Here is a 115,343-nt window from a genome sequence, read left to right on the forward strand (position 1 = left end):
CCACGGATGGCTGCGTGCCGACTTTGGCAGTCCGACCGCGTCGAGGGCGTCGGCGACCCTCCGGTCGCGTTCGGCGCGGGAGAGCTTCTTGTGTCGAAGGGGAAGCTCCACATTGCCCCGGACCGTCAGCCAGGGATAGAGGCTGCGGCCGTACTCCTGAAACACCACTGCCATCGCCGGGCTCGGGCCCGTCACCGGAGATCCCTCCATCTTGACGAGGCCGCTGGTGGGCCGGAGCAGTCCGGCGAGGCATTTCAGGAGGGTGGTCTTTCCGCAGCCCGACGGGCCGACGACGCACAGCAGTTCGCCGGGCATCATGGTGAAACTGAGATCCCCGATCGCCTCGACCTCGCCCCGGCCGGAGGCGTAGACCTTCCGCAGGTGCTCGACCCGCAGCAGCGGACTTGCGTCAGGCACGGGTGACCTCCCTCATCCCGTGGTACCAGCGCAGGACGCGGCGTTCGACGACGCCGAAGGCCACGGCGAGGAGGACGCCGATGAGGCCGAGCAGGAGGATGCCGCTCCACATCTCGGCGATGAGGTAGTTCCGCTGAAAGTAGGCGATCCGGTAGCCGAGGCCGGCCGAGGACGCGAACATCTCCGAGATGACCATGAGGATCAGGGCCACCGAGATCGCCTGCCGTACGCCGGTCATGATGCGCGGACTCGCCGCCGGGAGGATCAGCAGCCACACCCGTTCCCACCGGGAGATCCGGTACGAGTCGGCGGTCTCCAGCATCACGCTGTCGGTCGCCCGGACGCCCTCGATCGTGTTCAGCAGGATCGGCCAGATCGCGCCGGACACGATGACGACGACCTTCATGGTGTCGGTGATGCCGAGCAGTAGCATCGCGACCGGAATCAGCACCGGTGGCGGAATCGCGCGGAAGAACTCCAGCAGCGGTTCGAGGATCTCGCGTAGCGGGCGGAACCGGCCGATGAGGACGCCGGCGGCGACGCCGAGCATGATCGACGCGAACAGGCCGGCCAGCAGCCGGTACACGCTCGGCAGCACGTCGTCGACGAACGCCGGGCCGATCCAGGTCTGCCGGAACGCGTCGAGGAGCGGGCGGGGGCCGACGAGGAACCGGTTGGCCGACCGGGTGGACCAGACGGCCCAGAGCCCCACGGCCAGGACGGGAAGCCCGACCGCGTACAGGACGTCCTCGGCGACCCGGACGCTGAGGCCGCGAGGGGCGGTCCTGCCCGCACCCAGGGCGGTCATCGGGATGCCTCGTCCGCGAGCACCGACTGGTGCCAGGCCAACGAGCGGCGTTCGGCGAAGCGGAACACGACGTTCACCACCACGCCGAGGAGCCCGGTGACCACGACGAGGCCGTACAGGCCGACGGCGTCCCCGGCGGAGCGCGACAGCTCGATCATGCGTCCGAGGCCGGGATTACCGATCACCATCTCCGCGGTGACGGCCAGGATGAGCGCGACCGCCGCGGCGAGGCGCAGGCCGGTCATCAGGTACGGCAGAGCGGTCGGAAGGACGAGATACCGCAGCCGCTCGTAGCGGGTGAGGCCGAAGCTCCGCGCGGTGTCCCGGGCGACCGTGTCGACGTCGGCGACGCCGTAGATCACCTGCACGAAGACCTGCCAGAACGCCGCGTAGACGATGATGACGAGTGCGGCGCGCATCTGCAGGCCGAACATCAGCACGGCGAGGGGGATCAGCGCGACCGACGGCACCGGCCGCAGGAACTCGACTGTCGTGTGCGTGGCGCGACGCAGGAACGGCACCAGCCCGACCACCGTCCCCAACCCGACCGCGGCGAGCGTCGCCACCGTCAGGCCGATCGCCCACGACGTCATGGTGAGCCGGAGCCGCCGCCAGAACGCCAGGTCGCGGACCTCGTGGAACAGCCGTCCGAACACGTCGGTGGCGTACGGCAGGTCGTGCCGGTCGACCATCCCCAGAGCCGGGAGCAGTTGCCAGACGGCGAGGAACCCCAGCAGGCCGACGGCACCCAGCAGGATCTTGCGCATCGGTCGGCTACTGCTGCTGGACGAGACGGTCGAAGTCGGGCTGCCGGTCGAGTACGCGGTACTTCTGAGCGAGCGTCGCCAGTTGCTCCAGGCCGGCCCGGTCGATTTCCCACCCGAACGCCGGGAGCCGGACGGAGTCCGCTACCGCATCCGGCAGTTCGAGATTGTCCTTGATGGCCTGCCGCAGGCCGGCCTGGTTGGCCGGGTCGTTGGCCCAGGTGAGCGTCTTCTTCATCGCCGACGAGAAGTCCGCCACCAGCGTGGCGTCGGAGTCCTTCAGCTTGCTCGACGTGATCGTGGTCAGGGTGGTGAGTCCGGGAACGGTGGCCTGGTATGGAGCGACCACGAGAACGTCACCGCGCTTACGCATCTGGGTGATGAACGGCTCGGTCACCCAGGCGGCGTCGATGTTGCCGGCGGCGAGCTGGGCCGGTGCGTCCGGGAAGGCCACCTCGACGAACTTGACCTCGGTGGGATCGCCGCCGTCCTTCTCGACCGCTGCCATGATCGTGACATCGCCGGCGGCGCCCAGGCTGTTCACCGACACCTTGCGTCCGGCGAGCTGGGCCGGCCGGGTGATACCGGACTTCGCGGACGCCACCACGGCGTTGATGTCGTCGCCGTCGGCGTAGGACGACGCGTAGTTCCCGATGATCACCACGCCGAGGTTCTGCAGATCGGCGCGGAACGGGCCGAACGGCTGGCCGATGGCGAAGTCGATGTCGCCGTTGATCATGGCCGGGATGGCCTGGGCGCCGCCCTGTGCGGGCACCACCTCCACGTCGAGCCCCTGCTCCCGGAAGATGCCCGCCTTGATGCCGCCCCACAGCGCGGCGGTCTCGCTGATCGGCAGCGCCGCCACGCGGACCTTCCGCAGGTCGCCGCTCGCCCCGGGGGACGGATCGGTGGCATCGGAATCCGTGCAGCCGGTCAGAGCGATCACGACGCCGGCGAGAACAGCGAGGGCAGTGACCTTCTTCATGGACGGGCCCTTCCGTGCGCAGCGCTTGTGCAGCCTGAGGAGTGGGGTCGACGGAGTGCCGAAAGCATCCGACCGCGTCGATCAGCGTCATGCAGAAGCGATTGATTGTCAAGAATTCCCAAAGGGCGAATCGCATAGCGGTGCGAGTGATCCGATGGCGATGAGAACACGTCTTGACGGCCGACGATTTTGTGACCAAACTGTGCGGTTGGTGGCGCGGGGCGGAGAGGGCAACGACGTGGCAATCGTGATCGTGGGCGCTGGTATCGGTGGCCTCACCACCGCGCTCAGCCTGCACCGGGCCGGCTTCCCTGAGATCACCGTCTACGAGCGCGCCGCCGCGCTGCGCCCACTCGGCGTCGGAATCAATCTACTCCCGCACGCCGTCCGTGAGCTGACCGAATTGGGTCTTGGGGAACGCATGGAAAGGCTGGGCGCCGCACCCGGCACGCTTGCCTACTACAACCGCTACGGTCAGCAGATCTGGAGCGAGCCACGCGGACTGGACGCCGGATATCGCTGGCCGCAGCTTTCCGTGCACCGCGGCCGGTTCCAGATGGAACTGCTCGCCGTGGTGCGGGAACGGCTGGGCGCCGACGCGGTGCGCACCGGGCACCGGCTCGTCGGCGTCCGCGACGGCGTCGCGCACTTCGAGACGGCGGCGGGGGAGGTGAGCGTCGCTGGCGACCTGATCGTCGGAGCGGACGGCATCCACTCCGCGCTGCGCCGCCACCATCGGCCCGGCGAGGGGGCGCCACTGTGGAACGGGCTGACACTGTGGCGGGGGACGGCACGGGCACCAGGATTCCTGGACGGGCGAACCATGATCATGGCCGGGGACGCGGAACAGAAGTTCGTGGCGTACCCGATCGGCGCCGGCCTGATCAACGTCGTCGCCGAGCGGCAGGGGCCCGGTTTCGCCGGGCCCAACGCGGACTGGAACCGGACGGTCGACCCCGCGCCGGTCGTCTCGCTCTTCGCGGACTGGCGTTTCGCGTGGCTCAACGTGCCGGAACTGCTGGCCGCCGCCAACGAGATCCTCGAATACCCCATGGTGGACCGCGATCCGATCGACACGTGGACCCACGGCAACACCACGCTGCTCGGCGACGCGGCCCACCCGATGTATCCGAACGGTTCCAACGGGGCGTCGCAGGCGATCCTGGACGCACGTACCCTCGCCTTCCACCTCGCCACCGCGCCGACGGTCCGGGCGGCGCTCGACGCCTACGAGGCGGACCGGCGGCCAGCGACCACCGCGCTCGTGCTGAGCAACCGGCGGCAGGGTCCGGAACAGGTGATGGTGCTCGCCCACGAGCGCGCGCCGGACGGGTTCACGCACATCCACGACGTCATCCCGCCGGAGGAGCTCACCGCTATCGCCACCGGCTACAAGAAGGCGGCCGGTTTCCTACCCGCCGACCTCAACGAACGGGCCTCCCTGACGCCGACGGCCTTCCCGGGCGTCCTGCCGTGACCGGCCCGGAGCCGACCGAACTGGACGCGGCGCGACTGGCGTCGGTGATCTCACCGCTGCGCCGCACGCTGCTCGCCGCAGCCCGGGCCGCCGAGCACCTGCCGGAGATCCCGGACGCGCAGATCGAGGTCGTGCGGGCCCTGCCCCGGGGCACCGTGGCCGGCCCCGGTGAGCTGGCCGAGCGGCTGCGCCTGAGCCGATCCACGGTCAGCAACCTGCTCACCGCGATGGAGGGCAACGGTCTCGTCGAGCGTCGCCCCCGTCCCGGCAACCACCGCCACGTCGACGTCCTCGCCACAGCGAAGGCCCTCGACCTGTTCGACCGTTTCGACCTCGCGAGCGGAGACCTGGTCGCCCGCGCCGCGGCGACCCTGCCGGCGGCGCACCGCGCGGCCCTCGCCGCCGCGGTGCCCGCACTGGAACGCCTCCGCGACGCCCTCGCGCACGCCAAGGACACTCCATGAGTACGCGCCGAGCCGCCGGTCGGGACGCCGTGACTGTTCCGCCGGTTCCCGGGCTGGAGGCCGCGTTCGAGGTGGAGGTGCGGCTGGGCGCGCTGGAGGACCACGGGATGACCCGTGCTGGTCACCGTCGCGTGGTACCTGTTGTCGGCGGCCGGGTCACCGGTCTCTTCGAGGCCGACATCTTGCCCGGCGGCGCCGACTGGCAGGTGGTCCGCCCCGACGGCGCGATCGAGATCGACACGCGCTACTCGGCGCGTACCGCCGACGGCGGTCACGTCTACCTGCGTACGTTCGGCGTCCGCAGCGGCCGCGCGGAGGTCCTCGAGGCGTTGCTGCGCGGCGGCGCCGTCGACCCGTCTGAGTACTACTTCCGCCTGGGCGTACGACTGGAGACGTCGATGCCCGCGCTGGCCGTCCTGGAGCAGTCCGTCTTCGTGGCGTCGGCGATCCGCGAGGCCGACCGGGTGCGCTACACCGCCTACCGCGTCACGTAGCTGTTCCCGCCCAGGGCTGCGACAGGGCGCGCTTGTCGGGCTTGCCGCTGGGAGCCACTGGCACCCGGTCGATCGACTGGATGGTCCGGGGGACCGACGGTTCCCCCAGCGTCTGCGCCACCACCGCACGCAGCCGCTCGCCATCAGGCACGCGACCGGCGGCAGGCACCACGTACGCGTGCACCGCCTCCCCGGTGACGTCGTCCGGACGGCCGACGACGTAGGCCTCGGCGACAGTGGGGTCGGCGGCGAGAACCCGCTCGATAGGGCCGGCGTACACCAGGTTGGCCTGCACGATGATGACGTCCCGGATCCGGCCGAGCAGGTGCAGGTAGCCGTTGCTGTGCCGTGAGGCAGGCGCGACACGGTGGCATGGCCAGCCCGGGCGATCAGACCTGGCGGGATTCAGCATGGAACCCCCGTTTACCCCCCGAAAACCCCGCTCAATCACTGACGAAGGGGGACAACGAGTGATGAGCGCCGGGCGGTGTCTCCGCAGCTCAGCGATCACTTTCGGCAAGCAATGACAAGCATGATTCGGTTACTGTCGGTAACAAGGGGTTTTGACAAGCGGGTTTTGACAAGCAATGACAAGCCCTGAACAAGGCTCGACAAGAGGTCATCCTGGGTTCAGGCAGTCCTCGTTTCCCACGAGGACTGCCTGGGCAACTGCCCAGCAGACAGGATAGCCGCTGCGCGCGTGAGAACGATGGGGACAGGCAAAACCCGGAGTGGGCACCTGCGGCGTGCAGCCGTGCCCACAAGCCGATTACAGCGACGAACGCTGGCGCGCCCAGCAGCGAAGCGAAGGCGCTGCGCGCAGTCACCGACCTGGCCGAGGGCCGAACCCGCGATTCCCTCAGCGCGTTCGTGCAGTGCACACGACCGACGGCCCTGTCCTCGACCTGTCGGCACTGCCCGGGCCGCATGACATTCGGCTGAACCCCCACATGCTGCCGCGACTGACCGTTACCGGACCCGGCGATGTCCTGGTGGTCGTAGAGAACCAGCAGGCGGCCGAAGCGGTCTGTGAGGCCAGGGCCAACCTGCCGGTCGTTTGGTGCCACGGGCAGGCGCCCGACGCCGTTGTGTCGATGATCCTCCAATCGGCGCAACAGACTTCCGCGGTCGTCATTTGCGCGGACGCCGACCTCGGCGGCGTCCGCATTACCTCTCGCATCCAGGACAAACTGCCGCCGGACACCACCATCCACGTCGTGGACGTCGGCACCGTGCCGCACGACGAAGGCCGGCCCTTCAACACCCACAGCCGCAGCCACCTGCAGCAGCTTGCACAACGCCCGGATGAGGTCGGCGCCTTCGCGCAACGCTGCCTGCACCGGGGCTACGCGATCGAGCAGGAAGCCACTGCACGGGCTGGCTGCCCTTCAGGCTGTCTTGAGTAGCCACCCACCTGTGTAAACCAACCGAGCAGATATGCCTCCGCGTCGGCCGCAGGGTGGAGATAGCGAACTCCACCGAAGCAGAGCCGCGGGACGTTTCGGAGCGCCGCCCGGCGGCCGCTCCCGCCCTGAGCCGGGCGGCGGCAGCAAGCCACCGAGGGCCAGAAGCACTCACCCTGCACGACCGCGCGCTCAGAGGGTTTGTAGTCGCTGCGTGATGAACAGGGCGGCGCGGTCCAGGGCGTGGTCGGCTTCGTCGAGCTGGCCGATGAAGGATTGGAAGACGTGCGGGACGCCCGCGGTGATGTCGAGGATGACGTCGACCTCGGCGTCGCGGGCGCGTTTCGCCAGCCGGACTGAGTCGTCGAGCAGCAGTTCGTTCGTGCCGACCTGCAGCAGGATCGGCGGGAACCCGGTCAGGTCGGCGAGCACGGCGGGCGCGGTGAGCTCTTGGTTCGGGTCCTGGCCGCCGAGGTAGAACCCCGCCGTGTGGGCCATGCCCTGTCGGGTGAAGAACGGGTCGATGCCCTCTTTGGTGTCCATCGACTCACCCGTGCGGGTGTGGTCCAGACCGGGCGAGAACGCGACCAGCGCGCCCGGCAGGGGCAGCCCGGTGTTTCGGGCGGCGAGGGTGGTGGTCACCGTGAGGCCACCACCGGCGGAATCGCCCGCGAACGCGATCGATTCGGCGGCGACGCCGCTGTCGAGCAGGGACCGATAGGCCGCGAGGCAGTCCTCGATCGCGGCCGGGAACGGGTTCTCCGGGGCCAGCCGGTAGTCGAGGGAGAAGGCCCGCACTGCTGTCCGGTTGACCAGGCTCGCGGTCAGACCCATCGCGGTCTGCGGAGATCCGAGCGCGAACGAGCCGCCATGAAAGTACAGGATCGTGCCAGGGCGGGTCTCGCCCTCCGGTTCGACCAGCACCGCCGGACGGCCACCCAGGGTCAGCTGCGAGGTTCGCATCGGAGGAACCGGGAACAGCGCCATGAGCGCGGCGAACTTCTCCCGCATCGTCTCGACCGGCTCCGGCGCGAAGCCCTTCGGCCCGTCACCCAGCATGGCGCCGATTGCCGTGCGCTGTTCCCTGCTCATATCCGACGCCTCCACAGGCGATAAGGTAGATGCCGTGGAAGCTAATATACCTGCCGTGGCATCTTTTTTCGGTGCCGGGTCCGTCACACTTGCTCAGGTCTTCAGTGACTTGGTCCGCTGTGAGACGCGGCTCTACAACGCCTTGAACGAGACGTTGCGCCGCAAGCACGGCATCGTGGCTTCGCAGTTCGAGTTCCTGAGCTACCTACGTGACCATCCTGGTTCGCGGGTCGCCGATCTCGCCGAGTTTTTCGCGATCGGAGTCGGAGCGACCAGCAAGGGCGTGGGCCGGCTCGAGGCCCGGGCCTGGATTCGGCGGGTGCCGAATCCCGCCGATGGCCGGTCACTGCTCCTGGAGTTGACTCCGCAGGGCACGGAACTCGTCGGTGACGCCGAAGGCACCTTCCAGGAACACCTGGCCACGCACATTGGCCGGTCTATCCCCCCGGCCCGGGTGGCGGAGCTCGGTCAAACGCTGGAACGGCTGCGCGCCACCCTGGAGCACGGCGGTGTCGGCACGCCTGTCGGCTGAAGACCACGACAGCGCCCTGCCACGTAGGCCACCGTCACAACGGATTCAGCCACCGGCTCACAACCGGCCGACCGTCATCGAGATCTTTCGGGTCCGCGACCGCCTCATTTCTTATTCCCAGGCGCCACCGAGCACTGGACCTAAAGCCGCTCGACTCCGAGGCTGACGGCATACCGTCGGAGGGCGTGACAACTTCCGCTGACCAACGCATTCACCCGCTTCGCGTCGACGTGCCGCAGAGTGATCTGGACGATCTACGCGGGAGGCTCGATCAGACCAGATGGCCGGACGGGCTGCCCCGAGTCGGCTGGGGTGCGCGGGGTCCCACGGGACTACCTCATGGACCTCGTGCGGTACTGGCGACACGACTACGGCTGGGCGCGCTGTGCAGGTTGCGGGCCAGCGCGGCAGGTGGCAAATACAGGCGGGGCGGTCAGACCTGGCGGGGTTCTGATGTGGGACCCCCGTTTACCCCCCGAAAACCCCGACCAATTGTTGACGAAGGGTGACAAGGAGCGGCGAGTGCCTGGCGATGTCTCTGCAGCTCAGCGACCACTTTCGGCAAGCAATGACAAGCCTGGTCCGATTACTTTCGGTAACAAGGGGTCGTCGGTTCGAATCCGGCCGTCCCGACGTAGGTCTGAGGGTCGATCCGACACACGGATCGGCCCTCTTTGCTTTTCTGGGGACCAAGCTCGGTCAAGTTGAGGTTGTCCTGACGCTTCTTGACCGCCGGTCAAGGTCCAACGACCGGTTTCTTGCCTGCTGATTTGTTCCCTCGACGTATCAAGCGTCGCGCGAGCGCGGCGAAGCGCCCCCGCTCGCGATGGCCTGCTGGCGGACTCCGTCCGGCATTGGCCGGGCGCGGCGGTCCGCACCCAGAGCGACGGGAATCAAGGCCGCCTCCGGCGGGGGCACTCAGGCTTCTGAGATGGTGACCATCCCGTCCACCTCGACCCAGGCAAGCCCGCTCCGCCGGTGCGGCACCGGGACGGGCGATCCAGCTCGGAGGCAAGTGGACCGACGGCACCAGGGTCACCGAGAACGGCCTGTTCGTCGACGGCCGGCTACAGAAGATCGGCGACGAGCTGCGCTGGACCTACGACCGTTCGGACTGGCTGCGCCCCTGGCGGGTCAGCGGTGAACGGGTCGGGGTCGAGTTCCAGCCGTTCCACGAGAAGGTGGCCCGCACCAATGTCGGTGTCGTCGCGAATAAGACGCGCAAGTGTTTCGGGCACTTCCCCGGCTGGGCGAAGACGGACGGCGGGACGACGGTGAGTCTCGATGGGCTCGTCGGCTGGGCCGAGGAAGCACGTAACCGCTGGTAGCCCTGGTCAGAGACGTAGCTGCCGGTTGACCTCTGCCACCAGCTCGGCGGGCAGTTTGAGCAGCCGGCGGTCGTAGCTGAGCAGACCGTTCACCTCGTCCTCGACATCGGAGAGTTGGGTGTAGACCGTGGCGCTCAGACCTTTGGCGATGGCCGGAGCGATCTGCTCGGCGTGCAGTCGGCGGAAAGCCGCACCGAGCGACGCCGCGTCGCGGAAACGGCGGTAGCCGAACTCGCGATCGGTCGACGTGTGCCCGCTGACGGCAAGGCTGTAGCCGCCGTACTCGGACAACACCAGCACCCGGTGGTCCCGGCCGCGCCGCGGCACCCGGAAGCGGCGGAAGTAGACGTGCAGGCTGCGCAGGTCGCCGCCGCCCTGGTCGTGCCAGCCGCTGGCGTGGTCGACACTGCGGGTCGGGTCCAGTGCGGCGACCTCGGCGGCGATCGCGGCGGCGTCGAACTGGCCCCACCCCTCGTTGAACGGCACCCACACGGCGATGCTGACGACGTTGCGCAGCTGCTCGACGGTGTCGTGCAGCTCAGCCCGGAACTGCTCGCGCCCGGCGTCGTCGTCGCGGGCGAACCACCGCCGGCGTCGGTCGGTCAGCCGCAGCGGGCTGACCGCCGGAGCGGTGACCACCAGCGGCCGATACCGGCCACCACCGTTGACCATGTCCTGCCAGACCAGCATGCCGAGACGATCACAGTGGTAGTACCAGCGCGCCGGCTCGATCTTGATGTGCTTGCGGAGCATGGTGAAGCCGAGTTGCTTCATGGTCGCGATGTCGTGGACCAGGGCCTCGTCGGAGGGTGCCGTGTACCAGCCGTCGGACCAGTAGCCCTGGTCGAGGATGCCGGCGTGGAAGTACGGTGCGCCGTTGAGCAGCAGCCGTGGCGTGCCGTCCGGGGCGGGGCCGACGCCGAAGGAGCGCATGCCGACGTAACTGCGGACCCGGTCGTCGCCCAGGTCCACAACCACCCCATAGAGGTACGGGTCCTCGGGGCTCCACCGCCGTGCCGCAGGGATCGGAACGCGAACCGGCCGTCCGGCGGGTGCCTGCGCCACGCCTACCACGTCGTCGCCGGCCAGGATCGTCACCGTCGCATCGAGGGCGTCCGGGTCGGCGTGCACCGTCACGTCGAGGCAGCCCTCCTCGAGCAGCGGGGTCAGGGTGAGTCGCCGTACGTGCCGCGCGGGCACACACTCGGCCCAGACGGTCTGCCAGATCCCGGACTGTGGGCTGTACCAGATTCCGCCGCGGCGCAGCCGCTGCTTGCCGCGCGAGTGGTGGGCGGTGTCGGTGTCGTCTCGTACCGCGACGACCAGCGTGTTGTCATCGTCGTGCAACGCACCGGTGATGTCGCAGTGAAATGGCAGGTAGCCGCCGGTATGCCTGCCCACCGGCGTGCCGTTGACAAAAACCTCGCAGGTCTGGTCGACGGCCCCGAAGTGCAACAGCACCCGCGCTGACGGGTCGGGCCGGAAACTGTCGGGCAGCCGTAAGATCCGGCTGTACCACAGTGTCTGGCCCGGTAGCAGTTGCCGGTTGACGCCCGAGAGAGGCGTCTCCGGCGAGAACGGCACGATGATCTCCCCGTCGTACCCCTGCGGCTGTTGGTGGCTGTCAGTGATCGCGTACTGCCAGCGGCCGTTGAGGTTGAGGTAACTGTCCCGGACCAACTGCGGGCGGGGATACTCCGGCAAGGGCCGGTCCGGGTCGAGCGTCTCGCCCCACGGGGTCAGCAGTGGCCGGATCATCCGCGCGTCGCCGAGTCGTACCGGCGGCGCAACGTCAGCACCGGCACGAGGATGAGGGCGAGCACTGCCAGCGCCGCCAGGAAGATGCCCGGCGTCGGCACCTGTTTGACCACGCCGAGGTCGGTGTAGGTCTCGCCGGCGCTGTTGATGACCGCCGCGCCGAGGTAGGGCCCGACGACCATCGGCACCAGGATCGCGAAGATCATGCGCAGGCCCTGTACGTGGCCGGCGCGCTCTGGCGGGGAGAAGTCGCGTACCAGCGCCCCGATCGGGGCCAGCACCAGCATGAACCCGGACATCATCAGCAGTCCGGCGGCGATCACCTGGCCGGTGCCCCGGGCCAGGTACATCGAGAACAGGCCGGCCGCGTACACGGCGACGGCGGGCAGCAGGAAACTGACCCGGCCCATCCGGTCGATGAACCGACCCGCGACCACGCTGACCAGGGAGGCGCCGAGCAGCACGACGCCGAGCACGAGGGCGTAGTCGCCGATGTCCAGGTAGCGCTGCACGTAGATGATCAGATATGGCATGAAGACCTGGGTCGAGACACCCCAGATCGACCATGCGGCCAGCGCCAAGTAGAGCCGGGGGTTGGCGTGTACGGCAGCCGGGCGCAGCCCGTGCAGCATCGAGCCGAGCAGGCGCTCGCCCCGACGGACGGGCACGGGCTCGTCGCGGACCAGGAACCAGGCCACCACCCCGACCGCGGCGATGATCCCACCGACGATCAGGAAGAACGTCCGCCACTGGCCAGCGCGGGTGAGACCGTCGAACCCGCCGAAGACGGCGAGCATGGCCAGTAGCGGCATCGCGGCCAGCACCGACTCCACCCGGCCCCGGTTCGCCGGTCGGGTCACGTCCGTCACCCAGGCCTGGAACGCGGCGTCGTTGGCGCCCGAGCCGAGGAACGACATCAGGCAGTCCAACGCGATTACGGCGAGCAGGGCCAGTAGCACCGCGTCGGCCGCTGGTGCCAGTGCGGCCACGCCGTCCACGGTGAGTAGGCCGAATGCCGCGGTGGCGAAACCCCACGCGAGGTAGCCGCCTACGATGAAGGCCCGGCGACGGCCGGACCGGTCGGAAATCGCTCCGATCAGCACGGTGCCCGCCGTCGCGGTCAGTGCACTCGCCGCGACCAGGGTGGCGATGGCGGTCGGATCATCGGTGATCGTGTCATGGACGAACACGTTGAGGTACATGTTCTCGACCGCCCAGGCCAGTTGGCCGACGAAGCCGAGCAGCACCAGTGAGGTCCAGGCGCGTCTGCCGAGCCGCGGGTCACCGGGGCCGGCGGGGGAGAACGTCGTGGGACCGGTGACGGTGGGTACGGGCACAGAGCACCGTCCTTGCTAGCCGAGCCGGGGGCAGCCCGAAAGTGAGAGAGATTCTACAGTTGTCCGTGTCTCGGCTGCGGGGGGTCGTACTCAACCGGCCCGGCCACCCACGACCAGCGCCGCGCCTGGGCCGTCCAGGCTCGGCAACTCGGTCCTGCACTATCAGGCCCCATGCTCTATTCGGCTGAGCGTTGGTGATGTGGTGGTGGCTGCGGATGGGATCTCGAGCAAGCTACGTACTCGTACGCAACGGCTCCTGGGAGCTGTACTCCTCGCAGTGGGACGCGGAAGATCCTTGCCAAGCTGTGCTGCTGCCCACGACGGGCGACCACCATCGTGCAGGCCATCCTCGTGCTGCACCACGTCGAAGCCAGCCGCTACTTCTCAGTGTCGGACGGTTCACCGTTCTTGGGTTCTTGAACGCCACGGTGATGGTGGTGGCTTCGCCTTCGTAGCCCAGGTCGCCTAGGACGCGGAGTTGTTCGGCGGTCCACGTGGTCAGCAGGGGCAGCATGTCGGTGTGTTCGCGCAGGGCGGTGGTGTCATGTTCGCGGCCCGGGCGAACCGAAGTGTCCACAGTGTCCAGCCGTCCGGGGCGGTGATGACCGGGATGTTCCCGCCGTGGTTGTTGCACTTGCCGGACCACCACAGGTCGACGCTGGGGTGGGTCCAGGGGCGTGGCACCGGTCGGTCTCGATCACGGTTCCGTCGATGTGGACGTGAGCGTAGCCGGCCATTCTGGCCGCCAACAGCGCGCTGATTGCAGGCTCGGATGCCTGGTCGGCAAGGACGCCGATGTCTACTGGCCGCACTGCCACCATTCATCGGAATAGCTCAGTGGGGGGGTGGTGAGGTTGTCGATCGCGGCGTCGATGCTGCTGGCCTCCGCCGTGGGCGCCGACCAGGTGCTGCAGCTGAGCCCGACCGGGCCGAGGGACTCATGCCGTTCCAGCGCCTCCCACCTACCGCTGCCGCACTGACGCCCACCACCGCCGTGCGCCAACCGTTACCATCGATGGTTGAGTATCTCCGACGCGAAGGCGGGGCCGATGGACATCAGCGCGCAAGGATTGCACCGCGTGCTCGACCCCGAGGGGGCGGCCACGCAGGTCGACGCCTGGCGGGGGCGCATCGAGCGGCTCGCGGCCGACACCAAGACCATGAGCGAGCGCCTCCAGGCGCTGCGGGTGACGGCCGCCGATTCCGACGGGCTGGTCGAGGTCACCGTCGACGCCGGGGGCGCGCTGGCCGGCCTGCAGTTCAGCCAGCGCATCCAGCGGGTGCTGCCGCGGGTGCTCGCCGACACCGTCATGGCGACGGTACAGGCGGCGAAGGCGCAACTGGCGGCCCGCTCGCAGCAGGTCGTGGAGGAGACGATGGGCACCGACTCCCCGGCCGCCCGGGCGGTCGCCGCCCGCATCGCCGAGCAGCTGCGGGTGCCGCCGGACGACACCGGGCAGGACGGCCGGCAGAGCGACCGGCCCGGTGACCGGCGGGGTTGGTGAGCCGTGGCGGCTGCGAGCCTCTCGGTCGACACCGACCAGATCCGGGCGCACGCCCGCAACATCGACACGCTGCGCGCCCGTTTCGACGCCGTCAAGGGCGCCAGCGCGTTCATCGTCGGCGACGAGCGGGCGTACGGGCTGCTCTGCGGCTGGATCGCCGGCGTCCTCGATGGTCGGCACACCCGCCAGGACGAGCTGATCGCCTACGTCGAGGAGAACCTCGTCCTGGTCGCGGCGCAGCTGCGGAAGACCGCCGACAGCTACGACGCCGCAGAGACCGACACCACCGGCATGCTGGGCGCGATCGGCCGGCGCATGCAATGACCGACATGTCGCTAGTCGCCGGCGTGCACTCCACCCGCGAGGTGTGGGCGGGCATCGGCATGGCCGACAGCATCGAGGGGCTCGTCGACGCGATCCGCAGCGACGGCTGGGTCGACGACGTCCTCGCCGGCGCGGCGCTGGGCCTGGAGGTCGCCTCGACCGTGCTCGACCCGTTCAGCACGCTGCTGGCCAGCGGCATCAGCTGGGCGATGGAGTACTTCGAGCCGCTGCGGGAGATGCTCGACGCGCTCACCGGCATGCCCGACGTGGTGGCCGCGCACGCCGCCACGTGGAACAACATGGCCGCCGAGCTCGGCCGGATGGCCACGGAGCTGCAGGTGCGCCTGGGCGCGGACCTGCCCAACTGGCAGGGCGACGCGGCCGACGCGTACCAGCTGATGATGGTCAACAACGTGGACTCGATCGGCGGGCTCGGCGGGATCTGCGCGGCGATGGCCGCGGCCACGGAGGGCGCCGGCACCCTCGTCGCGTTCACCCGCGACCTCGTCCGGGACCTGATCGCCGACCTCGTCGCCCGCGTCATCGTATGGGCCGTCGAGGCGATCTTCGTCGTCACGATCCCGGTGGTCGCCGTGCAGATTGCCGCAGCGGTGGTCAAGTGGGCAGGGCGCATCCTCATGTTCATCAACTCGCTGATCATGAGCCTGACCAGCCTGAACCGGCTGCTGAACGGCTGAGGCGATGGCTACCAACAAGCCGGGCGGCGGTGGGGGCAACGACGGCGGGGACGGCGGCGGTCCCGGACGTCCCGGCGACGGCTCGCCTGCGCATCCGAAGGGCGGGGTGCCCAAGCACGTCGTCGAGGCGCAGGAGAACCTCGGCCAGACGGCGCCCGCGGGCCGTCCCCGCGCGGCCGGCGGCGGGGTGCAGCAGCAGGGCGGCCAGCGCCCCGCCGGCACCACCCACCCGCTGCAGCCGGTCAGCCCCGGCTGGCGCACGGTCGACGGCGCCGACGCTCCGCAGCACATCCGCAACGCCGCCGGGTCGATGGAGTTCCAGCCGCGCGGCACCACCCCCGCGCAGGCCAGGCCGACGATCGGCGAGTCCGACGGGCACCGGTACTCCTCCAGCAACGGCAACCCGGCGCTGGCAGACGACCTGAACTGGCGCGAGATCCCGCGGCCGCCGCACGGGCCGTTCCCGGTCGCGCCCAACATCCTCTACACGCATCCGGAGATGCAGGTCGCCGCCGAGATGCGGGCGCAGGCCCGGGCACACCCCGGTGAGCCCGTCGTGCGGGACATCGTCGTGGACAACAGCCTCTGCGGCACCCGCACGTTCGACCGCAACGGCGTGGCGACCTGCGAGACGCTGCTCGCCGACGTGCTGCCCGCCGGCTCACGGTTCACGGTGTGGACCACGATCGACGGCGGCGCCACCTATCAGGTGAAGACCTACGAGGGGACCGGTAGGTTCGTGCGGTGACGACCTACGAACTGCTGAACTACATCGCGCGGCCGGACCGGCTCACCGACCCGCAGCAGGCGCTCGACGTCTTCGACTTCGTGGCCCGGGAGATCATGTGGCACGGCCTGTCCGGGCAGTCGGTGATGATCGGCCCGGAGGGCGGCGCCAAGGACCTGCGGGTCGACATCGACATCGACGCGGGCCGGGCGGCGCTGACCTGGCTCGCCGATGAGACGATCGCCGTAGAGCTGGCCCCGGGCAACCCGCTGGAGGTGGTATGGAACGGCGACGCGCCGCTGCAGACCATTCCCGCCAGCATGGCCCGGGTCGGCGTGCTGACCGCCCGGCAGGTGGTCGCCGACTACGTCGCCACCGGTGAGCGGCCCCGGCTCGTGGAGTGGGTCGCGGCCCCGGCGGAGGCGGCGGCGCTGCCCCGCGGCATGTTCTACCGCGGGGGTGCCTGAGCCCTTTTCCGGCGGTGGCGCGCCATCACGAAGAACCCGTCGACGACCGCGGCCAGGCCGCCGCCGCTCACGGTGACGGTGACCAGCCGGGCCGCGCCCGCGGTCCGGGCCGGCGGGGCGGGTCACCCGGCGGCTCGGCGTGGCCACCGATCCGGCAATGCAACAGAGCCCTCTGGACAGCTCTCGACCATCCGTCCGCTCACCACGTCCGCGGGCGTGGAGCTTTGCTGGGCGATGGCAGCATGCTCAGCCATGGATCATCATGAGCAATTCCGCCGTGCGGCGATCGAGCGGGGCTTTCCGGAGGACGAGGTCGGCAGGTTCGCCAAGTTCCTCCGATTCGCGATCAGGGCGAGTCGAAGGCCTGCCGGTGGGGTCGTCGGGCAGTACGGCGGGCTGCCCCGGCTGCCGGTGGGCGTGGAGTGGCCGTCCTCCGGGTCCGGGCCGCTGCCGTTCATCGCCTCCTTCGACTGCGCAGCGCTTCCCCGAGTCTCCGGCCTCGCCTTGCCCGTGGACGGTTCGCTGCTCTTCTTCCTGGACCGCGCGCTCGCCTTCAACTACGGGGCCGCCAGCGGTTCCGTCGCCGGCGAACAGCAGTTCGCGCGAGTCCTGCATGTGCCGGCCGGCGCCAGTGCCGCACCGGCGGAGGCGCCTGCCGGGCTCGACTCCGTCAGCCCGCAGCACGACCTGTTCGCCACGGTCACCGCCGAGCTGCCCTTCTGGTTCGACGGCTGTGACGACGATGACCCGGAATCCACTCGAACCGACAACGGAGAACACCTGGCTCGCGATCTGCAGCACCTGGATCGGCTCTGCGCGCTGGCCAAGGAACTCCGGCCACGGAACACCTCGCCCGACGTCTATCTCGGCGGGTACAACAGCAGCGGCGGGCTCGTGACCGACTACATGGACGAAACCCCGGAGACCCAGATGGCGGACGACAACCTCAAGGCACGCCAGAAGGCCGACGGCATCATGATTGCGGAGGCCGAGTGGGACCTGCGCCTGGAGGAGGAGACACTGCGCGTGATGCGCGAGTGGATACCCCTCGCCCAGTTCGCCAAGGTGGATGCCTACTGGGGTTGTTTCATGATCCGGCACGAAGACCTGGCCGCCCGCCGATTCGACAAAGCCCTTTCCCGCACTGAGTTCACCGAATAGGCGGTGCCGTCATCGGCGTCACAGCTCTGCGGCGCTGCCGGCGTCCGGGAACCCATCAGCCGGTCGCTGGTGAATACCGGTGAAGAGGGGAGGCTGACGAGTCCGTGGGGTGCGCCGTCGCCGAATATCTGCTCGCTGCTGTGGTACGCGGCTGCTACTTCGGCGTGGCAGCGGCGGAACAGGTCCACGACGACCTCCCACGGATCCTCGCGGTCGCAGACCACTACCGGGTAGTGCCGGCACACGACGGCCGCGCCCACGAAGGCATCCCGATCCTGTCTGCACTCACTCACCGGGAGGCTCGTCAGCTCGCGGGAAGCGCAGCTCAGCGCCTGTTTTGACGACCAATGACAGGTCAGGATCGCTACGGACGGTAACAAGGGGTCGTCGGTTCGAATCCGGCCGTCCCGACAGGCAGAAAGCCCTGACCAGCGGAAACGCCGGTCAGGGCTTAAGTTTGTCTATGGGGTTTAGAACCGCCCCCCGAAAACCCCCAATTACCGGGACCGGCAACCAGGTTCGTCATCCCTCCGCATCGTTGGGCATCGCGGGTGCGGTACGTCGCCGCGCCCCGCGGTGAGCCAAGGTCACCGGCTTGTTGTCGTCTGTGGGCATCCAGCCACGGGGTCCCCGCAAGAATCCGTTGGCGGATCACGGCGACCACTGCTACTTTCCTGGAGACCGTGCGAGACAACGAGGAGGTGGTACCCGTGAACGTATCGACATGGGCGCTTCCCTCCGGGGTCACGGTCGGGCGATAGGTCGTCCGGGAGCGCCGTCCACGAGCACTCCCGAAGGGCACGACCATGCAATTCACTTCTGAGCAGCGCCTCGACGACGGTGTCCTTGAGCGCGAATTCACCCTCGATGAGATCCCCGGCATCCTGTGGACGCCCGCATCCGCGCCGGCACCGGTGCCGCTGATCCTGGTCGGCCACCCCGGCGGACTGCACAAGATGTACCCCCGCTTGGTGGCCCGGGCGCGGCACTCCGTAGCGGCGGGCTTCGCCGCGGCCACCATCGAGCTCCCCGGGGGCGGTGACCGGCCCCGTTTCGCCGCTGTCGAGGAGGCCCGCGCCGACCTGCGCCGGGCGTTGGAGGCTGGCGAGCCGGTCGATGACGAGATCGTCGACCGGCTCGTCCTTCCGCTGGTTGAAAAGGCGGTCCCGGAATGGCGGGCCGCCCTGGATTCCCTCCTTTCGCTGCCCGAGATCGGCGGCCCGGTCGGGTACTCGGGAGGGGTGATCGCCATCGGCCTCCGGCTGGCGGTGGTCGAGCCGCGCATCTCGGCGGCCCTTCTGTTCGCCGGGAGTTTCGTGCCCCGCACCATGTTCGAGGAGGCCCGGCAGGTCACCATTCCGCTGCAGGTCCTGCTGCAGTGGGACGACAAGGGAAACGACCGGCAGTTGGCCCTGGACCTGTTCGACGCCTTCGGTTCCAGGGAGAAGACGCTGCACGCCAATATGGGCGGGCACACCGGCGTTCCGCAGTTCGAGGGGGACGATGCGAATCGGTTCTTCGCCCGGCACCTGACGTGAGGCCGGGCCGTCAGGCCGGCAGTAGACGCTACGAACTGTCGGCCAGGATGCCGCTCAAATGACCAGGGTCGGCGTCAACGGCTGTCGATGAGGCCAGCGCCAGGAAGCTCAGGGACCGGTCAGCCGCTGTCGAAATCGGTCGCGATATCGCTCAACGCGATCCGGTTCGGCTGGCCGGTCTTGGTGATGAGGCTGGAGACATGCCGCTCCACCGTGCGCGGTGACAGGTGTAGTCGCTCGGCGATTTCGCGGTTGCTCAGCCGGCCGGTGAGCAGCCGCAGCACCTCCCACTCGCGTACCGTCACGCCCGCTGCCCGCAGCTCAGGTGGGATCTCTGCGGCGCCGCGCCGACGTTGGGTGACCCGCGCGCCCGCTTGGCGCAGCAGCGTGCGACACGCCCCGGCGACCGGCGTGACCTTCGCCTGGTGGAAGTAGTCCTCGGCGGCACGCAGCCACTCCACAGGGGTGCCCCAGCCATCGGCGAGCGCCGACTCGGCAACCAGCCGCAGGGCGAGGTGCCGCCCCATCGCGTACAGCGCGCCGACCTCCATGGCCTCGGCCACGGTGGCGGTCGCGGCGTCGTGCTGACCCGCGCGGCCAAGCAGGACCGCCCGGGCGAAGAGCGCGAACTGCCGGTCCCACCGTAGCTGGCTCGCCGGTGTGCCGACGATCGCTTCGTACGCCGGAAAGCTGACCTCGCCGGCCATCGCCCGCAACAGCAACTGGAGGCCGAGCCGTCCACCCAGGTGGAACACTGTCGGGTTCGTCTCCTCCGCCTGTACCGCCAGGGACAGCTCGTCCAGCGCACGCGGGCGGTCCTCCTCCAGCAGCGCGCAGAACGTGCCGGCCAGCCCGTGGACCCGCTGCGTGTGCAGGCTCTCGTCACCGCCCCAGCGCCGGAACTCAGCGAGCGCGTCCTGCATCTCCACCCGCCGGCCCTGGTGGGCGGCGAGCACCGCGCTGAGCAGCAGCACGTACTGGGTGGTCTCCATCAGTTTCAGGCGGGTCGTCGCGGTGAGGACCTGGTCGATCAGGTCCTGTGCGGCCGGGTACTCGCCGCGCATGATCAGGTGCAGCGCGATGCTCGCCTCGGCCTGCTGGCGGGCAGTCACCGCCCCGGCCCGCAGCGCTCGTTCTCGGGCCTGTTCCAGCCGGTCCAGTGTGCCGTGTAGCAACGCGTCGTCGTTGCCGAGCCGGATCAGCGCGTGGACCTCCCAGATCGGCAGGCCGTGCTCGGCGGCGATGGACCGGGCCTGCTCCAGGCAGCGGGTGGCCTCGGCCGGGTCGCGATGCCGGACGAGCGCACCGAGCAACTGCCAGGCCTGACAGGCCACCACCGGCAGCGGCACCGCGGCGCCGACCGTGGCGGCCCGGCGGGCCAGGGTCTCGGCGACTTCCATCTGGTCCCGCCCTGGCGTGTCCAGGGCCAGGTGTGCGGCGACGACGTCGATCGGGGCTTCGTCCTCCGCCGCGGGGTCCGGGCCGAGCAGCTCACGGGCGATCTCCACCTGGGCCAGCGCGTCGGTCAGCTCCCCGGCCAACACGGCGGTCCAGGCCAGCCGGGTGTGTAGCCTGGCCCGCCGTCGAGCGGGAAGACCGGCCACCTGGTCCGGACTGTTGACCAACTCCAGTGCCCGCCGGACCAGGCCAGCCTCGCCGAGGGCCTGCAGGAGTGTCTCCAGGGTGTCGGCGCGGGCCTCGGCCGGCCCGTCGGCCTGGAGCTCCCAGGCCCTGTCGAGTAGGGCGACGGCCGAGGTGGCGGCACCCTGCGCGAGGGCCCTCCGGCCGGCTTCGGCAAAGAGTCGACCGGCCAACAGGGCGTCGCCGGTCTCGACGCGCAGGGTGGCGGAGATCTGGCACCACTCACCCGGCAACTCCGGGTGGACCTTCGCGACGGCCTCGGCGACGGTGTGGGCCAACTTCCGCCGGTCGGCCGGCTCGACCAGGGCGAGCAGCGACTCGCGGGTGACACGGTGCCGGAAGGTGTACCAGTCGGTCAACTGGTCGTCCGGTGCCACCAGCTGGGCGACGATGTCGCCGTGCAGATGGTTGAACAGGTCGCGGTCGCTGAGCCCTGTCGCCGACTGCACCACGGCCACCGAGAAGCGTTGCCCGATCAGGGCGCCGCAGGACAGCAGCTCCCGGGCCTGCGGGCTCAGCTTCTCGATCCGGTGCGCCATGCTTCTGGCGAAGGCTGCGGGCAGCGTGGCGGGCGCCTGTGGAGTGACGAGCCACCCCTGTGGACCGTGCCGGAGCAATCCGTTCTCCACCATCGCCGCGAGGATTTCCTCGATGAGGAACGGGTTGCCGCCGCTGCCGCCCCAGAGCAGCTCGGCCGCGGCGGTGGGCAGCTCATCCGTCGCCACGCCGAGACACGCCCCGGCCATGGCGCGCAGGTCCTCGGGCCCGAGACCGCCCAACTCGATCACGGTGCACCGGCCGCGGCGGGCCGCTGCCCGAGCGACCTCCAGCGCGGGGGAGTCGTCCGCCCGGAGGACGCCGACCAGCAGGGTGGGCTGCTGGTCGAGGTTGTCGATCAGATATTCGACCACCATGAGCGTCTCGGCGTCGGCGTCCTGGAGATCGTCCAGGACCATCAGGCATCCGCGGTCCTGGCCGGCGAGACCGGTCAGCCGGAGCACCGCCTCGGCCAGGATCACCACCGATCCGGTCTCCTGGTCGGCGAGGGGGGTGCCCCAGTCGGGCACCAACCGGCCGAGGATCGGCCCGTACGGGCCGAGCGCCGCGATGTCCACCGTGGCCGAACGGAGCAGGGAGAGCACCGCCTCGGTGAGCGGGCGCAGCGGCACTCCGGTGCCGAGTGCGCTGGCCCGCCCCCGCAGCAGACTCATTTCGGCGGTGTAGGCGGACTCGGCGACCGCCGCGGCGAGCCGCGACTTGCCGACGCCGGCCTCTCCGACGATGAAGACCGCGCCCCCGCGCCCGACGCGGGCAGCCTCGATCATGCCGATCAGCACACCGAATTCCGCATCTCGGCCGACCAGGACGCGTGATCGTTGCACGGCGGCAACGATAGCGAGGCACTTCATCGATAACCAGGGTCAACCAGCAGGCGCACCGAGCCTGGCGAGATTATCGTCCGACCGGACCGATCGCCGCGCTGACCGGGTGGTTTCCGCCCAGGGTCACAAAGCGAAGGTGGGGCAGCAGGTGGTGAGCGGGGCGGCGGCGTCGACGGTTCCGGCGTCGCCAGCGACCAGGTGTCCAACCAGGAGACCCACCGGGATGGCCAGACCGGCCAGGGCCGCCGTACGCAGGCCAAAGGCCACCATCGGGCTGACCTTTGGCTCCCCGGCGGGGTGCGGGTCCTCGACGTGGGCGGTGTCGGCGGGGTCGGCGGTGAGTTCGTGAGACATCATTTTTCTTCTCTCCTAGGGGTGAAGGGGTTGGTGAGCGGCAGCCAGCCGGGATCGGTTGGCTGCGGGGTGGGTTCCAGGAGCAACGCGGACGGAATCCGTGCGGCCTGGGCGGAGCGCAGCAGTCCGTAGCCGATGCCGGCGAGGCCGGTCAGCAGCCCCGGTGTGAGCACTCCGTCGGGTGTGCCGCAGTAGCGCGTCTGCCACTGAAGGGAGTTGAGGAGCAGGGTGGTCCGCTGCCGTAGCGCGGCGGCTGCGGCAGGGCCGGCCGGCCCCGCGGCCAGCACAGTCAGCGCCTCGCCGACGCCGGACTCGCCGTGGCAGAGACTCAGGTCGCGGGACAGCGGCCGGTCGGCCAAGCGCCGGACGAGGTGATCTGGCGCGTCCGGGTCCGCGGTGGGGGAGGTGCCCGCGTCGTGCCGGCCGGCGAGGGCGAGGGCCAGGCCGGCGGTGCCGGCACACCACCCGGACGAGTTGGTCGGGGTCTGCCGGGCGTGCCGCAGAGCTTTCCGTGCCGCGTCCGCGTGCTGCGGGGAACCGCCGCCGACGGTGACGAACCGGTGCAGGGCGTACGCGATGCCGGCCGTGCCATCGGCGAAGCCAGCCGGACTGGCGGGGTGATCGAACGTGGTCGTACCGGCCAGCTCGTCGGCGCAGGTCCGGGCCAGCGCCGCCGCCCGGTCGAGACCCAGCTCGGCGTGGATCGAGGTCATCGCGGCCAGGCAGCCGGCCTTGCCGGTGGCCCAGTCGTCGGTGGCGGAGCCGGCAACCGCGACCTCGGCGAGTTCGACCGCCGTGTCGACCCACCGACCGATCGCCGGGTCGTCGAGTAGCACGGCCAGCCGAGCCAGCCCGTAGGCAAGTCCGCCGAGGCCGTGCAGCCCGCCACAGCCGATCGCGGTGACCAGCTCGGGTCGATCCGAGAGCAGGCGCAGTAGCCCCGGCGTCGCGGCGACCGCCCGACGGGCCACGTCGCCGTAGCGGGCCACGCCGCTGATGTGAGCGAGCTGGCCGAGGAAGAGCGCCACGCCGAGGTACCCGTTGGCCAGGCCGGCGCCCATCGGGAGCAGCAGCCACTGCCGGTCGTCGACCAGTTCCAGGCCGAGCCAGTTCACCCGGTCCCGGCCCGGTGCGCCACGGGCGACGATCTGGTCGGCGATCGCACAGGCTGCTGAGATCAGCCGTTCGGGTGGGGCGGCCGTGCCGTGCGACGGCCCTGGCATCGGCGCCGCGTCGCCATGCGCGCCGACCGGCCGGCGGGTGGCCAGGCTGGCCGTGATGACCCACTCCTGGTCCTGCCGGTCGGCCTCGCCGAGCCCGGCGATCCGGTCCAGTGCCGCGTCGACGCCACTGCGGTACAGCGGCACCGCGGTCGGCTCCCCGTCGGCTGCCAGGTGGGGACTGTCGGCCCGGGCGTGGAAGTACGGCACGTCACCGCGCCACAGGGCCACGATCTCGTGGCGCGCGAACACCGGGTCGCCGGGCAGTGTGGTCCGGCCGCAGAGCTGCCCGAGGAAGCGGTCCCGGTCCAGACCGTCGCGCAGCAGGCTCGGGTGGGTGGCCTCGTCGAGCAGCGTTCGGTAGGCCCAGGTGGGCCGCACGACGAGTCGCACCGTCATGGCCGACGACGCCTTGACCAGCTGGGCGAAGTCCCCGCGGTGCGCCTCGATCGCTTCGTAGCCGAGCCGGAAACCCTCCAGCATCGCCGCCTCGTGGTCCTCCGGATCGATCACCCGTTCGCCGAGCCGGGGCCGGTTCGAGGCACCGTCAAAGGCGGACGCGCGACGTACCAGGCGCATCTGGTCAGTGCCCGGGTCCGCCCAGTCGATCCGACTGACCGGGCTCTGCCGGCCCTCGTCGCCGCCGGCGCCGGACAGGTCCATGATGCCCTGCTCACCGACGACGATCAGCGGCAGCAACGCGGTTCGGTGCACCGAGGCCGCGAGCAGGTCGGCGGCTGGATCGCCGCTCTGGGTGGCGGGCCGCCAACTGGGGCTGAACAACGTCTCGACGTCGATGGCCACGGGGTCCTCGCCGCTGGCGATCACGTTCTCGTAGTGCAGATCGGTGGTGTTGAGCGCGTGGGCGAGCGCCAGCAGCGCGCCCTGCCGTCGATAGAAGCGGTCCGCGCCGTCCGGGTCGGCCAGCGGTGCCGCGATCACGAACTCGGTCCAGCCGTACTCCGGGCGGACCAGGCAGGCGGCCGTCCGCACGCCGACGGTGGGCACCATCCGGTTCATCCAGCCGGCGAAGGCCGCCAGCCGGTCGTCGTGGGCGAGATCCCGGGGCTTGTAGACCAACCGCCGGCCGTCGGCGAACTGGACCACGGTGGTGGTCCGGCCGGCCCGATGCGGGTCACCCCGCCTGTCGACGGCCACCAGTGGGCCGGGGTCGACGCCGCCCAGGAGGTTGTCGACCAGGCAGTCCCGGTCGGCGGTGTACCGGGCGAGCAGCTCCAGCATCGCGTCGGTGGCGTGCGCGGTGGCCTGCCCGAGCAGCCGGGCCAGGACCGGAAGATCGGTGAACAGCGCAGCCAGCCCTGCCGGGGTGGCAAGCTGGCGGACGAAGTCGACGAATCGGGCGCGACTGTCGGCACCCTGGAGGAGGCCGGCGGTCCTGCGGCGGTGCAGCTCCTCGACGAAGGTACGGGCTGCCAGCGCGGCCAGTTGCCGTTCCAGGGTGGCCCCCAACGCGGCATCCAGCGCGCCCAGGTCGACCTGGGCGTCGGTCACCGGGCCGGCGTCCCGGCGGAAGCGAGCCCTCGCCTGGTCGACCAACGGGCGCAACGGCAGGGCGAACGCTGTCCTCCAGTCCGCAGGGACCGGCACCGACGGAGGCGGTGCGGCGGCGCGCACCGCGGACTCGATCAGGACCGCCCAGGGCGGCGGGCCGACCCGCGCGGCGAGGTGCCCGTCCTCCTCGGCGAGGAACGTGAGCAACCGGTCCTCGTCGACGCCCAGCTCGCCCAGCCGGACGTCCAGCTCCGGGCCGCGGTCGGCCCGCCACAGATCCAGCCGCCGCCGCGCGTGCCCGAGCCGCCCGGTGTCCACCGGGTCGGTGCCGCCGCCGGCGGTCACCCGCTCGTGCAGCGCCAAGCCCCGCGCCCACCAGCTCCGGGCGAGTCGGGGTGACTCGGCCGGAGCGAGGCTGGGTGGGCCGTCGGCGTCCGTGGTGTTCATCGAAATGAGGGTGCCAAGCCGCGGCCGGTAACTCATGCGTGGGATCCACCCAAATTCTTGTCGACCTGGCTGGTCGCCGCATTTCGCGCACTGTCCGGTGCTGCCCGGACGACAGTCGGTGATGACCGCCCCGGAGGGTGGGACCTGGGGCCAGTGTCGGTGGTGTGGCGACATCACGCGGGTGCGGACGACGGAACTTGGGTGCCCGACACAGATGCGTCGACGCGCTCCGGTGGTCGACTCTCCGACTGTTCGATGGGCTGACCCGATCGGAGCGACTGTGGAGTTTCGCGTACTGGGGCCGGTGAGCGCCTGGCGCGACGGCGGTGAGGTCCCACTGGACGGCGCCAAGCAGCGCACCGTCCTGGCCGTCCTGTTGCTCGCCCGAGGGCGAATAGTCTCCGACACGCGTCTCTGCCAGCTGCTGTGGGACGAGAACCCGCCGGCGACATTCGCCGCCCAGCTCTACAACTACGTCTCCCGCCTGCGGAAATATCTCGGCGACGAGGTGGAGATCGTCCGGCAGTGGTCCGGGTACCTGCTGCGGACGGGGGACAGCCGACTCGACATCGACGAGTTCGAGCGGCTGGCCGGACTGGGTCGGGACGCGCTGCGCTCCGGCCGGCACGAGGAGGCCGCGCGGGACCTGCACGAGGCGCTGGCGCTGTGGAGCGGAGCGACGCTCAGCAACGTCACCGACTACCTCATCGAGGCGGAGTCGCCCCGGATGGCCGAGGTGCGGATGGCGGTCCTGGAGGATCGCATCACGGCCGACCTGATGCTGGGCCGGCAGGCCGGCCTGGTGGCGGAGCTGAGCGATCTGGTCGCCGCGCAGCCGCTGCACGAGCAACTGCGCAGCCACTTGATGACGGCGCTGCTGCGATGTGACCGCCAGGCCGACGCGCTGGCCGTCTACCACCAGGGCCGGCGGGTGCTCGCCGACGAGTTGGGTGCCGATCCGGGCCCGGCCCTGGCCGAGGCGTACCAGACGGTGCTGGCCGGCCCCGGGATGCCCGACGTCGCGGTCGCACCGCGGGCCGGACCGGGCTGGCGCGACGTCCGACCGGCGATGCTGCCGCCCGGGACGCAGGACTTCTGCGGCCGGGAGCAGGAGCTGCGGGCGCTGGCCGGGCTGCTCGCCGAGACGTCACCGTCCGCTCCGCAGCGGACGCTGCTGACCGGGATGGCCGGCGTCGGCAAGTCGGCGCTGGCGCTGCGGGCCGCGCACCTGTGCAGCAGCGAGTTCCCGGACGGGCAGCTCTACGCCGACCTCGGCGGCACCCGGGGCAACGCCACCGACCCGGGCGACGTGCTGGGCTGGTTCCTCCGGAGCCTCGGCAATGCCGAGGAGGCCATTCCGAGGCGCCTCGACGAACGCGAGTGCCTCTACCGCAGCCAGTTGGCTGGCCGCCGGGTCCTGGTGGTGCTCGACAACTCTGCCAACTATCCGCAGGTCCGCCCGCTGTTGCCCGGTGATCCGTCCTGCCGGGTGATCCTGACCTGTCGTGGCCGCCTCTCCGAGTTGCCCGGTGTCACCCGCGTCGAGGTGGGCATCCTCGATCCGGCGCAGGCGCTGGAGCTGTTCGCCACGATCGTCGGCTTGCCGCGGGTGGCCGCCGAGCCCGGTGCCGCACACCGGATCGTGCAGTTGTGCGGGCGGCTCTCGATCGGCATCCGGGTGGCAGCGGCCCGGCTCATCGCTCGGCCGCACTGGTCACTGCGCTACCTCGCGCAGCGGCTGGCCGACGAACGGTTCCGTCTCAACGAACTACGGCTGGGGACGCTGGACGTGCGGGCCCGCATCGAGGGCAGCTACCAGGAGTTGGAGGTCGAGAGTCAGGTCGCGCTGCGCCGGCTGGCACTGCTGAACACGGCCGACTTCCCGATCGGGGCCGCCGCCCGGGTCCTCGGCGTGAGGCCCCGGGTGGGGGAGGAGGTGGCCGAGAGCCTGGTCGACGCCCGGCTGCTGGAGATCGCGGGCTCGGACGGCGGGCGGCGGCAGCGACACCGCTTCCACGACCTGGTGCGGGTCTTCGCGCGGGAGAAGGCCGACCCGGTGGACCACCGCGTGGTGACCGCCCGATCGGCGTTGTCGGCATAGCCGCGCCTGCGGATCCCCGGCGTTTCCGTCGTGCTCCCAACGTATGGAGAAGATATAGCCGGTGCCAGCACGGTCAGTGAGTGACCATCCTGATCCCGCCCGAGTGCGCGACCAACGCGCGGATCGACCTCGACCACGCCAGCGGGGACGAGATCGTCGGTCGAGTTCGGCCCGACCGGGACGACCCGGTCTTCGCCGGGCACTATCCCGGCTTCCCCCTGCTGCCCGGTGTCTACATCGTCGAGTACGTGCACCGCGCCGTCCTCGCGGCGATGCCGTCGGAGATCCTCGCCGAGCTGGTGTCCTGCCGGTTCCTCCGAACGATCGATCTCGACGACGAACTGGTCATCACCATCCGGCGCGACGGCGGGCTACGCCGGGGCACGGTCGCCGTGTCCGGTGTACCGGCCGCCGAGGTGGTGTTGCGCTATCAGGAAGGAAACCCTTGATGCTCGACCGCGACGACATTCGACGGCTCATCCCGCACCGACCGCCGATGCTCCTGGTCGACCGGGTCAGCGAACTGGTACCCCGGAGCCGGCTGGTGGGCAGTTACACGGTGACCGGGACCCGGCCGCTGCCTGCCGTGCTGCTGTTGGAGTCGTGGGGCCAGGCCGCGCTGGTGCTGATCAGGCACGACCGGCCGATGCCCGACGTGCTGACCGATGGCGTGCCGATCGCGGGTGCCTTCGAGGGGATCCGCTTCGGCCGGCCGGTGCTGCCGGGTGAGACGGTCGAGCACCGGGTCGAGCTGATCCGACTCATCGCCGACACGGGTTTCGTCCGGGGCGAGAGCGTGATCGGCACCGAGGTGGTCATGCAGGTCGGTCGTCTGGTCGGCGCGGTGCGCCCGGCGGCTGCGCTCCGCCCCGCCGTCCTGGCCGGGGTCTCCGACGTCAAGGAGTCGACATGAGTGAAATCCGACGACCGGTCGCCCTGGTCAGCGGCGGATCCCGAGGGATCGGCCGGGCCGTGGTCCGGCAGCTCGCCGCAGACGGGTACGACGTGGCTTTCTGCTATCACAGCAACCGGGAGGCCGCCGAGAAGGTCGCCGCGGAGGTGACGGAGACCGGTGCCCGGGTGCTGGCCCGGCAGGTGGACGTCGCCGATTCCGCGCAGGTGCGCGACTTCGTCACGGGGGTGGAGCGGGACCTGGGCGAGATCACGGCCCTGGTGACCGTCGCCGGGATCATCCGTGACCGGCCGGTGGCGATGATGGCCGACGAGGACTGGCAGTCGGTGATCGACGTCAACCTCGGCGGTGTCTACAACGTGTGCCGGGCGGCGATCCGCCGGATGATGCGGCGTCGTGGTGGCGCCATCGTCACGGTGTCCTCGGTAGCTGGCATCACCGGCAGCCCGGGCCAGACCAACTACTCGGCCTCGAAGGCCGGCATCATCGGCTTCACGAAGGCGCTGTCGAAGGAGGTCGGCCCGTACGGGATCCGGGTCAACGCCGTGGCGCCGGGGTTCATCGAGACCGACATGCTGAACGACCTGCCCGCCGGGCTGGCCGTGGGCGTCCAGCAGCGGACCGCCCTCGGCCGGCTGGGCCAGGCGGAGGAGATCGCCCCGGTGGTGACGTTCCTGCTGTCGGAGCGGGCCTCCTACCTGACCGGGCAGGTCGTCACGGTTGACGGTGGTCTGACGTTCTGACCCGCTGTGCCGCGAGCCGGGTCCGCATGGCCTCCAGGCGGACCTGGTTCGCCTGCGTCCGGGCCCGGCGCGCCGTGATCCGGGGATAGGCCGTGCCGAGCAACCGGGTGAGCAGGTCGACCCGGCGGGCGTCCGCCCCGACGACGATCTTCACCCGGTTGCGCCGGACCCCGCGCAGGATGAGCCGTGCGGCCTGCTCGGCCGAGGTCGTCGCCTCCCGGGCGAAGCGCTCCCGGATCCCGCCGTAGCCGAGCCCTTTCGCGGCCCGGGCGTTGCTGAAGATGTCGGTCCGCACCTTGCCCGGGTAGACGCAGCTGACCTTCACCGGCACGTCGCCGACCCGCATCTCCTGCAACACGGCCTCGGTGAAACCCCGGACGGCGAACTTGGCCGCGTTGTACGCGCTCTGCGCCGGTGCCGCGGTCAACCCGTACATGCTGGAGATGTTCACCAGGTGGCCCTGGGAGGCGACGAGTAGCGGCAGGAACGCCTGGGTGCCGTGCACCACGCCCCAGAAGTCGACGTCCAGCACCCACCGCATGTCGTCCCACTCGGCCTCGGTGATCGAGGCCAACAGAGTCACCCCGGCGTTGTTGATCATCAGGTCGGCGCCGCCGAAGTCGGCGCGTACCTCCTTGGCGTGGGCCTGCACCGCCAGCCTGTCGGTGACGTCCAACCGGTACGTGCGGACCTCGGCTCCCCGCTCGGCGCAGCTCGCCGCGGTCTGCGCCAGGCCCTCCTCCGCCGCGTCGGAGAGGGCCAACCGGGCGCCCTGGGCGGCCAGCTCGACCGCCAGCGCCCGGCCGATGCCCGAACCGGCTCCGGTGACGACCGCGACCTTCGCTCGGAACTCCTCCATGCGCGCTCCCTCGGATTTGGCGTGCCCGCCTGCGGCGACACACTTGCGCCGTACGGTCCGGGGCCGGGCTATCTCTTTTCCATACCGGGCGCGATGTAGAGAAGTTATGAGAGCCCCGCCGAACACTGCCTCCGGACGGTGCCACCAGGACGCCGCCCAGGCGTGGTGCGGAGGAGGCGATGGCACAGATGACAGGTGCGGCAATCACCGGGCTCGGGGCGTACCGGCCGAGCAGGCTGATCACCAACGAGGAGATCGCCGAGGAAGCCGGTGTGACTCCGGAGTGGATCGAGGAGCGGACCGGCATCCGGTCGCGCTACCGGTCCGGGCCGGAGGAATCCGTGACGATGATGGCCGCCGAGGCCGGCGGAAAGGCGTTGGCCATGGCGAACGTCGACCCGGCCGACGTGGACCTGGTCATCCTCGCCTCGGCGACGAAGAAAGACCGCATCCCGGGCGGGGCGCCCGAGGTGGCCAGCCGGATCGGCATCACCGCCACCGGCGCGTTCGACCTGAACGCCGCCTGCGCCGGCTTCGCCTACTCGATCGGGATCGCCGCCAACGAGATCCGGATGGGCAGCGCCCGCAACGTGCTGGTCGTCGGGGCGGAACAACTGAGCCGTTTCATCGACCCGGAGGACCCGGCGACGTACGTCATCTTCGGCGACGGTGCGGGTGCCGCGGTGGTCTCCCCCGCGGAGGTCGACGGAATCAGCCCGACCGTGTGGGGCAGCGACGGCTCGCGGTCCGACATCCTCGGCACCAAGTGGGACGCCAACGGCCGCGAGTTCGCCAAGATGGACGGCCCCCTGGTCTACCGCTGGTCGACCAAGAACGTGCCGAGGGTGGCCCGCAAGGTGTGCGACTTCGCCGGCGTCGAACTCTCGGACATCGACTGGTTCGTGCCGCACCAGGCGAACCTCCGCATCGTCGACCAGTTGGCCGAGATCCTCCAGATCCCGGACGAGAAGGTCGCCAAGGACATCATCGACACCGGCAACACCTCGGCCGCGTCGGTGCCGCTGGCGCTCAGCCGGCTGTACGAGAGCGGTCGGACCACCCCCGGCGACCGCGTGATGCTGCTGGGCTTCGGGGCGGGACTCGCCTACGCCGGTCAGATCATCCGGATGCCCTGACCACTTCGATCAAGACCCCTTCCTACGAAAGGACAAGCACCATGACGATGACCGTGAACCAGGTGTCCCTCGACGTCGCATCGCTCACCCGCAAGCTGATGACCGAGGACGTCGACCGGCAGATCAACGCCGACGACACCTTCGTCGACCTCGGGCTGGACAGCCTCAAACTCGTCGACCTGCTCGCCGCCGTGGAGACCCACTTCGACATCGAGGTGCCGGACGAGCTGGTCGGCAGCTTCGCCAAGGTCCAGGATCTCAGCGACTTCGTTCTCTCCGCCAGGTCTCCGGTGTGACCGAGGACGTCCGGGAGTTGTCGGTCGGGCAGCAAGCGCTGTGGCTGATCCACCGGTTGGCCCCGGACAGCCCGGCCAGCAACGTGGTCCACGGTCTGCACGTCGAACCGGTGCTCGACCTCGACCTGGTACGCCGGGCGGTGGCGACGGTGCGATCACGGCACGACCTGCTCCGGTCCCGGTTCGTGCAGACGGATCAGGGGCCGGTGCGGGTCGTCGATCCCGACCTCGGGTGCGAGGTCGAGGTCCACGATGTTCCCGACCTGGACGACGACGGGCTGTTGCGCCGCTGCCAGGAGTTCGGCGACCAGCCGCTACGGCTCGCGCAGGACGCTCCGATGCGGGTGGCGTTGCTGCGGCGGCGCACCGACTGCGTGCTGGTGGTGGTCATCCATCACATCGCCACCGACTTCCACTCGCAGCGGATCGTCTGGCAGGAGTTGGACGGCGCGTACGGGGCGTTGCAGACCGGACGGCCGGTGGAGTTGCAGCCGGTCTCCGGCAGCTACGACGACTTCCTGGCCCGGGAGCGGGCGGCCCTCTCCGGCGAGCGCGGCGAGCGGCTGCGCGCCTACTGGGATCAGGTCTGCGACGGCGCCACGGCGGCCACCCTGCCGACCGACCGGCCCCGTCCGCCGGTGCGCTCGTTCCGCGGCGGCGCGTTCAGTCAGGAGCTCCCGGACGACCTCGCCCGCCGGCTGCGGGAGACCGCAGCGGCGGCCGGGGTGACGCCGTACAGCGTCGTGCTCGCCGCGTTCCAGGCAACGATGTACCGCTACACCGGTCTGGGGGAGCTCACCGTCGGTTGTCCGGCCTCGCTGCGTCGGGGACGGGCGCTGCGCGGGGTGGTCGGCATGTTGATCAACACGATCGCGCTGCGTGGATCGTTCGACGCGGACACCACGTTCGCCATGGCGATCACCGCAGCGAGCCGACAGCTGACCGACGCTGTAGCCCATGCCGCCTACCCGTTCCCGCTGCTCCGATCGGGCCGTCGTAACCAGGATCCGCCAGTGCGGGTGACCGTCACCCTGCTGGCTCACCAGCATGGCGACAACTACACCACCCGGCGGCACGCGTTCGCCGGGCACCAGATCCGGCTGCTGGACATCCCGTACGACGAGGGCCAGTTCGACCTGTCGGCGACCCTCACCCAGTACCAGGACGGCCGGCTCCAGGCGGAGTTCGGTTACGACACCGACCTGTTCGACGAGGCGACCGTGCAGCGGCTGGCCGGGCACTTCCTCCAGATGCTGCGGGTGGCCTGCACGGCGCCGGAGACGGTGGTGTCCCTGGCGCCGATGGTCGACCAGGCGGAACTGCGCGAACTGCTGGCGCTCGGCACCCCATAGACCGGTGCGGCGTGGCCCCGCGGCGCCCCCGTGCTGCCGGGCCGGCGCGTCCGCCGCACGGGCCGGATCCGGCCGGCGCGACCCCGTCGCCGGCCGGATCCAGGCCCGGCGGTGGCCGCCCGAGGCACAGGTATAGGGGCGGTATAGCGCTGATTGACAACTTCGTGGCATTGGTAGGTCACTCGTGGAGGGAGGAACGGTGCGCGAGGGCATCCTCTCGACGGTCGGGAACACACCGCTGGTACAGCTGGTCCGGTTGTTTCCGGAGTTCCCCTCCCGGTTGTTCGTGAAGCTCGAACGCTTCAATCCCGGCGGCAGCATCAAGGACCGCACCGCGCTGAGCATGCTGCGCGCCAAGGTCGAATCTGGGGAGCTGGTGCCCGGCCGATCGGTGGTCGTCGAGTCCAGCTCGGGCAATCTGGCCATCGGCCTCGCCCAGGTTTGTGCCTACTACGCGATCCGGTTCATCTGCGTGGTCGACCCGAAGACCACCCGGCAGAACCTCGCGATCCTGACCGCGTACCACGCGGAGATCGAGATGGTCGAGCACCCCGACCCGGTCACCGGCGAGTACCTGCCGGCCCGGCAGCGCCGTGTCCGGGAACTGTGCGAGCAGGTCCCGCACGCCTACCGCCCGGACCAGTACGCCAACCCGCTCAATGCCGCCGCGCAGCGGCAGACGATGGCCGAGATCGTGACCGCGCTCGACGGGCGGATCGACTATCTGTTCTGTTCCACCGGCACCTGCGGCACGCTGGTCGGCTGCGTCGGCTACCTCCGCGACCACGGGCTGTCCACCCGGGTGGTGGCGGTGGACGCGGTGGGCAGCGCCATCTTCGGCGACGAGCCAGCGACCCGGCTGATCCCCGGGCACGGCGCCTCGGTCGTGCCGCCGCTGGCCGCCGACGCCACCCCGGACGAGATCATGCACGTCTCCGACCTGGACTGCGTGGTCGGTTGCCGGTTGCTGCTGCACCGGGAGGCCATCCTCGCCGGCGGGTCCTCCGGCGCCACCGTGGCCGCACTGCGCCGACGGATGGCGGACATCCCGGCGGGCGCCACCGCCGTGCTGATCCTGCCCGACAACGGCGACCGCTACCTCGACACGATCTATTCCGATCAATGGGTTTCCGGGCACTTCGGGGAGATCACCCACCTGTGGAAGGACGCTACGTGCTGATCATCGGTCGGGCTGTGGTGCGGGACATCCTCGACGGCGACGACGCCCAGGTGGTGGATCTGGTTCGGCACGCGTACCTGCTGCACGAGCAGGGCCGCACGAGCCTGCCGCACTCGGTCTTCCTGCGCTTCCCGCAGCAACCCCGCGACCGCATCATCGGCCTACCCGCCTACCTCGGCGCCGACCCACCGGTGAGCGGCATCAAATGGATCTCCTCCTTCCCCGGCAACCTGGATGCGGGGCTGGAGCGGGCCAGCGCGGCGATCCTGCTGAACTCGATGCGTACCGGCCACCCGGTGGCCCTGGTCGAGGGCTCGGTCATCTCGGCCCGGCGTACCGCGGCGAGCGCGGCGCTCGCGGCCGGCCTGCTCACCGCGCACCGCCGCCCGGACGGTCTGGCCCTGATCGGCTGCGGCCTGATCAACCAGCAGGTGCTGCGGTTCGTGGCGGGCACCATCGCCCCTCCGCTGGCGCTGACGCTGTTCGACGCCGACCCCCGCCGGGCCGAGGCCTTCGCCGAGGTCGCCCGGACCCTGCTGCCGGGGACGCCGACGACACTGGCCGGGACTGCCGAAGAGGCGATGGCCGCGCACCGGCTGGTCTCGATCGCCACCACCGCCACCGAGCCCCACCTCGACCTGGCCGCCTGCCGGCCCGGCGCGGTGCTGCTGCACCTGTCCCTGCGCGACCTGCTCCCCGAGGGGCTGCCGACCGCGCGCAACGTGGTCGACGACCCCGATCACGCCTGCCGAGAGGGCACCTCGTTGCAGTTGGCCGAGCAGCTCACCGGCGGCCGGAACTTCATCCACGCCACCATCGGCGCGCTGGCCGGCGGCCAGGCGCGGCTGCCCGTCGACGACGTACCGGTGGTGGTGTCCCCGTTCGGCCTCGGCGTGCTGGATCTCGTGCTCGCCGAGCACGTCCGCGCCAACGCCGAACGGCGGCACCTGGGCGTACGCGTCGACGGCTTCCTACCCGTGGTGGACGCCACCGTGGCGTCCACCGGATCCCTGAAGGAGTGGCAATGACGGACAACCGCAGCTACCGAGTGGTGCTCAACGACGAGGAGCAGTACTCGGTCTGGTGGACCGACCGGGATCTGCCCGCCGGCTGGCGTGCCGAAGGCACCGAGGGCACCCGCGACGAGTGCCTGGCCCACATCGACGAGATCTGGACCGACATGCGGCCGCTGAGCCTGCGCCAGCGCATGCAGTCCCAGGCCACGGCCTGACCACCTGATCCGATCCCACGCCCGCGCCCGGTCCCCGGAGGAGCACCATGAGCATCGTTCCGCCAGCGGCACCCGCAGCCGCAGCCGCCACCCAGGGGGCGGGCACCCTGTCCGAGCTGATCGCCTGGCAGGCCGCGCTGACCCCCACCGCGATCGCGGTGAGCAGCGACAGCGAGCGGCTGGACTACGCCGGGCTGGACCGGCGGGCCAACCAGCTCGGGCGGTACCTGGCCGAGCTGGGCGTCGGTCCGGAATCGCTGGTCGCGGTCAACCTGGACCGCGGCGTCGACCTCGTGGTCGCGTTGCTGGGCGTGTGGCGTGCCGGTGCCGCGTACCTGCCGCTGGACCCGACCCACCCCGCCGAGCGGCGGCGGCGGCTCCTCGCCGACAGCGGGGCCGGAGTGCTGCTCACCCGCAACGCGCTGCGCGACGAGGCGACGCCCGGCCAGGTGGTCTGCCTGGACGCCGACCGGGCGCGGATCGCGGCCTGCCCGGACACCGCCGCGGTGCGGTCACCCGACCCGGACTCGGTGGCGTACGCCATCTACACCTCCGGGTCCACCGGCCAGCCCAAGGGAGTGCTGATCACCCACCGTGGAATCGGCAACCGGGTGACCTGGACGATCCGGGAGCACGGCCTGGGCCCTGGCGACCGGGTGCTGCAAAAGACCTCGGTCAGTTTCGACGCGGCGGGCTGGGAATTCTTCGCCCCGCTGGCCAGCGGCGGCACCGTGGTGCTCGCCCCGGACGGGGCGCACCGGGATCCCGCCGCCCTGGTCGCCGCGGTCATCCGGCACCGGATCACCGTCCTACAGGGAGTGCCGTCGGTGTTCGGTCGGCTGGTCGACCAGCCCGGCTGGGCCGACTGCACCAGTCTGCGACTGGTCTTCTCGGCCGGGGAACCGTTGCACGCCGACCTGTGCCGGCGGCTGGCGGTCACGCCCGACGTGCGGGTGTGGAACACCTACGGCCCCACCGAGTGCGCCATCGACGTGACCGCCCACCCGGTGGACACGGCACAGCCGACCGGGCCGGTGCCGATCGGACGTCCGCTGCCCGACGTCCGCGTCCAGGTGCTCGACGCCGACCGACGACCGGTGCCGGTGGGTGTGGTCGGCGAGCTCTACGTCGGTGGGGCCAACCTGGGCCGGGGCTATCTGCACCGGCCGGACCTGACCGCCGAACGGTTCGTGCCCGACGAGTACGGGCCGCCCGGCGCCCGCCTCTACCGCACCGGCGACCAGGTCCGGTGGCGCGGTGACCGGAGCCTGGAGTTCGTCGGTCGAGCTGACCACCAACTCAAGGTCAACGGCGTACGGATCGAACCGGCCGAGGTGGAGGCCGTACTCGCCGCCCACCCGGACGTCCAGACGGCGGTGGTGGTGGGCTACACCGACCCGGCCGGACGCCGGCAGCTCGCCGCGTACGTCGCCGGACGGCGGTCACTCGACCCGGCGGCCCTGCGCGCGTTCTGCGTCGGCCGGCTGCCCGAGGCGCTGGTGCCGGCCGTGTTCCAGCCGGTGGCGGAGTTCCCGCTCACCGCCAGCGGCAAGATCGACCGGTCCGCCCTGCCGGCAATCGACCCTCTCGACCGGCCGGCGCTGCGTCCACCGCGGACCGCCGCCGAACGGACGGTCGCGGCCATCTGGCGGGACCTGCTCGACGTCGACCAGGTCGGCGTCGACGACGACTTCTACCAACTCGGCGGCTCCTCACTGGTGACGCTGATGTTGGAGAGCCGGCTCAGCGGGGCCAGCGGCACGGTGACGCTGCGCGACCTGCTCACCCACACCACCGTCGCCGCGCAGGCCCGGCTGGTGGAGGCGGCCACCCCGGCGGACTCGCCGGTACTGCCGGTGGGACGCGACCGGCCCCTGCCACTCTCCGCCGCCCAGCACCGGCTCTGGATGCTCGACCAGCTCGATCCGGGCAGCAAGGAGTGGGTCGTCCCCGTGCACGTACGGCTGCCCGCCACCATCCACCCCGACCACGTCCGGGCGGCCCTGCACGCGCTCGAGGCACGGCACGAGCCGTTGCGCACCCGCTATCTGGTGGTCGACGGCGTGGCCCGGCAGCAGGTCGTGCCGCCGGGAGCGGCCGACCTGGAGGTGCGCGACGTCAGCCACGGCGGATTGCCCGAACTCATCACCGCACAGCTCGGCCAGGGCTTCGACCTGCACACCGGCCCGCTGTGGCGGGCAGGACTGGCCACTGCCGCCGGCCGCGATCACCTGCTGGTGCTGGCCGTGCACCACATCGCGTCCGACGCCGGCACCGCCGAGGTCCTCGAACGGGACCTGCGCAAGCTGTGCGACGCCGCCGCCCAGGGACGGCCGGCCGACCTGGCGGAGCTGCGGGTGCAGTACGCCGACTACGCGGTCTGGCAGCAACGACACCTCACCGACGACGTCGTCGCGCGGGAGTTGGCGTACTGGCGGGAGACGCTGGCCGGGATGCCCCAGCTGGAGCTGCCGCTGGACCATCCGCGCCCGGCCCGGCGGGACGCGCAGGGCAGGATGCACGGCTTCACCGTCGCGGCGGAGGTCGCCGGCGCCCTGACCGAGCTGGGTCGGCGCTGCGCGGCCAGCCCGTTCATGACCCTGCTCACCGGCTTCGCCACGGTTCTCGCTCGCTACACCGGACAGTGGGACGTGCCGATCGGCACGCCCACCTCGGGGCACCGGCCCGCCGAGCTGGACCAGACCGCCGGGATCTTCCTCAATCCGGTGGTGCTGCGCTGCACGCTGGACCCGGCGTCCGGCTTCACCCAGGCCGTCCGGGAGGTCCGCGACCGGACCGTCGCCGCCCTGGCCCACCAGGACCTGCCCTTCGACCGGGTGGTGTACGACCTGGTCGGCGAGCGGGACCTCTCCCGCACCCCCCTCTACCAGGTGGCGCTGAACTACCAGGAGGGCGGGATCACCGGCCGGGTGGCCGACGACCCGCTCACGATCGACGCGCTGCGGCAGGCGTCCACCGTGGCCAAGACCGACCTGACCGTGCACCTGTGGCCGCAACCGGACGGCTCGCTCGCCGGCGCCGTCGAGTACGCCACCGCGCTGTTCGACGAGGCAACCGTGCGACGACTGGCCGACCACTTCGTCCGGCTGCTCCGCGCCGCCGCCGACCAGCCGGACGCCCGCCTGGACCAGCTCGACCCGTTCTCGGCCCAGGAGCGGCACCGGCTGCTGCACGAGTGGAACGGGCCGACGGTGCCCCGTCCCGCCACCACCGTGGTCGACCTGTTCGAGGCACGCCGCGCGGCGACACCGCAGGCCGTGGCGTTGCGCCACGGCCACGCGCGCACCAGCTACGCGGAGTTGGACGACCGGGCCAACCGCTTCGCCAACCACCTGCGCCGGTCCGACGTGGCACCGGGCACGACCATCGCCGTACTGCTGGGGCGGGGACCCGACCTGGTCGCCGCGATTCTCGGGTGCTGGAAGGCGGGTGCCGCCTGTCTTCCGCTGGATCCCTCGTACCCGGCCGAGCGGATCGGCCACCTGCTCGACACCGCCAGCGTCGGCCTCGCCGTCACCGACTCGCGGTACGCCGACCGGTTCGGAGTGCCCACCCTCCAGGTGGACACCCACCGGCTGATGGTCAGTGCCGAACCGCCCACCGCGCCGGCTCGCGACCTCGAGCCGGCGCAGACGGCGTACGTGCTGTTCACCTCCGGATCGACCGGCCGCCCCAAGGGGGTGCTGCTCTCCCACGCGGCGGTGACGAACTTCCTGGCCTGCGCCACGGAGACCGAGGCGCTCGGCGACCGGGGCGGCCGCCCGGCCGGCGGCGGGGCCCCGCTCTTCTCCACCATCGCCTTCGACCTGTCGATCTCCAACCTCTGGGGGCCGCTGGTGGCCGGGCAGCCGGTGACCCTGCTTCCGCAGGAGTTCGACCTCACCCAGCTCGGCGCACTGCTGCTGGCCGCCGGCCCGTACGACCGTTTCATCATGACGCCGCCGCACCTGGAGCTGCTGGCCGCGCAGGTCGACGCCGCGCAGGCGCAGCGGCTGGCCGGTCAGCTCTGGGTGGCCGGTGGGGTGCTGCGCCGGTCGGTGGCGAACCAGTGGCTCGACCTGCTCGGTCCGGGCGGCTTGATCAACTCTTATGGCCCGACCGAGACCACCGTGATCATGTCGGCGTACCCGGTGGTGGCACCACAGACCAGCGAGATCGTGCCGATCGGCCGGCCGATGGCCAACACCGTGGTGCGGATCCTGGACGACGCGATGCGGCTGCTTCCGGTCGGCGCCGTCGGCGAGCTGTACATCGGTGGTGCGTGCCTGGCCACCGGCTATCTCGGGCAGCCAGGGCTGACCGCCGAGCGCTTCGTGCCCGACCCCTTCGGCCCGCCGGGCGCCCGCCTGTACCGCAGCGGCGACCTGGGCCATTGGCGGCCCGACGGCACGATGGCCTTCGTCGGTCGGGTGGACGACCAGGTCAAGGTCCGCGGCTACCGCATCGAACCCGGCGAGATCAGCGCCGTCGTCGCCCAACACCCTCGGGTACGCGACTGCGTGGTCCTCGCCCACCAGGACCGCCTGGTCGCCTTCTACTGCGGCGAGGCCACCGACCTGGCCGCGTACTGCGCCCGGCAGTTGCCCGACTTCATGGTGCCGAGTCTCTTCGTGCCGGTGGAGCGGATCCCGCTCAACGCCAACGGCAAGGTGGACCGCGACGCCCTACGCGGCCGGCTCGACGCGGCGCTCGCCGACGGCACCGCCGACCCCACCGAGTTCGTCGCACCGCAGACCGTGGTCGAAAAGCGGGTCGCCGCGAACTGGGCGGAGCTGCTCGACGCGCGGATCGGCGCGACCACCGACTTCTTCCTCCTGGGCGGCCACTCGGTGCTCGCCGCCCGGCTGATCGCCGGGTTGCAGGAGGAGTTCGACCTCGACCTGCCGATCCGGCTGGTGTTCGAACACCCCACGGTGCGCGCCCAGGCGATCGCCATCGAAGACCTGATCCGAGCGGAGGTCGACGCGCTGGACGCCGCCGACCTCACCCACGACCTTTCGCGATCCGAGGAGTACCCGGCATGACCAGCATCGCCAACGAGCCGAACCTGCGTGAAGAACTCGTCCAGCGTCGGCTGGTCGGCCGTCGTACCGGCCGCCGGGACCGGATTGCGACCGTTGACCGGTCGGGGGAGCTGCCGCTGTCGTACGGCCAGCAGCAGATGTGGTTCCTCAACAGGCTGGACCCCACCAGCGCCGAGTTCCTGGTCTCCCACGCGCTGCGGCTGCGCGGGCAGCTGGACGCCGACGCGCTGGCCCGCGCCCTCGACGCCCTGGTCACCCGGCACGAGATCCTCCGCACCCGCTACGCCCTCGCCGGCACCGCTCCGGTCCAGGTGATCGACCCGCCCACGCGCCGCGACCTGCCGGTGGTGGACCTGACCGACCGGCCCCGCACCGAGCGGGAGGCGGCGCTCGACGCGGTGCTCGCCGACACCGCGCTGACCGGATTCGACCTGGCCCGGGACTGGCCGGTGCGGGCCGCGCTGGTCCGGCTGGACGCCGACGAACACGTGCTCGCCCTGGTGCTGCACCACATCGCCTGCGACGCGCCGTCCCTCGCGGTGCTCACCGGTGAGCTGGCCGAGCTGTACGCCGCCCTCCGGGCCGGCGTCGAGCCCTGGTTGCCGGCGCCCGCCGTGCAGTTCGCCGACTTCGCCGCCTGGCAGCGCGGCCGACTGCGCGCCGAGCCGGTGGCCCGGTCGCTCGACTACTGGCGCGACCAACTCGCCGGGCTGACGCCGGTGGAGCTGCCGGCCGACCGGACCCGGCCAAAGAGCCGGGACTGGCGCGGCTCGTCGGTGCCGTTCACGCTGACCGCCGAGCTCTCCGCCGCGTTGCGCGGCGTCGCACGCGACGCTGGCACCACCGTCTTCGTCACCCTGCTCAGCGCCTACCAGGTGCTGCTGTCGCGCTACACCGGCCGGACCGACCTCGCCGTGGGCACGGTGTCGTCCGCGCGCAGTCGCGCGGAGCTGCACAACCTGGTCGGGTACGGCATCGACAACCTGGTGCTGCGGGCCCGGTGGAGCGGCGACCCCTCGTTCGCCGCACTGCTGGAGCAGACCCGGGACACCGTGCTGGGCGCGTTCGACCACGCCGATGCCCCGTTCGCCCTGCTGGCCGACGAGCTGGAACCGGAGCGGGATCTCTCCCGGACGCCGCTCTACCAGGTCGCGTTCACCCTCCAGTCCGAGCCGCCCACCACCGACTGGCCCGGGGACCTGAGCGTGGAACCGGTCGAGCTGCCCCTGCGGTCGTCCAAGGTCGATCTGACCCTGCACATGATGGAGGGCGCCGACGGCGGGCTGCGCGGCCGGATCGAGTACGCCACCGCCCTGTTCGACCCGGCCACCGTCGAGCGCGCCGCCGACCATCTGGTGCGGCTCCTGCAGCAGGTGGCGGCCGACCCGACGGCCCGACTCTCCGACCTGGCCATCCTCGGTGCCGCCGAGCTGGCCGTGGTGACCCGGGGGCCGGTCACCGCGGACCCGGTCACCGGCACCGTGCACGGCGTCTTCGAGGCGATCGCGGCCGCCCACCCCGACGCGGCGGCGCTGACGGTGGGCGACACCACCCGTAGCTACGCCGAGCTGAACGCCGACGCCAACCGCCTCGCGCACTGGCTGCGCCGGCACGGTGCCGGACCCGAGCGGCTGGTCGGGGTGCAGCTCGACCACGGCCCCGAACTGGTTCCGGCCCTGCTCGGCGTGCTCAAGTCCGGCGCGGCGTACCTGCCCCTCGACCCGGCCTCGCCGGACGAACGGCTCGACTTCATGATCAGCGACGCCGGGGCCGAGATCGTGGTGACCACGACCGCCCACCGCGACCGGTTCGCCGACTTCGGTGGGACCGTGGTGTTGCTGGACGACCCGGACCTCGCCGCGGAGCTGGCCGCCCAGCCGACCGCCGACCCGGCCGTGCCGATGGACGTGGACAACCTCTGCTACGTCATCTACACCTCGGGCTCCACCGGCCGCCCCAAGGGCGTCGCGGTGGCCCACCGGCAGGTGCTGCGGCTGCTGACCGTCACCGCCGCCGACTACCGGTTCGGCCCGGACGACGTGTGGACGCTGCTGCACTCGTACGCCTTCGACTTCTCGGTCTGGGAGATCTGGGGCTGTCTGCTGCACGGCGGTCGACTGCTGGTGGTGCCCCGGGCGCTGGCCCGATCCCCGCAGGAATTGCTCGACGAGCTGATCGCACACCGGGTCACGGTGCTCTGCCAGACGCCCACGGCGTTCCGCGCGCTGGTCCGACTGGCGGCCGAGGGCGACGCTCGGGTGGACCGGCTCGCCCTGCGGGTGGTGACCTTCGGCGGCGAGAAACTGGACTTCGCCGAGCTGGCACCGTGGGTGGCCAGCCGTGGCGTGGACGCGCCGCAACTGATCAACATGTACGGGATCACCGAGACCACCGTGCACACCACGTACCACCGGGTCGTCGACTCCGAGGTGGGCGGTACGGCCAGCCCGATCGGCGTACCGCTGTCGGACCTCACCGTCCACCTGCTCGACGCCGACGGCCGACCGGTGCCGATCGGGGTTCCGGGTGAGATCCACGTGGGCGGCCCGGGTGTCGCCCGCGGCTACCTCGGTCGCGCCGAGCTCACCGCGCAGCGGTTCGTGCCGGACCCGTGGGGGCCGGCCGGTTCGCGGCTCTACCGCAGCGGCGACCTCGCCCGACGGCACGCCGACGGGCGGCTGGAGTTCGTCGGACGCATCGACCACCAGGTCAAGATCCGTGGCTACCGGGTGGAGCTGGGCGAGATAGAGGCGGCCCTGACCGTCCTGCCCGGCGTCCGGGACGCGGTGGTGGTGCTGCGCGAGGACAACCCGGGCGACCAGCGGCTGACCGCGTACCTGGTGGCCGATGACAACTCGACGTTGCTGCGCCCCTCGCAGTTGCGCGCGGCGCTGGGCCGGACGCTGCCGGACTACATGGTCCCGGCGGCGTTCATGCCGCTGCCCCGGATCCCGCTGACCGTCAACGGCAAGCTCGACCAGGCCGCGCTGCCCGCCCCGGGCCGTTCGGTGGCCGCCGTCGACCGGCCGTATGTGGCCCCGCGCACCACTGTGGAGCGACAGCTCGCCGACATCTGGACCGCCACCCTCGGGCTGGACCGGGTCGGCGTGCAGGACGGCTTCTTCGACCTCGGTGGCGACTCCATTCGCGCGGTGGCACTGGCCGGCGCGTTGCGGGCGGCGCACCTCGACGTGGAGGTCCGGGACATCTTCGAGCGGCGTACCGTCGCCGAGCTGGCCGAACTGCTCACCGCGCGGCCGGCCGCCGAGCCCGAGCCGACGGTCGCCCCGTTCGAGCTGGTCGGCGAGGCGGACCGGGCCGCGCTGCCCGTCGGCGTGGTGGACGCCTACCCGTGCACCCAGGGACAGCTCGGCATGCTGGTCGAGCTGCTGTCCGACACCGAGCAGAACCCCTACCACAACGTGACCAGCTACCAGGTCCGTGGCGAAGGGGAGTTCTCCCTGGACGCGCTGCGTGCCGCCGCGGCACTGCTGGTGCGCCATCACGAGGTCCTGCGTACCTCCTTCGACCTGACCAGCTATTCGGTGCCGATGCAGCTGGTGCACGCCACGGCCGAGCTGACCGTCACGCACGATCACAGCCGTGCCACCGAGCGGGCTGAGCTGGACCGGGAGCTGCGCGAGCACATCGCGGTCGAGCGGAGGCGTCTGTTCGACCTCGATCGCCCGTCGCTGCTGCGGCTGCACGCCAGGACCTGCGCGGACGGCAGTTGGTGGCTCACCATCACCGAGTGCCACCCGATCCTGGACGGGTGGAGCTACCACTCGCTGATCATGGAGTTGGTCCGCGACTACCACCAGATCCGGGCCGGAGAGCCGCTGTCGCCGCGGCCGAGCCCGTCGGTGCGGTTCGCCGACGCCGTCGCGGCCGAACGGCGGTCGGTCACCGGCGACGCGGACCGGGCGTTCTGGCGTGGCGTCCTGGCCGGTCGAGCCCGTCACGACCTGCCCACCGGTTGGGGTGACCCCGACGCGCCGGAGGGTGCCAAGCACGAGCACTGGGTGCCGGTGCAGGACCTCGAATCCTCGCTGCGCGACCTGGCCCGGCGCCTCGGCGTGCCGTTCAAGTCGATCATGCTGGCCGCGCACCTGAAGGTGATGAGCCAGCTCACCGGCGTGGAGCGGTTCTACACCGGCCTGGTCTGCAACATCCGCCCCGAGGCAGCCGGCGCCGACCAGGTGTACGGCATGCACCTCAACACCGTGCCGGTCGGCTACGACGGGCCGGCTGCCACCTGGGAGGAGCTGATCCAGCGGACCTTCGCCGCCGAGGTGGAGCTGTGGCCGCACCGGCGCTACCCGCTGTCCACCCTGCAACGGGAGGTCGGCGAGGACGCCCGCATGCTCGACGTGCGGTTCAGCTTCCACGACTTCCACCAGATCGATGCCGACTACATCGACTACGCCGAGTCCATCGACGACAGCCCCACCGAGTTCCCGTTGGGCGTGTTCAGTCGGCTCGGCTTCCTCACCTTGCAGGCCAGCCGGCGGCACGTCGGCCACGACGCCCTGCGCCGCCTGGGCGCGATGTACCGGGTGGTGCTGGAGGCGATGGTGGCGGATTCGGGTGGGGATGCGCGGCTGGTGTGTCTGCCGGCGGGTGAGGTGTCGGTGGTGTTGGCCGATGGCGCTGGTGTGGTGGAGCCGTTGTCGGGGTCGGTCCTGCGGTGGTTCGAGGAGCAGGTCTCCCGGGTGCCGTCGAACGAGGCGGTCAACGGTGTGTCGTTCGCCGAGTTGGACGCGCGGGCTGTGGCGTTGGGGTCGTGGCTGGTCTCGCGGGGTGTTTGCCGGGGTTCGGTGGTGGGGGTGTTGCTGGATCGGGGTGTCGATCTGGTGGCCGCGCTGCTGGGTGTCTGGAAGGCGGGAGCGGCGTTCGTGCCGCTGGACCCGTCGTATCCGGCGGGCCGTGTCGAGGCCATGCTTGCCGATGCGGGCGCGTCGGTGCTGGTGACGTCCCCGGGACACGTGGATCGCTGCCCCGGTGGTGTCGAGGTGTTGACCGTCGATTCTGTGCCGCCGGTGGAGTCGGTGGTGTTGCCGGGTGTGGTGGATCTGGATGATTTGGCGTATGTGATTTTCACGTCGGGTTCGACGGGTCGGCCGAAGGGTGTGCAGGTTACGCATCGGGGTTTGGCGAATCATATTCGGTGGGCGTCGGTGGAGTTGGCTGGTCGTGGTTCGGGTGGGTGTGCTGTTTTCTCGTCGGTGGCTTTTGATTTGCAGGTGCCGAATGTGTGGGCGCCGTTGGTGGTGGGTCAGCGGGTGTTCATGGTGGATCAGGATCTGGATTTGGCGGAGTTGGGGTCGACGTTGTCGGCGGCGGGGCCGTTTAGTTTCTTGAAGTTGACGCCGGGTCATTTGGAGGTTTTGGGTCGGCAGTTGTCGGATGAGCGGTTGGCTGGTTTGGCGCCGGTGGTGGTGGTGGCGGGTGAGGGTTTGCCGGCGGCGTTGGCGAATCGGTGGTTGGGCATTCTGGGTCCGGGGAATTTGATCAATGAGTATGGGCCGACGGAGGCGTCGGTGGGTACGTGTGTTTTTCCGGTGCGGGTGGAGCAGACGTTGCCGGTGGTGCCGATTGGTCGGGCGTTGCCGGGTATGCGGATGTTCGTGCTTGATTCGTTCATGAATCTGGTGCCGGTGGGTGTGGTTGGTGAGTTGTTCGTCGGTGGTGTGGGTGTCGCGCGGGGTTATGTGGGGCAGTCTGGTTTGACGGCCGATCGTTTTGTGCCGGACCCGTTCGCCTCGGTGGGGTCGCGGTTGTATCGGACGGGGGATCTGGTTCGTCGGTTGGCCGATGGTGTGGTCGAGTTCGTGGGCCGAGTTGATCATCAGGTGAAGGTCCGTGGTTACCGCATCGAGTTGGGTGAGATCGAGTCGGTGATCGGCGCGGTGCCCGGCGTGCGTGATGTGGTGGCGCTGGTGCAGGGCGACGAGTCGCGACTGCTGGCGTTCTACGTGCCGGACGGCCCGGACGTCGAGCTGGCTGCCCGGGTGCGGCAGGAATGTGCGAGTCGACTGCCGGAGTACATGATCCCGGCGGATCTGATCGTGGTGGAGTCGATTCCGCTCAACGCCAACGGCAAGGTCGACCGGGCCGCTCTCGTGGCGTCGGTGACCGGTGGCGGGCGGGTGCACGTGGAGCCGCGTACCGACCTGGAGCGGCAGCTCGCGGAGATCTGGGCACGCGTGTTGAACCTGGACACCGTCAGCGTCACGGACAGCTTTTTCGACCTTGGCGGGCACTCGATCAGCGCCATCGCTCTCGTCGGCGCGCTGCGTACGGCCGGGATCCCCGCATCGGTGCGGGATGTGTTCCTGCACCGGACCGTCGCCGCGCTCGCCGCGAACCTTGAAGCGGAACAGGCCCCCGTCGAGCCGGAGTTCCAGCCGGTGGCCCCGTTCGCGCTGCTCGACGACGCCGATCGGGCCGCCCTGCCCGCCGGCCTCACCGACGCGTACCCCATCGCCCAGGTGCAACTCGGCATGCTGGTGAAGACGATGGCCGACACCGAGCGGCACACCTACCACAACGTTTCAGCCTTCCCGATCCACGACGAGCAGCCGCTGGTCCCCGACGCGTTGCGCCGCGCCGTGCAGACCGTCGTCGACCGGCACGAGATCCTGCGTACGTCGTTCGACCTGAACGGCTACTCGGTGCCGCTGCAACTCGTGCACGCCGAGGTGCCGATCGAGGTGACCGAGCTCGACCTGCGTGGCCCGGACGCCGAGGCCCGGATGAGCGCCTTCATGGCCGCTGAACGGGCCAACCCGTTCGCGCCGGACCAGGTCCCGCAGATGCGCGTCGCCGGTGCGGTCGGCGAGGGCAACGCCTGGTGGTTCGTACTGACCATGTCGCACGGCATCCTCGAAGGCTGGAGCCACCACTCCCTGCTGATGGAGATCCTGGACAACTACCGGCGGCTGCGGGACACCGGTGCTCCGGTGCCCGTCGACGCGTTGCCAGTGCGCTACGCCGACTTCGTCGCCGCGGAACTGGCCTCGCTGACCTCCGCCGAGGACGAGGCGTACTGGCGGGGCGTCGTCGAGCACCCGCGCTTCGCGTTGCCCACCGGGTGGGGTGCCCCCGAGTCCGACCCCCAGTTCCAGTGCGGCACCCGGGTGCCGCTGCACGACCTGCTTGACGGGCTCAGGGACCTGGCCAGCAGCACCGGCACCGCACTGAAGAGCGTGCTGCTTGCCGCGCACCTGAAGGTGATGAGCCAGCTCACCGGCGAACTCGTCTTCACCAGCGGCCTGGTCTGCCACGGGCGGCCCGAGGTGACCGGCGCGGACCGGGTGTACGGCATGCACCTGAACACGTTGCCGATCGTGCACCGTGGCCCGGCTGCCACCTGGGCGGAGCTGATCCGGCAGACCTTCGACGCCGAGCTGGAGCTGTGGCCGCACCGGCACTACCCGCTGCCGTCGGTGCAGCGGTTCACCGACGGCGCCCGGCCCATCGAAATCCTCTTCAACTACCTCGACTTCGCCCAGGTCGACACCGACCGGGTTGGCGTCGACGACGCCGTCTACGAGGCGTCAAGTGAGTTCGACCTGCACGTCTCCACCCTGGACGGAACGCTCAGCATCCTCAGCGACCCCCACGTCGTCAGCTACCCCAACGTCCTGCGCCTGGGCGCCATGTACCGGGCGGTGTTGGAGGCGATGGTCGCGGACTCGGGTGGGGACGCGCGGGCGGTGTGCCTGCCGGCGGGTGAGGTGTCGGTGCTGTTGGCCGATGGCGACGGTGCGGTGGAGCCGTTGTCGGGGTCGGTGCTGAGCTGGTTCGAGGAGCAGGTGGCGGCGGTGCCGGCGGGCGAGGCCGTCAACGGGGTGCGGTTCGCGGAGCTGGATGCGCGGGCGGTGGTGCTGGGGTCGTGGCTGGCCTCGTCCGGCGTTTCCCGGGGCTCTGTGGTGGGGGTTTTGCTGGATCGGGGTGTCGATCTGGTGGCCGCGATGCTGGGGGTGTGGAAGGCGGGCGCGGCGTTCGTGCCGGTGGACCCGTCGTATCCGGCCGGTCGGATCAGCTCGATCCTGGCGGATGCCGGTGTGTCTCATGTGGTGACGTCGGCCCGCTATGCGGATCGGTTCCGGTCCGGGGTAGAGGTATTGGTGGCCGAGCGGGCTGTGGAGTCGCAGCAGCCGGTGGTGCTACCGGGTGTGGTGGATCTGGATGATTTGGCGTATGTGATTTTCACGTCGGGTTCGACGGGTCGGCCGAAGGGTGTGCAGGTTACGCATCGGGGTTTGGCGAATCACATTCGGTGGGCGTCGGTGGAGTTGGCTGGTCGTGGTTCGGGTGGGTGTGCTGTTTTCTCGTCGGTGGCTTTTGATTTGCAGGTGCCGAATGTGTGGGCGCCGTTGGTGGTGGGTCAGCGGGTGTTCATGGTGGATCAGGATCTGGATTTGGCGGAGTTGGGGTCGACGTTGTCGGCGGCGGGGCCGTTTAGTTTCTTGAAGTTGACGCCGGGTCATTTGGAGGTTTTGGGTCGGCAGTTGTCGGATGAGCGGTTGGCTGGTTTGGCGCCGGTGGTGGTGGTGGCGGGTGAGGGTTTGCCGGCGGCGTTGGCGAATCGGTGGTTGGGCATTCTGGGTCCGGGGAATTTGATCAATGAGTATGGGCCGACGGAGGCGTCGGTGGGTACGTGTGTTTTTCCGGTGCGGGTGGAGCAGACGTTGCCGGTGGTGCCGATTGGTCGGGCGTTGCCGGGTATGCGGATGTTTGTGCTTGATTCGTGGATGAATCTGGTGCCGGTGGGTGTGGTTGGTGAGTTGTTCGTGGGTGGTGTGGGGGTTGCTCGGGGTTATGTGGGTCAGTCGGGGTTGACGGCGGATCGGTTTGTGCCGGATCCGTTTGGGTCGGTGGGGTCGCGGTTGTATCGGACGGGGGATCTGGTTCGTCGGTTGGCTGATGGTGTCGTGGAGTTCGTGGGCCGGGTTGATCATCAGGTGAAGGTTCGTGGTTACCGGATCGAGTTGGGTGAGATCGAATCGGTGATCGGCGCGGTGCCCGGCGTCCGCGACACGGTGGCCCTGGTCCAACCGGAAGAGGCGCGGTTGCTCGCCTTCTACGTACCCGAAGGGCCGGACGCCGATCTGGCCGCCCGGGTGCGGCAGGAATGTGCGAGCCGACTGCCGGAGTACATGATCCCGGCGGACCTGGTCGTGGTGGAGTCGATCCCGCTGAACGCCAACGGCAAGGTCGACCGGGCCGCCCTGGCCGCGTCGGTCGGGGCCACCGGCCGGGTGCACGTGGCTCCCCGCACCGATCTGGAGCGGCAACTCGCGGAGATCTGGGCACGCGTGCTGAGCCTGGACACGGTCAGCGTCACGGACAGCTTCTTCGACCTCGGCGGCGACTCACTGCGAGCGGTGGCCCTGGTCGGCGCGCTCCGCGGAGCCAGCTTCCCCGTTGGCGTCCGCGACGTCTTCGTGCACCGCACCGTCGCCGCGCTCGCCGCCCACCTGACGGCCAAGGACACCGCCGAGGTCGCACCGGAGTTCCAGCCGGTAGCCCCGTTCGCCCTGCTCGACGACGCCGATCGGGCCGCCCTGCCCGCCGGCCTCACCGACGCGTACCCCATCGCCCAGGTGCAACTCGGCATGCTGGTGGAGATCCAGAAGGACCCGGCGCGGTCGCTCTACCACATCGTCCGCTGCTTCCGGGTACACAGTCGACAGCCCTTCTCGGCCGAGGCGCTCACGTCGGCGGTGCACGACATCGTCGACCGGCACGAGACCCTGCGCACGTCGTTCGACCCGCACACCTACTCGGTGCCGCTGCAACTCGTGCACGCCCAGGCCCCCGTCGACGTACGGATCCTGCGCCTGGACGAGGAGCGGGCCGAGGCGCACCTGCGCGGGTACGTCGACGCCGAGCGGGCCCGGCCATTCGACGCCGAGCACCCCGCCCCGCTGCTGCGGGTCAGCGCTCACGTCGCTACCGGCGGCGGATGGTGGCTCACCGTGGCGATCAGCCACCTGGTGACCGGTGGATGGGACCTGAACGCCCTGCTGGCCGAGCTGCTCAGCTGCTACGAGCGGCGGTGCGTGGGCATGGCGCCGGAGGCACCGGAGCCGACCGCGGTCCGGTACGCCGACTTCGTCGCCGGCGAGCGGGCGGCGCTCGCCTCGGAGGGCGACGAGGAGTACTGGCGAAAGATCACTTCCGAGTACGCCAGATTCACCCCGCCGACGGGCTGGGGCGAGGAGTCCGCGACTCCCGGGACGGTGCTGCGGCACCGGATCAGCTACCAGGACCTCGACCCACGGATCCGCGCCCTGGCCTCGGCACTGGAGGTGTCACCCAAGGCTGTTCTGCACGCGGCTCATCTGAAGGTGATGAGTCAGTTGACCGATGAGCGGTGTTTTCACACGGGTTTGGTGTGTGATGCGCGGCCGGAGGTGCGGGGTGCGGAGCGTGTGCATGGGATGTACATCAATGTGTTGCCGTTCGGTCATGAGCGGGGTGGGGGTTCGTGGCGTGATCTGGTGCGGTCGGTGTTCGACCGTGAGGTGGAGTTGTGGCCGCATCGGCGGTTCCCGTTGCCGGCGGTGCGCCGGTTGACGGGTGTCGACACGCACCCGATCGACGTGGTCTTCGACTACACCGAGTTCCGGCGTGCCAACACCGACAGCGAGGAGCAGGTCGGCTTCGAGGCCGTCGCCGGTGAGGGTGGCACCGAGTTCGCCCTCCAGGTCACCGCAGCCAGCGGATTCCTCGACCTCGTGGCTGATGGGCGGGTGTTTGGTGCGGCGGGTTTGGTGCGGTTGGCGGGGATGTTTCGGGTGGTGTTGGAGTCGATGGTGGCGGATCCGGGTGGGGATTCGCGGGTGGTGTGTGTGCCGTCTGGTGAGGCGCAGTGGTTGTCGCGGGTGGGTGTGGGGCCGGTGGTGCCGGTGTCGGGGGTGGTGTTTTCTGCGTTTGAGGCGCGGGTTGCTTCTGCTGGTGGGGCGGTGGCGGTTGGTGATGGTGGGGTGTCGTTGTCGTATGGGGAGTTGAATGCGGCGGCGAACAGGTTGGCTCGGTATTTGCGGTCGGTGGGTGTGGGTGCCGAGGTGTTGGTGGGTGTGTGTCTGCATCGGTCGGTGGAGCAGGTGGTGGCGATGCTGGCGGTGCATAAGGCGGGTGGTGTGTATGTGCCGTTGGATCCGGGTTATCCGGTTGAGCGTTTGGGTTTGATGGTTGCTGATGCGGGGGCGTCGGTGGTGGTGACGTCGTCGGGTTTGGTGGCGGGGTTGCCGGGGTTGGCGGCTGAGGTGGTGTTGGTGGATCGGCCGTGGTTGTGGGCGGGTGAGTCTGCTGAGGATGTGCCGGTGGTGGTGGGGCCGGATAGTGCGTGTTATGTGATCTTCACGTCGGGTTCGACGGGTCGGCCGAAGGGTGCCGTCGTGACCCACGCCGGCCTGGTCAACCGCACCGCCCACGTCGCACCCACCATCAACCGCCTCGGTGCCGACGGTGTGATCCTGCAGAAGACCGAGATCGGCTTCGACGTCTCGCCGGCCGAGGTCTACGCCGCGCTGTCGACGGGGGCACGGATCGTCGTGGCCCGGCCCGGTGGGCACCGCGACCCCGCGTACCTGCGCGACCTGATCATCGCCGAGTCGGTCACCTCGATCGAGCTCGTGCCCAGCATGGTGTCGGCGCTGCTCGCCGAGGGCATCACCGGCTGCACCTCACTGCGGTCGGTGGCGGTCGGTGGTGAGGAGTTGCCGGTCGACGTGGCACGGGCGTTCCTGGCGGCGCTGCCCGACTGCGAACTGCACAACACCTACGGGCCGGCGGAAACCACCGTCGACGTCGCCAGTTGGCGCTGCACCACCGACGAGCTGGCCGATGAGTCCCGGGTGCCGCTGGGGCGCCCCTTCCCGAACCTCACCCTGCGAGTGCTCGACGACCGGCTCCAGCCGGTGCCGATCGGTGCCCCCGGCGAATTGTGTGTGGCCGGTGTGGGTGTGGGTCGGGGTTATTTGGGGGCTGGGGGGTTGACGGCGGGTCGGTTTGTGCCGGATCCGTTTGGGTTGGTGGGGTCGCGGTTGTATCGGACTGGGGATGCGGTGGCGTGGCGGCCGGACGGGACGGTGGAGTTCCTGGGTCGGTTGGATGCGCAGGTGAAGTTGCGTGGTGTGCGGGTGGAGTTGGGTGAGGTGGAGTCGGCGTTGCGGTCCTGTGTGGGTGTGCGGGATGCGGTGGCCGCGGTGGTAGAGGTGGATGGTCGGCGGGTGTTGGCCGGTTATGTGGTGCCGGTGGGTTCGGGTGTTGATGTGGTGGGTGTGCGGGGTGTGTTGCGGGGGGTGTTGCCGGAGGTGTTGGTGCCTTCGGCGTTGGTGGTGATCGATGTGGTGCCGGTGGATCCGAATGGGAAGGTGGATCGGCGGCAGTTGCCGTTGCCGTCGGTGGCGGATGAGCCGGTGGGTGTGTTTGTGGCGCCGGTGTCGGTGGTGGAGCGCGCAATGGCTGCGGTGTGGGCGCGGGTGTTGGGTCGGGATGTGGTCAGTGTCGAGGCGAGTTTCTTCGACCTGGGTGGTGATTCGATGCTGGCGGTGACGTTGGTGGGGGCGTTGCGGGCGGCGGGTTATTCCACGAGTGTGCGGGATGTTTTCGCGTATCGGACGGTGCGAGGGCTGGCTGCGAGTCTGGGCGATGGCGGGGACGAGTGGGTTCCGGTGGAGCCGTTCGCGCTGCTGTCCGACGCCGACCGGGCTGCCCTGCCGGCCGGCCTCACCGACGCCTACCCGGCGACCCAGGCCCAGGTGGGCATGGCGGTGGAGATCGCCAAGGACGAGACCGCCACGCCGTACCACATCGTGCACACCATGCGCGTGCACGACGAGCTGCCCTTCGACGTCGAGCCGCTGCGCGCCACCCTCGCCGAGCTGGTCGCCCGGCACGACACGCTGCGCACCTCGATCGACCTGACCGGCTACTCGGTGCCGATGCAGCTCGTACACGCCGAGGCGCAGGTGCCGGTCGCGGTGCATGCCGAGGCGACCGGCCATCCCGCGTACGTCGCCGCCGAGCGTGACCGGCCGTTCGACCTGGCGACGCCGCCGCCGCTGCTGCGGGTGGCCGTCCATCGCGAGGACGATCGGGCCTGGTGGCTCACCGTCTCCGTCAGCCACCTGATCACCGGCGGCTGGGACCTCAACCTCCTGCTGGCCGACCTGCGCGACGGCTACCACCGGCGGCAGCGCGGCGAGCAGCCGGCGCCGACCGAGCCGGTGGCCGTCCGGTACGCGGACTTCGTGGCCGCCGAACTCTCGGCGCTCGACTCCGAGACCGACGCCGCCTACTGGCAGGACGTCGTGACCGGTACGCCGAAGCTCACCCTGCCGGGCACCCCGGCGACCGACTCCGGCCCACGGCAGGTGTGCCGCACCGAGGTGGACATCGCCGACCTGGACGGTGCGTTGCGCCAGCTCGCCAGCAGCCTCGGCGTACCCGTCAAGGCTGTTCTGCACGCGGCTCATCTGAAGGTGATGAGTCAGTTGACCGATGAGCGGCGTTTTTACACGGGGTTGGTGTGTGATGCGCGGCCGGAGGTGCGGGGTGCGGAGCGTGTGCATGGGATGTACATCAATGTGTTGCCGTTCGGTCATGAGCGGGGTGGGGGTTCGTGGCGTGATCTGGTGCGGTCGGTGTTCGACCGTGAGGTGGAGTTGTGGCCGCATCGGCGGTTCCCGTTGCCGGCGGTGCGCCGGTTGACGGGCGCCGACACGCACCCGATCGACGTCGTCTTCGGCTACACCGAACCGCGTACCGACCCGTCCGGTAGGGGAGGCGCGGACGGGCCGGGCGCCGCGCCGACGTCCGATGGCCACACCACGCACGCCGACGCGGCCGTTGCCGGGCGGGTCGCCAGCGACGTGGCCGCCACCGAGTTCGTCCTGTCCGTCGGTGCCAGCCCGACCGTGATCCGTCTCGTGGCTGATGGGCGGGTGTTTGGTGCGGCGGGTTTGGTGCGGTTGGCGGGGATGTTTCGGGTGGTGTTGGAGTCGATGGTGGCGGATCCGGGTGGGGATTCGCGGGTGGTGTGTGTGCCGTCTGGTGAGGCGCAGTGGTTGTCGCGGGTGGGTGTGGGGCCGGTGGTGCCGGTGTCGGGGGTGGTGTTTTCTGCGTTTGAGGCGCGGGTTGCTTCTGCTGGTGGGGCGGTGGCGGTTGGTGATGGTGGGGTGTCGTTGTCGTATGGGGAGTTGAATGCGGCGGCGAACAGGTTGGCTCGGTATTTGCGGTCGGTGGGTGTGGGTGCCGAGGTGTTGGTGGGTGTGTGTCTGCATCGGTCGGTGGAGCAGGTGGTGGCGATGCTGGCGGTGCATAAGGCGGGTGGTGTGTATGTGCCGTTGGATCCGGGTTATCCGGTTGAGCGTTTGGGTTTGATGGTTGCTGATGCGGGGGCGTCGGTGGTGGTGACGTCGTCGGGTTTGGTGGCGGGGTTGCCGGGGTTGGCGGCTGAGGTGGTGTTGGTGGATCGGCCGTGGTTGTGGGCGGGTGAGTCTGCTGAGGATGTGCCGGTGGTGGTGGGGCCGGATAGTGCGTGTTATGTGATCTTCACGTCGGGTTCGACGGGTCGGCCGAAGGGTGCCGTCGTGACCCACGCCGGCCTGGTCAACCGCACCGCGCACGTGCTGCCGGAGGTGTACCGCCTCGGCCCGGACGGGGTCGTCCTACAGAAAACCGAAATCGGCTTCGACGTCTCACCGGCCGAGGTGTACGCCGCCCTGTCGGCCGGCGCCCGGATCGTCGTGGCCCGGCCGGGTGGCCACCGCGACCCCGCGTACCTGCGCGACCTGATCATCGCGGAGCAGGTGACGACCGCCCACTTCGTCCCGGCGATGGTGTCGGCGTTGCTCGCCGAGGGCATCGAGCGGTGCACCTCGCTGCGTTCCGTCGGTGTCGGCGGCGAGGAGTTGCCGGTCGACGTGGCGCAGGCGTTCCTGGCGGCGCTGCCCGACTGCGAACTGCACAACACCTACGGGCCCGCCGAGGCGGCGGTCGATGTCACCAGCTGGCGGTGCGACCCGGAGGCCCTGGCCGAGCTGACCCGGGTGCCCCTCGGCGGACCGCACCCCAACCTGCGGCTCTACGTCCTCGACGAGAACCTCGCGATGGTCCCGATCGGAGTGCCGGGCGAGCTGTACCTCGGCGGGATCGGTGTGGGTCGGGGTTATTTGCGGGGTGGGGGGTTGACGGCGGGTCGGTTTGTGCCGGATCCGTTTGGGTTGGTGGGGTCGCGGTTGTATCGGACTGGGGACGCGGTGGCGTGGCGGTCGGACGGGACGGTGGAGTTCCTGGGTCGGTTGGATGCGCAGGTGAAGTTGCGTGGTGTGCGGGTGGAGTTGGGTGAGGTGGAGTCGGCGTTGCGGTCCTGCGCGGGGGTGCGGGATGCGGTGGCGTCGGTGGTGGAGGTCGAGGGTCGGCGGGTGTTGGCCGGTTACGTGGTGCCGGTGGGTGATGCACCCCCAGACTCGAGCGGGCTGCGGGAGTCGTTGCGGGGGATGTTGCCGGAGGCGATGGTGCCGTCGGCGTTCGTGGTGATCGGCGGGGTGCCGGTGGATCCGAATGGGAAGGTGGATCGGCGGCAGTTGCCGTTGCCGTCGGTGGCGGATGAGCCGGTGGGTGTGTTTGTGGCGCCGGTGTCGGTGGTGGAGCGCGCAATGGCTGCGGTGTGGGCGCGGGTGTTGGGTCGTGACGTGGTCAGTGTCGAGTCGAGTTTCTTCGACCTGGGTGGTGACTCGATGCTGGCGGTGACGTTGGTGGGGGCGTTGCGGGCGGCGGGTTATTCCACGAGTGTGCGGGATGTTTTCGCGTATCGGACGGTGCGAGGGCTGGCTGCGAGTCTGGGCGATGGCGGGGACGAGTGGGTTCCGGTGGAGCCGTTCGCGCTGCTGAGCGACGCCGACCGGGCTGCCCTGCCGGCCGGCCTCACCGACGCCTACCCCGCCGCACAGACCCAACTCGGCATGCTCGTCGAGCTGGCCACCAGCGGAGACCGGGCGGCCTACCACAGCGTCATCGCCCACCAGGTCCGCGACGGGCGGCCGTTCTCGGCCGACGCGCTGCGAGCCGCCGTCGCGACGGTCGTCGCCCGGCACGAGATCCTGCGCACCTCGTTCGACCTGACCGGCTACTCGGCGCCGATGCAGCTCGTACACGTCGAGGTGACCCCGCAGGTGACCGTCGTGGACGGTCGGGACGTGCCGGCGGATCAGCAGGTGCGACTCTTCGAGGAGTTCGTCGCGGCCGAGCGGGCCACCCCCTTCGACCTGGCTGTCGCGCCACTGCTGCGCGTCGCCGCGCACCAGGACGGCGACGCGAGTTGGTGGCTGAGCTTCACCATCTGCCACGCGGTCACCGAGGGCTGGAGCACCGCACAGCTGCTCGCCGAACTGTTGGCCGTCTACGCCGACCTGGCCGACGGGCGGAGCCCGACCGAGACCGAACAGCCGGCGGTGCGGTACGCCGACTTCATCGCCGCCGAGCTGTCCGCGCTCGCGTCCGACGAGGACCGGGACTACTGGCGTGCGGTGGTCGACGGGCGCAGCCCGTTCGTGCTGCCCGCGGGTTGGGGTGAGCCCGGCGATCCGACCGCCATCTCGACCACCGTCGACGTCGCCGACCTGGACGAGGCCGTCGCACGGTTCGCCTCCGAGGCCGGCGTCTCGGTCAAAGCGGTGCTGCACGCGGCGCACCTGAAGGTGCTCAGTCAACTCACCACCGAACAGAGCTTCCACGCCGGGCTGGTCTGCGACGCCCGGCCCGAGGTGCTCGGGGCCGACCGGGTGCAGGGCATGTATCTCAACACCCTGCCGTTCGGCTACGAACGCACCGCCCGGACGTGGCGCGACCTGGTGACCGCGGTCTTCGATCGGGAGGTCGACCTCTGGCCCCACCGGCGGTTCCCGCTGGCGGAGATCCAGCGCGGCAGCGGCCAGCGGCTGCTGCGGGTGCTCTTCAACTACCAGGACTTCTCCCGCGCCGGGCAGTCGGCGACCGCGACAGGCACCGAGCCTGTCGTCGTCGGCAGCACCGGCGACGGTGCCACCGAGTTCGAGCTGTCGGTCTTCGCGCACCGGGGCAACTACCAGCTCTCCAGCCGCAGCGACGTGCTCTCCAAGGCAAATCTGGAGCGGCTGGCCGGCATGTACCGGGCGGTGCTGGCGGCGATGGTCGCCGACCCGGCCGGTGACGCGCAGGCGGTCCACCTGCCCGGTGGCGAGCGGGAGCGGCTGCTGGGCGTGCGCGACACCGGCGTCGAGGACCCGGTGACCGGCACGGTGGTCGAGCTGTTCCAGGCTCGGGTCGCTGCCGTACCCGACGCGGTCGCGGTGGTCGCCGGCCCGACCCGGCTGACGTACGCGCAGGTGAACGCGCAGGCCAACCGCCTCGCCGGGCAGCTGCGGGCCGCCGGTGCGGGCAGGGGCACGGTGGTCGGTGTCTGCCTGGACCGGGGCGTGGACCTGGTGCCCGCACTGCTCGGCGTGCTCAAGGCCGGTGCCGCCTACCTGCCGCTGGACCCGACTCAGCCGGCCGAGCGCATCGCGTATCTGCTCGCCGACGCGGGCGCCGGGACGGTGGTCGCCACGAGTGCCCACGCCGACGCACTGGCCGGCTACGACGGGCACCTGGTGCTGCTCGACCGCACCGACCTGACCGGCCAGCCGGAGACCGACCCGGCCCCGGTGAACGACGCCGACGATCCGCTCTACGTCATCTACACCTCCGGCTCGACCGGCCGCCCAAAGGGTGTCTGCGTCAGTCACGCCAACGTGCTGCGGCTGCTCGACAGCGCGCAGGAGCACTACGCCACCGACGAGACCGACGTCGTCGCGCTGTTCCACTCGTACGCCTTCGACGTCTCGGTCTGGGAGTTGTGGGGTGCGCTGCTGCACGGCAGCCGGCTGGTGGTGGTGCCGCCGGCGGTGGCCCGGGCACCGGAGGACCTGCTCGACCTGCTGGTGGAGCAGGAGGTGACTCTGTTGGCCCAGACCCCCACGGCCTTCCGGGGCCTGGTCCGGCTGGCCGCCGACGGTGACCAGCGGCTGCGGCGACTGGTGCTGCGCGCGGTCGTCCTGGCCGGCGAGCGGCTGGACTTCGCCGAACTCACCCCGTGGGTCGATCGGCTCGGACTGGCCCGGATCGCCCTCGTCAACATGTACGGGATCACCGAGACCACGGTCTACTCCACCTATCACCGGGTCACCCGCGCCGACCTCGCCGCCGGGGTGGGCAGCCGGATCGGGCGTCCGCTGGCCGGTGTGCGGATGTACGTGCTGGACCAGCAGGGGCACCCGACTCCGCTCGGTGTGCCCGGCGAGATCCACCTGGCCGGGCACGGTGTGGCCCGGGGTTACCTGAACCAACCGGCGCTGACCGCCCAGCGGTTCCTGCCCGACCCCTACGGCCCCGCCGGCAGTCGGATGTATCGCACCGGCGACCAGGGGATCCGGCTGCCCGACGGCAGCGTGGAGTTCCTCGGCCGGCTCGACGACCAGGTCAAGCTGCGTGGTTACCGGATCGAGTTAGGCGAGGTGGAGACGGCGCTGGCCGCGCTGCCGGAGGTCGCCGAGGCGGCGGTCGTCCTGCGCGAGGACACCGCTGGCGACCCACGACTGGTCGGATATCTGGCCGGCGCGCCCGGTCAGCGGCCGAGCACCGGCGAGCTTCGCGTGGCGCTGGCCCGGACGCTGCCCGACTACATGATCCCGTCGGCCTTCGTGACGCTGGACCAGTTGCCCCGCAACAACAGCGGCAAGCTCGACAGGCGGGCACTGCCCGCGCCGCAGGACGGCGATCCCGGCGATGGGCGGGCCAGGGTCGGTCCGCGTACCGAGTTGGAGGAACGGGTCGCCGGAATCTGGGCGCAGGTGCTGGGCCTGCCGACGGTGGGCGTCGAGGACGGCTTCTTCGAGTTGGGTGGCCACTCGATCAAGGCGCTGGTGCTGGCCAGCACTCTGCGGACGGCCGGTTTCGAGGTCTCGGTCGCGGACGTGCTGGACCTGCAGACCGTTTCCCGGCTCTGCGCCGCGCTGGTCGATCGCACCGGAGGGGTGCACGTCGACCGCCCGGTGGAGCCGTTCGAGTTGGTGTCCGCACCGGACCGGGCGCTGCTGCCGGACGGCCTCACCGACGCGTACCCGCTGTCCCAGGTGCAGCTCGGCATGCTGCTGGAGATGCTGGCCGACAACGGTTGGAACCACTACCACAACGTGGCGTCCTTCCTCGTCCGCGAGGACGACCCGCTGGACCTGCCAACGTTGCGCGAGGCGGTGGACGTCGTGGTGAACCGGCACGAGGTGCTGCGCACCTCGGTGGACCCGACCGGCTACTCGGTGCCGATGCAGCTGGTGCATCCCGCCGTGCGGGTGCCGGTCGTGCCGCACGACCTGCGCGGGTTGTCCGAGGAGGACCGGCAGGCCGAGCTGCGCCGCCTCGTCGCCGTGGAGTACGCGTCGCCGTTCGACGTCGAGCGGGCGCCGCTGCTGCGGTTCGCCGTCTGCCGGGAGACCGACCGGAGTTGGCGGCTGGTGCTGACGATCTGCCATGTGGTCGTCGAGGGCTGGAGCCTGCACGCGCTGGTCGCGGAGATCCTCGACCGCTACCGCTCGATGCGCGTCGGTGCCGGGCCTGAACCGGAGCCCCTGCCGGAGGTACGGTTCGCCGACTTCATCGCCGGGGAACGCCGTGCCCTGGAATCCGCGGCGGACCGGCGGTACTGGCAGGACCTGATGGACCGGTGCGCGAAGTTCACCTTCCCCACCGGCTGGCGGCCCACGGCGCCACCGCAGGCGCGTACCGCCCACACCGTCCGGGTGCCGTTCCGCGACCTGGAGTCGGGCCTTCGCGCGCTGGCCTCCGCCGCGCGGGTCTCGCTCAAGGCGGTGCTGCACGCCGCGCACCTGACGGTGCTCGGCCAGCTCACCGACGAGCCCCGGTTCTACAGCGGCCTGGTCTGCCACACCCGGCCGGACATGCCGGGCAGCGAGCGGGTGTACGCCATGTCGCTGAACACGCTGCCGTTCCCGTACGAACGCGACTGCGCCACCTGGACCGAACTGGTCCGTCGGGTGCACGCGACGGAGGTCGAGATGTGGCCGCACCGGCGCTACCCCGCGCCGGCGATCCGGCCGCCGGTCGCCGGCACCCGCCTGCTCGACGTCTACTTCAGCTACCTCGACTTCGACGAGGTGGTCGGTGAGCACGTCGAGGCAGGTCCCCGGTACGCCGCCGCCAGCTCGGAATTCGCCCTGGCCGTCTCCGCGGTCGCCGGGCACCTGGAGCTGAGCAGCGACAGCGACCACCTGGAGCGAGCCGAGGTCGAACGGATGGCCGCGATGTACCGGCTCGTGCTCACCGCGATGGTGGCGGACCCGGACGGCGACGCCCGCGCGGTCCGGCTGCCCGAGGCGGAACGGCACAACGTGCTGGTGGCCTGGGCCGAGGCGGCCGACGAGAACTTGCCGGAGCTCGGCCTGGTGCCTGACCTGGTGCGGGACAGGGCTGCTACCGCGGGCGACGCGGAGGCGGTCGGTGAGCTGAGCTACGCGGGCCTCGACGCGGCGGCGAACCGGCTCGGCTGGCATCTGCGGGAGCGGGGCGTCGGACCGGAGCGGGTGGTGGGGGTGCTGCTCGACCGGGGTACGGACCTCGTCACGACCCTGCTGGGCATCTGGCGGGCGGGCGGGGCGTACCTGCCGATCGACCCGTCGTACCCGACGGCGCGGATCGCGTCCATGCTCACCCAGGCCGGGGCCACCGTCGTGGTCACCAGCACCGCCTACGCCGACCGGTTCACCGGCGTCGACCGGGTGCTGCTGGACGTCGACGCGGGGCCGATCGCAGCCCGCCCCGACGAGCAGCCCCCCGGCCGCACCGACCCGGACCAGCTCGCGTACGTGATCTTCACGTCGGGGTCGACGGGACGGCCCAACGGTGTGCAGGTCAGCCACCGCAGCCTGGCCGGCTACCTGAACTGGGCGGTGGACGAGCTCGTCGCCGACCGGCCGGGTGGCGCGGCATTATTCTCCTCGGTCGCCTTCGACATGGTGGTGACCCCCATCTGGGCGCCGCTGGTCGCCGGGCAGCGCCTGTGGCTGCTGCCGGCCGACGCCGGGCTGGACGAACTCGGCCCGCGGCTGGCCGAGGCGGGGCCGTTCAGCTTCGTCAAGCTGACCCCGAGTCATCTGGACCTGCTCGCCGGGCAGTTGTCGACCGAGCAGGCAGCCGCGCTGACCCCATTGCTGGTGCTCGGCGGCGAGGCGCTCACCGCGCGGACCTGCGAGCGGTGGCAGCAACTCGCACCACGGACCGTCCTGCTCAACGAGTACGGACCGACCGAGGCGACCGTCGCCGTCAGCCGTTACCCGGTGACCGGCACGCTCACCGGCCAGGTCGCGCCGGTCGGTCGACCGCTCGGCGGGATGCGTACCTATGTCCTGGACGCCCGGCTGGATCCGGTGCCGGTCGGCGCGGTCGGCGAGGTCTACCTCGGTGGGCCGCAACTGGCCCGGGGGTACGCCGGACGGCCCGACCACACCGCCGCCCGGTTCGTGCCCGACCCGTACGGGCCGGCGGGCTCCCGGCTGTACCGCACCGGTGACCGTGGCCGTTGGTTGCCGGACGGGCAGCTCGACCTGCTCGGCCGGGCCGACGACCAGGTGAAGATCCGTGGGCACCGGGTGGAGCCGGGCGAGATCCGCGCGGTGCTCCTCGAACATCCGGCCGTACGCGACGCGGCGGTGGTGGCCCACCCGGCGCCCGGCGGGGGCAACCAGCTGATCGCGTACCACGTGGGTGGTGCCGACGACCTGGCCGGGCACTGTGCCCGGCGATTGCCCGCCGCCCTGGTCCCGGCGGTCTTCGTGCCGGTCGACACCATCGCGCTCAATCCCAACGGCAAGGTGGACCTGCGGGCGTTGCCGGCGGTGCCACTGCGGACGGAGGCGGAGATCGCCCCGCCGCAGGGTCCGGCCGAGACCATCCTCGCCGGCATCTGGGCCGAGGTGCTGGACGTGCCGAGGATCGGTCGTCAGGACCGGTTCTTCGCCCTGGGCGGGCATTCCCTGCTGGTGGTGCCCGTGGTCACCGCGGCCCGGCAGGCCGGCCTCCCGCTCACCCTGCAACAGGCGATGCTGGACCAACCGCTGGCCGACCTCGCCGCCGCGCTCACCCCGGCCGGTCCGGCCCCGAGGGCCGGTGCGGCGCGAGCCGTGGCGCTGCCCCGGATCGTGCCGTTGCCCCAGGTCGCTCCGCTGCTCGCCGAGGCGCGGGTGCCCGGCGCGTCGCTGGCCGTGCTCGCGGACGGCGAGTTGGTGCAGGTCCTCGCTGTCGGGCACTGCACGGCGGGCGGTGACGCCCCGGTGACCCCGGCGACCATCTTCCAGGTGGGCTCGGTCAGCAAGCTGGTCGCGGCGGTTGGGGCGCTGGCCCTGGTCGGCAGGGGAGCACTCCAACTCGACGCGGACGTCAACGCGTACCTCAAGGCCTGGCAGTTGCCCGCCGACCGGCCGGTGAGTCTGCGGCAACTGCTCAGCCACGTCGCCGGGCTGACATCGACGGGCAGCAGCGGACGCCCGCGCGGCGGTCCGGTGCCGCCGCTGTCGGACCTGCTGCTCGGCCGTGGCGTGCCCACCGGCCCGGTGCGGGCGCTCGACGCGCCCGACCCGGTCGCGGTGGAGCGCAACAGCCACTTCGTGGTGGTCCAGCAGCTCATGGAGGACGTCACCGCGACCCCCTTCGCCGACCTGATGGCCGAGCTGGTCTTCGCACCACTGGGGATGACCGGCAGCAGCTTCGACCAGAGCTTCCCGGAGACGTCCGGCCGGCCGGTGGCCGCCGGGCACGACGAACGGGGCGAGCCGCACCCACACGGTTGGGAGGTGCGTGCGGATCTGGCGGCAGCCGGCCTCTGGAGCACCGCTACCGACCTGGCCGCGCTGACCAGGGAGATCCAGCTCGCCTACCGGGGTGATCCGGCACTGCTCAGCCAGGAACTGGTGATGGCGCAACTGACCGCCGGCCCGGGCGGCGTCTTCGGGCTCGGCTGCATGGTGGACCGCATCGAGGGGAGCGCTGAAACGCACGTGGAGTTCACCCACCGGGGCCACATCGCCGGCTACCGGGCGCTCACCACTGGTCGGGTTCCGGACGGGGCCGGGCTGGTGCTGCTGACCAACGGCGAGGCGGGCGACGAGGTCATGTCGCTGCTGATGTCGAACACCGCACGGACGGAGGACATGTGATGACGACCTTGCCGAGCGTCTCCGCGACGGTCACCGACCCCACCGTCCGGCAGGTGCGGCACCTGGTGTCGATCCGCGACCTGACCGATGGGGACCTCTACTCGATCGTTGCCCGGGGCGCCGCGTTCGCCGCCGGGGAGTGCGGCAGCCCGCTCGCCGGGCAGGTGGTCGGGGTCTGCTTCCTCAAGACGTCGACGCGCACCCGGACCGCCTTCACCAGCGCGGCACTGCGACTGGGCGCTGGCGTGATCCAGTACGGCCCGCAGGACCTGCAGACCAACACCGGAGAGACCAGCGAGGACACCGGCCGGGTGCTGTCCGGCATGCTCGACGTGCTGGTCGCCCGCACCGCCGGTGACCCGGCCGAGTTGCGGGCCTGGGCTGCCCAGAGTCGGATGGCGGTGCTCAACGCGATGAGCGCCGAGGAGCACCCCACCCAGGCACTCACCGACCTGACCACGTTGCTGCGGCAGTTCGGCCGGATCGAGGGGCTGCGCCTGCTCTATCTGGGGGAGGCCAACAACACGGCCACCGCGCTCGCCCTGGCGCTCACCCGGTTTCCGGGCGTGGAACTGGAACTGCGCACCCCGCCCGGCTACGGCCTGCCCGCACAGATCCTGGCCGACGCCGTCCGGCAGGCCGGGATCAGTGGGGCGAGCATCGTCGAGCGGTGCCACATGTCCGACCTGCCGGGCGATCTCGACGCCATCTACACCACCCGCTGGCAGACCACCGGCACCGTGAAGCCGGACCCGGACTGGCGTCAGGTCTTCGCCCCGTTCCGGGTCGAACAGGACCTCTGGCGGCACAGCCCGAACGCGGTCTTCCTGCACGACCTACCGGCGCATCGCGGCGAGGAGGTTACCTCGGAGGTACTCGACGGGCCGTCGAGCATCGCGTTCGGTCAGGCGGAGAACAAGCTCTACAGCGCGATGGCGGTGCTTGAGTGGTGCCGATCGCACGCGGGTGGGACGACGCGGTGACGGTCCTCGAGCCGCCGGGCAGACCCGCCCGCCGCGCGGCGAGGCTCACCCGCAACCGGGACTTCCTGTTGCTCTGGACCGGCTCGGGGCTCTCCGCGCTCGGTGCCCGGGCCACCTCCATCGGCTACACCCTGCTGGTCTACTGGTCGACCGGTTCGGCCACCGCAGCCAGCCTCGTCACCTTCGCCGCGCTGCTGCCGAACCTGGTCGCTCAGCTACCGGCCGGCGCGCTGGTCGACCGGTGGAACCGGCGTACGACGATGCTGGTCTGCACCGCCGGCCGCGTTCTCGGAGCCGGCAGCGTGGCGGCGGTGGTGCTGCTCGACGCGGTGCGGTTGCCGCACCTGATGGTGGTCGCGTTCCTGGAAGCCACCCTCGGCATCTGCTACGCGTTGGCGGAACGAGCCGCGGTGTGTGCCGTGGTGCCCCGCGACCAACTGGGCGCGGCGATGGCGGCCAACGAGTCGCGGGCCAACGCCGCCAGCATCCTCGGTCAGCCGACCGGCACCGTGCTCTATGCCGTGGCCCGGTTCGCACCGTTCCTGTTCGCCACCGGGGTGCACCTGATTTCGCTGGTGACCCTGCTGTTCGTCCGACGGGACCTGCGGGCGCCCCGGCCGTCACACGGCGGGGCGGGCGGGCTGATCGCCCAGATCAGGGAAGGTGTCGTCTTCATCTGGGGCAAGCTCTACCTGCGTCGGGCGCTGTGTCTCTTCGCGGCCAGCAACATCCTCTTCCAGGTTCTCGGCCTCGGTCTGGTGGTGCTGGTCAAGGACCGGGACGGCACGCCCGCGACGGTCGGTCTGCTGTTGGCGGTCAACAGCGTCTTCGGCATGGCGGGCGCGATGACCAGTAACGCCTACCTGCGCCGCTGGGGCATCCGCCGGATGATGATCGGCATCCACGTGGTGTGGGCGGTGCTGATGCCGCTGCTCGTCGTGGCACCCGGGCTGGTCGCGGTCAGTGTGATCCTGGCGTTGATCAACTACGGCGCCGGGATCGGCAATGTGGCCGGGATGCTGTACCTGCTCAGGACGACTCCCGACGAGCTGCGCGGCCGGGCCGGCTCGATCTTCACGCTGCTCTCCTCGGGTGCCAACTCGATCGGCGCGCTGTTCGCGGGCTTCCTGCTGGACGCCGCACGCATCGAGGTGGCGTTGGCCGTCGTGGGCGCGACGATGGTGGTGATCGCGGTGTTCGCGGTGCTGGCTTTCGGCACCCGTACCGCCGCCGAGGCGGAACGGGCCGAGGCGGCTGCCGAGCGGGCCGACGCCGAGCGGGCCGACGCCGAGCGGGCCGACGCGGAGCTGGCGGCGACGGCAGCCGGTCGCGACCCGCATGGTTGAGCCCGGCGACGATATCGAGGAAATATGGCTCCCCACGTCAGGCTGCCGGCACTGGATCGACCCTGGCGTGGAGGAGACCAACCGATGAGCGAGCACGGCACGTGGCAGCCGCACGAGATCACACCCAGCAGCGCCGGATGCGCAGCCACCGTTGACGGGCTGATCGGCCATCTGCGGGAGCTGGACCTGACGGCGTTACTCACCGCCGAGAAGGCGCTGGTGTTCCGGGGCTTCGGCGTCGAGCCGGGCGCGCTGGACCCGGTGATGGACATGGTGCTGCCCAACCGGCTCGCCTACGTGCATGGCAACTCGCCCCGCACCAAGGTCGGCCGCAACGTCTACACCTCGACGGAGTACCCGGCGCCGTACACCATCTCCATGCACAACGAACTGTCGTACGCCGCGCACTGGCCGGCCCGCTTGCTGTTCTACTGCCAGCTCGCCGCGCCGACCGGCGGTGCCACCCCGGTGGTCGACGCCCATCACTGGCTGGAGTCCCTCGACCCGGAGGTCCGCGCCGCCTTCGCGGGCGGGGTGTGCTACCAGCAGAACCTCCACGACGGCCTGGGACTGGGCAAGAGCTGGCAGCAGACCTTCGAGACCGAGGACCGGGCGGAGGTCGAGGCGTTCCTCGACGGCACCGGGGCGACCTGGAAGTGGACTGCGGAAGGGCTGCGGGTGAGCCAGGTCCGCCCGGCCACCACCCGGCACCCCGTAACCGGGGTGGAGGTGTGGTTCAACCAGAGCGACCAGTGGCACCCGGCCGCTCTGGACGACGAGGTCGCTCGGGTGATGACCCAGGTGATGACGCAGGACGAACTGCCCCAGTCGGTCACCTTCGCCGACGGCAGCCCGATCCCCGACGAGTACGTGTTCCAGATCCGCGACCGAGGTCTGGACGCGGCGATCGACGTGGACTGGCGCGTCGGTGACCTGCTGCTGATCGACAACGTGCTGGTGGCGCACGGTCGGCGGCCCTACACCGGAAGCCGCCGCATCCTGGTGGCGATGTCGGACTGACCGGGCATCGGCCGGGCGGGAGGAGAAATGTGGAGATGACAGGGGCCGAGGTACGCGGCCGGTGGCTGCGGACCTTCCGCCGAGCTGAGCGGTCAGACCTGCGGCTGGTCTGCTTCCCGCACGCCGGTGGGAACGCCAACGTGTTCCAACCCTGGGCGGGCCTGCTTGACGGCGCCACCGATCTGCTGGCGGTCTGCTACCCGGGTCGGCAGGACCGGCTGCTGGAGCCCTGCGTGGATCAGATGGACGTGCTCGCGGAGCGGATCAGTGACGTGCTCGTGCCGTACCTGGACCGGCCGATCGCGTTCTTCGGCCACAGCCTGGGCGCGTCGGTGGCATACGAGGTCACCCTGGTCCTGGAATCCCGGTACGGGTTCACGCCGAGCGTGCTCTTCGTCTCGGGACACGGCGCGCCGCACGTCTGCCAGGTCGACCTCGATCCGGATCTCGCCGACGACGAATATCTGCTCGGCCGGATCGGCGCCCTGGGCGAGGTCGATCCGGTGCTGCTGCGGTCACCGAAGCTCCGCGAGCTGATCATGCCCTCGCTCCGGGGGGACCTGCGGATGCTCTACCGCCACCTGCCGCGGGAACCGGCGAAGGTCCGAGCCCCGATTGTCGCCTACCTGGGCACCGAGGACCCGACCTGCACCACGTCGACGGTGCGAGCCTGGGGGGAGTTGACGACCGGCGGCTTCGAGTTGACGACGTTCCCCGGTGACCACTTCTATCTCGTGCCGGAACAGGAGCAGGTGGTCGCCGCGGTGACCGCCCGCCTGGGCTGACCGACGGACCACGCCCCAAGGGACGGTAGAGCGTTGCGGGTGAGCGGGCTGAAGTCCGCTGCGGGTCCGTCATCTGAGACACCGATCCCACGGGCATCGTCCTGAGCAGGCCTTCAGGTTGGGACATGGTGCTCCCAGCTGTCCAATCGGGCGATGTCCGCTCATGTCGATGACCGGATACAGGGGATTCGACCGGACGGAAGTGCCGAGCAGCGATGAATCTACGGGCCGCTCGGCGATGCGGTTGTCCGTGCTTCGTCGCGACGAGGCAGCCGGTCAGACTCAGGCAGGGAACGAAGCAATGCCGCCAGGGCGCCAAACACGAGAGGAAGGCCGCCCAGCTCGCTGATCCCGACCCATGCGATGTCGTCATGCTCCTCAGGTGCACGGTTGGTGGGAGAGCCGACCCAGTCTCTGATGTGCCAGACGCCCACGTGGACGGCGTCCTCGCCACTGCCGGCACGCAGGTCGCCCAACCGTGACGAGGAGCCCGCCACAATGTGAACCCCTAGCTCCTCGTGCATCTCACGCGCGAGGGCCTGTAGTTCCGACTCACCCGCTTCGACGTGCCCCCCGGGCAGATCCCAGAGATCCGGATATGCCCGGCGGGTCGGGCTGCGGTGTACCAGCAGGACCGCGCCGTTCTCCACGAGTGCGCCGCAGACGACGACATGCATGACGGGATTAGAGCACAGGGTTAGGACAAGCTCGCTCCAGCCAGAGGGCACGCGCAGACAACCGGCTCTGCCGCCGACCGGGCGATAGGGAGCTAGATCGGGTTCGCCAGCGTCAGGTGTAACGGCCGTGCCGAGAAGAGTGCGTTTGACAGTCCGGCACGCACGGCTGGGCGAGTCACGGTGGGGGCTTCAGTCCGTTCCCCCTCCACCACCGCCAGTATCGAAGGTCGCAGCGTCTCCAAGGGTGGCGTTTTCGACGATGGCGGCGGAGTGCCGGTCGGGAACGCCCCGGCCCCGCTGGAAGATGTCGCGACCAGAGCGCGGCGAGTTACGACGTATGGCTCGCATGGCGGCTCGCGCAGCGGCCGCCTTCTCCTCGACGCTGAGTGGCCGACGTCTGCGCTCGAGAATCAGGACCGCGACGCCCGTCGCGAGCCCGATGCCAGCGATCAAGAAAAACCACTGCATGTCGCCACGGTAGAAGACGCCCGCATCGGGACGGCGTACCCGCGCATGCCGCCGATCGAGCGCTTAAGCGGCCGGTGCGGCCATCACTATGCGTAGCTGAGCTCCGCTCGGCAGGTGTGCGATGCCGGTGCGAGTGCCCGGTAAGGGGCTATGCCCAGGGCGGGATGTATCGGCCGACGTAATCGCGAGCACGGGGGCGCGGGTCATGCCAGTACTGGTTCGGCATGCGGTGGTGGTGCTTCTCGCAGAACTCAGCGAGACCTTCTGTGATCTTGAGGCGCTCTAGCGGTTGGCCTTCGAAGGCTGTGTTGACCGCCAGCAGTTGCGGCTCGGGATTCCAGCCTGAGTGGTCGAACGCCCAGCCGTCCCAGGCCGCGTAGGTGTGGAAAACCTGCCGCTCGCCCGGGAGGCGCACCGCGGTCATCTCGATGGACCTGTCTGGATAGGAATCCCGGCAGACCCAGGCGAGGATGTGACACGCTCCGGCAGCGAAGAAGGCCTGGTCCGTCCGGTCCCATGCGACCCGCTGGTCTGATCGCTCGATTGGCGTCCGACGAAACGCTCCCGCTGCTGTGGCTGCCACTGCCCGCACGGTAGTGGATGAGCCGACACATCCGCTCACTGCGCTCCTGTCGGCGGTCTCGTCGGGCACCGTGTCTGGTGCCGGCGATCTCGGTTCGTCGGCGCACCTGGTCCCCACCGGGCCGCCGCCTTGTCCGCTGTAGCTCAGTGGTAGAGCACCCGGCTAGGGACCGGGAGGACGCCGGTTCGAGCCCGGTCAACGGATTTCCCGCCGTCACCATCCGGTGACGCCGGGGAGCATCGTGAATCGGACATCGACCGCGGTGCCGAGCGGCGGATTCCTTCCGCGAGTAGTCGGTGGATCTCCGCCGCACTCGTGGTTGTTGCACTACGCGCCGCTTGCCATCCGCTTGTGCCGCTGACCAGGCCCGGTGACCCGAAGATGTCACCACGATGGTCCCGGTCGTCAGTCGAGCGCCGCCCGCTCATGACGATGAGCGGATGTTGGCTGACAGCAGCGGTGATCGAAGATATGAGGCATGAGCCACCAGCATCACACCTTTCACAATCCTCCGTCGGCTACGCCAGCCGATGTGCGGACTGCTCTCGATCGCGAAGACATCAGCGCTGCCCTGAATGCCATGGTGGGGTGCGCGTTATACGGCGACGGCGATTGGAAGGGGTCGCAGGATCTCTACCTGGCTCTGCTGGATCACGATGACCACCAGGTGCAGGCGCTCGCCGCCACCTGCCTTGGACACCTGGCAAGGGTCTACCGTCGACTCGACGAGGGGCGCGTCGTCGCCGCCTTGCGTGAACGGCGTGTCCGGCCTCATGTTAGGGGTACTGCCACCGACGCGTTGGAGGACATCGAGCTCTTCTTGCACCCTCAGCGTGCGCGCTGGCGTGGGCGGCTGTGGCGATTCGCCCGCCCATGGACTTGGTTCTGACGCCGCCGACCAGACCGTCAGCGGATACGAGCGGCGGGCGGGCACCCGTTCCGCTGTCGCCGCGCTCCAACCGGTCCTACCGGTGAGGGCTGCCTGCGGTCGGCCTCATCGGCTCGGGCGGCACGACCACCGGAAAGGTGCACTCGCCCTCGGCGTCTCTGGACTCGCTGGACGTGGGCGGGCCGTCGGGACGCATCGCGCCCCGACGGCCCGTTGACGTCGGCTGTCGTCAGCCGTTGTCGATCAGACTGGCGATCTCGTTGTAGATCAGGTGAGCCTTCGCGCCCTGGTTCGACGGGCAACCGCCGAGGTGGTGCAGGGCGATCACCCGGTGGCTGGCGTTCAGCACCGGTGAGCCGGAGTTGCCGCCGGAGGTGTCACAGCTGTAGCTGATGTTGTAGGTGTTGTAGTTCGCGTTCTTCACTGTGCACGTCGCACCGTTCTGGCTGTCCTCGAAGATCGACAGTCGCTTCGGGTTGCCGTCGCCGTGCCCCGGGACGTACATCCGCGTGCCGGTGGTGGTGGCGGTCGTCGCCAGGTACAGGGTGCCGAACCCCTGGATGTTGGCGAAGTTGTTCACCGAGTACAGGGTGTAGTCCAGCTGGCTGGAGCCACCGCTGCTCACCTTGTAGAGGGTGGCGCCGCTTACCTTGGTGCCGGCGCCCGGGTTTGAGCCGCCACAGGTGGCGCACTGGTAGTTGAACTGCATCTCACTGCCGCTGACGGCGGACTGCGTCGAGAAGCAGTGCTTGTTGGTCAGCATGCGGTTGGTGTTGCCGACCCGCCAGGTCGTGCACATCCCTCCGCCACTGATCAGCAGCCGCGCCACCGCCCTGCCCTTGGCGTACTCGTTGGGGTGGCTGCTCTGGTAGCAGACCACGTCGCGGCGGGCGTCGGTGCTGCAGACGGACTGCGTGGTGAAGTTGTTCTGCGTGATCTCCGCGGCGTCGTAGCCGCGCCAGAACCGGTCGATGGTCGCGGCGCTGCTGCGGGAGGCGCGGCTGCTGTGCAGCGTTACCACTGCGGTGTCGCCGTCCACCGACATGGCCCAGAAGCCCGGTTGTCCGTCCGTGGTGTAGTCCGCGCCGGTGGCCCGGTTGAGGTGGCGGTCGTACCGGTAGCTCTCCCGGCCGTCGGGGTTCGACACGGTCACGTACTCGCCGTCGGCGAGTCGCAGAGAGCTGAAGTGCACCTTGACGTACGACGCGCCGGGGTGCCGGATGATCTGCGTCCGGCCGTCCTGGGCGTAGGCCAGCGACCCGTTCATGGTCCGGAGTTCGCCGACCGTGGTGACGCCCTCGGCCGAGAACTGTTGCGATTCGGGTGCCCGCTGGGATTGCGGCGCGAGAGGTTGGACCGAGTACGCCTCGGCGGCGGGTACCGACAGCAAGCTCAGCCCGAGTGTGCCGGCGCCGAGCGCGACGGCCACCGTTCGTAGGCGGCGCAGGGCATGTTTCATCGTCGCTCCTCCCGAGGAACCAGCACCCAGACGTGCTTGCAGCCTTCATACTCGAAGCCGAGCAAACATGCAAATCTATCTATCTCTGGGGGTGTTGCTGTGGCCCCACCGCTTCGCCGATCGGGCGGCAGTATGGACATGCCATTCGGGTGGAAGGTCGGCATGCAAGTCGCAGTTGTCGACGCCGGCCGACGCGGCGTCGCAGATTTGCACCCAAGGCGGCGACGCGTGTCGCAGGTCCGGGCCGAGCACGACGATGGTCCCGACGAATCTGTCCGGGCGGCGCGTCGGGACACTGTGGTTAGCTGGCTCAGCCGCTCTCGTCCACGAACTTGTAGTAGCTCATCCGGAAGCGTTGCAGCAGGGCACGCATGAACTCCGGACCGGCCTCCGGCGGAACCCGCGTCTCACCGACCGGCACGCCGTTGTCGTAGAAGTCCTGGGCCAACCCGCTCCCTCCTGGTTCATCACGGCTTCGCCGGTCACCACAGGCTCGGCGGACGGAAAGCGTGCCACGCCTCAGCCGTGATCATGCCTCGACTACGGATCTCGTTGAAGCCGTCCACCGCACCGGCCAGCGCCGGCTGACCGGCAGTTCCCGGCCGGATGATCCATCGCCTCGTGGGCGCTGAGATGCTAGGAAGGGGACGTGCCTGACCTGACGAACTCCTCTTGATGCCATGGCCCTGGAGACTCGGCGGCTGCTGTTGCGCCGCTGGCAAAGCGATGATCTAGACGGGTTCGCCGCGGTCAATGCGCAGCCCGAGGTGATGCGTTATATCCATGACGGCCGCACCCTGGACCGGGCCGCGACCGCGGAGCGTCTGGCCAACTATCAGCGGCACTGGGACGAGCACGGCTTCGGCCTGTACGCGGTGGAGATCAAAGAGACCGGCGAGCTGGCCGGTTTCACTGGACTGGCGGTGCCGACCTTCCTGCCCGAGATCATGCCGGCCGTGGAGATCGGCTGGCGGCTCGGCCGTGCGTACTGGGGCCGGGGCCTGGCCACCGAGGCGGCCCAGGCCGTTGTCGCCCACACTCGTGCCGAGCTCGACCTGCGGCGGCTGGTCAGCATCCACATCGTCGGCAACGAGGCGTCCGCGCGGGTGATGGTCAAGCTGGGCATGTGGCTGGAGCGCGAGACCGTGCAGCCGGACACCGGCCGCCAGGTCCGGGTCTACGCGATGGAGCTGTAAAACAGGCTTTCGCAGCCAGGACCGAGGCCGCCGATACGAAGGGCAAGCGGCACGATGGCCAGCCGAAAGGAAGGCCAGCTAGGAAGACGGCCGCCAGCGCCAAGGTGCGCGAGTTGATCGGTCAGGCTATTGAGAACCAGATGAGCGACAACCGGTTCGGCCTGATCCGCCGGGGGCGGTGCTGTTCGTGTGACACCCGCGCGTCCGGCGCCTCGCATGGGCGGTGCGCCGTCACGACGTGTTGCGCGAGCTACGCCGCAAGCAGTGAGGAATGCCAGCCGGTGCCACAGCGCGGCACGCTCACCTGACCCCCGGACAGCGGATCAGCGACGACGGCGGGCCATCCACTGCCAGATGTGGGTGCCGTTGCGGCTCGGGTCGTTGCGGGCGACGTAGATCCAGGACCAGTGACCGGGGAACTGGTAGCCGTTCCAGACGACGTGGTCGTACAGGGTGATCAGTGATCCTGGGATGAGGTCGTGGGCGTGGATCGTGTTGGTCTGGGGTGGCACGGTGTCGTCGTCGCGCGAGGTGACCAGCCAGGTCGGCGTGTGAATCTTCGCCAGCTCCGCGTCGGTGATCAGCGGCGGTCCCTCCCCGCCGAGCGGCTCGATAACGCCGCAGATCGGTACCGACGCGGCGAACAGGTCAGGATAGGCAACGGTCATCTCCAGGGACATGTAGCCGCCGTTGCTGCAACCGGCCACGTAGATCCGGTCGGGGTCGACACGCTTGCGGCGTACGAGGTCCTGGACGATCTCGCGGATCAGCGGGGCGAACCGGGGGCCGTCCTCCATCCAGTAGGAGGTGCTCTGCGGAGCGACGACGTACGCGCCGGAGAAGATCCGTTGAGCCTGCGGGGTGGCGAAGCCCAGCGCGCCGCGGTTGGCGCGCAGCGTGGTCTCGTTGTCGTAGTAGTCGTCGGGCAGTGAGGCACCCTCGCCGCCGCCGTGCAGCCAGAGGATCAGCGGCAGCCGAGCGTGGCGGGGCGAACGCTCCGGGGAGTACAGCCGGTACTTCAGGCCCGAGCCCGAGACGTGGTGGCTGAAGGCGTCCACCTCGGGGTTCGACAGCCGCCCCTGCGCGAAGCGCGTGATGGTGACTGGCGAGCCGTGGCGGCGGACGAGCGGGGCGGTCTGCCTGATGGTGTAGACGAGGTCCAGCCGGACGTTGCGGCCCCTGCTCACGATGTAGCCGAGGGTGCCACCGCCGAGTTGACCTTCGGCGTAGCTCAGCTCCAGCACGATGTTTCCGTGCCGGTCGAGCCGAGCCGCCGTCACCGTGCGGTCCAGGTCGTACTCGCTGAAGATCAGATCGCCGGGAGCGATCGGGATCGGGCTGGTGGCCTTGGCATGCACGGTGAATGTGTCGGGGGTGAGCCCGGCGGGGTCGATCGGCCCGAACCGGCCGGTGTCGAGGGTGACCGAGGTGACCTGCTCACCACCGTCGAGCGTTCTCGCGTCAAGGGTGAAGCTCACGCTGGTGGGGTGGTGGCCACCGGCCTGGGCGGCGGGGCCGGGCAGCGCCAGGCCGATAGCCGCACCGGCGCCACCGGCCAGGACGTTGCGGCGAGTGACAGACGTGGACATGCGGGCCCCCGGTACCTTGCGACGTAGACACTCATCGACGAATGTCAACCTAGTGCCGCAGAGATCCGCTGGCAACCGATGCCGCCCCGGGTGATCAGGGCGCCCCAGCTCGTCGAAGCTACCGGGATGACGCCCCGATCGATCACGGGAGGAGAGCCGCCGCTCCACGGTGACCCAGGCGGGATCGGGGTCCTGCACCCATTGGCAGACCTCCTCGTGGTAGGAGGGGGTGCCCGGCGGGAACGCCGCCCAAGCCGATGACCGGGTGGTTACGTCGGGCGCGGGTTCAGGTGCCCCTTGGTGCGCTAGGTGCGTAGCCGTGCCGGGTCTTTCCCTGCGCTTCTACGGCCTGGCGACCGACGTAAGGAAGTCTGTCGCGGATGCGTAGTGTCGTGGGTACGGTGGCCAACGATCCGCACTCCGGTCCACGAGGAGCGTTCTGGCCACGATGACGGACCCGACGACGGCTGTCTGGTACTACCCCAAGCCAACAAGCTTCGCAGGTTCGCTCCAGCACGGCCTTGGTCGCGGCGCGTATCGCGCGTTGCGCAACCCGGCGACGCCACAGGCCGTACTCGCGTGCGTCAAGCGGGACTATCGCTGGGATTGGCTCGTTGACGAGCGCGCCATCTACCTGGCCCGGCTGATTCGTGATCTTGCGCTACCGATACCTCCGCTGCTCACCCTGCTGCACGAACACGTAGTCGACGACGACAACACGTTCGACAACACCCTTGAGGTACTCGAGGTATTGGGCCGCGCTGGCGATCGGCATGTGATCGACGGGTTGCGGCGGTACGTGCACAGCGGTCCGCGCTGGGTCGACGTGCTCCACACGATCGCCCGCGACTGGTCCCGCGAGCTCTGGGACGATCTGTTGCCGGTCGCACGGGCCCGGCTCAACCAAGGTGACCACGCGGACGACGTGCTCTGGCGTAGCAGGCCATGGCGGGACTGGGCTGCCGCGGACGACCAGGTCGCCGCCGAAGTTGCGGCGTTCCAGCCACGATCCACCTCACGACCACTTGAGCAGCAGTCGACTGAGGATCTCCTGACGATGCTTCGCACCGGTGCGACCGACCGGCAGAAAGACGCGTTGCGCGAGCTGAACCGCCGAGGGCCGCAGCCGGCCCTGTTGCCGATTGTGGACGAGTTGCCCGCGAGAGAGCTTCACGCCCCGTTGGGCCGCGCCATCCGAATGCTCGGCTCCCAGGCACTCACACTGGCCCGAGCCTGGGCCGCACCCCCGATCCATCCGATGATCTGGACCGCCTGCCTGGTGCTGGCGAAGCACGGCGACGACTCCGACCTTCCGGCACTACTCGCCGGCTGGGACTGGCTAGACCGCAGGACGGATGACCGCTGTGGTTACGACGACCTCGCCGTGGGCATCGCCCGTATTGGTGGACCGGCCGCGCAGGCCGTGGTACCCCGGCTCCGCCAGGCCTGGTTCACCCCGCACACCTTCGAGCGGGCAGCGTACCTACGCGCTGTTGTAGCGCTCGACCCAGGTAACACGGAATCGTTGCTCACCGAGGGCTTGTGGGACTGCGAAAGCGACGTACGACAGTTTGCGGCGGAACACGTCCCACTCGACGACATGACGCGCAAACAACTGAGCTATCTCCGCGACGACCCGATAGAGACCTCCGAGGTACGCGCCACCGCCGCTGCTCGACTCAGCTGAGCGAACACACCGCCTGCAGGGCATCCCGTTGCGTCCCATGCGGCCGATGAGGTGCCAAACTTGCAGAACTCGATACTTAGGACGGCTCAGAAGGAGCCAAAGAACCGGTCTCAACAACTAATTTCGGGTGTCTGAAGTGACTAAACGGTGAGCGTCTGGATCATCTAAAATCGGATCATGGAGAGCGCGTTTCGGCGGGTGGTGGTGCCGTGGCGCTTGTAGTCATGGGTGCGCCGCTCGGCCTGGTCGAATCGCATTGGTAGCAGCGGCGCGGCGCGATCCAGGGCCCGGATTGGGACTTCTCATCGACGCAGACCACCACGGCGTTAGTCGGCGGTTCGAGGTACAAAGCCGACCACATCACGGGCGTCTGAGGGTTCACCCCGGCTGCGGCGTCGACCTGGCTGCTACGCAATCCGCTCACGCCGTCATCCCGGCGGCGGCTCGCTGCGTGAGCGCGTCGAGGACGTCAACGTGCGCGGCCGATACCTGCACGTCGAGGCGCAGCGCATCGGCGTCGCGGGCGATGGTGAAGGAGAAGAACGAGCAGCAGGAGCTTTCCCGATCGGTCAGGTCCCGGGCGGTCGGCTCGGCGGCCGGGTCGAGGCGCCACCGCAGGTGGGTGGGGGACAGTCGTTGCTGTTCTCGCAGGGCGGTGGCGAACAGGTCGTCGAACTCGGCCAGCCGCAGTGGCCGTTGCGCGTTCGGCAAGGTGCACGATTCGGGCACCCACGTCTGGTCATCGGTGGTCATACCGATGACGGTAAGCCTCTACTCGGTACCGGATGCAAGCCCACGCGCCGTGAATGGCGGGTCCTTCGCGCCTACATCGACCGCTCCCTGCGTCCGGGATTGGGCATCCCGACGCTGATTCCCCAGGTTTACCTGCGCTACGACCCGCATGCACGCAACCACTACTCGCCTGGCACGGCGCCGCTGTCCCGTCAGCGAATGGACTTTCTCCTGCTCCTGCCGCAGCGAAAACGGCCGGCCTGGCCGGCGGCGTCACGCCGTGCGGTAGTGGCCGGTGAGCCGGCCGAGCTTCATGGCCAGGTGCAGGCACAGTCGTTCGTTGCCGTCCTTGAGGTCGGTCCCGGCGAGCTGTTCCACCCGTTGCAGCCGGTAGTAGAGGGTGGTCCGGTGCAGTCGGAGCTTCTCGGCGGTGGCATGCGCGTTGCCCGCTAGGTCGAGGTATGCCTCCAGGGTCTCCAGCAGCACCTGGTGGGCGTCGTCGCGCAGCAGCCGCTCCAGCCCGGGATGGACGCCCGCGACGTCGAGATGCTGACTATCCAGTTGGGACAACACCCGGTAGATGCCCAGGCCGGCCCAGGACACCACCCGGCCCAGCGCGGGCAGTTGCGTACCGACCCGGGCGGCCTGCGCGGCCTCCTGGTAGGACTCGACCGCGCTGGACAGCCCGGCGCGAGGCTGGCCGATCCCGGTCACGGTCCGGTCCACCGAGGCCAGGCCCCTGGTCGCGGTGCCCAGCGCCTCGTCCAGGTGCCCGGCGGACGCTTCCGGCGAGGGGCGGCCGGCGACCCGGTCGCCGCAGACCAGCAGCACCCCGTGGTCGTGCCAGACGAGGTGCAGCGTCTCCCGCACCCCGATCCACCGACGGGTGGTGACCAGGGCCTGTTCCAGGGCGATCCGGGCGACCTCGTCGGGCTGCCGCCCGCCGGCCGGCACGAGCTGGGCGACGAGCGCGACGGTCGACCCGTCGGCGGCCACCACGCCCTCCTCCAGCAGCGCCCGCGCCGCGTGCTCGCGCGCCTGCCGGCTCTCCACCAGTAGGGTGCGGGTGGCCTCGGTCTCCCGCTGCGAGGCGAGCTCACCGAGCAGGTTCTCCCGGTACAGGGCCAGCGACAGGTCGGTGAAGGGGCCGGTCGCGGTCGCGATGTCGGCGTCGGTCATCGAACCGTCCGCGTCGATGAACCAGACGAACCCGAGCAGCAGGTCGTCGTGCCGGATCGGCACGCAGACCCTCGCCAGCAGGTCCAGTTCGGCGTACGCGGGGGTGCGGACCGGCGCGTGCGCCGTGAGCACGCCCATGCCCCGGAACCAGGCGATCACCTCCGGCGTCGTCTGCCGGCGCAGGATCGACGTCCGGCGGACGTCGTCCATCGGGCCGTCGTGCTCGCTGTAGGCGACCACCCGCTGCCGCCGGTCCTCGATGAGGGCGGGTCGCCCCACCCGGGCGGCGACGGCGTCGACGATTCGCTGGAGCTCACCGTGCATGTAACTCCCCTGGTTGCGCTGCGTGACAGGGATCGCGCGACCGCCAGTCCTTACCCTCCGGTGCGGGTGGGTCATCGCGCAAGGTCCACTGTCGAAGTCACGACAAAAAGACGGGCGGCAACGCGACTGTTCCGGCATCTGTCCGAAGACCGGGGGCGACAGACGTTCCTAGGGTTCCGGTACGGACCGCACCAGCGGCGCCGCTGGTGCGGTGCGGGTGGGTTGTTGGACGGTGCCGGCGCGGAAAGGGGATTTCCGAGTGGGAACTGGTAGGCCCTGGCGGGGCGTGCTGGTCGCCATCACCACGCCGTTTCGCGCCGACCTGTCGGTCGACTTCGACCAGCTCCAGGAACACGTCCGTTGGCTCGCCACCGAGGGGTGCCACGGGGTCGCGCCGTGCGCATCGATGGGGGAGTACCGGGCACTCTCCGACGACGAGCGGGCCGCCGTGGTGAAGGCGACGGTGGAGGCCGCGCCGCCCGGCTGCGCGGTGGTGCCCGGCGTCGGCGGCTACGGCAGCAGGCAGGCCCGCCGCTGGGCGGAGCAGGCCGCCGAGGCGGGCGCCCACGGCGTGCTCGCGCGGCCACCCGACTGGCCCGCCGCCCGCGCCGCCGACGTGGTCGCCCACTATCGGGAGGTGGCGGCGGTCGGCCTGCCGGTGGTTGCCCACAACGAACCGTACGACACCCGGTTGGACCTTACGCCGGACCTGCTGGCGACCGTCGCCGAGATCGACGGGATCGTCGCGGTCAAGGAGGTGACCGGCGACGTACGCAGGCTGCACCGCCTGCGGGACCTCTGCCCGCACGTCGACGTGCTGGTCGGCGCCGACGACGTGGTGCTCGAACTGGTGCTGTGCGGCGCCACGGGATGGGTCGCCACCCTGCCCAACGCGCTGCCCCGCCAGGCCGTGCGCCTGTACGAGCTGTGCGTCGCCCGCGACCTGGGCCGGGCGCTGCCGCTCTACGCCGAGCTGCACCCGATCCTCGGCTGGGCCTCCCGGCCGGAAGCCGTGCAGGCCGTCAAGCTCGCCATGGAGTGCGCCGGGCGGTTCGGCGGGCGGTGCCGCCCACCGCGCGGACCCCTGTCCGGGCCTACCGCCGACCGGGTGCGCCGGGACGTGCTGCGGGCCCTCGCGGCAACGGCCGAACCGGCTTCCCGGACCGGCCCTGGCTGATCCGCCGGTGGGCGCCAGTCCTTCAGGTGTCGGAAGTCGCCGGCCCACCTGCCGACATCTGCACGGTGACCGGCACCGGCCCGCCCTCCTAGATTCGCTGCGCGGCCTGCTGACAGGTGTTCCGCGAACCCCCACCGGGACGCCAGCGCCGCGTTTCCCTCCGACGAGAGGTGGTTCCGTGCACCGTGCTACCCCCCACCGAGCCAGGCTGAGGCGGGCCGTGCTGGCCGCAGTCGTGGTGACCACGCTCGTGGCGACCGGGGCGGCGCAAGCCGCCGCGGCCCCGGCCAACCCGGCCGGCGGCGCCGCGCCGTTCCAGGTCCTCGACCCGCAGGCCTGGCAGAACCCGGACACGATGACCTGGAACGACTACAAGGCCGTGCCCGGCAAGAACTGGGCCGACCCGAGCGTGTCGGGCTCGGTCCGCAACTTCAAGATCGCCCTGGTGGCGCTCGACTATCCTGACGAGACCTTCGCGGTCTCCCAGCGGGCCCGCTCGACGGTTTTTGGCAACCCCCAGTCCGTCGCGACCAACATCCCCCGGGCGGACGTGCCGAAGTTCTACCAGGACTTCCTGAACACCCCGAACACCCTCAACAAGGGCCACACCCTGCACGAGTACTGGATGCAGGACTCCAACGGCCGCTACGGCGTCGACCTCGCCGGGTTCGGGCCGTACCAGATGCCGGCCAAGTCCTACCAGTACGGGCTGGACAACGGGTTCAACCCGGGCGCCTGTCCGAGCGGGGACGTGTGCGGCAAGAACATCCGCACCGACGGCCTGGGCGCCTGGCGCGCGGCCGTCGGCGAGGAGGTCGCCAACCAGTACGAGCTGGTGTTCATCCTCAGCGCCGGCCAGGACGAGTCGTCGACCTGGCAGGAGTTCGGGCAGATGATCTTCCAGAACAAGGAGGACGTGCCCGACGCCTGGGGCCCGCCGGACCCCAACCTCCCGAACTGGGCGAAGACCCGCTACGTGGACTGGACCTCGTGGAAGGCGGCGGCGACACTGTGGCCGAACGCCGGCGGCGGCTCCTCGACGCAGGGGGAGAGCTCCGGCATGGGCGTCTACGCCCACGAGCTGACCCATCTGCTGGGCATCGGCGACAACTACAACAACCCATACGGCGAGCCGCTGCGCAGGGCGTACACCGGAATCTGGAGCATGATGTCGCGCGGGTCGTTCAACGGCCCGGGCGGTCCGCACACCCGCTGGCAGATCCCGCCGACCAACGGCGGCTCGATGGGCTCGCTGCACACCGTGCGGGACAAGCTAAAGATCGGCCTGCTCGGTGAGGAGCACGTGCTGCGGCTGTCGCGGGAGTCGCTGGCCTCCTCGGGCCTGGTGGTCGCGCAGGTCACGGCCCGGGCGGTCGACGCCGGCCCGAAGGGTCTGAGCGGCGTGAACATCGCGCTGAACAAGGACCTGTCGCCGACGTGTGGTGTCACCACCGACCCGTTGTGCGACGGTGGCAACTTCAACAACTACACCGTCGAGGTCGTCGACCGGATGGGCGCCGACTCCTTCACCCCGGACGGCGGCGTGCTGCTCAGCAAGACGAAGAACGCCGACAGCGCGCCGTTTCAGTGGGTGGTGGACGCCAACCCGCAGAACATCGACATGATCGACTTCTACCGGCCCGACGGCACCCCGCAGAAGATCACCATGGGTGACTACCGGCAACTCTCCGACGCGCTGTTCCACGCCGGCGCGGACACCGGCAGCCAGTACGAGTACGTCGACGAGGCCAACCGGCTGCACTTCTACGTCATCGACCTCAAGCGGGACTCGGCCGGCTCGCTCTCCTACACCGTGGCGGTGCGTTCGCTGGACGGCACCGGCGGGCCGAGCAGTCACGGCGTGCTGCTGGGCAAGGGCGAGGTGAGCGGCGGCGGCAAGCCGACCAACCGCGGGGTGACCTGCTCGTTCGAGCTGACCAACACCGGTTCGTACTCCGCCGGCGGGCAGCAGCACCCGGAGAACGTCACCGCCTACCTGAAGTCGGACGTCTACCGCCTGTCAGCGGAGGTGGCCGGCAAGGGCTGGCGGACCTGGCTACCCAACCAGCTCGCCACCGCGCAGTTCGGCAAGGCCACCACGGTCAAGGTGTCGGTGGGTGCCACCGCCGCCGCCGCGGACACCGGTTTCGTGAAGCTCACCGCCACCTCGGAGAGCGACCCGACGAAGACGGTGACCAAGCAATGCCGGGTCGAGAAGTCCTGACCGGCGCCCGAGGTTGACCCCGTTCCTGCCGAGTCCGCGGCGGCCTACCGCCGCGGACCCGGCAGGCGGGCGAGAGGAGGATGACGTGCGGCGAAGCATCATGACTCTGCTGCCCCTGCTGCTGGCCGGCGCAACCGGCTGCGGCGCCGTCGGAGCCGCACAGGAGGCGGCCGATCCGACGACCGTTCGGGTCCTGGTTCGCGACATCAACATCCGGGCCGCGGGCGTGGACTGCGCCGGCACCGGTCCGTACCAGCACTTCCACAACCGGGCGCCGTTCCGCGTGCTCGACCCGGACGGGGCGGCGTTGGCCAGCGGGCAGCTGCCAGCGGGGACCGCGGTGGCCGCCTTCGCCGAGGACCTGGGGGTCGAACGCCTGCCCACCTACTGCGAGTTCGCCGTCCCCGTGCGCGTACCGCAGCGGGCCTCCTATCGGCTGGAGGTGGACGGCCGGCCGGCGCTCGACCTGACGCCGGACAGCAGCGAGGGCCCGGCGCTGGTGGCGGTGGTCCCGTCATGAGGCACGCACTCCTGCCGCTGTTGCTGGCGGCGGCGCTGCTGGGCGGATGCAGCACGCCCGCGCCCGAGCCCGCGCCGGCGCCCGCCGGAGGGGCGGCGGCGCTGCCCGGGCCGGTCCCCGCCGACCTGGCGTTGCGCCCGGCGCCCGGCACCGCCCCGGCCGCCCCGGCGTTCACCGGCGCGCTGACCGATGGCACACCGTTCGCCGCCGCCGAGCTGTGGGCGCAGCGTCCCGTCGTGCTCACCTTCTTCAGCTCCTGGTGCACCACCTGCGCCAGCCGTCAGGCCGCCCTCAGCGAGCTTGCCCGCAGCTATCGGGACCGGGTGGTCTTCGTCGGCGTGGCCGGCGCGGACCAGGCCGACGAGGTCCAGGACTACCTACGCGCTCACCGTGTGGAGTATCCGGTCGTCCTGGACGATCAGCAGACGATCTGGCGTTCGTACGCGGTGCGGGAGCCGCCGGCCGTCGTGCTGGTGGCCAAGGGTGGCGCCCTGCTCCGCGGCTGGCCGGGTGGCCTGGACGCCCCGACACTCGACCGGCGGCTGCGGGAGCTGGTGCTGGCCGGCCAGCCGTAGTCCCGTCGCCCCAGGCACCCCGGTGCGGCCCCCGTCGAACCACATCTGGCGAAGTTCCTACACGTGCAGGTGGTGGCACGGGCCACCGGCTCGTAGCGTACGCAGCCTCGGACACATCAAGGAGACTGCATGGCTACAGTGGGAACGCGCTGGCGCAGAGGCGTGGCCGTACTGTCCGCGACAGTGCTCGCCGCCCTCGGCGCGGCGCCGCAGGCGCTGGCGGCGGACGGCCCGCCGTCGATCGTCGTCCAGGACGGCGTCACCCAGCCGGTGTTCGGCTACGCCGACGCCATTCGGGAACGCCTCTTCATCGACTCCACCTTCGACAGTGACAACGACGGTCTGCGCGACATCATCGCGTTCGACCTGATGCGGCCGGCGGCCACCGCGCAGGGGCTCAAGGCTCCCGTGGTGATGGACGCCAGCCCCTACTACTCGACGGTTTGTCGAGGCAACGAGTCCGAGTGCAAGGCGGACCTCGACGGCGACGGGCTGCTGGACAAGTGGCCGTTGTTCTACGACAACTACTTCGTGCCGCGCGGCTACGCGGTCATCCTGCTGGACATGGTCGGCACCAACAACTCCACCGGCTGCCCGACCACCAACGCCAACCAGGACAACCTGAGCGCCAAGCAGGCCATCAACTGGCTCAACGGCCGGGCCACCGCCCGTAACGCCGCCGGCCAGATCGTCAAGGCGGACTGGCACAACGGCAAGACGGGGATGATCGGCAAGTCGTACGACGGCTCGCTGGCCATGGCCACGGCGGTAACCGGCGTGAAGGGCCTGACCACCGTCGTGCCCATCAGCGGACCGACCGAGTACTACGACTACGTGCGCAGCAACGGCGTGGTGACCCGCGGCAACAGCTACGTGGCGTCGCTGGCCAACACGGTCACCAACCCCGAGCGCCGGGAGTACTGCAAGCCGGTGCGCGACGCGATAGGCGCGGCCGACGGCGACGAGCACGGCGACTACACGGCCTTCTGGAACGAGCGCAGCTACGTCAAGAAGGTCCCCAACGTCACCGCCAGCGTGCTGCTCTACCACGGCCTCAACGACGACAACGTCCGCCCGGACCACTTCAGCAAGTTCTGGTACGCCCTGGCGGAGAACAACGTGCCGCGCAAGCTGTGGCTGTCGCAGGAGGGCCACGTCGACCCGTTCGACTCGCGCCGAGCGGTGTGGGTGTCGACGCTGCACCGGTGGTTCGACTTCTGGCTGCAAGGCGTCGCCAACGGCATCATGGACGAGCCGCGGGTGGACCTGGAGCGGTCCGCCGACGTGTGGGAGACCCACGCCGACTGGCCGATCCCCGGCAAGGCCGACACGGAGGTGTTCCTCCAGCCCGGCACCACCGGCGCGGGCGGTCTCGGGCTGGTGCCGACCGCGAAGCCGGCGACCGGGGCGTTCCAGGACAGCCGCACACAGAGCCAGAACACCATGATCCTCAACCCGGACGTGGTGCAGCCCAACCGGCTGGCCTTCCTCTCCGCGCCACTCTCCGCGCCGCTGCACATCTCCGGCACCCCGACCGTGCAACTGCGGGCCTCTGCCGACCAGACCGACACCAACCTCGGGGCGATCCTGGTCGACTACGGCACCGACGAGCGGGTCGCGCACCGGGCCTCCGGCGAGGGAATCGTCACCCTGACCACGGAGGACTGTTGGGGCGAGAGCAGCCCGACGGACGACGGCTGCTACAAGCAGACGACGAAGCGGGTGGCCACGGCTGACTACGAGCTGGTCACCAAGGGCATCATGGACGCCCAGAACCGGCAGTCGATCCGCGTCGCCGTGCCGCTGGTGCAGGGGGAGTCGTACAACTTCAGCTTCCCGCTGCTGCCGGAGGACTATGTCTTCAAGCCTGGCCACCGGATCGGTGTGATCATCGTGGCCAGCTACCCGCAGTACTCCAGCCAGGCGGACACCACCGCCGCGAACCTGCAGGTCGCGCTGAAGAGCAGCAACATCGTCCTACCCGTGGTCGGCGGCACCGCCGCCGCGCACGCCGCCGGCCTCTGATCGGCTGATCGGCGGGCCGCCCGGCGCGGCTCATCACCGGGCGGCCCGGCGATCAACCCTCCGCGGAGGACGTCGATCGCCGGGCCGTCCCGCAGCTCGCCACCCAGATCGGCACTGACGCCCGCCGGGGCGGACACCCTGGGGATGTCTCGTAACCCCGGCGTCTGTCTGCCGAAGATGATCCTCGAGGAGGCCTCAGTGCAGGTGATCACCGCACCCCACACGAAGTAGATTTTCCCGATCACAGGGCTGCGGCCAACCCAAGCATTGTCGGCGGGTCGGGCATCCGCCGGATCAACGTCATCTGGGACACCGACGCCGCAATCCGATGCGCCAACCGGGTGCCCGGTTAGGCAGCCGCATGGATGTGTCTGGCAGCACCGCGTACGGGAGACCGGCGGGGCATGTTCTCGCCCGGGTCATCCGACGTGTCCGTCGACGGAGGGCACTCGCCGACGGACCTCGCCGGAAGACGGAGGCTACGGTTTGCGGGCGAGGAGCCCGACAAAGGTGTGATAGGTGTCGGTCTGCTTCGGAGCGGGCGTACCCGGCTCTGGACGCCACTCGGCCAGCGGCACCAGCCCCGGTTCCAGCACCGTCAGCCCATCGGCGAACGAGAGGATCTCCTCGTCGGTACGCCAGCGGCCGGTGCCCAGCGACTCGTTGAAGACCCGCTCGACCTCGCGGGCCTTGCGGGAGCCCTCTGGGTCTCGCTCGGCCGGGTCGCGGAAGTGCGAGATCGCCACGTAGCTGCCGGAGGGCAGCGCGTCGATCAACGCCGCCGCCACCGCTCGCGGATCCTCGTCGTCACCAAGGTGGTGCAGGATCGCGAAGAGCAACAACCCGATCGGCCGGTCGAAATCGAGGAACCGACGTACGTCCGGATGGTTGAGGATTTCCTGCGGTGCCCGAACGTCCGCCTGGATCACCGTCGCGGTGCCCTCCGCGGCGAGCAGGGCCCGTCCGTGTGTCAGGACGATCGGATCATTGTCCACATACACGACCTGAGCCTTCGGGTTCTGCTCGGTGGCGACCTCGTGCACGTTGCCCTGGGTGGGCAGCCCCGATCCGATGTCGAGGAACTGGTCGATGCCCGCCTCGGTGACAAGGAAGCGAATCACTCGACGCAGAAAGGCCCGGTTCGCCTGGCCGGCTGCCGGCCCGTCCGGTGTGATCCGCAGGGCGTGCTCGGCGACCTTTCGGTCGACCTCGAAGTTGTCCTTGCCGCCCAGGAAGAAGTCATAGACCCGGGCCACGCTGGGAATACGGGGGTCGATGCCGGGGGGTGCCGCCTTGTCGCGGGTCACAGGCGTCTCCATTCGATTATGAGCGCAGGCTGAGGTCTGCGGGCGGTGCCGGCGTTGCGGCGAGTGTAGCGATCGTGAGGGTTAAATTTCGCCCCGACTGGTATCGCTCCCAGCCCGGCAGCCTTCAGTCTGGCCAGCGAGTCTTCGACGCCCATGTCGAACGGGTAGTCCGAGCCCAGCAGCACCCGGTCCGCACCGACCGCAGCCACCAGCGCGTGCAGTGCCTCCGGAGTGTCCACCAGCGAGTCGAACCAGATCCGCCGCAGATGATTGCCCGTCGCGCACAGCAGCACGATGCCGTTGCGGGCGAAGGCGGCACACGCCGCATCCGACTGACGCTCTCAGTCCAGCCGCCGGCCCCGACCCACTTCAGACGTCATGCGGTCCAGCGTGGATGGGTCAACCCGGCCGGGCATGAGTCGGCGTACTCAGGTTTGCTCGGCGAGGGCGCGCGGGAACTCGACCCGGTCGCACGGGTTGCCGTCGGCGTGGGTCGACATGTCGGGTCGCCGGCAGGTGGTGATGCTGTGGCCGGCTACGCGCAAGGCGGCGCTGACTGCGCGTGTGACCGCCTCGGCGGGCTGGTTCGGCGCGGTCGTGGTGTTGCTCGTCCTCGCGGTGGTTGCGGTGAGCGGTCGAGATGTCGCGCTGGTGCGGGCCGGTTAGGTCGCGTTGGACCTGGCGGCCCGACATGCCGCGCCGCCGAGCGCAGGCGCGCTCGGGTGACGTGCAAGACATCGGCATCCCTGGACCTGCATACCCCTGGGGGGTATGTTCACCACGAGGAGGATCACGATGTCGCACGACCACCAGCACCACCAGATGAACAGCTCCACCGAGTCGGTAGACCGGGTGAACGGCCACGGTGACCACCCCGGTCACTTGAAGGAACCCGGCGGGCGCGATGCCCCCGCAGGGAAGCACGACGCGCGCGCCGGGCACGGCGGGCATGACAAGCACGCCGGGCACGACCCGGAGGCGTTTCGGCGCAAGTTTTGGCTGAGTCTGGCGTTGACGGTGCCGATCGTGGTGACCAGTCACATGGTGATGGACTGGTTTGGCTACCAGCTGGACTTCCCGGGGATCGAGTTGGTGGGTCCGGTGCTGGGCACGCTGGTGTTCGCCTACGGCGGGTGGCCGTTCCTGCAGGGCGCGGTGCGAGAGGTCCGCGACCGGGCGCCGGGGATGATGCTCCTGATCGCGATGGCGATCACCGTCGCCTACGTCGCCTCTCTGGCGACGGCGTTGGGCGCGTTCGACCTGGACTTCTGGTGGGAGCTGGCCGCCCTGGTCACGATCATGCTGCTTGGGCACTGGCAGGAGATGAAAGCCATCGGCCAGGCCCAGGGCGCGCTGTCGGCCTTGGCGGCGCTGCTGCCCGACGACGCCGAACGCCTCGGCGGCGACGGTCAGCCCGAGCAGGTGCGCGTCAGTGACCTGGACGTCGGCGATGTGGTCCTCGTGCGCCCAGGCGGGCGGGTGCCGGCCGACGGGCGGATCACCGACGGCCACGCGGAGCTTGACGAGTCGATGATCACCGGTGAGTCCCGTCCGGTGCCCCGCGAGGAGGGGGATCGGGTGGTGGCCGGCACGGTGGCCACCGACGCGGCGATCCGGGTCCGGGTCGAGGCCGTCGGTGAGGACACCGCCCTGGCCGGCATCCAGCGCCTGGTCACGCAGGCGCAGCAGTCCAGCGGCCGGGCGCAGGTGCTGGCTGACCGGTTCGCCGCCTGGCTGTTCTACATCGCCACCGCCACGGCCGTGGTGACGCTGCTGGCCTGGACGGTGCTCGGCAACCTCGACCAGGCGGTCGTTCGCACGGTGACTGTGCTGGTGATCGCCTGCCCGCACGCCCTCGGCCTGGCCATCCCCCTGGTGATCGCTCTGTCCACCGCCGTCGCCGCCAAGGGTGGCATCCTGGTCAAGGACCGCCTCGCCCTGGAACGGATGCGCACGGTCGACACGGTCCTATTCGACAAGACCGGCACTCTGACCCGCGGCGAGCACGCCGTCACCGGCGTTACCGCCACCGCCGGCAGCAGCGAGGCCGACGTCCTGGCGATCGCGGCGGCCGTGGAAGCCGACAGCGAGCACCCCCTCGCCCGGGCCATCGTCACCGCCGCCGAGCAGGGCGACCGGCGCACCGCGACGGGGTTCCAGTCACTGGCCGGGCGTGGGGTGCGCGCCGAGGTCGACGGCGTCAGCTACGCCGTCGGTGGGCCGGCGCTCCTGCGCGAACTGCACGCCACGGCGCCGGATGACCTGCGCCGCCAGCAGGAAGAGTGGTCTGGCCGAGGAGCTGCGGTGCTGCACCTGCTGCGTCTCGACGGCGACCAGGCCAGCGCGATCGGCGCTCTCACACTCGAAGACCAGGTTCGTCCCGAAGCGCGGCAGGCCATCGCCGAGCTGCGGCAGCAGGGCGTCCGTAAGATCGTCATGATCACCGGTGACGCCCGTCCGGTCGCCGAGGCGGTCGCCGCGGACCTGGGCTTCCGCCCGGGCAAGGACGAGGTGTTCGCGGAGGTGCTGCCGGCGGACAAGGACGCCACCGTGGCCGAACTGCAGCAGCGGGGTTTGCGGGTGGCGATGGTCGGTGACGGCGTCAACGACGCCCCCGCGCTGGCCCGCGCGGACGTTGGTATCGCGATCGGCGCGGGCACCGACGTCGCCATCGAGTCGGCCGGGGTGGTCCTGGCCTCCTCCGACCCGCGCGCAGTCGCAGGGGTGATCCGACTGTCGCGCGCCTCCTACCGCAAGATGATTCAGAACCTGGCCTGGGCCGCCGGCTACAACGTGATCGCCCTGCCGCTGGCCGCCGGCGTTCTCGCCTGGGCCGGGGTGACCCTCAGCCCAGCGGTCGGGGCCGTGCTGATGTCCGCCTCCACCATTGTGGTCGCCCTCAACGCCCAACTCCTGCGCCGCGTGCACCTGCGCCCCGCGAGCGAGTGAAGCGCGGCGAACCGCGGGATCGGCCGGGATCAGCGGACGGCGGCACGCTAGCGTGGAACGCGTGACCGAGCGAGCAGCACGAATCGGACACCTGGTCCGGTTCGTGCTGCTGGCCTGCCCCCTCATCGGGCTGGCCGCCATGCACAGCCTCGGCCACGACCCATTGTCGATGCGACCAGACAGCGGGTACACCAGCCACACCACCGCCGTACTGGCCCCGCCCGCCGACCACGACGGATGCACCAGCGACACCTGCGACCAGCAAAAGGTCACACCGGCGGCCGGCGCTGCGTGGACCGCGCAACACCAATTCGGTGGAGCACTGTTCGGTGAACACCTTGGCCAACTGATGGCGGTCGGCTGGTCGTGACGGTCGGCATCAAGGCTGCGCAAGCCACGACTGGCCTTCCTCCATCCCCCGCCACTCCATCGCCCGCCGGGCCGCTGACGGCCGCCCGGCGGGCGATCCGACCCGCGAGGCAGCCGATGGATCCGAACCCGGCAAACTTCGCGGTCGTCACCCTGTGCACCACCCGAGCGGCCCTGCCGCAGCTCTACGGCCGCAGCGGCAGGTGGGGATCGGACGATCGTCAGCCCCCACCTTCATCGCCGCATTCGGACAATTGAGCGATGCTGCCGGCGTCAGCGCCCGGTGGACACGATGTTTGAGGAGTGCCCGTTCTGCTCGTCGCGCTTCAGGCGCTTCGCAGTCTGCTTCTCCTTGATCGTCTTACCCTTCTTCTTGACGTTCGCCTTGGTCGTCGAGTCCTTGGACATGATCGAACCTCCTGGAGCAGGTCGGTGAACGTGCAGCGTGGTACTCGCCTGAATCGCGGCGTGCAGGTGACGGAGACCCGCGCGACGGGCGCGGAGTCCTTCACTGCACGCTGACCCTACGCTGTTCCAGCTCCAGGGCTCCGGCAAAGTCGGGCCACTAGACTCCACGCATGCAGCATTGCCGACTTTCCTCCGCCAAACGCACAGCGATCGGGGCGTTACTGCTGGTCTTGGCCGTAGCCGGCTGCAACTCCAAGGCGGAATCGTCCTCCGATGCCAGGTGGTCGAGCCCTGACACCGCCGCTACCGCGACCGCCTCCCGCGCTGCTTTCCCCCCAAGTCCCCGTGACGCCGAACCTTCCGCATCTTCCTCCTCCACCGCGGACGAATCACGGGAGGCCGAAGCGGCACAGGAGCCCAAAGCGGCACAGAGGACGGAGGCGCCGAGCGGGGGCGGCACCAAGTACACGGCGTGTGCCGACGGCGACTGCAAAGTGTCCTTCTCCGGTTCGGTCAAATTCCCACTCGGCAGGTGGACGGTGTCGTCCTCCGTGGAGGATGGCGGTGTCAGGGTGCGACTGACCGACGCCAATGGCAGGGGCGGCGGTGGCGGCTTCATGGCAGGCCCCGGGTGCACTGTGGCGATACACGCCGACGGCGGCGGGCGAGTCGGATGCGACCAACCCGGAGCCGAGCCCAAACCGGGAGGGTGGGTCGTACACCTGCTGGAACTGGACGGGGACACCGCGGTCATCCGAGCGATCCTGGGCTGACTGTGAGGATCGCTGTCGCAAATCGCCTCGGTCCGCTGAGCTGTCTGGTTAGACAGCTGCGAGGGTGAGTAGCCGATCCATTTCGGCCACAGGCCAGCGTCGGTGCTGCGGCGCTCGTTTGCGCCACCCACTCGCTACACCGAGATGGCCGGGCTTCTGCCGATCAGACGATTTTGAGATGCCGTGGTGAGCGCATGAAACGCCGAACGGCGGCCCGCTGAATCAGTCGGGCCGCCGTTCGCAGAGTGTGGATCAGAGCGGGCGGATGTTCTCCGCCTGCGGGCCCTTCTGGCCCTGGGTGACGTCGAACTCCACCTTCTGGTTCTCGTCGAGGCTGCGGAAGCCGCTCGCCGAGATCGCGGAGAAGTGGGCGAAGACGTCGGCGCCGCCGTCGTCCGGGCTGATGAAGCCGAAGCCCTTGTCGGCGTTGAACCACTTCACGGTACCTGTAGTCATGTCTGCTCCTTCGCAGGCTGTTAGAGACCGCACTGTGCGGACCCCTTACGCCGCCGCGTTGATAACCCGCGTCGAAACGACACGAAAAACGAAAAGCGCCTGGATGGGTTTCAGATACCCCATTAGGCGCTGGAAAACGTCTACGGAAATCAAAACTGCAACTCGGTTACCGTAGCACATGACGCTGGACCGTTCTCGAGCGAGATGGGACACCGTGGCGGTGTAGGAGGACACGGCATGGTTGAGCAGGCCGCGAAGGAGCCGGCTCATCGAGTCGCCGCTGTCCCCGGTGCTCCAAGACCCGCTTCCAGTACGAGCCGTACGCCCGCCGGGTACCGGCGCTGACCGCCGCCGCTACCACCGGCACGTACTCGGAGAACGTCGGCGCGGGTGGACGGTCGGAGGCTGCCTCAACGAGGTCGGCCGGCGGAATCCAGCCTCCCTGAGCCCGGGAAGCGGCGCCTGGTCACCACCGCCGGATACGCGCCCACTGCCGACGCCCTCGACGGGCCGTGGCGTAAAACCGCCGACCACATTCCCGGCGCTCGGCTGTTCACGGTGGGCAGGCTGCGAGGAGCCGTTTGCGTGAATCGTTGGAAGAGGGATCCCGGCCTCGGCGGCTGCGAGTTCAGAGCGGATCACTTCGAGCAGTCGGCCGATCCAGTTGGTGGCTCATTCGCCCGGTCCACTAGCAGGGCTAGCGCGTTAAGGGCTTGACGGAACTTGGGGCTTCTCAACCTCCAACCGGACGCCTACCATGAGCCGATGATCGAGCAGAGTCAGCGGCGCGTTCCTATGCCGGTCGCCGCCGCCTCCGTGATTCTGCTCGTGGCGGCCGCGCTCCCGGCGTCGATGATGTTTACGACTGGTCCATCCATGGCCACCGGGTTGATAGGGGTGCTTCTTCTCCTGGCGTTGGCGTACGGCCTGTGGCGTGGTAGCGGGCGGGCCCGGTTTTGGACCACCGTCTTCGCGGCCGCCAGCGTTGTGTACGGCGTCGTCGCGATCACCAAGGCTGAAGAGTCAGGCCTGCTGCAGATGGTTGGTGCGGCGGTCATCGTCGGTCTGTTGCTGGTGCCCGCATCATCTCGGCGGTGGTTTCACGACTTGCCGGCGGAGGAGTAGCGCCGGCCGCGTCCACGTTGTGCTTCCACCTCCCGCAGAACCTCGTCGGTGAGCGGGTCGTCCGGCGGCCAGAGGTGTCGAAGACAGTCGCGGCCTGAAGCACGCGCTGACGATGGCCGGTGCCAGTGGCAGGAGCGGATTCAGCGCCATGTCGGTGTTGCGCGGTAGGTGCATCGACGCCTGGGCTGAGGTCTACGACCATGATCACGCTGACGATGCCGACGCGTGGAGGTACCCGGACGGGGAAGCTATTCCCTTGGATGCAGGAGCAGTTCAGCGATCTCCTGTACTCGTTTCACGGTGATGCCGCTGTGCTGTTCCACTGCTAGCGGGTGGTCGGTTGGTTCGAGTACCACGTGTGGGCGAGTGCCAACTGGCTCGGAGTGCACCTCTGTCTTGAGGTTCAGTGTTCCCACGGGGTATGCCGGAAGCTCGGTCGATAGCCAACCGAAATACGCCGGTTCCTGCTCCCGGCCGGGGGTGGTCCACAGGTCCAGCGTGCGGCGGAAGCTGTCCCTGCTGAGGGAGACCCAGACGCCCCACTCGAAGTCGTCCTCGCCGTCGAGGACAGGGATGATCAGCCGGGCCCGGATGAAGTAGTGCTGCGCCTGGATGACGCAGGTCTCGTCTTCGAGAATGCTGCGCTCGTCGCTGGCGAGATCGTCGCGCCAGTACGCCGGCGCTTCGGCCCCGTAGGAGAATGGGAGGCCTCCGTGGCGCTGGCCGCAGCCGCGGCAAACGAACCCTTGATCAATCATGGCGCGACGGTACAGCCCCTCTACCGGGCCGGATAGCGGGTGTCTCTCCCAGCGCCCAAGAACGTCACCGCCGAAGCGGCAAGGGTGGGTGCGGTTGCAGCCGGGAGGTGTTCGCCTGCGTCCTCAGATGCGGTGGAGGCCTATTCTCAGCTGGCGGATGACTTGCCACTGCGCTTGGTCGGTTGTGGGTCGGGGGAAGCCGCCGTGCCGAAAAGCCCAGTTCAGGTAGGACACCAGGGGCATGCCCGCCTCGCCCACGACGTGCGCGTCGGCGGATGCGTCGGGAAGGATGATGCCGTAGGGGCTACCACCGCTGACGTTGTCCTTGTGGAAGTGGTCGGGCGCAACGGGCAGTAGGAATAGCTCGCCCTGGTCTTCCTGCCACGCCTCGATCTCGTCCGCGAAGTACTCGCGGATGTCGCTGTCCGGGTAGCGGGAACCCGCCAGCTCCAGCACGAGCGGGTCAGCCGCTGCGGAGTTGGGCCACTGCGGGTGCGTTCCGACCAGCCACACGTCACCCACGATGCGGATCCACGACGACAGCACCATAGGGAGCGGGCCGAGACGCTGTTCCAGCCAGTGAAGGTGCTCTTCCGCCATGGAATCGGGTGGCGTGTATGGCTCCGTCGGAGTCTGGTCATCGTTGTTCTCGTGGAATCGGTAGCCCTGCTCGCGTAGGCGCGCGACCAGTGTTTCGATATTGCTCCGTGCTCGGCGGGCCATCTCGTCGCATACGGCCTGCGCCTCTGGGGCGAAGGCTGGTTCACGGACGCGGCTGCCGAGCTGCCGCATCTCATGCCAAACCTGATCCTGTTGCCCGGTGACGTAGCGGTTTACCCAGTCCAGGTGCTTAGTCATCGCGATCATGGTGCCGCAGGGTGATCTCTTGAAGCAACGGTGGAGCGTTGACGGTCGCGCAAGGGAGGACTTCGTCATCTGTCGAGTCGACAGCGACCGTCAAGCCACGGCCCGAGCCCTCACAGCAGACGGCGGCCGGCGACATCAGCGTCGGATGAGGCCGAGCTGGGTTGCGGTTGCGACGGCGGCGGTGCGGGACTCGACGCCGAGCTTGGTGTAGATGCGGACGAGATGGGACTTGACCGTGCCTTCGGTGAGGTGAAGTCGGGAGCCGATCGCCTGGTTGGACAGGCCGTCGGCGACCAGGGTGAGGACTTCGATCTCACGGCCGGTCAGGGCGGTGCGGGGGTCGCGTAGCCGGCTCATGAGCCGGTCGGCGACGGCGGGGGCCAGGGTGGTGCGGCCGGTGGCGGCGGTGCGTACGGCGGCGGCGAGGTCTTCGGGCGGAGCGTCTTTGAGGAGGTAGCCGGTGGCGCCGGCTTCGATGGCGGGCAGAGCGTCAGCGTCGGTGTCGTAGGTGGTGACGATCAGTACGCGGGGTGCGCCGGGACGGGCGGTAATGGCGGCAGTGGCCTGAGCGCCGCTCATTCCTTTGCCGAATTGCAGGTCCATGAGGACGACGTCGATGTCACCGTGGCCGGCGCGGGTCACGGCTTCCTCGGCGGTGGCGGCTTCGGCCACGACTGTGATGCCGGGTTCGGTTTCCAGTACTGCGCGCAGCCCGGCCCGAACTATGGGATGGTCGTCGGCCAGGAGCAGGCGGATGGGCTTGTCGGTCACGAGTTTGCCTCGACGCTGTTGTCGGTGGGGGAGACAAGGGGCAACTGGGCGGCCAGGGCGGTGCCGCGGCCCGGGGCGGATTCGACGGTAAGGGTGCCGCCGAGGGCCAGGACGCGGGCGCGCATCGCGGGCATCCCGAATCCGCCGTTCTGCGCGTCGGGTGCGGGAAGCCGGTGAGGGTCGAAGCCGCGCCCGTTGTCGATGATGTCCACGGCGACGTGGTCGCCGAGGTAGCTGAGGGTGACGTCGGCGGTGGTTGCCTCGGCGTGGCGCACGGTATTCGCGAGGGCGGACTGGACGATGCGCAGCAGGGCTGCCTCGTGCTCGGTTGGCAGCGGCCGGGGAGCGCCGGTGAGATGGAAACGTGCGGTAAGCCGGTGGCGAGCGCTGGTGGTGGCGCACAGCCGTTCCAGGGCGCCAGCCAAGATCGTGTCTTCGAGGTCAAGTGGGGCGAGGGCGGCGACGAAACGGCGAGCCTCGGCGAGGTTGTCAACGGCGGCCTGGCGGGCCTGCTCGACGTAGCGGGTGGCCTTCTGCGGTGTGGAGGGCAGTGCCCGTTCAGCGGCGCGCAGCAGCAGTTGGATGCTGGATAACCCTTGAGCGAGGGTGTCGTGGATTTCCCGGGCGAGGCGCTCGCGTTCGGCGAGCACGCCGGCGGTGTGCTGTGCCGTGGCCAAGTCGGTCCGGGCCGCAATGAGTTCGTCGATCAGCTTCCGGCGGTGTTCGCTCTCGCGGTACAGGGCCTGGTACCCCCACACCACGGCGATTGACACGGCAGCGCCGAGTGCCGGGCCGATAGCCATCGCCGGGCTGACGGAACTCTGGCGAGCGCCGAAGCCTGCGATGGCCGCCGCCGCGGTGATCGCTACGGCGGCCAGACCGCTGCGGCGTGACAGCAGGTGCAGTTCAAGGAAGTAGAGAGGGAAGGCCACCCACACCGCGTCGGCCGACAGGATCAGAAGCATCAGCCACATGGCGACCACGGCGGTCAGCCATACCGTGGCGGCCCGCCGGGAGCGGCTGATGTGGTGCAGGAAAGGTCCGGCCGTGTAGACCAGTCCAAACGCTGCGGCGGCGGCGATGACCGTCCCGGCGTGCGGACGGCTGTCAACTACCGCCCGTCCGGCGGTCAGGGCGAGCAGGCCGACGATCAGCAGGTGCACACACCAGGTCAGGGTGCGGGTGGCGGGCGTCAAGGCCGTATCAGTCATCCTCACAGTTCTTCCAGCCTAGGCAGTCATCCGCCGGGACGGCCTCGATCAAAAGTTAGAACCGGCGTGCAGCCTTTCGACCCACCAGGAGCTGTCGTGCGCCAGATGCGGACTCAGAGGGTGCGCGGCGACGCTGGAGACCTACCACTTCCACCCCATGAAGGGCAGGTCAAAGCCGTGTTCGTCGCCTGGAGAGATCTGAAGTTCGCCAAAGGGCGTTTTGCCCTGATGGGAACTGTCATCGTGCTGATCACCCTGATGGTCGGGCTGCTGTCCGGGCTGACCGCCGGCCTCGGTCAGCAGAACATCTCCGCGATCACCGGCCTGGCGGCCAACAAGATCGCTTTCAACGCGACGGGCGCCGGTGAGAAGCTATCGTTTTCGAACTCCACCGTCACCGAGGACCAATGGCAGCAGTGGGCCCGGACCCCGGGCGTGCAGAACGCCCAACCGCTGGGCATCACCACCACCAAGGCCGCCGCCGGCGACAAGAGCATCGGGGTCTCCGCATTCGGCGTCCAGCCCGGCTCGACGCTCGTCCCGGCAAGCAGCAAGATCAACGAACGCGCGGCAGTCCTGTCCACCACCGCCGCTGACAACCTCGATGTGGCCATGGGCGACACCTTCACCCTCGGCGGGCAGCAGGTGAACGTCGCCGCCGTGCACGGAGACGCGTCCTTCAGCCACACCCCCGTCGTCTGGATCAGCCTGGGCCTGTGGCAAAAGCTGGCACCTCCCACCGACAAGCCCAATGGTCCCACCGCCACCGTCATCGCCCTGACCACCAACGCCGACGCCGACGTTCGGGCCGCCGATAAGGCCACCGGCACCAAAACGGTCGCCAAGACCGACTCGCTGTCCGCGATCGGCTCCTACACCTCCGAAAACGGCTCCCTGCAGCTCATGCGCGGCTTCCTGTTCGCGATCTCCGCACTCGTCATCGGTGCCTTCTTCACCGTCTGGACCATTCAGCGCAGCGGCGACCTCGCCGTACTCAAAGCCTTGGGCGCCTCGACCACCAACCTGCTCAAGGATGCGCTCGGCCAAGCCGTCGTCCTGCTGACCGGCGGCACATTGCTCGGCACTGGCATCGCGGCCGGCCTCGGCGCCCTCGTCGCCGGCGCGGCCGTGCCCTTCATCCTCACTCCCGCCACCATCCTCGTCCCGGCCGCCGTGATGATCGCGCTCGGAGCGCTCGGGGCTGCCCTGTCTATCCGTCGCATCACCTCCGTCGACCCGCTGACCGCCCTGGGGAGCGCCCGATGAGCCTTAACTTGCACGACATCACCCTCACCTACCCCGACGGCGATACCCGTCTGACTGCCCTGGACCACGTCACCCTGAATGTGCCCAAGGGCAGTCTGACTGCCGTCGTCGGCCCCTCCGGCTCCGGAAAGTCCACCCTGCTCGCCGTCGCCGCCACCCTCATCAGCCCCGACGCCGGCACCGTCACCATCGACGGCACCACGACCACCGGGCTGAACCGCCGAGAACTGACGACCCTGCGCCGGAACAAGATCGGCATCGTGTTCCAGCAGCCCAACCTGCTGCCGTCGCTCACCGCAGCCGAACAACTCCAAGTCATGGCACAGCTCGACGGACGATCCCCGGCCAAGGCCCGCAGTCGAGCCATGGAACTGCTCGACGACGTCGGCCTCGCCGCGCAGGCAGAGCGGCGCCCTCACCAGTTGTCCGGCGGCCAGCGCCAGCGCGTCAACATCGCCCGTGCGCTGATGAACGACCCCACCGTGCTGCTAGTCGACGAACCCACCAGCGCCCTCGACCACCAAAGAGGTGCCGCCATCATCGACCTGATCGCCCATCTCACCCATCAACAGACCACCGCTACCGTGCTCGTCACCCACGACCACACCCGCCTCATCGCAGTGGACCAGATCGCGGAGGTTCACGACGGCCGACTCAAAGTGCCCACGCTGATGCAGTAGGTACTGTTCTGGAAAAGCCCGACAGTCGGCCGAATTCCCAGACGTGCTCCACCAAGATGCGGACCTGGCCGCCCCACAGCATCCCCGCGCGAATCGGCTGACCGCCATTGCCAGGCATCTGATCGATGTTGCCCGACAAGCTCTGGGTCGGGGGGTGACGAGCGACGACGGCCACACGCGTGCCTGGCGGTATCGTGCCCAGCGTGCTGCGACGGTGGACCCTGACGATCCTGATGGTGGCGTGCGGTGTGCTGGTGGCGGTGGCGCAGTTGGAAGCAGGCCCGTCCACCGTCGGCGGTGCCGAGTTGCTGATCTTCTTGGCGCTGGCACTGCTGCTGTCGCCGTGGGCCTTCCCCCGCTCGGTGGGCGCCGCCGAAGCGCAGCGGGCCAGCGCGGCGGACGGCCGGCCGATCGTGTTCTGGCGCCCCGGCTGTCGCTACTGCCTCCAGCTCCGGTTCTCCCTTGGCCGGCTCGCCCGGCGGGCGCACTGGGTGGACATCTGGCACGACCCGGCGGGTGCTGCCGCCGTCCGGGCGGTAGCCGGCGGCAACGAGACCGTGCCCACCGTCGTGCTCCGTGGTCAGGCTTTCGTGAACCCCGACCGGGCCTGGCTCCGCGAGCAGCTCCGCTCATCCTGAGTACGCCCGTCAGACGGCGGGATGGGGCCGTCGGCCGGATCACCCAGGAACCCTGCCTCGGTGGCTGGCATCAATGATCACCCACCATTTGGACGACTGCCAGCAAACCGACCCGTCACCGGGCCAGCGCAGACGTCGCAGCAGACCAGGAGGTAGTGACGAGGAACGCCTGGCTTGCGATGACTTGTTCCTCCCTCACCAACGCCGGATGAGCGATCAAAGTGGGTGGTGTCGTTCGTGGACTCGATTGCCCATCCGGGCAAGGCGGAACCCGGAACCCGGCGAACGCCCGCGCTGGCGGCAACCACGAGTACGGTTTCGGTGCTCGACAAGCACGGGCATCGGCGGTACGTCGCCGGGGCGGGAGCGGCCAGCCCGGTGGCGACGGACCGGGGGAGGGAGCGAGGGTGGCGCAGCAGAGAGCATTGGTGGTTCGGGGCGGGTGGGAGGGGCACCAGCCGGTCAAGGCGACGGAGTTGTTCATCCCCTTCCTCGAACGTAGCGGCTATGCCGTACGGGTTGAGGAGTCGACGGAGATCTACGCCGATGCCGCCGAGATGGCCGACACCGACCTCGTCGTGCAGTGCGTGACGATGTCGCAGATCACCCCGGACCAGTCGGCGGGCCTCAGCGCGGCGGTCATCGCCGGTACGGGTTTCACCGGCTGGCACGGCGGTATCGTGGACTCGTTCCGCGCGTCATCCGAGTACCTGCATCTGGTGGGCGGCCAGTTCGCGACCCATCCGGGTCAGGAGCCGTGCGAGCGTCGCGGTGGCGCGGAGGACAACTTTCTGCCCCACACGGTGCGCATCACCGACCTCGGCCGGGAGCATCCGATCACCGCGGGAATCGAGGACTTCGACCTGGTCACCGAGCAGTACTGGGTGCTGCACGACGACCTGATCGACGTACTGGCCGTCACCACCCACCCAACGCAGCCGTGGCATCCATGGCACCGGCCGGTCACCTCGCCGGCGATCTGGACCCGACTCTGGGGTGCGGGGCGCATTGTCGTGACGACCCCGGGTCACAGCCTTGACGTGCTGGAGCACGCAGGCGTCCGTACCGTCATCGAGAGGGGGATGATGTGGGCGACCCGCACCGCGTCGGCGTCGTAGGTCTCGGGGTCATCTCCCGCGCGTACCTGCACACACTCGCCAACCACCCGGCGGTGAGCATCGCCGCGGTGGCCGACCTCGACGGCGCCCGGTCGGCTGCGGTCGCAGCCATGATTCCCGGCGCCGAGGCGTTGAGCGTCGAGCGCCTGCTCGCCCACCCAGACGTGCAGACGGTGCTCAACCTCACGATCCCTGCGGCGCACGCCGATATCTCGCTCGGCGCGATCGACGCGGGCAAGAACGTATATGTCGAGAAGCCGCTCGCCGTGACGTTCCCGGACGGCCACTCGATCATCAAACGGGCCGCTTCGGCTGGCGTCCGCGTTGGGTGCGCGCCGGACACCGTCCTGGGTACGGGTACGCAGACGGCGCGGGCGGCGATCGACGGCGGGCTCATCGGACGCCCGTTGTCCGCGTCGGCCGTCATGGTCACGCCAGGGCACGAGCGCTGGCATCCCAACCCCGACTTCTACTACGCCCCGGGCGGCGGCCCGTTGCTGGACATGGGGCCGTACTACATCTCGGCGCTCATCCACCTGCTCGGGCCGGTTCGCGCGGTGGGCGGAGCCGTCAGCCGCCTGCGCGCCGAGCGCGTCATCGGCTCGGGCCCGCGCATCGGCCAGCGGATTCCGGTGGAGGTGGACACCCACGTGACCGGCGTGCTCGAGCACGCCAACGGTGCTCTCTCCACCATCACCACGAGCTTCGACGGCGTCGCGACGACGGCCGCACCGATCGAGGTACACGGGGAGACCGGCACGCTCGCCGTACCCGACCCGAACGACTTCGACGGTGAGGTCCGCCTCTTCGCGCTCGGCGGCACCGAATGGCGCGTTCTCGAGCCGCAGGCCGGTTACGCCGAGGGTTCCCGAGGCATCGGTCTGATCGACCTTGTCAGGGCCGACGGTCAGCGTCCGCCGCGTGCTGGCGGCGACGTCGCGCTGCACGTACTCGAAACGATGACGACCCTGCTCCAGTCGGCAGCCGAAGGCCGGCGGATCGAGCTGACGACGGTGGTGGAGCGGCCCGCACCAGTTCCGCTCATTCCGGTCGAGCACTGGAAGGCGTACGACTCATTCGGACACTGAACGGGGGCCGGGTGGCGGTCGGCGCTGGCTCGACGGCCCGGCCCCGCCGCGCGTCCACGGCGAGCAGCGCGAGGGCGACCAACGTCAGCAGCCCGCCGACGAGTGCCAGCGGGCGTGCCCCCGAGGTGGGCAGGAGGGCGCCGCCGAGCAGTGATCCGCCGGCAATGCCGGCGTTGAAGGCGGTGCTGACGCCGGCCGACGCGATGTCGGTGCTGCCCGGAGCCAGTTGCAGCATCCGGCTCTGCACGGCGGAGCCGAACGCCGCGTAGGCGAGACCGAACCCGGCGAGCAGTGCCACCACGCCGGGCCGGAGCGCGCCGAGCGCGTACAGGCCGAACAGCGAGGCCGCGCCGATGCTCAGCGGCGTCAGCAGGGACGCGATCGGCTGGGAGTCCAGGGTCCGGGCCGCGGCCAGGGTGCCGATGACGCCGGCGGCGCCGGAGACGAACAGCAGCGGCGCCAGCGCCGCGTCGGCGAAGCCGCTGACGTCGAGCAGGAACGGTGTGACGTAGGTCTGCAGGGTCATGAAGCCGCCGATGCCGAAGGCGGTCGCGATCAGCAACAGGGCGAAGCGGCGCCCGTCCGGTGCGGTGCCCCGGGCGGCGCCGCCAGCGGCCGGGGGATAGGAGGGAAGGAGGACGAACACCGCGGCGGCCATCACCAGACCGACCCCGGCGAGCACCGCGAACGCGGCGCGCCAACCGGCCTGCTGCCCGAGCCAGGTGCCGAGGGGTACGCCGAGCACCGGGGCGAGCGTTGCCCCGGCCGCGAACAGCGCCACCACCCGGCCGCGCACCGCGACCGGGAAGGGCCCGGTAACGGTCGCCGTGGCGATGGACCAGAACAGCGCCTGGGCGAGGGCGGTCACGACGCGGGATCCGGCCAGCACGGTGTACGTCGGCGCGAGCGCGGCTGTGGCGTTCCCGGCGGCGAACAGGAGCATCGTGACGCCGAGCAGTTGACGCCGGGGTATCAGCTGGGTCAGCCGGGCCAGCGGCACGGACGCCAGCACGACCACGACGGCGTACCCGCTGACCAGCAGACCCACCTGCGCGCGCGACCGATCGAGATCGGGTGCGATGTGGGTCAGCAGACCGACGGGTAGCAACTCGGTCGTGATGAACGCGAACGCGGCAAGGGAGAGCGCGACGAGCACGGCCCTGGCCCTTCGCGGCGACACCTCCGGAGCCATGGCTCACCCCCCATTCATGGTCACCGTAATCGAGGGGCCCGACCCCCGCGCCGGTGAGTAGCACCTGGGAGCGGCAAGTCACAACCACCGGCCGTCCCGCCGCAGCAGACCACCGAAGCGGCGCTCCTGGTCGCCAGTCACCGCCCGCGGCACCTGTCTCGTCGTCTGCCTCGCGGGATCACACTCGTTGCCGGATCTGACTACGCTTTCCATTGACTCGGACGCTTCGTTGGAGGGCGCATGTCGGTGAATGGACCGGCGGGCGGGGAGTTCGCTCGCATGCTGGACGCGACGGTTGGCGCGTTGCGCGCCACCGGTGCTGCGCCGGAGGATGAGGAGACCGCGCGCCTGCGCCGGATCGGTGAGTCCGCGGAGGGGCAGGTCCGTGCCGAGTTTGGCGCCGATGGCCGGCTGGAGTCGCTCACGCTGGACCCGCGGATGATGCGGCTCGGCTCGGCCGAGGTCTGCGACCACGTGATCTCGGCCGTGAACGCGGCGATCGACTCGATGCGCGGCGGCGGCCCCGCGCTGGCGTCCGGCGACCTCTCGCAGCTCACCGAGCAGCTGGAGCAGGTCCGTGACACGGCCGTGCCGCGACTCGGCGCGTTCCTGCAGGCGCTCACGGACGCGCAAGAGCGGATGGCCCGGGGAGGTGCCCGATGAGCGGCTTCGAGGTCGAGCCCGCGTTGCTGCGTTCCGGCGGCAACGAGGTCATCGGCGCCGCCGAACGCTTCATCGGCCAGCTGGAGAGCTTCGAGGCGCAGATGCAGGGGTACGGCGAGCCGTGGGGCGCCGACGACATCGGCTCGCTGATCGGCATCGCGTACACGGAGGCATCCACCTGGGTCCTGGACTGCATCGGCGTGGCCGCCGAAGAGATCGGATCGGCCGGCAGTGACCTGACGCAGATGGCCGAAAACTACGAGCTGGTCGAGGAAGCGTCCGCGAACGCGCTGCGGGACATCCAGGGAATGCTGGGGTGACGGCATGGGACTTCAGCTGCCGGGTGAGCTGATCACGGCACTCAGCTGGATCGGCTACACCTGGCCCGAGGGCGATGAGGAAAAGCTGTTTGAAATGGGCCAGGCCTGGCTGGACTTCGCCGGCACGGTCGCCGACGCCTCCGGAGAGGCCGGCTCGGCTGCGGCTGCGGTCTGGTCGCAGCACCAAGGCGAGTCGGTGCAGGCGTTCCAGAAATGGTGGTCCAACCCGGAGAGCGGTCCCGGCACGCTGCCGGATTACTCCCAGGCCGCGATGCTGATCGGCACCGGCCTGATCATCGCCGCCGCGATCGTGCTCGCGCTGAAGATCCAAGTGATCGTGCAGTTGGCGATCCTCGCGTTCGAGGTGGCGCAGGCGATCGCCACCGCCGTCGTCACGTTCGGCGCGTCGCTGGCCGAGATTCCGATCTTCCAGATGATCACGCGGGAAATCGTCGGCCTGCTGATCGACCAGGTAATCCAGGAACTCCTCGATGCGTAGCAAGGCGCCGAAGAGCTCGAAACAACGAGGCAACGCGGGCAAGCCGAAGGTTGGCAAGGGCGTCCGCGCGGCGGTGAAGAAAGCCGCCGCCAAGCCGGTGGTGCGCAACAACGACCTGCCCGAGGTCACTATCAAGGTGCAGCGCAAGTCGCTCCACGCGCGCGGCCAGTTTGACCGCAAGATGAACGCGCTGAAGAAACTCAGCGACGAGGGCAAGCTGTTCAAGCAGGCGAACCCGGTCGCCCGGGACAAGAAGATCACGGCCGACTACAAGAAGCGCATCCGGCAGAAGATCTTCGACAAGTACTGGCCCCACGACAAGAAGATGGCGAACAACCTCGCCGCCCGGCTCCGCAAGCAGCAGCCCGACCATGTGTGGGAGCTGCAGCTCGGCGGTGCCGACGACGTTAGTAATCTGAAGCTCCTGCACGGCAGAACGAACTGGGATGTCGGCGGGCAAATCTGGCATCAGATCAAGAACCTGCCCGATGGAACACCGATCCGAATAGAGGTAGTGGATTGAATCCCGAGCTGCGGGAGCTCATCGCTGAGCTGCGTACCGGCTTGGAGGCCGACCAGCCCGCGACGCTGGCCTGGGCCCAGATCAACGAAGGCGCTCCGGCCGACAAGATTCCCGCCGGTCTGCCGCAGCCGGTCCGGGAGCTGCTGGAGACCGCCAACGGTATTCTGGCCGGCGCGTTCGACCTGCCCGCAATCGCGGACATCGATGACATTCAGTACTACATCGAGCAGATGCCCGAGTTCACCGGCGTCGCCGACGAACCCGCCGAGTGGCTGGTCATCGGCACGCTGCACGACGAGCCGCTGCTGATCCGGCGCGACACCGGCGCGGTCTGGTACTTCCCGGCGGAGACCACCGACGAGTGGTTCACCCGTGAGCTGTTCCTCGACGTCGCGCCGGACCTTGACTCGTTCCTCGTCTACTACGTCTTCGGCGCCGGGTACGGCGAGATCGGCTTCGACGACGACGAGTGGTGGGGCTTCCTTGACGAGCACGATCTGACCACGCCCGGCGACGAGGACGAGGAGACGGACGATTGACCGCAACACACGAGGAGCTCACCGCGCTCTGGGGCGCCGACGGGATGATCTACTTTCCGCTCGACCGGTTTGACGACGTCCTCGGCCCGCTGACGCCGGAGCTCTTCCCGCCGTTCGGGGCCATCCCGGTCGATGTGCCGATCCTGTTCACGGTCGACGTCGACGTCTCCGGCATGGAGCTGTTCTCCAAGTTGAAGATCGAGATCGGCGACGCGAGTCCCCGCATCTACATCGTCCTCGGTAGCTCACCCGAGGACCCGCAGATGCTTTTCTGCCTCGACTCGCTGACCGGATCCGTCGTGTTGCTGGACCTGGAGACGCCCAACTTCGAGACGGTCAACGCGACGTTCGCCGCGTTCGTCGAGTTCCTCTACCGGCTCGGGCAGCTCATCGCGACAGACCCGGGCGGCCGGGCCCGCGCCGCCCGCGCAGCCGCGATCCGCACCGACCTGATGGACGTCGACTCGTCCGCGTTCGCCGACCCGAAGTCCTGGTGGAGCATGGCCTTCGATCAGCTGGAATCCACCAGCCGATAGCCTCGTCACCAAGAGGTACGGCCGCCTGCTTCTGTCCCGCATTCGAGGCGGCGAAGCACGACGCGCGAAACGTCTCGTCGGTCGCCGTAGGCTTCGACCGGCTCCACACGATCTGTACGGAGCTGACCGAGCGGGATGACCCGCAGCAGTGGGCACCGCTGCTCTACGCCGTCATGGAACGTCTCGACGAGGCGGATCTGGGTAGTCCTGGCCCGCTCGTGCACACCCTGGAGACCTGGCATGGCTACCGTCCGCTGCTGGTCGCGTCGCTGCGCCGCAAACCGACTCCGTTGACCGTGTGGATGGCCAACCGCGTGCTCAACGGCAATCCACCGGATACTCATCAGTGGTTGCAACTGCTGCGGGAAGCGGCGAACCATCCCGTGGCATCGTCTCAAGCCCAGGCCGATGCCCGTGGCTTCCTCAAGTACCAGGCCACGCGGTCGTAGCGGCCAGCGACGGCATCCCGGTCAGCTCGACTCAGGTTCCGATTGCGACAACGACCCCGCGGGTGACCGCACTGCTCGCACAGTCACTCGTACCGGTACCTCAGCGAGTCCGCCTCCGCCTGCTCGATGTCAGCGATCGTCAGCTCCGGCATCCGCAGCTGGGCCAGCGTCACCTCGGCCGAAGTCGGCTGGGTGTCCGCCGGGAGCCACTGCTCCGGCTTCCAAGCCCCGCTGCGTAGCAACGCCTTGGGGCAGTGCGGGTAGACCTCCTCGATCCCCAGCACCAGCGCACTGGCCGGCGGCTTGCCCACGGCGGTCAGTTGCGACAGCAACTCCGGGCGAGTGGAGACGCAGGCCCGGCCGTTCACCCTGAGCGTCGTGGTGCGCCCCGGGATGACGAACAGCAGCCCGGCCCGCCCGGTGGCGACGATGTTCTGCAGGGTGTCCAGACGCTTGTTGCCAGTCGCGTCCGGTATCGCCACCGTCCGTGCGTCCAGGACGGCGACGAACCCGGCGGGGCCGCCGCGCGGGGAGACGTCACAGTTGCCCTCGGCGTTCACGCTGGCGATCAGGACCAACGACGAGCAGCCGATCAACCGCCGGGTCTGCTCGGTGAGTTCGGTCATCTGCTTCCGCACGGCCGCGTCGCTGGGGAGTTCGTAGGCCCGGCGCAGCGCCTCCTGGTCGGACACGGCGTCGAGGCGCAGCGAGTCGAAGGCACTGGCGGCAAGGGCTGGCGTCATGCCGCCGACCCTAATGGACCGACCGGCTGACGACCGTCCCAGACCACCTACCTGCCAGAACCTTGACGCAGGTTGCGACGCATTGTCGAATTTCGTGGACACGAAGTTCACGATCGAATGCTACGGCTGCCCGCCAGGCCAGACTTCGGGTGTGTCAGAGCAGCCTCGTGGATTGCTTCCAGAGGTCCTCCGCCCGGAAGTACCTGGCAGTGAACTCCTCTTCCAGGGGGCCCGTGTCCGTCTCATCCGTCCACCAGCCTGGCCAGACGTCGACACCGGAGGGCTCGCTGATGGTCGCGAGGACAGTGGAGCATCGGTGGCAGCGCCGAGGTGCCGAGTCCCGGAACTGCCCGCCGCAGTCGCATCGCCGTAGTCGCGCCTCAAGTGCCGCCATCAGCGTTGGGTAGGTCTCGTCGCGGGCAGGGAGCGCGTCCGCGATGGCCATGACCGTGCTGTCGTAGCAACTGACATCTACCCGCATTAGGCAGCTGTCGCAGTAAAGGAAGTAGCAGTCCAACAGCGGCGAGTGGTCGAGGCGGTAAAGGCGCTCGTGGCACTCCGGACAGGTAATCTCCTCGCCGTTAAGCCAGTTGTCGTCTAATTCGTCCGGTTGGCTCACGGCTTGATTGTTCCACGGTCTGAAGGCGCTGCGGCGGCGGTGGTGCGCCCGCGACCTTGGGGTCAACGTCGACGGTGTGCGGCAACCTCGGCAGGCCGAGCGGGAGACGTCGGACCGAAAGGCGTGTAGACGCCCGCGCAGTCGGCGAAGTTCCTCAAGTACCACGCAGGCCTCGGTCCGAACTGGACCGTGAGCCGTCGGCAGCGGTGTCGTCGGAGCCGGATGAAGAGTCGTCGCGGCACGGACGGCGGCGGCGGCGAGAACGTCCTCTGGTACCCACGACTCATCGCACTGTCGCCGCAGCAGGGCCGACAACCTATGGAGTGGGTACCAAGCCCGAAACCGTAACTTTGTTCCAGGGGACAATTTGGGCGGCACAAGATCGGTTGATGGCCAACGCGATCCCAGCGGTTTGTTGGGCTCCGACCACCTGCGGTTCCAGCACGGCGGTGTCCTGAGGGGCCAGGAATCGGGACAGTGCGCCGACGTGCCCGTCAACAGTCAGGCCAACCCGACCGCGGCAGCGGATGTGCCTGGTGGATGGTGTGGTCAGGGGTGTGACGACGCGACGATCGTGTCACCCGGCATTGCTGGGTCGATGAGAATCTTGGCGTGGGTCTCCGGGTCGGCCAGGGTCTCGAAGGCGTGGGGGACGCCCGTCAGCCCGACCCGCCCGGTGGCGATCGGTGCCGCGTCGATGGTTCCGGCGGCCAGTGCGTGGAGCGTGTCGCGGAACTCCAGCGGCGTGTATCCGACCACGAACCGCAGGTCCTGTTCCTTGTTCACGGCCAGCGAGGGCCGGATCTTGTCGGCGCCCATGCACACGCCGACGACGACGATGCGTGAGTGCCGCGGCGCGGCGGCCAGAATGTTGTCGATCATGCCGGGTACGCCGACGCACTCGAACACGACCGGCCGTTTGGGCCGGGTCTTGCCGGCCTTGTCCAGCAGCCGCCAGGCCGCCCACCAGGGGACGGGTAGCTTGTGCAGGCCCTGCATCGCGTCGATGCCGGCGTCGTACTCCGCGGTCATCGTCTCGTGGAACCCGTGGCCGCCGGTGGCCGCCCATGGTGAGTCGACGGCTGGGTCGACGACCACATCGGCCCCGCATGCCCTCGCCAGCGCCCGCCGGCCGGCAGAGAAGTCGCTGGCGATGATCGTCGCCACGCCCCGCGCCTTGAGCACGGCGATCACCGCCAGCCCGACCGGGCCGCAGCCCAGCACGATCGCGACGTCCTTCTTCGTCACCTCGCCGCGGTTCACGGCGTGCCAGGCCACCGCCACCGGCTCCGTGAGTGCGGCGACGTCGGCGGCGAGCCCATCGGGTACGACCATGGTCAGCGCTTCCTGCACCACGACGTACTCGGCGTACCCGCCGGCGGCGGCAGCGGACAGGCCGATGCCGTCGACCTGGCCGTCACGTCGGACCAGCGGGACGGCCACGACCGGCGCTCCTGGCCTGATGCGGCCGGTGGTCGACGGGCCGCGGTCGGCCACCTCGCCGTAGAACTCGTGGCCCAGCACGACGCTCTCGTGCGAGCGCAGGTAGCGGGGGTAGCCGCACAGCGTCAACGTCTCGGCCAGCTCGTCGGCGTGCGTACGGGCGTGCAGGTCCGAACCGCAGATGCCGCATCGCCTCACCGCCACGAGCAGCTGCCCCGGGCCGGGCTGCGGGGTGGGCAGCTCCACGGTTTCGAGGCGGCCGCCGGTGAGGGTCACGGCTTTCATCGGCGGTCTCCTGTGGTGAGTTGGTAGACGTCCTCGCGCCAGCGGACGGCCTGCCGGCGGTAGCGGAAGGTCCAGTCCGGGTAGATGGTCGCGTTACGGCCATTCGCGTCCTGATAGAAGGTGCGGCAGCCGCCCACCTCCCACACTGTTCTGGCCAGTTTGCGGTCCAGTTCGGCGTTGTATGCCTCGTGCGCTGGTCGCTTCACCTCGATGGCCGTGCCTCCCGACCGTTCGAGGGCGCGGATGGCGTTCGTCACGTGCTCTATCTGCGCCTCGATCATGTAGACCATCGAACTGTGACCCAGACCGGAATTCGGCCCGAGGAACATGAAGAAGTTCGGGAAGCCGGGCACGGAGACGCCGAGGTACGCCTTGGGGGAGCCGGCCCAGACGTCGTTCAGCAGACGGCCGTCGCGTCCGCGTACCTTGTCGGCGAACGGGATGTCGGTGACGTGGAAGCCGGTGCCGAAGATGATCGTGTCGACCTTGCGCTCCACGCCGTCGGCGCCGACCACGGCGTCCTCGCGGATCTCCCGCAGGGCGTGCGGCACGAGTTCGACATTGGGCTCCTGTAGCGCCGGATACCAGGTGTTCGACGGCACGATCCGTTTGCAGCCGAGCGTGAAGCCAGGTGTGAGCAGCCGCCGCAGCTGCGGGTCGGCGACCTGCCGCTCCAGGTGTTTGCGAGCGACGCCTTCCAGAACAGTCATCAGCTTGGGGCGCTTGGCCATGCCGAGCACGAGCAGTTCCTTGCTGAGGTAGACCTTGCCACGTTCGAGTTTCTGCCGCCACGGCTGCGCCCGGAACCTGGCCCGCTCCGCGTCGCTGATCGGCCGCTTGTCGTGTGGGGTGATCCACGGGGCGCTGCGCTGGAACACGAATAGCCGGCTGGCCACGGTGGCCAGGTGCGGCACGTACTGGATCGCCGAGGCTCCGGTGCCGATGGACGCGATCCACTTGCCGGTGAGGTCGTAGTCGTGGTCCCACCGCGCCGAGTGCATGATCTTGCCCTGGAAGATGTCGAGGCCCGGCACGTCGGGGAGCTTGGGTTCGGTCAGCGGGCCCACCGCGCTGACCAGCACCTGGGCGGTCCACGGGCCCGCGCTGGTGTCCACGTGCCACAGCTGGTCATCCTCGTCCCATCGAGCCGCCTCGACGCCGACGCCGGTGCGCAGGTGCGGGCGCAACCCGAAGTCGTCGATGCAGCGCCGCAGATAGGCACGGATCTCCGGCTGCGGGGAGTAGGTCGAGGACCAGTCCGGGTTGGGGGCGAACGAGAACGAGTACAGGTGGGACGGGACGTCGCAGGTGCAGCCCGGGTAGGTGTTCGACTGCCAGACGCCGCCGACCTCGGGCTCGCGTTCGAGAATGGCGAAGTCGGTGACCCCGGCCTCGCGCAGGGCTCGTCCGAGCCCGATCCCCGAGAATCCGCCGCCGACGATCACAACCCGCATGTGCTGGTTCATGCCGGCACCTCGCCCGCGAGCATCGCCTCGTGGTCCGTCTTGACGGAGCGGGAGGCGGCCAGCATGCCGATCGCCGCCACGGCGAAGGCTACGGGCACGCCGATCATCATCGCGGTCTGCAAGCCCTGTGCCGTGGCAGCGGTGGTATCCGCCGACTGTGCGGCGAGGGCGTCGGAGAGGATGCCGACGACGATCGGGCCACCCGCGCCGCCCAGCAGATAACCGACGGCGAACATCAGGCCGATCGCGCCGGCGCGCTGCTGCGGGCCGATCACGTCCGACACGATGGGTACGGCCGCGGCCAGGTAGATGATGCCGAGCAGATAGGCCAGGCTCAGGAACAGCACGAGCTGCCACAGCCTGTCCCGGTTCGCGGCGAACCCCACGAGCGCGAACACGGCGGCCGCGGCAAGGCTGTACGCGGCGGTGCGTACCCGTGCGCCGAGCGACCTGCGGGCTGCGCGGTCCAGCAGGCGGCCGCCTATGAGCAGGCCGATCAGCCCGGTGATGCCGATGACGACCCCGCCGATCACGCCCGCGTCGACCAGGTCGAGGCCGTAGTAGCGCTGCAGGACCGGGGTGAGGAAGGTGCCGATCGCGTACGCCGCGAAGTTGTAGCCCGCGAAGCCGATGATCAGGCCGTACATCGAGCGGACTCGCAGCAGCGACCGCAGTGACGACCGCTGCGGTGCGGCCGCAACGGTCATGTCGTCGGCGGCTCCGCGCCGAGGTTCACGGATGCGGAGGACCAGGACCGCGACGATGAAGCCGGGGACCGCTGCGATGAGGAACGGCGCCCGCCAGCTGTCGAACGTGACGGCGAGGGCGCCGGCGGTGAGGAACGCCAGCAGCGTGCCGATCGGGAAGCCCAGCATGAACAGGGAGTTGGCTCGGGAGCGGCGCTCGCTGGGGTAGAGATCGGAGATCAGTGAACCGGTCGCCGGCCCGTAACTCGCCTCGCCCACTCCGACGCCGACGCGGGAGGCAAGGAAGCTCCAGAAGCTGGTCAGCACGCCGCCAGCGGCGGTGAACGCGCTCCACACGATCAGGCCCCAGCCCGCCACCATCGTGCGCGGAATCCGGTCGGCGAGACGGCCCAGTGGAACCCCGGCGACGGCGGCGACCAGGACGAACGCCGAGGCGAGGATGCCGACCTGAGTGTCGTCGAGCCCGTATTCCTCCTTGATTGGCTCCAGCACGACCGCCGGTAACGCCCGATCGTAGAAGTTGAGCAGGTTGCCGATGAACAGCAGCGCCAGCACATAACCGGCTTTGGAGTGTGAGCGTGGAGCCTCCACCGGGGATTTCGTCATGGGTTTCCCTTCGCCGAGGAGGAGGCTCGGGACGACGTCGGTGCACTCGTCCATGAGCTGCGCCACAGTCTTGCCCGCAAGGACACGGCTAGCTACGGAGCGTCAACCAAGATTGGGAGGCACTACTTTGTTCCGTGGAACAAAGTCCATGTCATAGGCTCGGGCGGTGACGGATGCGACCCACGTGGTGTGGCCGGTACGGCGACGAATGCCGGATCTCGTCACGCTCGACAAGGCCACCAGGAAGAAGGTGGCCACAGCCGTCGAACTGCTGCGGGCGCGCAAGGACGCGTACGGTGACCAGTTCCTGAAGATCACGCGGGAGCACCTGCCCGGCTACCGGGGTTTGCCGGACGACGAAATCCGGGCGACCGCGCAGCGCTTCATGGACACCCTGGTCGCCGAACTGTCCGACCTGCGCGTCCCCGATGAGGCCCTGCGCAAGCTGGTCCAGGCGGTTGCCGCCCGCAGCGCGGTTCGCGGGATCCCACCGGACGTGCTGGCCACCGGCTACCAGTTGGGGTCACGTGCGATGCTGGGCGTGCTGGACGAGGTGGGCGCTGAGGTCGGCCTGCCGCCGGATCTGGTTCTGGCGATCCACGACAACACCTGGGAATTCTCCAACGAGGCGTCCGCGGTGTTCGCGCGGGTGCACCACGACCTCGCGCTCGAACGGGCACGCTTCGACGCCGAACGCCGCTCCACGTACGCCGGTGGGGTGCTGCGCGGCACGTTCACCGCCGAGCAGGTCAACCGCGATGCCCACCTGTTCGGCTTCGATCCGCGCGTACGCCATGTGCCGCTCGCGGCGCGGGCCGCGTCGACCGGCGACGCCGACACGATCCGCCGCGCGATCGCGTCCGCGCTGCATGTACCCGCGGACCGGTTACTCTTCGCCGAGGTCGGCGCCACTCTCGGCTTCATCGCCCCGCAGGTGCCCGACCAGCTCACCGGCCACCTCGTGGCGGCCGGCCCGGCGGTTCCGCTGGATCAACTCCAAACGGCGTTCGCCGAGGCGGTGCTGGCCCTGGACACCGCCGAACGGTTCGGCCAATCCGGCGTCGTACGGTTGGCGGACCTCGGGCCACGGCCCCTGGTGCTGGCTGGTGCGCAGATCGCGGCTGGCCTCGTCGCACGTCACCTGGACGCCCTCGACCGCTCCGGCCGGGCGAACAATGACATCGCCGAGACCACGAGGGTCTACCTGAACTGCGATCAGCAGGTCCGCGACACCGCCCAGCGGCTCGCCGTGCACCAGAACACGGTGCGCTACCGGGTGCGCCGCTTCACTGAACTCACCGGCCTCGACCTGCGCCGCACCGAGGACCTGGTCACGGCGTGGTGGCTGCTGCATCGCCGTCGTCCCTCAGCCCCATGAGGGGTACGCCGCTACGAGGATGTTGGTGCGGCGCGCCGAGAAGCGCGCATCGACGCTCCGAAGTGCTCGCCCTGCTCATTCAGCCACCGCGGGAAAAGGAGGGGCTAGCGTGTTTCGTGTGCCCGAGGAACCCGACGAACACTTTCTGATGCACGAGGAGTCGGTGTTGGCCAGTCTGGTCGAGCTGTCCGGCGTCGAGATTCTGTGGTGCGATGACTTCTACGACGGAGCGATCGACGGGCTGGCCCGGTGGGACGGGCGGGAGTTCTGGCTCGCGGCTGTCTATCCACTGGACCATCGCCCCCGGCGCTATGTCCTGCACGAGATCAGGGCGGCGGGCGTCGAGGCGGCGTCAGCGCGGCACCGTCAACTGGGCGCCTACGCTGAGGCCTCCCGCCATGGACGCCTGGACTCGACACAGGAGCGAGCGTGGGGCCAAATGTGGGCGAGTCGGCCGGATTACCGCAGCGCCCCGGCTGTTGGATGGTTCACCGCCTAACCGCTGTCAACGCCTGTCGCGCTTCCGGTGACGGCGGCGCGAGCAGCCTCGCGCGTGGACTGGCCATCAGCCAGCGTCGACATGACCAACCGGGCCGCCGTACCAGATCGCACGGTCGCGAGCTCGCCTATCGCCTCATTGCGCCGAGACCCCGACACCGAGGGCGGTGAGGTCTCGCCGGCCCTCGGCGGCACGGTCGGGTAACAGCAGGAGCGTGCAGGCTCGCTCGAACCGGGCGCCGATGCGCTCCCATCCCGCCACAGAGGCGGTGAGGGCGGCGGCGTCGCCGTGCAGACGGCCTCGGGCGCGGGCGGTGCAGGCGGCGGCCCACGCGCTCTCGTGCCGCTCGGCGGCCGACAGCAGGTCAGGGGCGTCGGGGAGTTCGGCGACGACGGCCAGTTCGGCGCCCACCGCCCGCGAGTAGGGCGGAGACCAGCTGCGGACGCCGTTGAACGTCAGGCGGACAAGCGCGGCGGCGTCCTCGACCCGCCCGGAGTGTACGGCGAGCCGCGCGTCGACCATCGACACGAACGTGGAGTGCGGGGGTAGCTCCCCGATGACCTCGATCGCGCGGGAACGCCACAGCGCGCATCCCTCGTCGTCGCCGCGCAGCCCGTGGACGAGGGCGACCGCGGCCATCGGCGGCGACATCGTGCCGGTTCGCGGACGGCCGGCCCGCCGCCAACCCTCCCACGCGGTGCCCGCCATCCGCAGCGCCTCGTCGAAGCGTCCGCTGAGCACCAGCGGCGTGATCAGGAGGGCGGCCGAGTGATAGGAGCTGCCGGTGAGATCGTCGTTCATGGTCCGTTGGCCGATCGACAGGGCGGCCGGCAGGTCACCAACGCCGAGGGCGGCCAGGTGGGCCATCCGGTACGTGTCGACGATCTCCGGGGCGGCGTTCGGGTCGTGCCGGGACATCGCGGATAGCAGGGTCAACCGTTCGTCCGTGATCCGGCGAACGTCCGCGCTCCGCCCCGCCACCATGTCGGCCGTGGCTACCGCGTCCAGAGCCGCGCTGATCAGCACCGGATCGCCGGTGGCCCGGGCGGCTGCCACGGCTGCCTCGGCGAGCGCCGGGTCGGCCTCGTACCCGTCGGAGGTCGCGGCCCAGGCCGCCGCCTCGGCGAGGCGGGCCGCCACCACGGCGTCGCTCGACCCGTTGGCTGCCGACGCCGCCTCGTCGAGGAGGTCACGCAGGCGCTCGTACGGAACCTCGGCGGCGAACCCTGCGGGGTGCCGCCGCGCGGTGGTGACCGCCTGCGCCAGCGCGATGGCCGTGGCCCCACGATCCCCGGCCGCGCGGGCCCGCTGAGCGGCGGCCAGCAGCAGGTCGAAAGGCTGCTGACCGTCGTCACCGATGGCATGCGTGACGGCGGAGGCCGCGCACAGGTCCGCCGCGGCTTCGCCCGGAGCGGGGGCCCGTTCGGCGGCGGTCCGGTAGTGGCCGAGCGATTCCATCAGGAACCGCCGTGAGTAGGCGAGGTGTGCCAGTGCCTGGGCCAGCCGGTGCGGCAGCTCACCCGGGCCTTCGGGGGAGATGGCGAGGGCGGCTCTCAGATCGTCGGCGACGCCGTCGAACTCTTCGTACCACTCGTCGCCGTCCAGCCTCGTCTCCAGCTCGGTGGCGACGTCCGCCGCCCAGTGCAGGTGCCGGTCCTGGATCTCCGGCCGCTCGCCCGACACGTCCAGCTGTTCGATGGCG

Annotated in this window: 90 protein-coding genes, 1 tRNA gene and 2 pseudogenes (2 of these 93 running past the window's edge); 56 read left to right on the forward strand and 37 right to left on the reverse strand. The window is 69.9% G+C overall.

Annotated features, from left to right (window positions below; translation table 11 throughout):
- The 4 genes in view from PCA76_RS12900 to PCA76_RS12915 are tightly spaced (at most 7 nt apart) and all read right to left on the reverse strand, a layout consistent with a single transcriptional unit that may run on beyond the window.
- A protein-coding gene (locus PCA76_RS12900; protein ID WP_272617896.1) for an ABC transporter ATP-binding protein crosses the window boundary here: on the reverse strand, positions 1-417 show its 5' portion. It extends 396 nt beyond the left edge of the window; 417 of the gene's 813 nt are visible here — the first part of the coding sequence; its start codon is at positions 415-417; the stop codon falls past the left edge of the window.
- A complete protein-coding gene (locus PCA76_RS12905) occupies positions 410-1,225 on the reverse strand; it encodes an ABC transporter permease (protein WP_272617898.1) in 816 nt (271 codons plus the stop codon). Before PCA76_RS12905 ends, PCA76_RS12900 begins: the two co-directional genes overlap by 8 nt.
- Positions 1,222-1,992: an ABC transporter permease gene (locus tag PCA76_RS12910; protein ID WP_272617900.1), complete on the reverse strand. Its 771-nt coding sequence runs from the start codon at positions 1,990-1,992 to the stop codon at positions 1,222-1,224. The genes PCA76_RS12905 and PCA76_RS12910 overlap by 4 nt, the downstream gene beginning before the upstream one ends.
- Positions 1,993-1,999: 7 nt before the next feature.
- The gene (locus tag PCA76_RS12915) at positions 2,000-2,974 is read right to left on the reverse strand and encodes an ABC transporter substrate-binding protein (RefSeq protein WP_272617902.1); all 975 of its coding nucleotides are present in this window, start codon (positions 2,972-2,974) and stop codon (positions 2,000-2,002) included.
- A gap of 238 nt (positions 2,975-3,212) precedes the next feature.
- On the opposite strand from PCA76_RS12915, the gene PCA76_RS12920 reads away from it, so the two are divergent.
- The 3 genes from PCA76_RS12920 to PCA76_RS12930 are packed head-to-tail and all read left to right on the forward strand — an operon-like array spanning position 3,213 to position 5,409.
- The gene (locus PCA76_RS12920; RefSeq protein ID WP_272617904.1) at positions 3,213-4,451 is read left to right on the forward strand and encodes a flavin-dependent oxidoreductase; all 1,239 of its coding nucleotides are present in this window, start codon (positions 3,213-3,215) and stop codon (positions 4,449-4,451) included.
- Positions 4,448-4,915, forward strand: a complete 468-nt coding sequence (locus PCA76_RS12925; protein ID WP_272617906.1) for a MarR family winged helix-turn-helix transcriptional regulator — start codon at positions 4,448-4,450, stop codon at positions 4,913-4,915. The genes PCA76_RS12920 and PCA76_RS12925 overlap by 4 nt, the downstream gene beginning before the upstream one ends.
- Complete coding sequence (locus PCA76_RS12930) at positions 4,912-5,409, forward strand: DUF3237 family protein (RefSeq protein ID WP_272617907.1); 498 nt, start codon at positions 4,912-4,914, stop codon at positions 5,407-5,409. Before PCA76_RS12925 ends, PCA76_RS12930 begins: the two co-directional genes overlap by 4 nt.
- Here PCA76_RS12930 and PCA76_RS12935 read toward each other — a convergent pair.
- Positions 5,402-5,821 (reverse strand): AMP-binding enzyme, encoded by a 420-nt coding sequence (locus tag PCA76_RS12935; RefSeq protein ID WP_272617909.1) that lies wholly within the window; start codon positions 5,819-5,821, stop codon positions 5,402-5,404. The genes PCA76_RS12930 and PCA76_RS12935 overlap by 8 nt on opposite strands.
- Before the next feature lie 463 nt (positions 5,822-6,284).
- On the opposite strand from PCA76_RS12935, the gene PCA76_RS12940 reads away from it, so the two are divergent.
- The gene (locus PCA76_RS12940) at positions 6,285-6,815 is read left to right on the forward strand and encodes a toprim domain-containing protein (protein WP_272617911.1); all 531 of its coding nucleotides are present in this window, start codon (positions 6,285-6,287) and stop codon (positions 6,813-6,815) included.
- Positions 6,816-7,004: 189 nt separating this feature from the next.
- Here the strand turns inward: PCA76_RS12940 and PCA76_RS12945 are convergent, their stop codons facing one another.
- Positions 7,005-7,991 (reverse strand): alpha/beta hydrolase, encoded by a 987-nt coding sequence (locus tag PCA76_RS12945; protein ID WP_272617913.1) that lies wholly within the window; start codon positions 7,989-7,991, stop codon positions 7,005-7,007.
- A gap of 88 nt (positions 7,992-8,079) precedes the next feature.
- Between PCA76_RS12945 and PCA76_RS12950 the strand changes: the two genes are divergently transcribed.
- Both PCA76_RS12950 and PCA76_RS12955 read left to right on the forward strand, forming a co-directional pair.
- Positions 8,080-8,436, forward strand: a complete 357-nt coding sequence (locus tag PCA76_RS12950; RefSeq protein ID WP_272617916.1) for a MarR family winged helix-turn-helix transcriptional regulator — start codon at positions 8,080-8,082, stop codon at positions 8,434-8,436.
- Between the two features lie 998 nt (positions 8,437-9,434).
- Entirely contained in the window at positions 9,435-9,764 is a 330-nt protein-coding gene (locus PCA76_RS12955; protein WP_272619355.1) for a DUF2804 family protein, read from the forward strand.
- Between the two features lie 6 nt (positions 9,765-9,770).
- Here PCA76_RS12955 and PCA76_RS12960 read toward each other — a convergent pair whose 3' ends face one another.
- The 3 genes and pseudogenes from PCA76_RS12960 to PCA76_RS12970 form a co-directional block, all read right to left on the reverse strand.
- On the reverse strand, positions 9,771-11,522 hold the full coding sequence (locus PCA76_RS12960) for a glycoside hydrolase family 2 protein (RefSeq protein ID WP_272617918.1): 1,752 nt from the start codon (positions 11,520-11,522) through the stop codon (positions 9,771-9,773).
- On the reverse strand, positions 11,519-12,859 hold the full coding sequence (locus PCA76_RS12965) for an MFS transporter (RefSeq protein ID WP_272617921.1): 1,341 nt from the start codon (positions 12,857-12,859) through the stop codon (positions 11,519-11,521). The genes PCA76_RS12960 and PCA76_RS12965 overlap by 4 nt, the downstream gene beginning before the upstream one ends.
- Positions 12,860-13,271: 412 nt before the next feature.
- Positions 13,272-13,656 (reverse strand): annotated as a pseudogene (locus PCA76_RS12970) (transposase family protein); the annotation flags it as partial.
- A gap of 222 nt (positions 13,657-13,878) precedes the next feature.
- Between PCA76_RS12970 and PCA76_RS12975 the strand changes: the two are divergent.
- The 7 genes from PCA76_RS12975 (at position 13,879) to PCA76_RS13005 (ending at position 19,279) form a co-directional block, all read left to right on the forward strand.
- Complete coding sequence (locus PCA76_RS12975) at positions 13,879-14,364, forward strand: YbaB/EbfC family nucleoid-associated protein (RefSeq protein WP_272617923.1); 486 nt, start codon at positions 13,879-13,881, stop codon at positions 14,362-14,364.
- A gap of 3 nt (positions 14,365-14,367) precedes the next feature.
- Positions 14,368-14,688 (forward strand): type VII secretion target, encoded by a 321-nt coding sequence (locus PCA76_RS12980; RefSeq protein ID WP_272617925.1) that lies wholly within the window; start codon positions 14,368-14,370, stop codon positions 14,686-14,688.
- Positions 14,689-14,693: 5 nt separating this feature from the next.
- Positions 14,694-15,386 (forward strand): WXG100 family type VII secretion target, encoded by a 693-nt coding sequence (locus tag PCA76_RS12985; RefSeq protein WP_272617927.1) that lies wholly within the window; start codon positions 14,694-14,696, stop codon positions 15,384-15,386.
- A gap of 4 nt (positions 15,387-15,390) precedes the next feature.
- Positions 15,391-16,134 (forward strand): DddA-like double-stranded DNA deaminase toxin, encoded by a 744-nt coding sequence (locus PCA76_RS12990; RefSeq protein ID WP_272617929.1) that lies wholly within the window; start codon positions 15,391-15,393, stop codon positions 16,132-16,134.
- Positions 16,131-16,580, forward strand: a complete 450-nt coding sequence (locus tag PCA76_RS12995; protein WP_272617931.1) for an Imm1 family immunity protein — start codon at positions 16,131-16,133, stop codon at positions 16,578-16,580. The genes PCA76_RS12990 and PCA76_RS12995 overlap by 4 nt, the downstream gene beginning before the upstream one ends.
- 252 nt (positions 16,581-16,832) lie before the next feature.
- Positions 16,833-17,741: a DUF1963 domain-containing protein gene (locus PCA76_RS13000; protein WP_272617934.1), complete on the forward strand. Its 909-nt coding sequence runs from the start codon at positions 16,833-16,835 to the stop codon at positions 17,739-17,741.
- Between the two features lie 806 nt (positions 17,742-18,547).
- A complete protein-coding gene (locus PCA76_RS13005) occupies positions 18,548-19,279 on the forward strand; it encodes an alpha/beta hydrolase (protein WP_272617936.1) in 732 nt (243 codons plus the stop codon).
- A 119-nt stretch (positions 19,280-19,398) separates the two neighbouring features.
- Here the strand turns inward: PCA76_RS13005 and PCA76_RS13010 are convergent, their stop codons facing one another.
- From PCA76_RS13010 to PCA76_RS13020, 3 genes are all read right to left on the reverse strand, one after another.
- Positions 19,399-22,302: a LuxR family transcriptional regulator gene (locus tag PCA76_RS13010; RefSeq protein ID WP_272617938.1), complete on the reverse strand. Its 2,904-nt coding sequence runs from the start codon at positions 22,300-22,302 to the stop codon at positions 19,399-19,401.
- A gap of 123 nt (positions 22,303-22,425) precedes the next feature.
- On the reverse strand, positions 22,426-22,656 hold the full coding sequence (locus tag PCA76_RS13015) for a hypothetical protein (protein ID WP_272617940.1): 231 nt from the start codon (positions 22,654-22,656) through the stop codon (positions 22,426-22,428).
- A complete protein-coding gene (locus PCA76_RS13020) occupies positions 22,656-25,835 on the reverse strand; it encodes a type 2 lanthipeptide synthetase LanM family protein (protein WP_272617942.1) in 3,180 nt (1,059 codons plus the stop codon). Before PCA76_RS13020 ends, PCA76_RS13015 begins: the two co-directional genes overlap by 1 nt.
- A 280-nt stretch (positions 25,836-26,115) precedes the next feature.
- Between PCA76_RS13020 and PCA76_RS13025 the strand changes: the two genes are divergently transcribed.
- From PCA76_RS13025 to fabG, 4 genes are all read left to right on the forward strand, one after another.
- Positions 26,116-27,936: an AfsR/SARP family transcriptional regulator gene (locus PCA76_RS13025; protein ID WP_272617943.1), complete on the forward strand. Its 1,821-nt coding sequence runs from the start codon at positions 26,116-26,118 to the stop codon at positions 27,934-27,936.
- 80 nt (positions 27,937-28,016) lie between these two features.
- Positions 28,017-28,385 (forward strand): hypothetical protein, encoded by a 369-nt coding sequence (locus PCA76_RS13030; RefSeq protein WP_124855632.1) that lies wholly within the window; start codon positions 28,017-28,019, stop codon positions 28,383-28,385.
- Complete coding sequence (locus tag PCA76_RS13035) at positions 28,385-28,849, forward strand: 3-hydroxyacyl-ACP dehydratase FabZ family protein (protein WP_272617947.1); 465 nt, start codon at positions 28,385-28,387, stop codon at positions 28,847-28,849. Before PCA76_RS13030 ends, PCA76_RS13035 begins: the two co-directional genes overlap by 1 nt.
- Entirely contained in the window at positions 28,846-29,592 is a 747-nt protein-coding gene (gene fabG / locus PCA76_RS13040; protein WP_272617949.1) for a 3-oxoacyl-ACP reductase FabG, read from the forward strand. Before PCA76_RS13035 ends, fabG begins: the two co-directional genes overlap by 4 nt.
- Here fabG and PCA76_RS13045 read toward each other — a convergent pair.
- Positions 29,564-30,451 (reverse strand): SDR family NAD(P)-dependent oxidoreductase, encoded by an 888-nt coding sequence (locus PCA76_RS13045; RefSeq protein ID WP_272617951.1) that lies wholly within the window; start codon positions 30,449-30,451, stop codon positions 29,564-29,566. The two genes, fabG and PCA76_RS13045, sit on opposite strands and share 29 nt — an antisense overlap.
- A gap of 179 nt (positions 30,452-30,630) precedes the next feature.
- Between PCA76_RS13045 and PCA76_RS13050 the strand changes: the two genes are divergently transcribed.
- The 12 genes from PCA76_RS13050 to PCA76_RS13105 all read left to right on the forward strand — a co-directional run bounded on the left by PCA76_RS13050 (position 30,631) and on the right by PCA76_RS13105 (position 68,086).
- Positions 30,631-31,587, forward strand: a complete 957-nt coding sequence (locus PCA76_RS13050) for a beta-ketoacyl-ACP synthase III (protein WP_272617953.1) — start codon at positions 30,631-30,633, stop codon at positions 31,585-31,587.
- A 41-nt stretch (positions 31,588-31,628) separates the two neighbouring features.
- Entirely contained in the window at positions 31,629-31,883 is a 255-nt protein-coding gene (locus PCA76_RS13055; protein WP_272617955.1) for an acyl carrier protein, read from the forward strand.
- A complete protein-coding gene (locus PCA76_RS13060) occupies positions 31,880-33,235 on the forward strand; it encodes a condensation domain-containing protein (RefSeq protein WP_272617957.1) in 1,356 nt (451 codons plus the stop codon). Before PCA76_RS13055 ends, PCA76_RS13060 begins: the two co-directional genes overlap by 4 nt.
- Before the next feature lie 211 nt (positions 33,236-33,446).
- Positions 33,447-34,415 carry a 2,3-diaminopropionate biosynthesis protein SbnA gene (gene sbnA, locus PCA76_RS13065; protein WP_272619357.1) on the forward strand — a complete coding sequence of 323 codons (969 nt, stop codon included), beginning with the start codon at positions 33,447-33,449 and terminating at the stop codon, positions 34,413-34,415.
- Positions 34,409-35,443 carry a 2,3-diaminopropionate biosynthesis protein SbnB gene (gene sbnB / locus PCA76_RS13070; RefSeq protein WP_272617959.1) on the forward strand — a complete coding sequence of 345 codons (1,035 nt, stop codon included), beginning with the start codon at positions 34,409-34,411 and terminating at the stop codon, positions 35,441-35,443. The genes sbnA and sbnB overlap by 7 nt, the downstream gene beginning before the upstream one ends.
- Positions 35,440-35,646: an MbtH family protein gene (locus tag PCA76_RS13075; RefSeq protein WP_272617961.1), complete on the forward strand. Its 207-nt coding sequence runs from the start codon at positions 35,440-35,442 to the stop codon at positions 35,644-35,646. The genes sbnB and PCA76_RS13075 overlap by 4 nt, the downstream gene beginning before the upstream one ends.
- Positions 35,647-35,693: 47 nt before the next feature.
- Positions 35,694-40,691: a non-ribosomal peptide synthetase gene (locus PCA76_RS13080; RefSeq protein ID WP_272617963.1), complete on the forward strand. Its 4,998-nt coding sequence runs from the start codon at positions 35,694-35,696 to the stop codon at positions 40,689-40,691.
- Positions 40,688-63,952 carry a non-ribosomal peptide synthetase gene (locus PCA76_RS13085; RefSeq protein WP_272617965.1) on the forward strand — a complete coding sequence of 7,755 codons (23,265 nt, stop codon included), beginning with the start codon at positions 40,688-40,690 and terminating at the stop codon, positions 63,950-63,952. Before PCA76_RS13080 ends, PCA76_RS13085 begins: the two co-directional genes overlap by 4 nt.
- Positions 63,952-64,935: an ornithine carbamoyltransferase gene (locus tag PCA76_RS13090; RefSeq protein ID WP_272617967.1), complete on the forward strand. Its 984-nt coding sequence runs from the start codon at positions 63,952-63,954 to the stop codon at positions 64,933-64,935. The genes PCA76_RS13085 and PCA76_RS13090 overlap by 1 nt, the downstream gene beginning before the upstream one ends.
- Complete coding sequence (locus tag PCA76_RS13095) at positions 64,932-66,281, forward strand: MFS transporter (protein ID WP_272617969.1); 1,350 nt, start codon at positions 64,932-64,934, stop codon at positions 66,279-66,281. The genes PCA76_RS13090 and PCA76_RS13095 overlap by 4 nt, the downstream gene beginning before the upstream one ends.
- 84 nt (positions 66,282-66,365) lie before the next feature.
- Entirely contained in the window at positions 66,366-67,301 is a 936-nt protein-coding gene (locus PCA76_RS13100; RefSeq protein ID WP_272617970.1) for a TauD/TfdA family dioxygenase, read from the forward strand.
- 35 nt (positions 67,302-67,336) lie between these two features.
- Positions 67,337-68,086: a thioesterase II family protein gene (locus tag PCA76_RS13105; protein WP_272617972.1), complete on the forward strand. Its 750-nt coding sequence runs from the start codon at positions 67,337-67,339 to the stop codon at positions 68,084-68,086.
- 221 nt (positions 68,087-68,307) lie between these two features.
- On the opposite strand, the gene PCA76_RS13110 is transcribed toward PCA76_RS13105, so the two are convergent.
- The 3 genes from PCA76_RS13110 to PCA76_RS13120 all read right to left on the reverse strand — a co-directional run bounded on the left by PCA76_RS13110 (position 68,308) and on the right by PCA76_RS13120 (position 69,655).
- Complete coding sequence (locus PCA76_RS13110) at positions 68,308-68,763, reverse strand: NUDIX domain-containing protein (protein ID WP_272617975.1); 456 nt, start codon at positions 68,761-68,763, stop codon at positions 68,308-68,310.
- A 189-nt stretch (positions 68,764-68,952) separates the two neighbouring features.
- Complete coding sequence (locus PCA76_RS13115; protein WP_272617977.1) at positions 68,953-69,231, reverse strand: hypothetical protein; 279 nt, start codon at positions 69,229-69,231, stop codon at positions 68,953-68,955.
- 148 nt (positions 69,232-69,379) lie between these two features.
- Complete coding sequence (locus PCA76_RS13120) at positions 69,380-69,655, reverse strand: hypothetical protein (protein WP_272617979.1); 276 nt, start codon at positions 69,653-69,655, stop codon at positions 69,380-69,382.
- A 291-nt stretch (positions 69,656-69,946) separates the two neighbouring features.
- On the opposite strand from PCA76_RS13120, the gene PCA76_RS13125 reads away from it, so the two are divergent.
- Together PCA76_RS13125 and PCA76_RS13130 are read left to right on the forward strand one after the other, a co-directional pair.
- Positions 69,947-70,018: transfer RNA gene (locus tag PCA76_RS13125), tRNA-Pro, on the forward strand.
- A gap of 274 nt (positions 70,019-70,292) precedes the next feature.
- A complete protein-coding gene (locus PCA76_RS13130; protein ID WP_272617981.1) occupies positions 70,293-70,703 on the forward strand; it encodes a hypothetical protein in 411 nt (136 codons plus the stop codon).
- A 229-nt stretch (positions 70,704-70,932) separates the two neighbouring features.
- Here the strand turns inward: PCA76_RS13130 and PCA76_RS13135 are convergent, their stop codons facing one another.
- Positions 70,933-72,162 carry a trypsin-like serine peptidase gene (locus tag PCA76_RS13135; protein ID WP_272617983.1) on the reverse strand — a complete coding sequence of 410 codons (1,230 nt, stop codon included), beginning with the start codon at positions 72,160-72,162 and terminating at the stop codon, positions 70,933-70,935.
- Between the two features lie 310 nt (positions 72,163-72,472).
- On the reverse strand, positions 72,473-72,610 hold the full coding sequence (locus PCA76_RS13140) for a hypothetical protein (protein WP_272617985.1): 138 nt from the start codon (positions 72,608-72,610) through the stop codon (positions 72,473-72,475).
- A 232-nt stretch (positions 72,611-72,842) separates the two neighbouring features.
- Here PCA76_RS13140 and PCA76_RS13145 point away from each other — a divergent pair, with 232 nt between their 5' ends.
- Positions 72,843-73,358: a GNAT family N-acetyltransferase gene (locus PCA76_RS13145; RefSeq protein WP_272617987.1), complete on the forward strand. Its 516-nt coding sequence runs from the start codon at positions 72,843-72,845 to the stop codon at positions 73,356-73,358.
- 323 nt (positions 73,359-73,681) lie between these two features.
- Here PCA76_RS13145 and PCA76_RS13150 read toward each other — a convergent pair whose 3' ends face one another.
- Positions 73,682-74,947 (reverse strand): prolyl oligopeptidase family serine peptidase, encoded by a 1,266-nt coding sequence (locus PCA76_RS13150; protein WP_272617989.1) that lies wholly within the window; start codon positions 74,945-74,947, stop codon positions 73,682-73,684.
- Between the two features lie 448 nt (positions 74,948-75,395).
- Here PCA76_RS13150 and PCA76_RS13155 point away from each other — a divergent pair, with 448 nt between their 5' ends.
- Positions 75,396-76,634: a hypothetical protein gene (locus tag PCA76_RS13155; RefSeq protein WP_272617992.1), complete on the forward strand. Its 1,239-nt coding sequence runs from the start codon at positions 75,396-75,398 to the stop codon at positions 76,632-76,634.
- Positions 76,635-76,810: 176 nt separating this feature from the next.
- Here the strand turns inward: PCA76_RS13155 and PCA76_RS13160 are convergent.
- From PCA76_RS13160 to PCA76_RS13170, 3 genes and pseudogenes are all read right to left on the reverse strand, one after another.
- Positions 76,811-76,999, reverse strand: a pseudogene (locus PCA76_RS13160) (IS630 family transposase); the annotation flags it as partial.
- A 55-nt stretch (positions 77,000-77,054) separates the two neighbouring features.
- Complete coding sequence (locus tag PCA76_RS13165) at positions 77,055-77,387, reverse strand: hypothetical protein (protein ID WP_272617993.1); 333 nt, start codon at positions 77,385-77,387, stop codon at positions 77,055-77,057.
- Between the two features lie 252 nt (positions 77,388-77,639).
- Positions 77,640-78,869, reverse strand: a complete 1,230-nt coding sequence (locus PCA76_RS13170) for a PucR family transcriptional regulator (protein WP_272617995.1) — start codon at positions 78,867-78,869, stop codon at positions 77,640-77,642.
- 259 nt (positions 78,870-79,128) lie between these two features.
- On the opposite strand from PCA76_RS13170, the gene PCA76_RS13175 reads away from it, so the two are divergent.
- From PCA76_RS13175 to PCA76_RS13195, 5 genes are all read left to right on the forward strand, one after another.
- Positions 79,129-80,046, forward strand: a complete 918-nt coding sequence (locus PCA76_RS13175; protein ID WP_272617997.1) for a dihydrodipicolinate synthase family protein — start codon at positions 79,129-79,131, stop codon at positions 80,044-80,046.
- Between the two features lie 220 nt (positions 80,047-80,266).
- On the forward strand, positions 80,267-82,270 hold the full coding sequence (locus tag PCA76_RS13180; protein WP_272617999.1) for a M6 family metalloprotease domain-containing protein: 2,004 nt from the start codon (positions 80,267-80,269) through the stop codon (positions 82,268-82,270).
- An 85-nt stretch (positions 82,271-82,355) separates the two neighbouring features.
- Complete coding sequence (locus PCA76_RS13185; RefSeq protein WP_272618002.1) at positions 82,356-82,790, forward strand: hypothetical protein; 435 nt, start codon at positions 82,356-82,358, stop codon at positions 82,788-82,790.
- On the forward strand, positions 82,787-83,365 hold the full coding sequence (locus PCA76_RS13190; RefSeq protein ID WP_272618004.1) for a TlpA family protein disulfide reductase: 579 nt from the start codon (positions 82,787-82,789) through the stop codon (positions 83,363-83,365). The genes PCA76_RS13185 and PCA76_RS13190 overlap by 4 nt, the downstream gene beginning before the upstream one ends.
- 129 nt (positions 83,366-83,494) lie before the next feature.
- Positions 83,495-85,390 (forward strand): CocE/NonD family hydrolase, encoded by a 1,896-nt coding sequence (locus PCA76_RS13195; RefSeq protein WP_272618006.1) that lies wholly within the window; start codon positions 83,495-83,497, stop codon positions 85,388-85,390.
- A 479-nt stretch (positions 85,391-85,869) separates the two neighbouring features.
- Here the strand turns inward: PCA76_RS13195 and PCA76_RS13200 are convergent, their stop codons facing one another.
- Together PCA76_RS13200 and PCA76_RS13205 are read right to left on the reverse strand one after the other, a co-directional pair.
- Entirely contained in the window at positions 85,870-86,697 is an 828-nt protein-coding gene (locus PCA76_RS13200; RefSeq protein WP_272618008.1) for an SAM-dependent methyltransferase, read from the reverse strand.
- Positions 86,694-86,990, reverse strand: coding sequence for an amidohydrolase family protein (locus PCA76_RS13205; protein ID WP_272618010.1), 297 nt, complete (start codon positions 86,988-86,990; stop codon positions 86,694-86,696). The genes PCA76_RS13200 and PCA76_RS13205 overlap by 4 nt, the downstream gene beginning before the upstream one ends.
- 205 nt (positions 86,991-87,195) lie before the next feature.
- On the opposite strand from PCA76_RS13205, the gene PCA76_RS13210 reads away from it, so the two are divergent.
- From PCA76_RS13210 to PCA76_RS13220, 3 genes are all read left to right on the forward strand, one after another.
- Positions 87,196-87,363, forward strand: coding sequence for a hypothetical protein (locus PCA76_RS13210; RefSeq protein ID WP_272618012.1), 168 nt, complete (start codon positions 87,196-87,198; stop codon positions 87,361-87,363).
- Positions 87,364-87,492: 129 nt separating this feature from the next.
- Entirely contained in the window at positions 87,493-89,646 is a 2,154-nt protein-coding gene (locus tag PCA76_RS13215) for a heavy metal translocating P-type ATPase (protein ID WP_272618014.1), read from the forward strand.
- Between the two features lie 61 nt (positions 89,647-89,707).
- Positions 89,708-90,016 carry a hypothetical protein gene (locus tag PCA76_RS13220; RefSeq protein ID WP_272618016.1) on the forward strand — a complete coding sequence of 103 codons (309 nt, stop codon included), beginning with the start codon at positions 89,708-89,710 and terminating at the stop codon, positions 90,014-90,016.
- Positions 90,017-90,288: 272 nt separating this feature from the next.
- On the opposite strand, the gene PCA76_RS13225 is transcribed toward PCA76_RS13220, so the two are convergent.
- Complete coding sequence (locus PCA76_RS13225) at positions 90,289-90,423, reverse strand: hypothetical protein (RefSeq protein WP_272618018.1); 135 nt, start codon at positions 90,421-90,423, stop codon at positions 90,289-90,291.
- Between the two features lie 1,025 nt (positions 90,424-91,448).
- Positions 91,449-91,652 carry a transcription antiterminator/RNA stability regulator CspE gene (gene cspE / locus PCA76_RS13230; protein WP_043326981.1) on the reverse strand — a complete coding sequence of 68 codons (204 nt, stop codon included), beginning with the start codon at positions 91,650-91,652 and terminating at the stop codon, positions 91,449-91,451.
- Positions 91,653-92,417: 765 nt separating this feature from the next.
- Here cspE and PCA76_RS13235 point away from each other — a divergent pair.
- Complete coding sequence (locus tag PCA76_RS13235) at positions 92,418-92,777, forward strand: hypothetical protein (protein WP_272618025.1); 360 nt, start codon at positions 92,418-92,420, stop codon at positions 92,775-92,777.
- A 248-nt stretch (positions 92,778-93,025) separates the two neighbouring features.
- Here the strand turns inward: PCA76_RS13235 and PCA76_RS13240 are convergent, their stop codons facing one another.
- From PCA76_RS13240 to PCA76_RS13255, 4 genes are all read right to left on the reverse strand, one after another.
- Complete coding sequence (locus tag PCA76_RS13240; RefSeq protein WP_272618027.1) at positions 93,026-93,535, reverse strand: DUF2199 domain-containing protein; 510 nt, start codon at positions 93,533-93,535, stop codon at positions 93,026-93,028.
- A 123-nt stretch (positions 93,536-93,658) separates the two neighbouring features.
- Complete coding sequence (locus PCA76_RS13245) at positions 93,659-94,393, reverse strand: hypothetical protein (RefSeq protein WP_272618029.1); 735 nt, start codon at positions 94,391-94,393, stop codon at positions 93,659-93,661.
- A 144-nt stretch (positions 94,394-94,537) separates the two neighbouring features.
- Positions 94,538-95,173, reverse strand: coding sequence for a response regulator (locus PCA76_RS13250; RefSeq protein WP_272618031.1), 636 nt, complete (start codon positions 95,171-95,173; stop codon positions 94,538-94,540).
- Complete coding sequence (locus tag PCA76_RS13255) at positions 95,170-96,336, reverse strand: sensor histidine kinase (protein ID WP_272618033.1); 1,167 nt, start codon at positions 96,334-96,336, stop codon at positions 95,170-95,172. The genes PCA76_RS13250 and PCA76_RS13255 overlap by 4 nt, the downstream gene beginning before the upstream one ends.
- 225 nt (positions 96,337-96,561) lie before the next feature.
- On the opposite strand from PCA76_RS13255, the gene PCA76_RS13260 reads away from it, so the two are divergent.
- From PCA76_RS13260 to PCA76_RS13280, 5 genes are all read left to right on the forward strand, one after another.
- Positions 96,562-97,650: an ABC transporter permease gene (locus PCA76_RS13260; protein WP_272618035.1), complete on the forward strand. Its 1,089-nt coding sequence runs from the start codon at positions 96,562-96,564 to the stop codon at positions 97,648-97,650.
- Positions 97,647-98,330 carry an ABC transporter ATP-binding protein gene (locus tag PCA76_RS13265; protein WP_272618037.1) on the forward strand — a complete coding sequence of 228 codons (684 nt, stop codon included), beginning with the start codon at positions 97,647-97,649 and terminating at the stop codon, positions 98,328-98,330. Before PCA76_RS13260 ends, PCA76_RS13265 begins: the two co-directional genes overlap by 4 nt.
- Positions 98,331-98,533: 203 nt before the next feature.
- Positions 98,534-98,968 carry a glutaredoxin domain-containing protein gene (locus PCA76_RS13270; protein WP_272618039.1) on the forward strand — a complete coding sequence of 145 codons (435 nt, stop codon included), beginning with the start codon at positions 98,534-98,536 and terminating at the stop codon, positions 98,966-98,968.
- A gap of 407 nt (positions 98,969-99,375) precedes the next feature.
- Positions 99,376-100,086, forward strand: coding sequence for a ThuA domain-containing protein (locus tag PCA76_RS13275; RefSeq protein WP_272618042.1), 711 nt, complete (start codon positions 99,376-99,378; stop codon positions 100,084-100,086).
- Entirely contained in the window at positions 100,056-101,174 is a 1,119-nt protein-coding gene (locus tag PCA76_RS13280) for a Gfo/Idh/MocA family protein (RefSeq protein ID WP_272618044.1), read from the forward strand. The genes PCA76_RS13275 and PCA76_RS13280 overlap by 31 nt, the downstream gene beginning before the upstream one ends.
- Here the strand turns inward: PCA76_RS13280 and PCA76_RS13285 are convergent.
- On the reverse strand, positions 101,128-102,366 hold the full coding sequence (locus tag PCA76_RS13285; RefSeq protein WP_272618046.1) for an MFS transporter: 1,239 nt from the start codon (positions 102,364-102,366) through the stop codon (positions 101,128-101,130). The two genes, PCA76_RS13280 and PCA76_RS13285, sit on opposite strands and share 47 nt — an antisense overlap.
- A 240-nt stretch (positions 102,367-102,606) precedes the next feature.
- Here PCA76_RS13285 and PCA76_RS13290 point away from each other — a divergent pair, with 240 nt between their 5' ends.
- The 7 genes from PCA76_RS13290 to PCA76_RS13320 all read left to right on the forward strand — a co-directional run bounded on the left by PCA76_RS13290 (position 102,607) and on the right by PCA76_RS13320 (position 105,895).
- On the forward strand, positions 102,607-103,029 hold the full coding sequence (locus PCA76_RS13290; RefSeq protein WP_272618048.1) for a YbaB/EbfC family nucleoid-associated protein: 423 nt from the start codon (positions 102,607-102,609) through the stop codon (positions 103,027-103,029).
- Complete coding sequence (locus PCA76_RS13295) at positions 103,026-103,349, forward strand: hypothetical protein (RefSeq protein WP_272618050.1); 324 nt, start codon at positions 103,026-103,028, stop codon at positions 103,347-103,349. The genes PCA76_RS13290 and PCA76_RS13295 overlap by 4 nt, the downstream gene beginning before the upstream one ends.
- 4 nt (positions 103,350-103,353) lie before the next feature.
- Positions 103,354-103,848, forward strand: a complete 495-nt coding sequence (locus tag PCA76_RS13300) for a WXG100-like domain-containing protein (RefSeq protein ID WP_272618052.1) — start codon at positions 103,354-103,356, stop codon at positions 103,846-103,848.
- Complete coding sequence (locus PCA76_RS13305) at positions 103,841-104,371, forward strand: endonuclease (RefSeq protein WP_272618054.1); 531 nt, start codon at positions 103,841-103,843, stop codon at positions 104,369-104,371. The genes PCA76_RS13300 and PCA76_RS13305 overlap by 8 nt, the downstream gene beginning before the upstream one ends.
- Positions 104,368-104,910 (forward strand): SUKH-4 family immunity protein, encoded by a 543-nt coding sequence (locus PCA76_RS13310; RefSeq protein WP_272618056.1) that lies wholly within the window; start codon positions 104,368-104,370, stop codon positions 104,908-104,910. Before PCA76_RS13305 ends, PCA76_RS13310 begins: the two co-directional genes overlap by 4 nt.
- Positions 104,907-105,446, forward strand: coding sequence for an SUKH-4 family immunity protein (locus PCA76_RS13315; RefSeq protein ID WP_272618058.1), 540 nt, complete (start codon positions 104,907-104,909; stop codon positions 105,444-105,446). Before PCA76_RS13310 ends, PCA76_RS13315 begins: the two co-directional genes overlap by 4 nt.
- Before the next feature lie 173 nt (positions 105,447-105,619).
- Positions 105,620-105,895: a hypothetical protein gene (locus PCA76_RS13320; protein ID WP_272618060.1), complete on the forward strand. Its 276-nt coding sequence runs from the start codon at positions 105,620-105,622 to the stop codon at positions 105,893-105,895.
- A gap of 83 nt (positions 105,896-105,978) precedes the next feature.
- Here the strand turns inward: PCA76_RS13320 and PCA76_RS13325 are convergent, their stop codons facing one another.
- The 5 genes from PCA76_RS13325 to PCA76_RS13345 form a co-directional block, all read right to left on the reverse strand.
- Complete coding sequence (locus PCA76_RS13325; RefSeq protein ID WP_272618063.1) at positions 105,979-106,638, reverse strand: MSMEG_1061 family FMN-dependent PPOX-type flavoprotein; 660 nt, start codon at positions 106,636-106,638, stop codon at positions 105,979-105,981.
- Between the two features lie 154 nt (positions 106,639-106,792).
- Positions 106,793-107,257, reverse strand: coding sequence for a hypothetical protein (locus tag PCA76_RS13330; RefSeq protein ID WP_272618065.1), 465 nt, complete (start codon positions 107,255-107,257; stop codon positions 106,793-106,795).
- A 549-nt stretch (positions 107,258-107,806) separates the two neighbouring features.
- Positions 107,807-108,985, reverse strand: a complete 1,179-nt coding sequence (locus PCA76_RS13335) for a zinc-binding dehydrogenase (protein WP_272618067.1) — start codon at positions 108,983-108,985, stop codon at positions 107,807-107,809.
- Positions 108,982-110,451, reverse strand: coding sequence for a flavin-containing monooxygenase (locus PCA76_RS13340; RefSeq protein WP_272618069.1), 1,470 nt, complete (start codon positions 110,449-110,451; stop codon positions 108,982-108,984). The genes PCA76_RS13335 and PCA76_RS13340 overlap by 4 nt, the downstream gene beginning before the upstream one ends.
- Positions 110,448-111,764, reverse strand: coding sequence for a spinster family MFS transporter (locus PCA76_RS13345; protein WP_272618070.1), 1,317 nt, complete (start codon positions 111,762-111,764; stop codon positions 110,448-110,450). The genes PCA76_RS13340 and PCA76_RS13345 overlap by 4 nt, the downstream gene beginning before the upstream one ends.
- A gap of 166 nt (positions 111,765-111,930) precedes the next feature.
- Between PCA76_RS13345 and PCA76_RS13350 the strand changes: the two genes are divergently transcribed.
- Both PCA76_RS13350 and PCA76_RS13355 read left to right on the forward strand, forming a co-directional pair.
- Positions 111,931-113,142 (forward strand): PucR family transcriptional regulator, encoded by a 1,212-nt coding sequence (locus PCA76_RS13350; RefSeq protein ID WP_272618072.1) that lies wholly within the window; start codon positions 111,931-111,933, stop codon positions 113,140-113,142.
- A gap of 109 nt (positions 113,143-113,251) precedes the next feature.
- Positions 113,252-113,641 carry a hypothetical protein gene (locus tag PCA76_RS13355; protein WP_272618074.1) on the forward strand — a complete coding sequence of 130 codons (390 nt, stop codon included), beginning with the start codon at positions 113,252-113,254 and terminating at the stop codon, positions 113,639-113,641.
- A 135-nt stretch (positions 113,642-113,776) separates the two neighbouring features.
- Here PCA76_RS13355 and PCA76_RS13360 read toward each other — a convergent pair whose 3' ends face one another.
- Positions 113,777-115,343 carry the 3' portion of an ATP-binding protein gene (locus PCA76_RS13360; RefSeq protein ID WP_272618075.1) on the reverse strand. It continues 1,172 nt past the right edge of the window, so the window shows 1,567 of its 2,739 coding nt (coding positions 1,173-2,739); its start codon lies off the right edge, out of view; it ends in the stop codon at positions 113,777-113,779.

The sequence above is a fragment of the Micromonospora sp. LH3U1 genome (genome assembly GCF_028475105.1).
Taxonomy (GTDB): Bacteria; Actinomycetota; Actinomycetes; order Mycobacteriales; family Micromonosporaceae; genus Micromonospora.

Bases quoted from the DNA above. Each gene is read 5' to 3' on its own strand.
- PCA76_RS13265 (WP_272618037.1), top strand. From the start codon at position 97,647: ATGAGCCTTAACTTGCACGACATCACCCTCACCTACCCCGACGGCGAT.
- PCA76_RS13000 (WP_272617934.1), top strand. From the start codon at position 16,833: ATGGATCATCATGAGCAATTCCGCCGTGCGGCGATCGAGCGGGGCTTT.
- cspE (WP_043326981.1), bottom strand. From the start codon at position 91,652: ATGACTACAGGTACCGTGAAGTGGTTCAACGCCGACAAGGGCTTCGGC.
- PCA76_RS13215 (WP_272618014.1), top strand. From the start codon at position 87,493: ATGTCGCACGACCACCAGCACCACCAGATGAACAGCTCCACCGAGTCG.
- PCA76_RS13020 (WP_272617942.1), bottom strand. From the start codon at position 25,835: ATGAACACCACGGACGCCGACGGCCCACCCAGCCTCGCTCCGGCCGAG.
- fabG (WP_272617949.1), top strand. From the start codon at position 28,846: ATGAGTGAAATCCGACGACCGGTCGCCCTGGTCAGCGGCGGATCCCGA.
- PCA76_RS13130 (WP_272617981.1), top strand. From the start codon at position 70,293: ATGAGCCACCAGCATCACACCTTTCACAATCCTCCGTCGGCTACGCCA.
- PCA76_RS12960 (WP_272617918.1), bottom strand. From the start codon at position 11,522: ATGATCCGGCCACTGCTGACCCCGTGGGGCGAGACGCTCGACCCGGAC.
- PCA76_RS13115 (WP_272617977.1), bottom strand. From the start codon at position 69,231: ATGCAGTGGTTTTTCTTGATCGCTGGCATCGGGCTCGCGACGGGCGTC.
- PCA76_RS13345 (WP_272618070.1), bottom strand. From the start codon at position 111,764: ATGACGAAATCCCCGGTGGAGGCTCCACGCTCACACTCCAAAGCCGGT.
- PCA76_RS13005 (WP_272617936.1), top strand. From the start codon at position 18,548: ATGCAATTCACTTCTGAGCAGCGCCTCGACGACGGTGTCCTTGAGCGC.
- PCA76_RS13235 (WP_272618025.1), top strand. From the start codon at position 92,418: ATGATCGAGCAGAGTCAGCGGCGCGTTCCTATGCCGGTCGCCGCCGCC.
- PCA76_RS13085 (WP_272617965.1), top strand. From the start codon at position 40,688: ATGACCAGCATCGCCAACGAGCCGAACCTGCGTGAAGAACTCGTCCAG.
- PCA76_RS12985 (WP_272617927.1), top strand. From the start codon at position 14,694: ATGTCGCTAGTCGCCGGCGTGCACTCCACCCGCGAGGTGTGGGCGGGC.
- PCA76_RS13325 (WP_272618063.1), bottom strand. From the start codon at position 106,638: ATGACGCCAGCCCTTGCCGCCAGTGCCTTCGACTCGCTGCGCCTCGAC.
- PCA76_RS13150 (WP_272617989.1), bottom strand. From the start codon at position 74,947: ATGTCCACGTCTGTCACTCGCCGCAACGTCCTGGCCGGTGGCGCCGGT.
- PCA76_RS13105 (WP_272617972.1), top strand. From the start codon at position 67,337: ATGACAGGGGCCGAGGTACGCGGCCGGTGGCTGCGGACCTTCCGCCGA.
- PCA76_RS12910 (WP_272617900.1), bottom strand. From the start codon at position 1,992: ATGCGCAAGATCCTGCTGGGTGCCGTCGGCCTGCTGGGGTTCCTCGCC.
- PCA76_RS13290 (WP_272618048.1), top strand. From the start codon at position 102,607: ATGTCGGTGAATGGACCGGCGGGCGGGGAGTTCGCTCGCATGCTGGAC.
- PCA76_RS13015 (WP_272617940.1), bottom strand. From the start codon at position 22,656: ATGTCTCACGAACTCACCGCCGACCCCGCCGACACCGCCCACGTCGAG.
- PCA76_RS13340 (WP_272618069.1), bottom strand. From the start codon at position 110,451: ATGAACCAGCACATGCGGGTTGTGATCGTCGGCGGCGGATTCTCGGGG.
- PCA76_RS13120 (WP_272617979.1), bottom strand. From the start codon at position 69,655: ATGACCGCGGTGCGCCTCCCGGGCGAGCGGCAGGTTTTCCACACCTAC.
- PCA76_RS13210 (WP_272618012.1), top strand. From the start codon at position 87,196: ATGTCGGGTCGCCGGCAGGTGGTGATGCTGTGGCCGGCTACGCGCAAG.
- PCA76_RS13285 (WP_272618046.1), bottom strand. From the start codon at position 102,366: ATGGCTCCGGAGGTGTCGCCGCGAAGGGCCAGGGCCGTGCTCGTCGCG.
- PCA76_RS13300 (WP_272618052.1), top strand. From the start codon at position 103,354: ATGGGACTTCAGCTGCCGGGTGAGCTGATCACGGCACTCAGCTGGATC.
- PCA76_RS13135 (WP_272617983.1), bottom strand. From the start codon at position 72,162: ATGAAACATGCCCTGCGCCGCCTACGAACGGTGGCCGTCGCGCTCGGC.
- PCA76_RS13195 (WP_272618006.1), top strand. From the start codon at position 83,495: ATGGCTACAGTGGGAACGCGCTGGCGCAGAGGCGTGGCCGTACTGTCC.
- PCA76_RS13165 (WP_272617993.1), bottom strand. From the start codon at position 77,387: ATGACCACCGATGACCAGACGTGGGTGCCCGAATCGTGCACCTTGCCG.
- PCA76_RS13145 (WP_272617987.1), top strand. From the start codon at position 72,843: ATGGCCCTGGAGACTCGGCGGCTGCTGTTGCGCCGCTGGCAAAGCGAT.
- PCA76_RS13075 (WP_272617961.1), top strand. From the start codon at position 35,440: ATGACGGACAACCGCAGCTACCGAGTGGTGCTCAACGACGAGGAGCAG.
- PCA76_RS13335 (WP_272618067.1), bottom strand. From the start codon at position 108,985: ATGAAAGCCGTGACCCTCACCGGCGGCCGCCTCGAAACCGTGGAGCTG.
- PCA76_RS13305 (WP_272618054.1), top strand. From the start codon at position 103,841: ATGCGTAGCAAGGCGCCGAAGAGCTCGAAACAACGAGGCAACGCGGGC.
- PCA76_RS13245 (WP_272618029.1), bottom strand. From the start codon at position 94,393: ATGACTAAGCACCTGGACTGGGTAAACCGCTACGTCACCGGGCAACAG.
- PCA76_RS13170 (WP_272617995.1), bottom strand. From the start codon at position 78,869: ATGCACGGTGAGCTCCAGCGAATCGTCGACGCCGTCGCCGCCCGGGTG.
- PCA76_RS13110 (WP_272617975.1), bottom strand. From the start codon at position 68,763: ATGCATGTCGTCGTCTGCGGCGCACTCGTGGAGAACGGCGCGGTCCTG.
- PCA76_RS12935 (WP_272617909.1), bottom strand. From the start codon at position 5,821: ATGCTGAATCCCGCCAGGTCTGATCGCCCGGGCTGGCCATGCCACCGT.
- PCA76_RS13050 (WP_272617953.1), top strand. From the start codon at position 30,631: ATGGCACAGATGACAGGTGCGGCAATCACCGGGCTCGGGGCGTACCGG.
- PCA76_RS13225 (WP_272618018.1), bottom strand. From the start codon at position 90,423: ATGTCCAAGGACTCGACGACCAAGGCGAACGTCAAGAAGAAGGGTAAG.
- PCA76_RS13190 (WP_272618004.1), top strand. From the start codon at position 82,787: ATGAGGCACGCACTCCTGCCGCTGTTGCTGGCGGCGGCGCTGCTGGGC.
- PCA76_RS13080 (WP_272617963.1), top strand. From the start codon at position 35,694: ATGAGCATCGTTCCGCCAGCGGCACCCGCAGCCGCAGCCGCCACCCAG.
- PCA76_RS13090 (WP_272617967.1), top strand. From the start codon at position 63,952: ATGACGACCTTGCCGAGCGTCTCCGCGACGGTCACCGACCCCACCGTC.
- PCA76_RS12930 (WP_272617907.1), top strand. From the start codon at position 4,912: ATGAGTACGCGCCGAGCCGCCGGTCGGGACGCCGTGACTGTTCCGCCG.
- PCA76_RS12990 (WP_272617929.1), top strand. From the start codon at position 15,391: ATGGCTACCAACAAGCCGGGCGGCGGTGGGGGCAACGACGGCGGGGAC.
- PCA76_RS13295 (WP_272618050.1), top strand. From the start codon at position 103,026: ATGAGCGGCTTCGAGGTCGAGCCCGCGTTGCTGCGTTCCGGCGGCAAC.
- PCA76_RS12915 (WP_272617902.1), bottom strand. From the start codon at position 2,974: ATGAAGAAGGTCACTGCCCTCGCTGTTCTCGCCGGCGTCGTGATCGCT.
- PCA76_RS12905 (WP_272617898.1), bottom strand. From the start codon at position 1,225: ATGACCGCCCTGGGTGCGGGCAGGACCGCCCCTCGCGGCCTCAGCGTC.
- PCA76_RS13100 (WP_272617970.1), top strand. From the start codon at position 66,366: ATGAGCGAGCACGGCACGTGGCAGCCGCACGAGATCACACCCAGCAGC.
- PCA76_RS13155 (WP_272617992.1), top strand. From the start codon at position 75,396: ATGACGGACCCGACGACGGCTGTCTGGTACTACCCCAAGCCAACAAGC.
- PCA76_RS13240 (WP_272618027.1), bottom strand. From the start codon at position 93,535: ATGATTGATCAAGGGTTCGTTTGCCGCGGCTGCGGCCAGCGCCACGGA.
- PCA76_RS13045 (WP_272617951.1), bottom strand. From the start codon at position 30,451: ATGGAGGAGTTCCGAGCGAAGGTCGCGGTCGTCACCGGAGCCGGTTCG.
- PCA76_RS13035 (WP_272617947.1), top strand. From the start codon at position 28,385: ATGCTCGACCGCGACGACATTCGACGGCTCATCCCGCACCGACCGCCG.
- PCA76_RS13320 (WP_272618060.1), top strand. From the start codon at position 105,620: ATGGAACGTCTCGACGAGGCGGATCTGGGTAGTCCTGGCCCGCTCGTG.
- PCA76_RS13055 (WP_272617955.1), top strand. From the start codon at position 31,629: ATGACGATGACCGTGAACCAGGTGTCCCTCGACGTCGCATCGCTCACC.